At 41.0% G+C, this 115343-nt stretch carries 112 protein-coding genes and 5 pseudogenes (2 of these 117 running past the window's edge); 29 read left to right on the forward strand and 88 right to left on the reverse strand.

The annotated features are described in order from the left end of the window. From AOG27_RS11665 to AOG27_RS11675, 3 genes and pseudogenes are all read right to left on the reverse strand, one after another. Nucleotides 1–32, reverse strand: a pseudogene (locus AOG27_RS11665) (HD-GYP domain-containing protein); its annotated part reaches 1576 nt to the left of the window's first position; the annotation flags it as partial. Nucleotides 33–959: 927 nt separating this feature from the next. Beyond that, nucleotides 960–2123, reverse strand: a complete 1164-nt coding sequence (locus AOG27_RS11670) for a GGDEF domain-containing protein (RefSeq protein WP_054553192.1) — start codon at nucleotides 2121–2123, stop codon at nucleotides 960–962. 174 nt (nucleotides 2124–2297) lie between these two features. Then, a complete protein-coding gene (locus tag AOG27_RS11675) occupies nucleotides 2298–2948 on the reverse strand; it encodes a glutathione S-transferase family protein (protein WP_054553193.1) in 651 nt (216 codons plus the stop codon). Between the two features lie 101 nt (nucleotides 2949–3049). Between AOG27_RS11675 and AOG27_RS11680 the strand changes: the two genes are divergently transcribed. After that, nucleotides 3050–3889, forward strand: a complete 840-nt coding sequence (locus AOG27_RS11680) for a LysR family transcriptional regulator (protein WP_054553194.1) — start codon at nucleotides 3050–3052, stop codon at nucleotides 3887–3889. A gap of 59 nt (nucleotides 3890–3948) precedes the next feature. Here AOG27_RS11680 and aroC read toward each other — a convergent pair whose 3' ends face one another. Together aroC and prmB are read right to left on the reverse strand one after the other, a co-directional pair. Continuing rightward, nucleotides 3949–5046 carry a chorismate synthase gene (aroC, locus tag AOG27_RS11685; RefSeq protein ID WP_054553195.1) on the reverse strand — a complete coding sequence of 366 codons (1098 nt, stop codon included), beginning with the start codon at nucleotides 5044–5046 and terminating at the stop codon, nucleotides 3949–3951. Nucleotides 5047–5111: 65 nt separating this feature from the next. Continuing rightward, the gene (prmB, locus tag AOG27_RS11690) at nucleotides 5112–6047 is read right to left on the reverse strand and encodes a 50S ribosomal protein L3 N(5)-glutamine methyltransferase (protein WP_054553196.1); all 936 of its coding nucleotides are present in this window, start codon (nucleotides 6045–6047) and stop codon (nucleotides 5112–5114) included. Nucleotides 6048–6148: 101 nt separating this feature from the next. Here prmB and smrB point away from each other — a divergent pair, with 101 nt between their 5' ends. From smrB to AOG27_RS11705, 3 genes are all read left to right on the forward strand, one after another. Next, entirely contained in the window at nucleotides 6149–6706 is a 558-nt protein-coding gene (smrB, locus tag AOG27_RS11695; protein WP_054553197.1) for an endonuclease SmrB, read from the forward strand. 24 nt (nucleotides 6707–6730) lie between these two features. Next, nucleotides 6731–7651 carry an AEC family transporter gene (locus AOG27_RS11700; RefSeq protein ID WP_054553198.1) on the forward strand — a complete coding sequence of 307 codons (921 nt, stop codon included), beginning with the start codon at nucleotides 6731–6733 and terminating at the stop codon, nucleotides 7649–7651. A 232-nt stretch (nucleotides 7652–7883) separates the two neighbouring features. Then, nucleotides 7884–9200, forward strand: a complete 1317-nt coding sequence (locus AOG27_RS11705) for a sensor domain-containing diguanylate cyclase (protein ID WP_082389260.1) — start codon at nucleotides 7884–7886, stop codon at nucleotides 9198–9200. Between the two features lie 9 nt (nucleotides 9201–9209). Here AOG27_RS11705 and AOG27_RS11710 read toward each other — a convergent pair whose 3' ends face one another. From AOG27_RS11710 to sixA, 4 genes are read right to left on the reverse strand one after another with little or no spacing between them, the layout of a single operon-like run. Further along, complete coding sequence (locus tag AOG27_RS11710; RefSeq protein WP_054553199.1) at nucleotides 9210–9944, reverse strand: SDR family oxidoreductase; 735 nt, start codon at nucleotides 9942–9944, stop codon at nucleotides 9210–9212. After that, nucleotides 9941–10417 carry an ASCH domain-containing protein gene (locus AOG27_RS11715; RefSeq protein WP_054553200.1) on the reverse strand — a complete coding sequence of 159 codons (477 nt, stop codon included), beginning with the start codon at nucleotides 10415–10417 and terminating at the stop codon, nucleotides 9941–9943. The genes AOG27_RS11710 and AOG27_RS11715 overlap by 4 nt, the downstream gene beginning before the upstream one ends. Then, the gene (locus AOG27_RS11720) at nucleotides 10401–10751 is read right to left on the reverse strand and encodes a RidA family protein (RefSeq protein ID WP_054553201.1); all 351 of its coding nucleotides are present in this window, start codon (nucleotides 10749–10751) and stop codon (nucleotides 10401–10403) included. The genes AOG27_RS11715 and AOG27_RS11720 overlap by 17 nt, the downstream gene beginning before the upstream one ends. A 49-nt stretch (nucleotides 10752–10800) precedes the next feature. After that, nucleotides 10801–11277, reverse strand: a complete 477-nt coding sequence (gene sixA, locus AOG27_RS11725; protein ID WP_054553202.1) for a phosphohistidine phosphatase SixA — start codon at nucleotides 11275–11277, stop codon at nucleotides 10801–10803. A gap of 195 nt (nucleotides 11278–11472) precedes the next feature. On the opposite strand from sixA, the gene AOG27_RS11730 reads away from it, so the two are divergent. Together AOG27_RS11730 and AOG27_RS11735 are read left to right on the forward strand one after the other, a co-directional pair. Continuing rightward, the gene (locus tag AOG27_RS11730) at nucleotides 11473–14193 is read left to right on the forward strand and encodes an insulinase family protein (protein WP_054553203.1); all 2721 of its coding nucleotides are present in this window, start codon (nucleotides 11473–11475) and stop codon (nucleotides 14191–14193) included. A 176-nt stretch (nucleotides 14194–14369) separates the two neighbouring features. Further along, entirely contained in the window at nucleotides 14370–16484 is a 2115-nt protein-coding gene (locus AOG27_RS11735; protein WP_410445947.1) for an EAL and GGDEF domain-containing protein, read from the forward strand. On the opposite strand, the gene AOG27_RS21590 is transcribed toward AOG27_RS11735, so the two are convergent. Next, nucleotides 16481–16675 (reverse strand): hypothetical protein, encoded by a 195-nt coding sequence (locus AOG27_RS21590; protein WP_054553205.1) that lies wholly within the window; start codon nucleotides 16673–16675, stop codon nucleotides 16481–16483. The two genes, AOG27_RS11735 and AOG27_RS21590, sit on opposite strands and share 4 nt — an antisense overlap. Before the next feature lie 220 nt (nucleotides 16676–16895). Here AOG27_RS21590 and AOG27_RS11745 point away from each other — a divergent pair, with 220 nt between their 5' ends. After that, nucleotides 16896–17372, forward strand: coding sequence for a DUF4234 domain-containing protein (locus AOG27_RS11745; RefSeq protein ID WP_054553206.1), 477 nt, complete (start codon nucleotides 16896–16898; stop codon nucleotides 17370–17372). 69 nt (nucleotides 17373–17441) lie between these two features. Here AOG27_RS11745 and AOG27_RS11750 read toward each other — a convergent pair whose 3' ends face one another. From AOG27_RS11750 to yeiP, 7 genes are all read right to left on the reverse strand, one after another. Then, nucleotides 17442–18761, reverse strand: a complete 1320-nt coding sequence (locus AOG27_RS11750) for a DUF58 domain-containing protein (protein WP_054553207.1) — start codon at nucleotides 18759–18761, stop codon at nucleotides 17442–17444. Then, entirely contained in the window at nucleotides 18758–19741 is a 984-nt protein-coding gene (locus AOG27_RS11755) for an AAA family ATPase (RefSeq protein ID WP_054553208.1), read from the reverse strand. The genes AOG27_RS11750 and AOG27_RS11755 overlap by 4 nt, the downstream gene beginning before the upstream one ends. After that, nucleotides 19738–20886, reverse strand: coding sequence for a DUF4350 domain-containing protein (locus AOG27_RS11760; RefSeq protein ID WP_054553209.1), 1149 nt, complete (start codon nucleotides 20884–20886; stop codon nucleotides 19738–19740). The genes AOG27_RS11755 and AOG27_RS11760 overlap by 4 nt, the downstream gene beginning before the upstream one ends. Further along, complete coding sequence (locus AOG27_RS11765; protein ID WP_054553210.1) at nucleotides 20876–22336, reverse strand: hypothetical protein; 1461 nt, start codon at nucleotides 22334–22336, stop codon at nucleotides 20876–20878. The genes AOG27_RS11760 and AOG27_RS11765 overlap by 11 nt, the downstream gene beginning before the upstream one ends. Next, nucleotides 22326–23276, reverse strand: a complete 951-nt coding sequence (locus tag AOG27_RS11770; protein WP_054553211.1) for a stage II sporulation protein M — start codon at nucleotides 23274–23276, stop codon at nucleotides 22326–22328. Before AOG27_RS11770 ends, AOG27_RS11765 begins: the two co-directional genes overlap by 11 nt. Next, nucleotides 23273–24001, reverse strand: coding sequence for an RDD family protein (locus tag AOG27_RS11775; protein WP_054553212.1), 729 nt, complete (start codon nucleotides 23999–24001; stop codon nucleotides 23273–23275). The genes AOG27_RS11770 and AOG27_RS11775 overlap by 4 nt, the downstream gene beginning before the upstream one ends. Nucleotides 24002–24146: 145 nt before the next feature. Beyond that, complete coding sequence (yeiP, locus tag AOG27_RS11780) at nucleotides 24147–24719, reverse strand: elongation factor P-like protein YeiP (protein ID WP_054553213.1); 573 nt, start codon at nucleotides 24717–24719, stop codon at nucleotides 24147–24149. A gap of 190 nt (nucleotides 24720–24909) precedes the next feature. Between yeiP and AOG27_RS11785 the strand changes: the two genes are divergently transcribed. Further along, nucleotides 24910–25296, forward strand: coding sequence for an MmcQ/YjbR family DNA-binding protein (locus AOG27_RS11785; protein WP_054553214.1), 387 nt, complete (start codon nucleotides 24910–24912; stop codon nucleotides 25294–25296). 13 nt (nucleotides 25297–25309) lie between these two features. Here AOG27_RS11785 and AOG27_RS11790 read toward each other — a convergent pair whose 3' ends face one another. From AOG27_RS11790 to fadI, 5 genes and pseudogenes are all read right to left on the reverse strand, one after another. Beyond that, a complete protein-coding gene (locus tag AOG27_RS11790) occupies nucleotides 25310–25840 on the reverse strand; it encodes a GNAT family N-acetyltransferase (RefSeq protein ID WP_054553215.1) in 531 nt (176 codons plus the stop codon). 112 nt (nucleotides 25841–25952) lie between these two features. Further along, nucleotides 25953–26255, reverse strand: a complete 303-nt coding sequence (locus AOG27_RS11795; protein WP_054553216.1) for a helix-turn-helix domain-containing protein — start codon at nucleotides 26253–26255, stop codon at nucleotides 25953–25955. A 5-nt stretch (nucleotides 26256–26260) separates the two neighbouring features. Then, a pseudogene (locus AOG27_RS11800) lies at nucleotides 26261–26612 on the reverse strand (type II toxin-antitoxin system RelE/ParE family toxin). A 146-nt stretch (nucleotides 26613–26758) separates the two neighbouring features. Beyond that, nucleotides 26759–28984, reverse strand: a complete 2226-nt coding sequence (gene fadJ / locus AOG27_RS11805; RefSeq protein ID WP_054553217.1) for a fatty acid oxidation complex subunit alpha FadJ — start codon at nucleotides 28982–28984, stop codon at nucleotides 26759–26761. Then, a complete protein-coding gene (gene fadI, locus AOG27_RS11810) occupies nucleotides 28984–30294 on the reverse strand; it encodes an acetyl-CoA C-acyltransferase FadI (protein WP_054553218.1) in 1311 nt (436 codons plus the stop codon). The genes fadJ and fadI overlap by 1 nt, the downstream gene beginning before the upstream one ends. 336 nt (nucleotides 30295–30630) lie before the next feature. On the opposite strand from fadI, the gene AOG27_RS11815 reads away from it, so the two are divergent. The 8 genes and pseudogenes from AOG27_RS11815 to AOG27_RS11850 all read left to right on the forward strand — a co-directional run bounded on the left by AOG27_RS11815 (nucleotide 30631) and on the right by AOG27_RS11850 (nucleotide 38855). Then, the gene (locus tag AOG27_RS11815) at nucleotides 30631–31587 is read left to right on the forward strand and encodes an AAA family ATPase (RefSeq protein WP_054553219.1); all 957 of its coding nucleotides are present in this window, start codon (nucleotides 30631–30633) and stop codon (nucleotides 31585–31587) included. Nucleotides 31588–31590: 3 nt separating this feature from the next. After that, the gene (locus AOG27_RS11820; protein WP_054553220.1) at nucleotides 31591–32535 is read left to right on the forward strand and encodes a DUF58 domain-containing protein; all 945 of its coding nucleotides are present in this window, start codon (nucleotides 31591–31593) and stop codon (nucleotides 32533–32535) included. A gap of 2 nt (nucleotides 32536–32537) precedes the next feature. Then, a complete protein-coding gene (locus tag AOG27_RS11825) occupies nucleotides 32538–32978 on the forward strand; it encodes a DUF4381 domain-containing protein (protein ID WP_054553221.1) in 441 nt (146 codons plus the stop codon). After that, nucleotides 32971–33960 carry a vWA domain-containing protein gene (locus AOG27_RS11830; protein WP_054553222.1) on the forward strand — a complete coding sequence of 330 codons (990 nt, stop codon included), beginning with the start codon at nucleotides 32971–32973 and terminating at the stop codon, nucleotides 33958–33960. The genes AOG27_RS11825 and AOG27_RS11830 overlap by 8 nt, the downstream gene beginning before the upstream one ends. Nucleotide 33961: 1 nt before the next feature. Next, entirely contained in the window at nucleotides 33962–35836 is a 1875-nt protein-coding gene (locus AOG27_RS11835; RefSeq protein ID WP_054553223.1) for a vWA domain-containing protein, read from the forward strand. Beyond that, a complete protein-coding gene (locus AOG27_RS11840; protein WP_054553224.1) occupies nucleotides 35830–37479 on the forward strand; it encodes a BatD family protein in 1650 nt (549 codons plus the stop codon). The genes AOG27_RS11835 and AOG27_RS11840 overlap by 7 nt, the downstream gene beginning before the upstream one ends. Before the next feature lie 78 nt (nucleotides 37480–37557). Further along, nucleotides 37558–38106 (forward strand): annotated as a pseudogene (locus tag AOG27_RS11845) (sigma-70 family RNA polymerase sigma factor); the annotation flags it as partial. Next, on the forward strand, nucleotides 38106–38855 hold the full coding sequence (locus AOG27_RS11850; RefSeq protein ID WP_054553226.1) for a DUF3379 family protein: 750 nt from the start codon (nucleotides 38106–38108) through the stop codon (nucleotides 38853–38855). The pseudogene AOG27_RS11845 and the gene AOG27_RS11850, both read left to right, overlap by 1 nt. Before the next feature lie 76 nt (nucleotides 38856–38931). Here AOG27_RS11850 and AOG27_RS11855 read toward each other — a convergent pair whose 3' ends face one another. From AOG27_RS11855 to AOG27_RS11870, 4 genes are all read right to left on the reverse strand, one after another. After that, nucleotides 38932–40122: an amino acid aminotransferase gene (locus AOG27_RS11855; protein WP_054553227.1), complete on the reverse strand. Its 1191-nt coding sequence runs from the start codon at nucleotides 40120–40122 to the stop codon at nucleotides 38932–38934. A gap of 73 nt (nucleotides 40123–40195) precedes the next feature. Further along, nucleotides 40196–40855 carry a GAF domain-containing protein gene (locus AOG27_RS11860; protein ID WP_054553228.1) on the reverse strand — a complete coding sequence of 220 codons (660 nt, stop codon included), beginning with the start codon at nucleotides 40853–40855 and terminating at the stop codon, nucleotides 40196–40198. A gap of 45 nt (nucleotides 40856–40900) precedes the next feature. Continuing rightward, complete coding sequence (locus AOG27_RS11865) at nucleotides 40901–42571, reverse strand: ATP-binding SpoIIE family protein phosphatase (protein WP_054553229.1); 1671 nt, start codon at nucleotides 42569–42571, stop codon at nucleotides 40901–40903. Next, nucleotides 42571–42876, reverse strand: a complete 306-nt coding sequence (locus AOG27_RS11870; protein WP_054553230.1) for an STAS domain-containing protein — start codon at nucleotides 42874–42876, stop codon at nucleotides 42571–42573. The genes AOG27_RS11865 and AOG27_RS11870 overlap by 1 nt, the downstream gene beginning before the upstream one ends. A 133-nt stretch (nucleotides 42877–43009) precedes the next feature. On the opposite strand from AOG27_RS11870, the gene AOG27_RS11875 reads away from it, so the two are divergent. Next, nucleotides 43010–43339 carry a translation initiation factor gene (locus AOG27_RS11875; RefSeq protein ID WP_054553231.1) on the forward strand — a complete coding sequence of 110 codons (330 nt, stop codon included), beginning with the start codon at nucleotides 43010–43012 and terminating at the stop codon, nucleotides 43337–43339. A 16-nt stretch (nucleotides 43340–43355) separates the two neighbouring features. Here AOG27_RS11875 and AOG27_RS11880 read toward each other — a convergent pair whose 3' ends face one another. Continuing rightward, a complete protein-coding gene (locus tag AOG27_RS11880; RefSeq protein ID WP_138618581.1) occupies nucleotides 43356–46367 on the reverse strand; it encodes an EAL domain-containing protein in 3012 nt (1003 codons plus the stop codon). Between the two features lie 334 nt (nucleotides 46368–46701). Here AOG27_RS11880 and AOG27_RS11885 point away from each other — a divergent pair, with 334 nt between their 5' ends. The 3 genes from AOG27_RS11885 to AOG27_RS11895 all read left to right on the forward strand — a co-directional run bounded on the left by AOG27_RS11885 (nucleotide 46702) and on the right by AOG27_RS11895 (nucleotide 48803). Continuing rightward, entirely contained in the window at nucleotides 46702–47853 is a 1152-nt protein-coding gene (locus tag AOG27_RS11885) for a chorismate mutase (RefSeq protein ID WP_054553232.1), read from the forward strand. Between the two features lie 129 nt (nucleotides 47854–47982). Beyond that, the gene (gene dsbB, locus AOG27_RS11890) at nucleotides 47983–48501 is read left to right on the forward strand and encodes a disulfide bond formation protein DsbB (protein WP_054553233.1); all 519 of its coding nucleotides are present in this window, start codon (nucleotides 47983–47985) and stop codon (nucleotides 48499–48501) included. Beyond that, nucleotides 48501–48803, forward strand: coding sequence for a DUF6170 family protein (locus tag AOG27_RS11895; protein WP_054553234.1), 303 nt, complete (start codon nucleotides 48501–48503; stop codon nucleotides 48801–48803). The genes dsbB and AOG27_RS11895 overlap by 1 nt, the downstream gene beginning before the upstream one ends. Nucleotides 48804–48830: 27 nt before the next feature. On the opposite strand, the gene AOG27_RS11900 is transcribed toward AOG27_RS11895, so the two are convergent. After that, nucleotides 48831–49124, reverse strand: coding sequence for a ComEA family DNA-binding protein (locus tag AOG27_RS11900; protein ID WP_054553235.1), 294 nt, complete (start codon nucleotides 49122–49124; stop codon nucleotides 48831–48833). Nucleotides 49125–49370: 246 nt separating this feature from the next. On the opposite strand from AOG27_RS11900, the gene AOG27_RS11905 reads away from it, so the two are divergent. After that, entirely contained in the window at nucleotides 49371–49673 is a 303-nt protein-coding gene (locus AOG27_RS11905; protein WP_054553324.1) for a YebG family protein, read from the forward strand. 90 nt (nucleotides 49674–49763) lie between these two features. Here AOG27_RS11905 and putP read toward each other — a convergent pair whose 3' ends face one another. Then, nucleotides 49764–51275: a sodium/proline symporter PutP gene (gene putP / locus AOG27_RS11910; protein ID WP_054553236.1), complete on the reverse strand. Its 1512-nt coding sequence runs from the start codon at nucleotides 51273–51275 to the stop codon at nucleotides 49764–49766. A gap of 370 nt (nucleotides 51276–51645) precedes the next feature. Between putP and AOG27_RS11915 the strand changes: the two genes are divergently transcribed. After that, nucleotides 51646–52869 (forward strand): EAL and HDOD domain-containing protein, encoded by a 1224-nt coding sequence (locus AOG27_RS11915; protein WP_054553237.1) that lies wholly within the window; start codon nucleotides 51646–51648, stop codon nucleotides 52867–52869. A 63-nt stretch (nucleotides 52870–52932) separates the two neighbouring features. Here the strand turns inward: AOG27_RS11915 and AOG27_RS11920 are convergent, their stop codons facing one another. Genes AOG27_RS11920 through ccmA form a run of 10 tightly spaced genes read right to left on the reverse strand, consistent with a single transcriptional unit; the run spans nucleotide 52933 to nucleotide 60648 of the window. Then, on the reverse strand, nucleotides 52933–53664 hold the full coding sequence (locus tag AOG27_RS11920; RefSeq protein WP_054553238.1) for a VacJ family lipoprotein: 732 nt from the start codon (nucleotides 53662–53664) through the stop codon (nucleotides 52933–52935). A gap of 9 nt (nucleotides 53665–53673) precedes the next feature. Continuing rightward, complete coding sequence (gene ccmI, locus AOG27_RS11925; protein WP_054553239.1) at nucleotides 53674–54936, reverse strand: c-type cytochrome biogenesis protein CcmI; 1263 nt, start codon at nucleotides 54934–54936, stop codon at nucleotides 53674–53676. Further along, nucleotides 54937–55398 carry a cytochrome c-type biogenesis protein gene (locus tag AOG27_RS11930; RefSeq protein ID WP_054553240.1) on the reverse strand — a complete coding sequence of 154 codons (462 nt, stop codon included), beginning with the start codon at nucleotides 55396–55398 and terminating at the stop codon, nucleotides 54937–54939. Continuing rightward, nucleotides 55398–55967 (reverse strand): DsbE family thiol:disulfide interchange protein, encoded by a 570-nt coding sequence (locus AOG27_RS11935; protein WP_054553241.1) that lies wholly within the window; start codon nucleotides 55965–55967, stop codon nucleotides 55398–55400. The genes AOG27_RS11930 and AOG27_RS11935 overlap by 1 nt, the downstream gene beginning before the upstream one ends. Then, nucleotides 55964–57919 carry a heme lyase CcmF/NrfE family subunit gene (locus AOG27_RS11940; RefSeq protein ID WP_054553242.1) on the reverse strand — a complete coding sequence of 652 codons (1956 nt, stop codon included), beginning with the start codon at nucleotides 57917–57919 and terminating at the stop codon, nucleotides 55964–55966. Before AOG27_RS11940 ends, AOG27_RS11935 begins: the two co-directional genes overlap by 4 nt. Before the next feature lies 1 nt (nucleotide 57920). Continuing rightward, complete coding sequence (gene ccmE / locus AOG27_RS11945; RefSeq protein WP_054553243.1) at nucleotides 57921–58400, reverse strand: cytochrome c maturation protein CcmE; 480 nt, start codon at nucleotides 58398–58400, stop codon at nucleotides 57921–57923. Further along, a complete protein-coding gene (gene ccmD / locus AOG27_RS11950) occupies nucleotides 58397–58600 on the reverse strand; it encodes a heme exporter protein CcmD (protein WP_054553244.1) in 204 nt (67 codons plus the stop codon). Before ccmD ends, ccmE begins: the two co-directional genes overlap by 4 nt. 2 nt (nucleotides 58601–58602) lie before the next feature. Further along, nucleotides 58603–59340, reverse strand: a complete 738-nt coding sequence (locus tag AOG27_RS11955) for a heme ABC transporter permease (protein ID WP_054553245.1) — start codon at nucleotides 59338–59340, stop codon at nucleotides 58603–58605. Nucleotide 59341: 1 nt separating this feature from the next. After that, nucleotides 59342–60028 carry a heme exporter protein CcmB gene (gene ccmB, locus AOG27_RS11960; RefSeq protein WP_054553246.1) on the reverse strand — a complete coding sequence of 229 codons (687 nt, stop codon included), beginning with the start codon at nucleotides 60026–60028 and terminating at the stop codon, nucleotides 59342–59344. After that, the gene (ccmA, locus tag AOG27_RS11965; RefSeq protein ID WP_138599030.1) at nucleotides 60028–60648 is read right to left on the reverse strand and encodes a cytochrome c biogenesis heme-transporting ATPase CcmA; all 621 of its coding nucleotides are present in this window, start codon (nucleotides 60646–60648) and stop codon (nucleotides 60028–60030) included. Before ccmA ends, ccmB begins: the two co-directional genes overlap by 1 nt. Before the next feature lie 102 nt (nucleotides 60649–60750). On the opposite strand from ccmA, the gene AOG27_RS11970 reads away from it, so the two are divergent. Continuing rightward, nucleotides 60751–63375: a flagellar hook-length control protein FliK gene (locus AOG27_RS11970; RefSeq protein ID WP_054553248.1), complete on the forward strand. Its 2625-nt coding sequence runs from the start codon at nucleotides 60751–60753 to the stop codon at nucleotides 63373–63375. 5 nt (nucleotides 63376–63380) lie between these two features. Then, on the forward strand, nucleotides 63381–63689 hold the full coding sequence (locus AOG27_RS11975; protein WP_054553249.1) for an EscU/YscU/HrcU family type III secretion system export apparatus switch protein: 309 nt from the start codon (nucleotides 63381–63383) through the stop codon (nucleotides 63687–63689). A 17-nt stretch (nucleotides 63690–63706) separates the two neighbouring features. Here AOG27_RS11975 and AOG27_RS11980 read toward each other — a convergent pair whose 3' ends face one another. The 31 genes from AOG27_RS11980 to AOG27_RS12130 all read right to left on the reverse strand — a co-directional run bounded on the left by AOG27_RS11980 (nucleotide 63707) and on the right by AOG27_RS12130 (nucleotide 94244). Beyond that, on the reverse strand, nucleotides 63707–64111 hold the full coding sequence (locus AOG27_RS11980) for a DUF2802 domain-containing protein (RefSeq protein ID WP_054553250.1): 405 nt from the start codon (nucleotides 64109–64111) through the stop codon (nucleotides 63707–63709). 15 nt (nucleotides 64112–64126) lie between these two features. After that, nucleotides 64127–64624, reverse strand: a complete 498-nt coding sequence (locus AOG27_RS11985) for a chemotaxis protein CheW (RefSeq protein WP_054553251.1) — start codon at nucleotides 64622–64624, stop codon at nucleotides 64127–64129. Nucleotides 64625–64645: 21 nt separating this feature from the next. Beyond that, entirely contained in the window at nucleotides 64646–65404 is a 759-nt protein-coding gene (locus AOG27_RS11990; protein ID WP_054553252.1) for a chemotaxis protein CheW, read from the reverse strand. Between the two features lie 2 nt (nucleotides 65405–65406). Then, nucleotides 65407–66177, reverse strand: a complete 771-nt coding sequence (locus tag AOG27_RS11995) for a ParA family protein (protein ID WP_054553253.1) — start codon at nucleotides 66175–66177, stop codon at nucleotides 65407–65409. Between the two features lie 11 nt (nucleotides 66178–66188). Beyond that, nucleotides 66189–67148, reverse strand: a complete 960-nt coding sequence (locus tag AOG27_RS12000; protein ID WP_054553254.1) for a flagellar motor protein MotB — start codon at nucleotides 67146–67148, stop codon at nucleotides 66189–66191. 6 nt (nucleotides 67149–67154) lie between these two features. Continuing rightward, nucleotides 67155–67919: a flagellar motor protein gene (locus AOG27_RS12005; protein ID WP_054553255.1), complete on the reverse strand. Its 765-nt coding sequence runs from the start codon at nucleotides 67917–67919 to the stop codon at nucleotides 67155–67157. Continuing rightward, a complete protein-coding gene (locus AOG27_RS12010; protein WP_054553256.1) occupies nucleotides 67912–69072 on the reverse strand; it encodes a protein-glutamate methylesterase/protein-glutamine glutaminase in 1161 nt (386 codons plus the stop codon). The genes AOG27_RS12005 and AOG27_RS12010 overlap by 8 nt, the downstream gene beginning before the upstream one ends. A gap of 62 nt (nucleotides 69073–69134) precedes the next feature. Next, on the reverse strand, nucleotides 69135–71426 hold the full coding sequence (locus AOG27_RS12015) for a chemotaxis protein CheA (protein ID WP_054553257.1): 2292 nt from the start codon (nucleotides 71424–71426) through the stop codon (nucleotides 69135–69137). 15 nt (nucleotides 71427–71441) lie between these two features. Then, nucleotides 71442–72209 carry a protein phosphatase CheZ gene (locus tag AOG27_RS12020; protein WP_054553258.1) on the reverse strand — a complete coding sequence of 256 codons (768 nt, stop codon included), beginning with the start codon at nucleotides 72207–72209 and terminating at the stop codon, nucleotides 71442–71444. A gap of 17 nt (nucleotides 72210–72226) precedes the next feature. Then, nucleotides 72227–72610, reverse strand: a complete 384-nt coding sequence (gene cheY, locus AOG27_RS12025; protein WP_016708035.1) for a chemotaxis response regulator CheY — start codon at nucleotides 72608–72610, stop codon at nucleotides 72227–72229. Between the two features lie 40 nt (nucleotides 72611–72650). Continuing rightward, a complete protein-coding gene (locus AOG27_RS12030) occupies nucleotides 72651–73361 on the reverse strand; it encodes an RNA polymerase sigma factor FliA (protein ID WP_054553325.1) in 711 nt (236 codons plus the stop codon). A gap of 26 nt (nucleotides 73362–73387) precedes the next feature. Further along, nucleotides 73388–74248: a MinD/ParA family ATP-binding protein gene (locus AOG27_RS12035; RefSeq protein WP_054553259.1), complete on the reverse strand. Its 861-nt coding sequence runs from the start codon at nucleotides 74246–74248 to the stop codon at nucleotides 73388–73390. Then, nucleotides 74241–75722 (reverse strand): flagellar biosynthesis protein FlhF, encoded by a 1482-nt coding sequence (gene flhF / locus AOG27_RS12040; protein WP_054553260.1) that lies wholly within the window; start codon nucleotides 75720–75722, stop codon nucleotides 74241–74243. The genes AOG27_RS12035 and flhF overlap by 8 nt, the downstream gene beginning before the upstream one ends. Nucleotides 75723–75742: 20 nt before the next feature. Continuing rightward, entirely contained in the window at nucleotides 75743–77854 is a 2112-nt protein-coding gene (gene flhA / locus AOG27_RS12045; RefSeq protein WP_054553261.1) for a flagellar biosynthesis protein FlhA, read from the reverse strand. Nucleotides 77855–77925: 71 nt separating this feature from the next. Then, nucleotides 77926–79056, reverse strand: a complete 1131-nt coding sequence (gene flhB, locus AOG27_RS12050) for a flagellar biosynthesis protein FlhB (protein WP_054553262.1) — start codon at nucleotides 79054–79056, stop codon at nucleotides 77926–77928. Nucleotides 79057–79065: 9 nt separating this feature from the next. Beyond that, complete coding sequence (gene fliR, locus AOG27_RS12055; protein WP_054553263.1) at nucleotides 79066–79845, reverse strand: flagellar biosynthetic protein FliR; 780 nt, start codon at nucleotides 79843–79845, stop codon at nucleotides 79066–79068. Further along, nucleotides 79846–80115, reverse strand: coding sequence for a flagellar biosynthesis protein FliQ (fliQ, locus tag AOG27_RS12060; protein ID WP_054553264.1), 270 nt, complete (start codon nucleotides 80113–80115; stop codon nucleotides 79846–79848). Between the two features lie 40 nt (nucleotides 80116–80155). Beyond that, complete coding sequence (gene fliP, locus AOG27_RS12065) at nucleotides 80156–80896, reverse strand: flagellar type III secretion system pore protein FliP (protein ID WP_054553265.1); 741 nt, start codon at nucleotides 80894–80896, stop codon at nucleotides 80156–80158. A gap of 4 nt (nucleotides 80897–80900) precedes the next feature. Next, nucleotides 80901–81284 (reverse strand): flagellar biosynthetic protein FliO, encoded by a 384-nt coding sequence (gene fliO / locus AOG27_RS12070; protein WP_054553266.1) that lies wholly within the window; start codon nucleotides 81282–81284, stop codon nucleotides 80901–80903. Further along, complete coding sequence (gene fliN, locus AOG27_RS12075) at nucleotides 81281–81682, reverse strand: flagellar motor switch protein FliN (protein ID WP_054553267.1); 402 nt, start codon at nucleotides 81680–81682, stop codon at nucleotides 81281–81283. Before fliN ends, fliO begins: the two co-directional genes overlap by 4 nt. 22 nt (nucleotides 81683–81704) lie before the next feature. Next, nucleotides 81705–82796 (reverse strand): flagellar motor switch protein FliM, encoded by a 1092-nt coding sequence (gene fliM, locus AOG27_RS12080; protein WP_054553268.1) that lies wholly within the window; start codon nucleotides 82794–82796, stop codon nucleotides 81705–81707. Between the two features lie 9 nt (nucleotides 82797–82805). Next, entirely contained in the window at nucleotides 82806–83327 is a 522-nt protein-coding gene (gene fliL, locus AOG27_RS12085) for a flagellar basal body-associated protein FliL (RefSeq protein WP_054553269.1), read from the reverse strand. Nucleotides 83328–83399: 72 nt separating this feature from the next. Beyond that, entirely contained in the window at nucleotides 83400–85718 is a 2319-nt protein-coding gene (locus tag AOG27_RS12090) for a flagellar hook-length control protein FliK (RefSeq protein WP_054553270.1), read from the reverse strand. A gap of 112 nt (nucleotides 85719–85830) precedes the next feature. Next, nucleotides 85831–86286, reverse strand: a complete 456-nt coding sequence (fliJ, locus tag AOG27_RS12095; RefSeq protein ID WP_054553271.1) for a flagellar export protein FliJ — start codon at nucleotides 86284–86286, stop codon at nucleotides 85831–85833. Then, the gene (gene fliI / locus AOG27_RS12100) at nucleotides 86286–87620 is read right to left on the reverse strand and encodes a flagellar protein export ATPase FliI (RefSeq protein WP_054553272.1); all 1335 of its coding nucleotides are present in this window, start codon (nucleotides 87618–87620) and stop codon (nucleotides 86286–86288) included. Before fliI ends, fliJ begins: the two co-directional genes overlap by 1 nt. A gap of 17 nt (nucleotides 87621–87637) precedes the next feature. Next, entirely contained in the window at nucleotides 87638–88456 is an 819-nt protein-coding gene (gene fliH, locus AOG27_RS12105) for a flagellar assembly protein FliH (protein WP_054553273.1), read from the reverse strand. A 3-nt stretch (nucleotides 88457–88459) separates the two neighbouring features. Continuing rightward, on the reverse strand, nucleotides 88460–89500 hold the full coding sequence (fliG, locus tag AOG27_RS12110) for a flagellar motor switch protein FliG (RefSeq protein ID WP_054553274.1): 1041 nt from the start codon (nucleotides 89498–89500) through the stop codon (nucleotides 88460–88462). Next, nucleotides 89493–91208 carry a flagellar basal-body MS-ring/collar protein FliF gene (gene fliF, locus AOG27_RS12115; RefSeq protein ID WP_054553275.1) on the reverse strand — a complete coding sequence of 572 codons (1716 nt, stop codon included), beginning with the start codon at nucleotides 91206–91208 and terminating at the stop codon, nucleotides 89493–89495. Before fliF ends, fliG begins: the two co-directional genes overlap by 8 nt. Nucleotides 91209–91228: 20 nt before the next feature. After that, the gene (gene fliE, locus AOG27_RS12120) at nucleotides 91229–91561 is read right to left on the reverse strand and encodes a flagellar hook-basal body complex protein FliE (RefSeq protein ID WP_054553276.1); all 333 of its coding nucleotides are present in this window, start codon (nucleotides 91559–91561) and stop codon (nucleotides 91229–91231) included. A 170-nt stretch (nucleotides 91562–91731) separates the two neighbouring features. Continuing rightward, nucleotides 91732–93135 (reverse strand): sigma-54-dependent transcriptional regulator, encoded by a 1404-nt coding sequence (locus AOG27_RS12125; protein ID WP_054553277.1) that lies wholly within the window; start codon nucleotides 93133–93135, stop codon nucleotides 91732–91734. Then, entirely contained in the window at nucleotides 93132–94244 is a 1113-nt protein-coding gene (locus tag AOG27_RS12130) for a sensor histidine kinase (protein WP_054553278.1), read from the reverse strand. The genes AOG27_RS12125 and AOG27_RS12130 overlap by 4 nt, the downstream gene beginning before the upstream one ends. 127 nt (nucleotides 94245–94371) lie before the next feature. On the opposite strand from AOG27_RS12130, the gene AOG27_RS12135 reads away from it, so the two are divergent. Both AOG27_RS12135 and AOG27_RS21250 read left to right on the forward strand, forming a co-directional pair. Further along, nucleotides 94372–94959, forward strand: coding sequence for a DNA-3-methyladenine glycosylase I (locus tag AOG27_RS12135; protein ID WP_054553279.1), 588 nt, complete (start codon nucleotides 94372–94374; stop codon nucleotides 94957–94959). 271 nt (nucleotides 94960–95230) lie between these two features. Beyond that, nucleotides 95231–95449, forward strand: a pseudogene (locus tag AOG27_RS21250) (DNA polymerase III subunit delta); the annotation flags it as partial. On the opposite strand, the pseudogene AOG27_RS12140 reads toward AOG27_RS21250, so the two are convergent. Beyond that, nucleotides 95418–96800: pseudogene (locus AOG27_RS12140) on the reverse strand (sigma-54 dependent transcriptional regulator); the annotation flags it as partial. The pseudogenes AOG27_RS21250 and AOG27_RS12140 overlap by 32 nt on opposite strands. Nucleotides 96801–96942: 142 nt before the next feature. Then, nucleotides 96943–97728 (reverse strand): flagellin, encoded by a 786-nt coding sequence (locus tag AOG27_RS12145; RefSeq protein ID WP_054553280.1) that lies wholly within the window; start codon nucleotides 97726–97728, stop codon nucleotides 96943–96945. A gap of 209 nt (nucleotides 97729–97937) precedes the next feature. On the opposite strand from AOG27_RS12145, the gene pseB reads away from it, so the two are divergent. From pseB to AOG27_RS12160, 3 genes are read left to right on the forward strand one after another with little or no spacing between them, the layout of a single operon-like run. Continuing rightward, nucleotides 97938–98939: a UDP-N-acetylglucosamine 4,6-dehydratase (inverting) gene (pseB, locus tag AOG27_RS12150; RefSeq protein WP_054553281.1), complete on the forward strand. Its 1002-nt coding sequence runs from the start codon at nucleotides 97938–97940 to the stop codon at nucleotides 98937–98939. A gap of 9 nt (nucleotides 98940–98948) precedes the next feature. Continuing rightward, nucleotides 98949–100112, forward strand: coding sequence for a UDP-4-amino-4,6-dideoxy-N-acetyl-beta-L-altrosamine transaminase (gene pseC / locus AOG27_RS12155; RefSeq protein ID WP_054553282.1), 1164 nt, complete (start codon nucleotides 98949–98951; stop codon nucleotides 100110–100112). Next, nucleotides 100109–100969 carry an aldo/keto reductase gene (locus AOG27_RS12160; RefSeq protein ID WP_054553283.1) on the forward strand — a complete coding sequence of 287 codons (861 nt, stop codon included), beginning with the start codon at nucleotides 100109–100111 and terminating at the stop codon, nucleotides 100967–100969. Before pseC ends, AOG27_RS12160 begins: the two co-directional genes overlap by 4 nt. Here the strand turns inward: AOG27_RS12160 and AOG27_RS12165 are convergent. The 16 genes from AOG27_RS12165 to AOG27_RS12240 form a co-directional block, all read right to left on the reverse strand. Further along, entirely contained in the window at nucleotides 100966–101706 is a 741-nt protein-coding gene (locus AOG27_RS12165) for a WbqC family protein (RefSeq protein ID WP_054553284.1), read from the reverse strand. The two genes, AOG27_RS12160 and AOG27_RS12165, sit on opposite strands and share 4 nt — an antisense overlap. Beyond that, entirely contained in the window at nucleotides 101703–102344 is a 642-nt protein-coding gene (locus AOG27_RS12170; protein WP_082389263.1) for a class I SAM-dependent methyltransferase, read from the reverse strand. Before AOG27_RS12170 ends, AOG27_RS12165 begins: the two co-directional genes overlap by 4 nt. Next, nucleotides 102325–103260 (reverse strand): DegT/DnrJ/EryC1/StrS family aminotransferase, encoded by a 936-nt coding sequence (locus AOG27_RS12175; RefSeq protein WP_054553285.1) that lies wholly within the window; start codon nucleotides 103258–103260, stop codon nucleotides 102325–102327. The genes AOG27_RS12170 and AOG27_RS12175 overlap by 20 nt, the downstream gene beginning before the upstream one ends. Next, the gene (locus tag AOG27_RS12180) at nucleotides 103251–103925 is read right to left on the reverse strand and encodes a class I SAM-dependent methyltransferase (RefSeq protein WP_054553286.1); all 675 of its coding nucleotides are present in this window, start codon (nucleotides 103923–103925) and stop codon (nucleotides 103251–103253) included. The genes AOG27_RS12175 and AOG27_RS12180 overlap by 10 nt, the downstream gene beginning before the upstream one ends. Before the next feature lies 1 nt (nucleotide 103926). Beyond that, nucleotides 103927–104901, reverse strand: coding sequence for a glycosyl transferase (locus AOG27_RS12185; RefSeq protein ID WP_152967143.1), 975 nt, complete (start codon nucleotides 104899–104901; stop codon nucleotides 103927–103929). Further along, complete coding sequence (locus AOG27_RS12190; protein ID WP_054553288.1) at nucleotides 104873–106234, reverse strand: NAD(P)-binding protein; 1362 nt, start codon at nucleotides 106232–106234, stop codon at nucleotides 104873–104875. Before AOG27_RS12190 ends, AOG27_RS12185 begins: the two co-directional genes overlap by 29 nt. Nucleotides 106235–106236: 2 nt before the next feature. Further along, nucleotides 106237–107292, reverse strand: a complete 1056-nt coding sequence (gene pseI / locus AOG27_RS12195) for a pseudaminic acid synthase (RefSeq protein ID WP_054553289.1) — start codon at nucleotides 107290–107292, stop codon at nucleotides 106237–106239. Between the two features lies 1 nt (nucleotide 107293). Continuing rightward, nucleotides 107294–108055, reverse strand: a complete 762-nt coding sequence (locus AOG27_RS12200) for a cytidylyltransferase domain-containing protein (protein ID WP_054553290.1) — start codon at nucleotides 108053–108055, stop codon at nucleotides 107294–107296. After that, nucleotides 108056–109381 carry an aminotransferase class III-fold pyridoxal phosphate-dependent enzyme gene (locus AOG27_RS12205; protein ID WP_054553291.1) on the reverse strand — a complete coding sequence of 442 codons (1326 nt, stop codon included), beginning with the start codon at nucleotides 109379–109381 and terminating at the stop codon, nucleotides 108056–108058. It abuts the gene before it with no gap. A gap of 116 nt (nucleotides 109382–109497) precedes the next feature. Then, nucleotides 109498–109983, reverse strand: coding sequence for a GNAT family N-acetyltransferase (locus AOG27_RS12210; protein WP_054553292.1), 486 nt, complete (start codon nucleotides 109981–109983; stop codon nucleotides 109498–109500). Further along, a complete protein-coding gene (locus tag AOG27_RS12215; RefSeq protein WP_054553293.1) occupies nucleotides 109983–112091 on the reverse strand; it encodes a 6-hydroxymethylpterin diphosphokinase MptE-like protein in 2109 nt (702 codons plus the stop codon). The genes AOG27_RS12210 and AOG27_RS12215 overlap by 1 nt, the downstream gene beginning before the upstream one ends. Beyond that, on the reverse strand, nucleotides 112084–112359 hold the full coding sequence (locus AOG27_RS12220; protein ID WP_054553294.1) for a hypothetical protein: 276 nt from the start codon (nucleotides 112357–112359) through the stop codon (nucleotides 112084–112086). Before AOG27_RS12220 ends, AOG27_RS12215 begins: the two co-directional genes overlap by 8 nt. Then, nucleotides 112349–112777: a flagellar export chaperone FliS gene (gene fliS / locus AOG27_RS12225; RefSeq protein WP_054553295.1), complete on the reverse strand. Its 429-nt coding sequence runs from the start codon at nucleotides 112775–112777 to the stop codon at nucleotides 112349–112351. The genes AOG27_RS12220 and fliS overlap by 11 nt, the downstream gene beginning before the upstream one ends. 35 nt (nucleotides 112778–112812) lie before the next feature. Further along, nucleotides 112813–114216: a flagellar filament capping protein FliD gene (gene fliD / locus AOG27_RS12230; protein ID WP_054553296.1), complete on the reverse strand. Its 1404-nt coding sequence runs from the start codon at nucleotides 114214–114216 to the stop codon at nucleotides 112813–112815. A gap of 27 nt (nucleotides 114217–114243) precedes the next feature. Next, nucleotides 114244–114660, reverse strand: a complete 417-nt coding sequence (locus AOG27_RS12235; protein WP_054553297.1) for a flagellar protein FlaG — start codon at nucleotides 114658–114660, stop codon at nucleotides 114244–114246. Between the two features lie 83 nt (nucleotides 114661–114743). Next, nucleotides 114744–115343, reverse strand: the 3' portion of a protein-coding gene (locus AOG27_RS12240) for a flagellin (RefSeq protein ID WP_054553298.1). Its footprint extends 366 nt past the window's final position; 600 of the gene's 966 nt are visible here — the last part of the coding sequence; the start codon falls outside the window, past its right edge — the gene reads right to left on this strand; its stop codon occupies nucleotides 114744–114746.

The raw sequence follows: 115343 nt of genomic DNA on the forward strand, positions 1-115343 counted from the left end.
ATGGTTTGCTCATTTGTTTTGATTATCTTGGATAAGTCATCAAACGAGTGATGATGACCTTGTGTTTTACTTTTAGCGATTATTTCACCATCTCCACGATAAACGTACATTTCGGAAGAAACTAGAAACTGCATTTTTTGCTGTTGTTTAATTAAAAATGCACTCAAGCTAGAACTTGCAACATCAATAGCAAGCACTCCTCCCGTTTGTTCAGATTTTATTGTGTACGTATAACCAGGTATCTTTAGTAGATTAAAAATATACTGTTGAGTTTTGGTAACTGTGCCAACTTTTGCATCGTTAAACCATAACCGCTTTCGAGGGTCGTAATCTGGAGTTTGTTTGTATTTCCTATTTAATGATAGGTTTTCATCTAAATAATATGTAGTTTGATGACGAGACTCACCCTGCCCTAACACCTTAAAAATAAGCCATCTATCTTCAGCTCTAAGATCGTTAGGTTTTGGTAATTGAGCATGACCACGTAAATTCACAACTTCGATGAAGTCACCATTAGCATACCCTAACAATAATGAATGAAAGTCTGGGTGTTTGTTTAATACTTCTATTAGAATATTTCGCAAAGAATTATTTTCATCAAAGTTCCCTGAAAACAGTCTGTTATCGTGGATCATAACACTTAATGTATTATCTACCCGCTGATTAATTCGAGTGATGTGGTCAGCTATTTGTTGGCTGGTTGATTTGAATTGTTCGGTTTTGGTTTGAAGGACTAATTTTTCACTGAAATAATAGTGCAGACTGATCGCCACAATTCCAGTTAGCAAGCTCGCTAGTGCAAATATTAATAACACACTTACGCGTATTGAAATTTTAAATCTTCTTTCATTCTGTGAAAACAATGTGCGACTCCCTGCTAGCTCTAAATAATTATCCAGATATAAATAAATCTAATACATTTTGCTAAACTTACACATAAACCAAATAATCTAGACTCGTTAAATTTTTACTACTAACTGATTTCTACCACTACCTTTTGCTTCGTAGAGTGCAGCATCAGCTCTAGCTATCACTGATTTTTGCTGCTCCTCTCGCATTACTGTTAAACCAAAGCTAGCTCTAATTAATAATGAAAGCTCTCCAACTTCAAATGGTTCAGTATTAAGCTTGGTGATCATATTTTCGATTATTTTTGCAGCATCAGACACCGAACAAAGCGGTAAAACAATAACAAACTCTTCACCACCAAAACGATAAACATCATCGGAAGTGCGTAATGACTGAGTTAAGAAAGTAGAAAAAAGCTCAAGTATACCATCGCCAACTTCATGACCATGGTTATCATTGACCTGTTTAAAATAATCTATATCAGCCAAAATAACGCACACTTGCTTCATTTTTTGCTGCTGTTGCTTAGTTATCCGTTGATAGTCTTCATAACTATTATCAAAGGCTCTTCTATTCGGTAATTGAGTCAGTGCATCTTTAAATGCTTGGCTCTGCATTTCTTGCGCTAATTGACCTAGTTGCGTATTTCGAACAAAAAGTTCGCGGCGCATTAGGTGCTGATGGGCTGACATAATCATACCCGTTAAGTTCGCTGCAACATGTGCCAAAATAACCATATACGAGGTATGGCTATTAATTTCTTTTGTAAAAAAGATCACAGATAAAGCTATTAAGCTGTAAGCCCACCCGAAAAATGCCGACAATTTGAAAGGCAGTAACGCCGAAAAGTAAAACGTAATAAGAATAATGACGTCAAAAAACAGATGTAAAACATAGGCGCGGTCAAAAGTATAAGCCATTGATTGCATGCTGATTGATAAAAAAACCATAAACAAAGAAATTGCAAGCTTAAACTGCCTTAGAGTTTGAATGTAAGCAAGAACAACAGCACTAAAGATACAAACTGAGACAATGATGCTACGACCAGTCAAAGCAATATTTGGCCAAAAAAATGATTGGATGATCATTTTATCAAAAAAGGTTATAAAAATAGTGAGAAGCGCGATGGTGTAACACAAAAATTGGGCAATTTTTTTATCCTGTTTAAATTTGCTTTGCAAAAATATTTGCTCGACCTGCAATGAATTAAACTGGCAAGCAAAGCGCTTTATTGTCAGATCTTTGTTTAATAACTTTGCAGCAAATGCGCCCATAAATACGTGCCTAATGAAATGAGTAACAGAGGAATGTTCAAATAAAGAGCTATTCCCCTATTATAGAATGATAGTTCATTAATTAAACTAGTCATTTTGTATAGAAATACCTCATATTAGCCATTAAAAAGCAGGAATTGGTTACAAAGTATTAATAAAATACTCTTTATTTTTTTACCAAGCATTCTCGCCGGCCTCATCAGACTTGACTATATCGGTTTCTTTTAACGCTTCTCGAATCCAGGTTTGCATGACTGGACACGCAAATACATGCTGACAATAAGCTTGTGCAGCACGCGAAAGCGTAACCTGATACGTTTTAAAGCGCAGTACCACAGGTGCAAACATCGCATCAACAATAGAGAACTCACCAAATAACCATGCATTAGGATACCTTTGCTGTTGAGCCGAAAATATCTCATCGATACGGGCAAAATCTTTTTTAGCTTGTTCTGATAATTCAACATGCCTGTTAGCGCGGATATTCATTGGCATTTCATTACGAAGTGCAGCAAAACCAGAGTGCATCTCAGCCGCTAAACTGCGTGCTTTTGCTCTTTGGGCTATTTCACTAGGCCAAGCAGCACCATTTAGATAAGCATCATTGATGTATTCACAAATAGCGAGTGAATCCCACACGATTAACTCAGCATCAATAAGGGCCGGCACTTTTTGCACGGGAAACTTACTTTTTAATGCTTCATAAAACTCAGGCGTATCTAGAACTAATTGTTGTTCTGTAAAAGAAACATTGAATTTACTCAGTAAATACCACGCTCGTAATGACCAAGTTGAGTAGTTTTTATTGCCAATAAATAATTGCATTGTACTTCCTTTAACGTTTAGATTGGACTCACTATAAAACAGCAATTGGGCAATTACTCGCCAATTGTTTTTATGTTAACTATAAGAAATGCTGATACATTATGGATATTGATGCCCTTAGGACTTTTTGCGCCTTTGTTGATACAGGCAGTTTCACCCGCGCTGCAGCACAAATTTGCAGAACCCAATCTGCAGTAAGTATGCAAATGAAAAAGCTGGAACAAGACCTCGCAAGTCCGCTATTTGAAAAGCAAGGCCGTCAACTGGTGCTAACCCATCAAGGCCACCAGCTAGCAAGTTATGCAAAGCAATTGATAGCGCTTCATGATGAAGCCTTTAAGCAATTAAAAGCTGGCACTGGCAATTTACGTGTGCGCATTGGTTGTCCTGACGACTATGCCCACTCTTTACTACCAGAGCTTGTTGATGCTTTACATCAACAGTTTAATGCACTGGATTTACAAATAAGCTGCGCCCCAAGCACTGAGCTTAGAGCCAAACTAGACCAAGGTATGCTCGATTTGGTAATTGCCACTCGCTCGCCAGACAGCGAAGAAGGCTACTTATTGCAATCAAGCCAAGGTGTCTGGGTGAAAAGCCCTGCTTTTGAGATTAACGATTCAACCCCACTTCCAATCGCCTTGTTTCAACGAGACTGTAAGTTTCACCAAGCCAGTATTGAGGGTCTATTAAAAACTGAGCGTCGTTTTAATATTATTGCCTGTTGTGGCTCAGCGGGAGCGTTACATGGCTTGATTAAACAGGGACTGGCAATTAGCAGTATGGCGCGAATAAGCATGCAATCGGGTGTGGAAGAGGTGAGCGATAACTCCCTACCGACACTACCTGTCATTGATATCGTCCTACTATACGGTAATCATGCCCACAACCCTCTCAGTCATGAACAGCTTAAGCAGCTTGTTGAAATAATTAAGGCATAAAAAAGCGCGATGATAATCATCGCGCTCATTAACTGCGTTTACTTTATTTAAGACTGCGCTTAAATTGAACCTTTTATTGGTCCATGTTCGTGGCTTACATGTGGGTTTTGACCACGTTGGCGCAATAAGTGATCCATTAAGGTAATCGCCATCATCGCCTCAGCAATAGGAATTGCACGAATACCTACACATGGATCATGACGTCCTTTAGTGATCATCTCTACCGCTTCGTTGCTGGTATTAATGCTGTTACCCGGTATGGTAATGCTTGAAGTTGGCTTAAGTGCGATAGAGGCAATGATGTCTTGCCCTGTCGAGATACCTGCAAGTACACCTCCCGCGTGATTTGATGTAAACCCATCAGGAGTTAACTCATCACGGTGCTCAGAGCCTTTTTGCTCAACCACATCAAAGCCATCACCAATCTCAACGCCTTTTACCGCATTAATGCTCATTAATGAGTGTGCAAGCTCTGCATCTAGGCGATCAAATACTGGTTCACCGAGACCAACAGGCACATTTTTAGCAACCACTTTAACTTTAGCGCCTACCGAATCACCTTGTTTTTTTAGGTCGCGCATGTATTCATCAAGCGCGTCTAATTTACTCGGATCAGGGAAGAAAAATGCATTATTTTCTACTTTATCCCAGTTGTAATCTTCAGCTTTAATTGGCCCAAGCTGGCTCAAACAAGCACGCACTTCAATATCGTGAAATTGTTTTAGGTATTTTTTTGCAATTGCACCCGCCGCTACACGAATCGCCGTTTCACGGGCAGAAGAGCGACCACCACCTCGGTAATCACGAATACCGTATTTATGCCAATAGGTATAATCACCATGACCTGGGCGAAATACATCGGCAATTTTGCCGTAGTCTTTTGAACGTTGATCGGTGTTTTCAATCAGTAAACCAATGCTAGTACCTGTGGTTTTACCTTCGAATACACCTGAAAGAATTTTTACTTCGTCACTTTCGCGGCGCTGCGTTGTATAACGACTTTGCCCCGGCTTGCGACGGTCTAAATCTATTTGTAAATCGGCCTCGCTAATTTCAAGACCTGCGGGTGTGCCATCAACAACGCCGCCTAATGCAACGCCGTGGCTCTCACCAAAGGTGGACACTTTAAATAGTTGCCCGATGCTATTACCTGCCATTAATTTTCCTCATTCCTAATGACTACTGAGACCGAGCCCTCAGGCTCGGCTTTTAAAACCTGCTGTTAATCTGCGAAATAGTTAACAAGCTGTTGTTTGCTGATCACAAACACGCCAAGGCCACCTTGTTCAAATTCAACCCACTCAAATGGTGCGCCAGGGTACAGCTCTTCCATATGTACCATAGAGTTACCAACTTCGACAAATAACAAACCGTTATCGGTTAGATGCTCTGCAGCTTCCGCTAGGATGGTGCGAGTAACATCAAGACCATCATGACCCGATGCTAAACCAAGCTCTGGCTCGTGATGGAATTCACGCGGTAAATCAGCCATATCTTCAGCATCAACATACGGTGGGTTAGCTACGATCAGGTCATATTTTTGACCCGGAACACCGCTAAACACGTCTGACTGAATTGGCAGTACACGGTCATTTAGCATGTAATCGCTAATATTAATATCAGCAACTTCGAGCGCTTCATATGAAATATCAACCGCATCAACCTGTGCATCTTCAAATGCTTGCGCAAGTGCAATAGCAATACATGCAGAGCCAGTGCATAAATCAAGAATGCGCGTTACTGAGCTTGGCTCTTCTAACCAAGGTGCAAAGCGATTGTTAATTAGCTCAGCAAATGGCGAACGTGGAATTAACACGCGCTCATCAACATAAAACGGCATACCTGCAAACCACGCAGTGTTGGTCAGGTACGGTACTGGCGTACAATCATTAATACGTTCTGCAATAAGTTCAGCTAAGCGGTTTTTCTCGGTGCTGGTTAAACGCGCATGCATAAGCTCTTTTGGCGCATCGATTGGCAAGCTTAATGCTGGTAATAGTAAGCTAACTGCTTCATCCCACGCATTATCTGTGCCGTGCCCAAAGAAAATACCACTGCTGGCAAATTGACTGGTTGTCCAACGTAACCAATCATGCAACGTTGAAAGTTCTGCAATTGCCTCGTCTAAAATTGCGTCTTCTATCTGGAAATGGTTCATGTATGTTCCTTAACTTTCAAAGTCTGTTCTGACGCGTATTGTACCGTCTTTTCAGTTGGTTTTTACTCGATTTTTAGCGTTTTTTTGTTTAGACTGCCGCCATGAAAAAAGATCCCCACGCCAACAACCACATTAGCACTGACGATATTGACTTATTTCGTCAGAGTATCAGTGGTGCCAAAGCATTTAAACAAGACACTATTCGATTCACCAATAAGCCTAAAGTGTCACAAGCGAAGCAATTTTCCCAGCAAAAAAAGCAACATCAGGCAGAATTTTTCTTTTCTGATGAATATGTACCAGACATCGACACTCATGGCACCGTAAGCTATGTCAAACCAGGTCACGATAGCTTTTTAGCAAAGCAACTTCGCCGTGGAGATTACCCACCTGAGTTAACCCTTGATTTACATGGCTTAAATAAAGAATTAGCCAAAGATGAGTTGGCGGGTTTAATTCATGAGTGTAAAAAACAGCATTACTATTGCGCTTGTGTTGTGCATGGCATTGGTGAGCGCATACTTAAACACAAGGTACCGCAATATTTAGTTCAACACCCTGATGTGATTGCTATGCACCAAGCGCCTCTTGAATTTGGTGGTAAAGGTGCTGTACTTATTTTAATTAATCTTCCACAAAGTGATGAGTTCAGACGCTAACGTCTTCTTGTCATAAGGCCTAAAGTGCATATTTTTTCGATTATCTTTCCACTGATTTTTATCGTGTTAAGTGGTTACATCAGCTCGCGAAGCACGTTTTTATCGAAAGAGCATATTGCAGGGTTAAGTAAGTTTACTTTTTACATTAGCGTGCCTGCTTTTCTATTTTTAAATATGGCCCAAGCCGATTTACAAAATAGTGTATCTATTGCAGGCTTTTTGAGTTTTTACATCCCGGTATTGGCCATTTACGCCCTCGGCTATGTTATTGACCGCTACCTCATTAGCAAGCAATCTGCGCCGTCACGTCATGCTGTATTTGCCCTTGGCAGTAGTTACTCAAATACGGTACTGGTAGGTTTGCCTATTATTATTGCAGCACTTGGGCAACAGATGGTCGGTATTGTATTTATGATCATCACTTTTCATAGCGCACTTTTGTTTACCCTCACCTTTTTGCTCAGCGCTAAATCGCAGCAAACATTCTCTTGGCGAGCATTTGCTAAAAACATGCTGCTCAATCCAGTCGTGTTAAGCATCAGTAGCGGCTTGGCTGTTAACCTACTTGGCTTTACACTTTTTGATGATTTTGCAAATGGCCTGAGTCTACTTGCGAAACCTGCCATTGCCTGTGCGTTATTTGTATTAGGGGCAAACCTTGCATTTTATAAAGTGGCCGACAACTTACAAGCATCACTCATTGCAACCATCATCAAGCTTTTAGTGTTACCGTGCGGGGTCTACTTTTTTGCAGGCAGCGTATTCAACCTAGAGCAATCATTACTGAACGTGTTAGTACTTTTAAGCGCCTCTCCTTTAGGGGTCAACGCTTATCTAATCGCCAATCAAATTAAGCAACACCAAGCGACACTGGCAAGTAGCGTCGTGCTTTCAACAGTATTGAGTGTAGTGAGCTTTAGTGCTTGGTTAAACGTATTACTCTAGCTAGAAGTCATTACTAAAAATATTGAAAAAGCAGTATTTAATATATTCGCTATAATGAACTTGACTTATAATTGCACAACATCGTCTTTTAACTAATCACAAATTTATAAGCACCACTTTAGAAAGGCTTTCAGTGAAAACGATTTTACGGCATCAACGAAACTTATATAGCATTTTAATTTGCATCATTTTCGTCATTGGTTACGCATCTTATCTCACTATAAGTAATATAGTGGCTGAACAAAGTCGCTTACAACAACAGTCTATTGCCCCTGTTTTTTCATTGGTTGTCGAAGAACTCTACAAGCCTGTTCATACTGCTCAAGCCTTAGCGAGCACAGGAAGCTTAAGTAACTTACTTACTGATAGTGAACTAGACCAAGCCGCCATTCTAAACCACTTAGAACAGCTTCAGGAAAATTTAAATATGCTCGTTTTTGTAGCAAGTGAGCAACAACAAATGCAATTTAATTCTGATGGCACAACGATTGATTTACAAAAAGAGAATATTGAGTGGTATCCAAAAGTAAAAGCAATGCAAGGCGATACCGTTGCTATCTTAGGAAACCGCGAGAACGTACATTTATACGTAGATATCAAAGTTTATTCTGAGCAAGGCAACTTTTTAGGCTTTATAGGTGTAGGTAAAAGTCTTCAGTCATTTTGGGAAGCTTTTCAACAATATAAAGCTACACATGGCTACGACTTACTTTTTGTCAATAACGTTGACGAGGTGGTGCTTTCTTCTCATCGAGACTTTCAAGCACAGTTTACTGATATTGTTAACTTAAATGAACTTAGTTGGTTCAAAAATGCGGCACAAGAGCTGGCCAACATGGAGAATTTGAGCAGTATCATTATCCAAATAGAACAGGATGATCATGTTGTTACGCAATTCAACTTGCCCCAGCTAGATTGGCGAGTTTTTTTAATATCGCCTATGGCTAAAAGGCAAGCAGAAATTAACTATGCATTTTTCAGTCACAGCGCTCAATTGGCTGCAATTTTGTTTTTCTTATTATTGTTTATTTATGCTGCATTTGCTTATCAACGTAAAAGTATTGAGGCAAGAATAAACATAGATCCACTCACAAAACTAGCGAATAGAGACAAAATAAACCACTGGTTTGAAGAACATACCGAAAAAGAGAATAGCCTCGCTTTAATCATGGTTGATATTGATCATTTTAAGAACATTAATGATCTGTATGGTCATAATACCGGAGATAAGGTTATTAAAGAGGTAGCAAAAATACTCAGAAGCAACTTAGGAGAGCAAGATGTTGCTAGCCGTTGGGGAGGTGAAGAATTTATTATTTTTATGCCTAACACAAGTCTATCGGTTGCGAGCCAGTTAGCTGAAAAAATTAGAAAAGACATTGAGTTAAATTTATTTACCGTAAATAGTCAATCATTAAAGGTGACGGCAAGTTTCGGAGTTACTCAAGCACAAAGAGCTGAAAAACTTGAGAGCATTGTAGCTGATGCTGATAGAGCGTTGTATGAAGCAAAGCAGCAAGGCCGCAATCGTGTGTGTAAAGCTTTTTAACTTAACGACTTAAAGCCCGCCTGATACATCGATAAAACTGCCTGTTGTGAATGAGGCTTGCTCACTTGCCAAAAAGTAAATCGCTGAGGCGACCTCTTCTGCTTCACCACCACGCCCTAGCGGCAACTTAGATTTTAACCTATCAACTCGGTTTGCTTCACCGCCATCGCGGTGCATATCGGTATAAATAAGGCCTGGTCTTACCCCATTAACCCGAATACCTTTACTCGCGACTTCTTTAGCAAGGCCTATCGTGAAGGTATCAAGCGCTCCTTTTGATGCGGCATAATCTAAATATTCATTTGGTGAACCTGTGCGTGAAGCACCCGATGAAACATTCACAATACTGCCTTTGTCCATACGCTTTATTGCTTCGCGCGCGCACAGAAAGGCGCCAGTAACATTACAGCTTAAAATAGCGTTGATACGCTTAGCATCCATCTCTAATAACGGCATTTGTGGCATCATCATCGCTGCGTTATTAACTAACACATCTAACCGAGAAACCTGAGTATCTAATTTAGCGAACATGGCGAGTACTTGCTGCTCATCGGCGATATCGGCTTGCAACAAATAGGCATTCACGCCAAGCACTTTTATCTCATCAGCGACCGGCTCTGCACTTGCGTGATCTGACTTATAGTTAATACACACATCATAACCATGTCTCGCAAACAGTTTTGCTGTCGCTGCCCCTATACCGCGGCCGCCTCCGGTAATAAGAACCACTGGATTCGTATTCATTCTGACTCCTTGAAAACTAACATAAACTGCTCACACACCAACGGCATCTCAGGGTGACATTGATAGCCTGTACCTGCGAGCTCTCGCTGATAATAATCCCAATGCACATGCTGCCAGTACTCAAGGCTTTTGTCGCCCTCACCTTCTAATGCGGCGTAATCGGCGCTTATTTGATTATATGGGGTAATAGTTACAGAGACGGTTTCAATAATGCCGAGGGGCTGTCCCTGCCAATTGGTAAAAATAGCTAAATCACCAACTTCAGGAAGGGTTTCATTATTGGCTTTAAACCAATAAAGTGAAGGGGTTGTGGCTTGTTTTACGCCATTTAAAACCAGTAATGCGCATTCATTAGCATCTTGCTCATTGTCACAAAAATGCCAACTTGGTAGTTCAGTCACTGCGCGGCCTGATTGCTCATTAAAGCGAGCAATCAACTGCGCGATACGCTGCTCGTTACTTAACTGCTGCAACGACAGAAATCTCTACAAGTAGTGCGTCACGCGCCATTTTTGCCTCAACACAAGCGCGAGCAGGCGCATGACCTTGTGGTACCCAAGCATCCCAAACTGCATTCATCTGTGCAAAGTATTCCATGCTTTTCAAGTAGATTGTGGCGCTTAGCATTTGCTCTTTGCTACTACCTGCTTCAATAAGTAGCGCTTCGACCTTATCCAGCATGGTTTGAGTTTGTTCGGTGATATCTTTTTCGGCATCGGCACAAACTTGGCCGCATAAGTAAACTGTGCCGTTATGCTTAACGATGCGGCTCATTCGGGCACCGGTTTGTAAACGTTCGATAGTCATAGTAAGAACTTAAAAAATTAAAAGTGGCGCTAATTTAGCAAATCCACTGTTAGATTTCGACGTTATTTGGCGAGTGAATACTTAGGTAGTGACTGCGCTGTTTGTGTTCATCATATTCGATAACAGCAATCGCCCCGGTATTGAAAATAGGCATATGACCTGGACTTAACTGATCAACTAAATAGCTAACAATAGGCATATGAGCAACGACCAACCAGGTATTGCAGTCTGGATGCATAGCAATCAAGGTTTCGAGGTAATCAGCGGCAACTTGCGGCACACCATCAGGGGTAATGTCGTTACAGGTTTCATTAAATTGTAACGAAATATGTTGCGTAGCATCGGCAGCTGTTTGTTGAGCACGAATGTAAGGACTTACCAACAGAGCATCTGGTTTATGATGTGTTGCTAACCATTGCCCCATTCGACTAGCTTCTTGGTGACCGGTCTCGGTCAGTTGTCTTGCTGCATCATCTGCTTGCATTGGCGTAGCTTCGCCATGGCGCATGATTAAGATTGTTTTCATAAAAAATCAACCGATTAAAGAATATAAAACAGTAGCCAGTTTGCTTGATTGTTCGCTATATTAGAATATCATCACTAGATACATTAAACATCCGCTTATGATATTCAGGTAGATTTTCGTAGCTCTGTCTTTTTTAGCTTTCCTGAAAATATCATCTGTTGTTAGGACATTAACGCACTCTTTCAGGAGCATCTTTTGAATATCAGCCGCAATGATAACAGAACATATCAACCCCTAACACTGGACAATGGTCTAAAAGTACTTTTAGTGCAAGACTTAGAGTCAACAAAATCAGCGGCTTCTATGGCGATTAACGCAGGCCATTTCGACGATCCTCTTGACAGACAAGGCCTTGCGCACTTTTTAGAGCACATGCTTTTTTTAGGCACTGACTTATACCCAGAATCGGGCGGCTTTTCTAATTTTGTATCACAATCTGGTGGCAACACCAACGCCTGGACTGGCACTGAGCACACTTGCTACTTCTTTGATATAAACAGCCAGCAGTTTGCTGAAGCACTAGCACAGTTCAGTCGTTTTTTTATCGCACCACTACTAAATCCTAAAGAGACTACAAAAGAACGCAATGCCATAGACGCAGAATTCAAACTAAAAATAAAAGATGATGGCCGACGAATTTATCAGGCTCACAAAGAAACGGTGAACCCAGCACACCCTTTTGCAAAGTTTTCGGTTGGTAACCAGCAAACCCTCGCGGATCGTGAGGGCTGCATCAGTGATGAGCTTCGTGCTTTCTTCGATAGTCATTATCAGGCTCAGTGGATGACACTGGTGGTCTGCAGCAATGAAGATATTGCGACCATGACCACCTGGGTAAAACAGTTATTTAGCGAAATAAAAGGTCAGCCAAAAAGTAAAGAGATTATAGAGCAGCCACTTTACCGTAAACAAGACTTAGGTAAGGTGTTACACATTGAGCCACATAAACATATGCAAAAGCTCATTATTAGCTTTGCGATGCCAAATATAGATGACTTTTATCGTCACAAAACCGTTAGTTTTATCGCTCACTTACTTGGCTACGAAGGCAAAGGATCGCTGTACTCTATTCTAAAAGAGCAAGGCTGGATCAATGCCCTCTCAGCAGGTGGTGGCATTAATGGCAGTAACTTCAAAGATTTTAATATCAGTATGGCGTTGACTGATGAAGGTATTGAATACTATGAAGATATCGTCGAAATGGTGTTTGAGTATATCTGCTTAATTAACCAAAACTGCGATAAATTGCCGCGTCTTTATCAAGACAAAAAGAACCTCTTGCAAATTGCCTTTGATAACCAAGAAAAAGCACGTTTAATTGATTGGGTGAGTAACTTAAGCATTAATATGCAGCATTACGATGAAGCCAATTATGTGCAAGGCGATTATTTAATGGAAGGCTTTAACCGCTGCGCTCATGAAATTGCCATGCAATGGCTAACACCTGATAACATGCGCTTGGTACTCATTCATCCAGGTGTTGAGCCTGAGCACACTACAGCTTGGTACAACACCCCTTATAAAGTAGAGGACATTTCAACAAGTTGGTTAGAAGCGCTAAGCGAAATAAACACGCCATTACCACAGATGTGCTTACCAAGTGCTAACCCATACCTCACCAAAGAGGTTGAGTTATTGCCTTTAGAAAAGCCAACTAAATCACCAGAGCTTTTAGTCAAAAGAGAGGGCTTTGATTTTTGGTTTAAACAAGATGCGACTTTCAGAGTGGCAAAAGGGCATTTTTACTTAGCGATGGACTCAACCTTTGCGATTAAAGATGTTAAGCACATGGCCCTTACCCGCTTATTTGCAGACTTGTTTATGGACAGTGTGGCTGAGCAGTTTTATCCGGCTGAGCTTGCTGGCCTTAGTTATCACTTAACCTCTCACCAAGGCGGGTTAACTCTACACACTGCCGGTCTTTCATCGAGTCAGTTGGAGCTAGTTAATGAGTTATTGGAAGCGCTATTTAATGTTGAAATCTGCGCAAAACGCTTTGCTGAGTACAAAAAGCAGCTAGTTAGACATTGGCGAAACAGCAATCAAAACAAACCTGTTAGCGAGCTATTTAGTATTTTGGGTGCGCAAATTATGCCATGGAACCCAGAGCCGAATGCCTTAGCGCAGGCTTTAAAAGATACGAGCTTCCATCAGTTTAATTGCTTTAGAAATGAGTTTTTTAAAGCCTTGCACGTTGAGTCTTTTTTACATGGTAACTGGCAACGCTCTGATGCGCTTAAGTTCCAAAAACAAGTGACTGAGCACTTAGCTGGCAGCACCACAATTATTGATTTAACGCGACCACTAAACGATATAACCGAAGTAGGTCAACAGCGCTTCATGTTAAATTGCAGCGATCATGCAATGGTACTGTACTATCAAGCACAAACGGATGACACCAGCGAAAAAGTGCAAATGATGGTACTTAACCATTTAATAAATCAAGATTACTTTAATGAGCTAAGAACAAAGCAACAACTCGGCTATTTAGTTGGCGCAGGCTATGCTCCGTTTAATACCCGGGCGGGTATCGCATTTTATGTGCAGTCACCTAAGCACAGTGCTGATGAGATACTTCAGCGTCACCAGCAATTTATTAATAATTATGTATCACAAGTAAACAGCATTTCTGAGCAGCAATGGTTAGATACCAAAGCGGGTCTTGTCACACATATTGCTGAAAAAGATAAAAATTTACGCTTACGCTCGCAACGTTTATGGTTGGCAATCGGTAATCGCGATACTGAATTTAATATGCAACGGCAGCTTTTAGAGGCACTTGATAAGTTAAGCCTTGCTCAAATGCAGCAGTATATTACCGAAACCTTTAGTGAAAACAGGCCAAGAATAGAACTTTTAAGTGAGCCAAAGGCCAAAAAACAGCCAAAAACAACCCTTTCTTCGCATTCTCTTTGACTCGAACGCGAGCTTAGATTAGATTAATTGTTGCGAATTAAAGTAATGCATTAATGACAAAAATAATAAAAATGATTTCTGCTTTTTTAACAATAAGTATGGCTGGGGTTTTTTCTGCATCCGCCAGCCCCATAGAGCTTGAACAGAGCACATTGTTGCTTATTCCAAGTGCTATCATGATGCTGTTATTGCCATACTTATTATTCATAATTTTTAAACTAAAACGCTCTCGACAGCAACTTCGTATCTCAGAACATCGTTTAAAAAGTACCGTAGAAGGTAGTGGTGACACCCTCTGGGACTGGAATATTAAAACCGGCGAGGTGCTACGAATTAATGATAAATACACTTCAGATACAAATAGTAGCAGCGGCTTTCCCCCTAATCGCGAATTAATTCACCCACACGACTTACAACACGTCGAAACAGCCCTTAAAAAACACTTCGCCGAGCATACCGCTTTTTTTGAAGCGAGTTACCGCATTAAAGACAGCTTTGGTCGTTGGCACTGGGTACTAGATCGCGGCAAGATCATCGAAAAAGACGCAAACCTCAACCCTTTGCGTATGACTGGCACTGTAAGAGATATTTCTCAGCTGAAATCAACAGAAGCACGTTTAAACCTATTCGCTAAATGCGTTGAGTCGCTAACTGACGCCATCGCTATTTACGATAAAAACTTCAAATTGGTTGACTTAAACCCAAGTTTTTTAACACTATTTGGTGGTACACGAGAGCAATACTTAAAGAAAGATTTTACCTTAAATGGCTATGACCAAAGCTATGTAGATGAAATTAAAGCCACCGTAAAAGCGACAGAACACTGGCAGCAAGAGGTAAAACTTCGCAATGCGAAAAGACAGCTGTTACCAATTGAAATTTCAATTGATGAAATCAAAAATGAGCACAACCAAATATGTAACTACGTAGTTGTTTTTTCAGATGAAACTGAGCGTAAAAAAGCAGAATCACAATTACATAACTTATCAAACCGTGACCGTACAACGGGCTTACCTAACCGAAACTTGTTTTTCACCAACCTGAAAAAGCTCGCTAAGCAAGATAATCATCACGCTTTGTTAGTGTTTGACCTAGATAACTTTAAGAAGATTAACGACTCTCTGGGTCACCAACTTGGTGATAGCTTATTGTCTAAGCTTGCGATGCGCTTGAATAAGTTAACCCGCGAAAAAGATGTGTTTTATCGTCTTGGCGGGGATGAGTTTGCGCTCGTAATGTCGGGCACCAACGATATTCATACTATCACTCGCATGGCTAAACTCTTTTTAGCCGCAATTGCTACACCTTTTAATATGGCAGGCCATGAACTGGTGATCACCTCAAGTGTCGGTATTGTGCTGTTTCCTGAAGATGGTAATACCCCCGAGTTATTACTTAAAAATGCGGATACAGCCATGTATCACGCTAAGAAAAAAGGTAATAGCTATCTGTTTTTCAACGACACAATGAACCGTGAAGCGGTTAAACGCTTACAAATCGAAAATTTAATGCGTTACGGTCTAAAAGAAGACCACTTTGAAGTGTACTACCAGCCAAAAATGAATATTCGTACAGGTAAACTAGATGGTATGGAAGCCTTGGTACGCTTCATTACCCCGAAAAAAGGTGTAATTAGTCCAGGTGTGTTTATCCCTATTGCTGAAGAAACTGGGCAAATTATCGAAATTGGTGAAGTTGTTTTAAACAAAGCATGCCGCGATGTAAAGGCGTGGATTGACCAAGGGTTATTCAACGGTCGTGTTGCAGTGAACTTATCCGCTAAACAGTTCAGCTTGCCCGATTTAACCACCCGTATTGATGTGATTTTGCAAAAAAATGAGCTGCCCTCTTACTTCCTTGAACTTGAGATCACCGAAGGTACGGTTATGGACGACCCAAACGAAGCTATTTCTGTCATGCGCTCACTCAGTGCCCGAGGTATTCACCTTGCAATGGATGACTTTGGTACAGGCTACTCATCGTTAGCTTATCTAAAACAGTTCCCGCTTAATACTTTGAAAGTTGATAAAGCCTTTATTGACGACATGCAAACAGAACGTGGCCGGAATATGGTCGACTCGATTGTAACCATTGCTCATAACCTTGATTTACATGTGGTTGCAGAAGGCGTTGAACAAGCCGAACAAGTCATGATGTTAGAGCAATTAAAATGTCAGACGGTACAAGGTTACTATTACTCAAAGCCACTATCACAGCCAGAATTTACCGCCTTCTTACAACAGCAACTCGATAAATCTGCGCCGAGCCTACTAAAAACAGCAAAAGCTTAAGGTCGCCAGCCACACGATTGATGGCCAACGTGACGCACAAATGCGCGGCGGTAGTGCATGTTAAATAAACACCAAGCAACAGGCCCAAGCACACCGCCTAACAGCATCCAGCGCTTTACCGGCATTCCTTTAGATAGAGACTCTAAATACATCACCAAAATAAATACACAACTCAAAAAGATAAATAACACACAGCACCTCATAAAAATCAGCGGCAGTGTACATAATTTCAGCAAGCTTTAAAACTTCACTCATGCTATAACCTCTATAAGGCTTATTTATACTGGCCTTTATGTTACAAAGCTTTACTTTCTAGGCTGTTGAAATGATGTACAAAAAGCAACCTCACTGTTATTATCGATGCGTGCTATCAGCACAAAGGAATATAAAAAATAATTATGAGGAATCGTTATGTCTGAAGAATCAGCTAACATCTATGAAGCACCAGAAGCTGAGCTTACTCAGCAAAACAACGGTGGTAATAAACCTATTTTAAACTTTGACCGCTTCTCTGCTTGGGGCGTGTTCTTTTTATGCCTTTTCACATTTGGTATCTATAGTGTTTATTGGTTAGTAAGCCGAACCAATAAAGCCAATGCATTAGCAAAAAACCAGGTAAGCCAAGGCTTAGTTTATGGCTATGTTGCTTTGTACATTGTGAATATTGCGTTGTCTTTTACAGGAATTTCACCTGAAATTGGTGGTATTGTGTCACTGATTTCGTTTGTTGTTGCCATTGTATTAATTTTCTCTCTTCGTACATCGATTAAAGAGTTAATTAATGAAGGTAGCAATGAACCAGTTCATTTAGGTGGTATTTTAACGTTTTTCTTTAACGTTATTTATTTCCAATACAAAATTAACGAAGCTATTGATAATCAAAAATAATCGTTTCGTTATTTAATAAAAAAGGCATTGAATTCAATGCCTTTTTTATTGCCGCTTGCTATTAGGGTTTTACAATGCCCCGGAGTGCTTCACATTTAAATAGGTGTTAAGCACATGCGGCAGTAACTGCTCAGGGTTACAGTCTATGGCTATTACACCTTGCTTTTTTAGCTTCGCCATATTGGCTTTATGTGAATTTAGTAGTGCTAATGCTGCACAGTAACTGGTTGCATCTTCGTACTTTTCAATAGGCTCATCGAGCACTTCATTTACAGCACGGTTATTAATATTAATAAGTGCCACTAAGTGGTGTTTTTGTAATAGCTTAATTGCAGGCATTAACTCATCAATGCTTTGCTCATCAAGGGTGGTAACTAATAACACTAAAGAACGTTTACTGCGTTTAGCAATTAATTGGTTCACAGCCACTAAATAGTCACTGCTGCTCTTATCTGGGTATAGATCATAAAAGTGATTCATTACCCGTGATACATTCTGTGCGCCTTTAACATCGGGTAACCAGCGCAGGTTTTGGTTAAAGCTTTGCATGCTAAACCAGTCACCTTGCTTTAAAACTGTATGCGACAGCAGTAACAATGCATTTAAAGCATGATCAAAGTGGCTACCTTCATTGGCTTCGATGGCCATTTTCTTAGAGGCATCGAGCATCACTATAACATGTTGGTTTTGCTCTTCTTGATACTCTCGAGAAATGAGTTTTCGACGCTTACTAGTCGCCTGCCAGTCTATTTGTCTAACACTATCACCTTGGCGGTATTCGCGTAACTGCTGAAACTCAATACCATCACCGCGCTTTTTAGTGAGTTTTAACCCTGAAATAGGCTTATTCACTACGCCATTTAAATGCTGCTTTGAAGCCACACGGCTAAAATCGGGATACACTTTTAGTTGAATCGCTTGCGCAGCTAGCCAGTTTGTTTGCCAAAGGCCAAATGGCGACCCAACCCTAAGTTCAATGGCACTGATCTGCGCATCGCCTCGCTTGTGAGCGCGTAATGTAAAGCTCTGCTTTGCTTGTTGCATTGCATTAATAAACACCGTTTGCTGTGGCTTTTGCAGCTCAATTGCATTGCTCAAATGAACACTGACATCTAGCATGGTCGCATGCTTCGCTTTGTTTTTAATCACTATCTGCAAGGGTTGGCGTCGATACAAAGCCATGTTGAGGTTCGTTTGTGCGCTTACTTCAAGTAAAGGCTCTGACTTTGCCGCCATATAATCGAAAAATGCGACCAATAAAGGCACTAGGAGCAAGGCCGTTAACACTAAGCTGTCAACCGATGCAATGGCACAGACAAACAACAATAACAGCAACAAGGCTGTTAATTGTACTAAGCGTTTTGCAGGTCTATGCTTGATGCGATTCATGAGCGCGGCGCTTCAACACTGGCTAAAATGGCATTGATCACTTCATCAAATGACACCCCTTCCAGCTCCAGATCAGCCGATAAAATTAATCGGTGCCTTAAAATATTCACAGACACTGACTTCACATCATCAGGAGTTACAAAGTCACGACCATTCATTAATGCCATTACTTTTGCGGCTTTAATAATATTAATTGAGGCACGTAACCCTGCACCGTGCAACACGCCCTGCCAAGTTCGTGAACTACGCACGATATCAACGGCATAATTAAGTATTTGTTCGTCGACTAAGATATCTGCACAAAGCTGTTTAATTTCCGCAATACGCTTAGCATCTAATACTGCTGGCAGCTGCTCTACTTTGGTTTCATTAGACACAATTTGTGTATTCAGTTTTAAAAGCTCAACTTCCGATTCATGAGAAGGAAAACCAAGCTCCACTTTCATCATAAAGCGGTCTAATTCAGCCTCTGGCAGTGGATACGTCCCCTCTTGATCTAACGGGTTTTGAGTGGCTAATACCATAAACGGTGAATCAATAGATAACGACTCCCCATCAATGGTGATTTGTTGCTCTTGCATCACCTCAAGAAGGGCTGATTGCGTTTTTGCGGGAGCACGGTTGATTTCATCAGCCAGTAAAATATTAGTAAATGCTGGGCCTTTTTTGATATTAAATTCACCTGATTTCATATCATACAAACTATGGCCAACAACATCTGAAGGCATTAAATCCGGTGTAAACTGCACTCGCGAAAAATCTACATTTAAGCTTTTTGCTAAGGCTCTAACCAGTAGCGTTTTGCCAAGCCCTGGAACTCCTTCAAGTAACACATGACCGCCCGCAAAGAGTACCGTAAGCACATCTTCAACAATGGCATCTTGACCGACTAACACACGCGAAATGTTATGCTTTACTTGTTTTACTGCATCAGCTGCCTCAACTAAGCTCATGCGATTAGTGTCTAATTCCGTGCTCATAAGGCATTCCTTAATTGTTTATATCGTTTTATATATTCTGTTCGTTGTTCTTTGGACTCAGGCAACTTGCTAGTAAGCAACTCAGCCACCTGTTGTTTTTCAAAATGAGTTAAATTAGCGATGATCTGCGCCTGCTTTTCAGCACTAAGCATCTTAAAGTTAGGCACTCGCGACTCTACTTTGGCGTAAAAATCTTTCTTGAGTGCAGTAAATAACACGGCTTCGTGACCATGCTCTGAATAAAAGTTTGCTACTGCACGAATATGCTGATTAAAGCTGGTTTTTACATCGAAGTCAGGAGCATAAGAGCGGCCGATGCGACTACTGATATGCCACACTGCAAGCACAATTAATAACAGCAACGTCACCACACATTGCCAGCTCCAGTGCCATAATTTGGCAAACCAATTTGGGTAAGTTAGATAAGGTACATAGGTTACTTTTTTAGCCCCTTTACTTAACCAAAGTAATAAACTGCCATGATCAAGGTGGCGAAGTCGGTAATTGGTAAAAGGTAACAGCGATGGCATCACAATGACCCGACCTTGACCAAACGCAAAGTCACACATCAGGGTGTTGCCGTTATCATTATTGGTACTCACACCGGGGCAGTTTTCAATAAAAAAGGCACGGCTTAGCTCAAGGTCAAGCTCAGTGTTTTCATCAATTGAGAGCGTACTATTTTTATGCCCCTCTTTGAGCATTGCAAAATCATATTCAAACACATCTTCTTGGCTTTCTACATTAATACCAAGCTGACTAAAAAATACGGTGCTATCAATTGCCAGCTCATCACGTTGCCTGTTTAATACATAAATCAAGCGTCCGCCTTCAGCGACCCAATCAGCCAGCTGTACATCTAACAGGTAAGAATCAGCTAGCACTGCCTCATCTAAAATTAAGATACTTTGTGGGTCTATGTTTAACTCATCACTTTGAGCTTGCTCTGCCAAGCGCTTGTTTTTATTCCAATCGATACCATTGGCTTTAAGTAGCCGCTTAGCCATCGTAAAGTTATCTTTTGCGACATCACTATGAAAGCCAATCTCTATTTCTTTTTTCTGCCAATCTAAAGAGGCAATACCCGCAATAGCAAATAGGCTAAACAATACGAGCGCCGCAATAAGCACAACCTTAAGCTTCATGGGCTTGCTCCTGAGTCTCTGCTGTCATAGCTGTAATTTGCTCAATCAGCTCGATAAAGTCGATATCAGGGGTTTTATGGCCCCAAGCGACCGTGACCCACGCAGAAAATAAGCGAGCAAAAATTGCTTGCCCTTGATTTGGCACCCTAGCATCAATTGCACGTTTACATTCGCGCTCAGTCATCGAGCGGTGTAAGCGCACTTCATGTCGTTGCTGCGCCCAACTCAGCGCATGATGAAGCAAATACGCCAGCGCCAAGCGGTGCTGCCCTTGCTCAAAACACTGCTTTGCAGCAGCAATTAAATCAGTAGGTAAATCCTTACTTTTAATTTCTGCAAATAAGGTTGGAATAACTGGCTGTTCATTCACTTTACTGCGCTCAGGCAAGCTTAAGTTGGCAAAAAAGCCACGTTTTTGCATCAGGTAATACACTAGCCAAATAACTAATAGGCCGACCAATACCCAAACTAACACGCCAAACACTTCACCAATGGCAGTAAATACATCGATAAGCCAAGACCAGTCACTATCTGATGAACTCGCTTTGGCTTCGATATTTGGCACCCACGTAGTCTCAGTTTCGATGACATTAGGCTCATTATAAAGAGCAGTAACTTGCTCTTTTACCGCTTGCTTATCGATTTGCTCTGCATAGCTTGTTGATGGTTGCAGCGTAAATGTTGTCAGCAGAAGAAGTGCTACAGCACTGACTACGCCTGCAAGACGGGTGCGAATATTTTTAAATGCCAGCTCGATATCCCAGCCCTCTAGTTCAACACGGCGGTGTAAATAAGCAAGGAAACCGCCAGTAACAAAAAGCGGCGCCACTAATGAAATACTGAAGATATAAATAAAGTTAAACGCTATCTCAACCCAGATTGGCGCTTCAAAAATTTGGTACATGGCTTCTTGTGCAGAGAATGAATGGGGCACAAGTGCAATTGTCAGTGCCGATATTCCCATCAATAAGATAAACTCAAAATGTACACAAAACAGCATCCACAATGTCTGCTTAGGCTTATTTGAAGCAAACAACACCTGCTTACGTTTGGTTTTGCGCTCACCTGATAGTCGCTCAAGTTGCTCTACGGGGGCTAAAAATGCTCTGTTTGGGCTGAGCCTAAAAACGGTTAAATGCGCAAGCATATCAGCGATTTTTAACTGCTTGAGTAACTTTAAGCTACTCATTAAGCTGACTGGCTGATTGAAAACCGCTTTTGACATGTAATCAAGTAATGGTCGCTCAAATACAGGTTTAAGCCACCAAACAACAAAGCCGCCTATGCCCCAGTTTACTAGAAAGCCAACAATTAAAAATACGGGCACGGCCATCATCAAATACAAAGAGACCAATGCGACAGCATGCTGCTTAACTAGCAACACTGTTAAATCAAAGGTTTCGTAAGCACTGCGCTTGCGAGGATTGAAGCTAAGACGATTAAGCTCCATAGCGCATTCCCCTGTACAAGCGAAAAATGACATAAGCCCAACAGCCGCTGCCAACTAAATATTTAACTTCGTTAGCAATATCACGGGGTGACCAAAATGCTTCGATAAAAGCGGCAATGACTAACATCAAAAATGCGCCAACAATCAGTGGAAGCGCTTTTTGAGCAGCCTGTTTCATCGCATATGCGCGGGTATACTGCCCAGGATTTAACAAGCCATAACCTATTTGACACCCAGCCGCTGAGGCAATGATGATAGCGGTTAACTCAAACGAGCCATGGGTTATTACAAACGAAAAAAACGGCCCTTCAAATCCAACATTGACAATGTGAGCCGCAACGGCACCAAAATAAAAACTATTGAACAACAAGAAAAAAGCAGCACCAACACAGAACAGAACACCACCTGCAAACATCTGAAATGCAATGCCAATATTATTGTAGATATAGACCCCGAACATCATCAGATCTTGTGATGCGCCGCGCTCAGCCGATTGAACGCTACCACTAGGGTTATACATTTGTTCGATATTAAGCACTGTACCTTGCCCTAAAAATGTATAAGCGGCATCAGGGTCAATTGTCACCCAAATAAAAGCAACTAAGGCCAATCCCCAAAATGCCAATAAGTTAATGCCAAGCATTAAACGATTTTCATACAGTGCACGTGGAAATGCCGTGCGGGCCACATGCCATATTTCAGAAAATTGATTGCTTCGAGATAAATAAAGGCGCTTTTGTCCTAATTGCACCAGCCTGTTTATTTGCTCAATCAACACTGGACTATATTGACGACTTTGCGCAATGGCTAAATCATTACAGACTTTGCGATACAAGTTAGGGAAGTTAACAGGTAAAGACTTTGCACTATTTTGCTCGCAAAGCGCTTCAAACTCATCCCAACTGACACTATTTGATTTTACAAATTGAGTTTGCTTCATTGCTTACCCTCCTGCTGCGGGTAATCGTTATCGTGTTGAACTTGACCTGCAAAGTGGCGTGCGTAACTAACAAGCTGCGCCTCAATCTCATGCTCTGCAGCAGAAAAGGGAGTAGCTAAAATAGCTGCCAACTCACGACGCCTTGCATCCGATAATTCATCATGACGCTCTGCAAAAGCAAGCACCGCTAATTGCTCTTCGGTGGTTAAGCTAATGGTAGGAATATGCACTTCTCCTTGTGATAATTCTGGGCGCATAGCTAACTCATCGTCGTAAATAACCATAGTGCCTGCAGCCCAATCACCAATGCGTTTAAAACGGTTGTTAAACAACATAACCACAAGGCCTAAGAAATAGCCTATAGGTAGCATATCGGCTGGACGTAGTAAGTTACGCACTACAATTTGCGAAAAGCTCGCTGGTAAGCCATTGTCTTGCACAACACGGATTTTAAGGCGTTTTTTACCCGGCGTTTGGCCATTTTCCATTTCAAACAGGATGTTATATCCCCATGAAATTAAAAAGTAAGCAATTAAGATAAGCCCCTGCCCTGCATCACCAAAGAAGGCCAATACAGTACCAACAGCAAGTAGAACCAAACTACGGATAATAAAATCGATAATGTAGGCATAGCTTCTGGCAACAACGCCAGCGGGAGTAATGGCGATATCAACGCCTTCAGGGAGTTTGATGTATTCTCTGTTTTCCAATCCGTGGTTCAACATTAATCTACTACTGATAATTATTATTGTTTTCGTAAGCCGATAATAATGCGCGTTTTTCGTTCCTTTTTCAATGAATTTTGTAATGAGCGAGTTACTAATAAAGCAAAAAACCGGCAAAAAGCCGGTTCTCTAATGGACCACAGAGTTATTTTTCTGCGCGTCCCATAAATTTTTGTTCAACGGTGTTGATACGAATACGGTCACCTGTTGAAATATGCTCAGGAACTTGAATCGTTAAACCCGTTGTTAAACGTGCAGGCTTTGAACGTGCACTTGCTGAAGCGCCTTTGATTGAAGGGTCTGTTTCTTCAACAACAAGCTCAACACTTGATGGTAAATCTAAGCCAACTGGTGAGCCATCAATCACAATCACGTGAAGGCCTTGAGTTTCTTCATTAACGAATAAAATCTCTTCGCTGATCGCTTCTTTATTAAGGTTATATGGCGTGTAGTCTTCATTATCCATGAAAACATACTCTTCACCATCAATGTAAGAGAACATTGCTTCGCGACGAATGAGATCAGCAAGCTTTAACATATCGCTGTCTTTAAATGTTTCATCAACTTTACCGCCTGTTACCACATCGTATAAACGCATGCGGTATAAACTGCCACCAGCACGACCTTGTGGTACAGAACGTTGAATATCTTTAACTACTAAAACACGGCCGTTATGCTCGATAGCGGCGCCTTTTTTAACTTCACTTGCCTTAGGCATGGGTGTATTCCTATCGTTTTTTGATGACAGAAATTTACCACGTAATAGCTTTTGTTCAATAAAAATTTACAGTTTAATCTCAGAGCCTTTATTTATATTATTTTTCAGCAAATTATAACGATAGTTGTCTCCAAACTACGAAAAAGCTGCTATGTTTATAACTACGAAAAATGACTTCAAGGATTGGATCATGAATCAACACACAGTACACGAGTATTTAATGAAAAAGCCATTGGTGATGATCACCCAACCATTTGGCCAAGATGTCGACGTTTACAAGGTGAATCATAAAATGTTTGCTACCCTTGCCGAGGGCAAAGAAGGTCAAACTGACGATGAGGGAAACCTTGTATGGTGGCTAAATCTGAAATGCGATCCAGATGAAGCCCAAGCACTGCGTGATATTTTCCCGTCGGTGATCCCGGGTTATCACATGAACAAACGTTTATGGAATACGGTTATTTTAGATGGCACCGTACCACAGGGAGAGATTGAACGAATGATTGATAATTCGTTTGATTTAGTGGTTGCGAATATGCCAGAAAAAGACAGAAAAGCAATTGAGCTTCATCTGTAAAATTGCGCACTGATCACGCTCTGTGATCAGTGCAACTTAAATGAAAATGATGATCGGTATACAAAACACCGCCAATAGCATACGCATCTAGTTGCTTATCGACTAACTGAAAACCACATTTCTCAAGTACTTTTTCTGAACCGATATTACCCTCGGTGACAACCGCTTTAAATTCACGCACAGCATGCTCTGATTTGGCGTAATCAAGCACCGCTTGCAAAGACTCTGTGGCATAGCCACGACCATGAAAGTTAGGCAGTAGCAAATAACCAACTTCTTGACTATCTGGCACTGTTGATGAAGTAAACCCCGTCACACCCACCTCTTTACCCGTACTGGTTTCAACAATAACTAAACAAAGTGGTGAATTCGAATTTGGCTGCCAAGGCTTTAAACGCTCATTAAACTTTGCTCGTAGTTGCGCCTCTGAGGGCTTATCGAAGCACTTCTCTATCACTTGAGCATCATTATGCAAAGTATAAAACAGCGGCCAGTCATCGGCATTTAACAGCCTTAATGTTAATCGCGCAGTGGTGAGAGTCATGGTGATTAATCGCTTTGTAAATAAACCTAGTTATAACAAACTGATTTCGTGAGTTAAATACCACTTATGGCCAATATAGAAGAAAAGCCCACATTTTTTAGACTTAACTTAGTTATACTTCAAAGCCAAAATGACTCCCGTCCGGGAGCTCAACATCAAGTCTTAAGGTACCCCCAGCAGCTTCAACATAGCGCTTTAATGATGATAATCTAACGTCACGACCTGGTTTCTCCATGTCAGATATCGTTGGCTGCTTGACGCCAAGCTCTTTCGCCATCTCACCTTGTGTTAGTTTCATATGTTCACGAAGCTCTGCTAAATGAATATTAAGAAGCATATCTGACGCCGCTTTCTTAGCTTTGGCTACCACTTCTGGTTTTTCATTCGCCAATAACTTTTCCAGTGTTCTAGCCATTATATTTACCTCTTTTCTAACTTATCTAGGTGAGCCGAATATTCACTATCAGCTATCGGGATCATTTGCTCATAAAACCTTTTTTCATTTGAGTTTTTATTACCCGCACAGAGAACAATCGCTTTTCGGTTTGGATCAAAAGCAAAAAAAGCACGTATCGGAATCCCTTTACTTTGAATCCTTAACTCCTTCATATTACTAAAACAAGAACCATACACTGTATCTGCATAAGGTCTTGCTAGCATAGGACCTCGCTCCTGAAGAACCATATACACACGCAAGTACATTAGTTCGGTCTGTGTCATCTAAGGCGTCAAACCAATTATCGAACCTGTCGGTTGTTTCAACTAACCACATATGAGTCCTCCTTGACCATAGATTTAAATCTATATAGATAATAACCTATAGTCAAGATTTAATCCGCTCAACTTCTAACCTAGTTCGAACCAATAAAAAAGCCCCGCTCAATGAGCAGGGCTTTTAAAATTAACTAATTTAAAGAATTAGCTTTTAGTCGTTTCTTTATCAGCTTCTTCTGACGCTTGCTCGTCTTCAACCACTTCTTTGGTTACTTCAACCGGATCGACAGGCTTAGCTTCAGCTACAGCCGGCTCTTCGCTTTCTGCTTGGTAAAAACGACCACCCTTTTCAGCCATTGCTTTTAACGTATCGCAAGGTGTGAAAATTGGGTTGTAGTTAGCAAAAGTCGCCATTTCTGAGCTCACTTGTGCTGCACCCAGTTTATCCATATAGCTAAATGGGCCGCCTAAGAATGGTGGGAAACCGATACCAAAAATAGCACCAATATCACCGTCACGCGGGCTTGCAATAATGCCATCATCTAAACAGCGCACCGCTTCGTTAAGCATTTGCGCAACACAACGTTTAGCAATTTCGCTCTTGTTTAAACGAGGTGATGGCGTAACACCAAGTAGCTCGTAAACTGACTCATCCACTTTTTTATCTTTCTTGTCGTAAAGATAAAAACCACGGCCAGTCTTACGACCTAAACGCTTAGAGTCGATTAAGCGATTGAAGGCATCCGGGGCTTTAAAACGCTCGCCCAATTCTTTTTCAAGGATTGGCGCAATTTTAGAACCGATATCAATCCCTACTTCATCAAGTAACGCTAAAGGCCCAACAGGGAAACCAAACTCAACCAATGCTTGGTCAATCTTTTCAATTGGCTCACCTGCAAGCAGTAAATTAGCCGCTTCATTGACATAAGGCGCTAAGATGCGGTTTACATAGAAACCAGCCATGTCTTTAACCACAATCGGTGTTTTACCTTGCTTACGGGCAAAGTTAACAACGCGAGCGATAGTTTCTTCAGACGTACCAGCGTGTGGAATGATCTCAACAAGTGGCATTTTCTCAACAGGTGAGAAGTAATGCAGACCAATTACATTTTCGGGACGCGCTGCATCAGCAGCAATTTGTGCAATTGGTAATGATGAGGTATTACTTGCAAAAATCGTGTTGTCTTGGCATTCGCGTTCTACATCAGCCACCATACCTTGCTTTAAAGCAAGATCTTCAAACACCGCTTCGATAACGATATCAATGTGTTTAAAGCCGCTGTAATCGGTAGTACCGGTAATGCGGTTCATGGTTTGCTGTAGATCAGCTTTAGATAAAATACGACGCTTTTGCTTTTTATCTAAAATCTTATAGCTGTAGTTCATTGCATTGCTGATGCCCTTTTCAGCCACATCTTTAATGCGCACTGGAACACCCGCTTTTACAGCACTAACATGGGCAATACCCGCGCCCATGAGGCCGCCACCTAATACTGCCGCTTTAGCGATCGCTGGTGCATCATCATTACGCCACTCTTTTTTCATTTCAGTGGTTGCAAAGAAAATACCGCGTAATGCTTTTGACTCATCACTCATTACCAGCGTGGCAAAACCTTCAGCTTCAGTTTTGTATGCTTTTAACTGATCAAGTTCAACACTTGCACGCACCGCTTTAATAATGGCTAAAGGTGCTGGGTAATGACCGCCTGTTTTCTTCAGCACGTTTTCTTGTGCTTTTTTGAAAATAATATTGCGGCCAAATGGGTTCGACTCAAGTAATTGGCTTAAACGATCTAACTTAGGTTTAGTAACTTTAGCCTTACCTTTAAGAGCAAACTCTTTAGCAACGTCAAGTAATACACTGTGTGGTACACAGTCATTTACTAAGCCTGTTTTCTTCGCTTGCTTAGCACGCACTTGCTTACCTGTAAGCATCCACTCAAGTGCTTTTTGCAAGCCAACTAATTTAGGTAAACGTTGAGTACCGCCACCACCAGGCAATAAGCCTAACTGTACTTCTGGCAAACCAAGCTTAGTGATATCGCTATCTGAACACACGCGATAATCACACGCTAAAGCAAACTCTAAACCGCCACCCAATGCAGCACCATGAATAGCACTTACTGTTGGGAAAGGCAGCTTTTTCATATCAAAAAATGCTTGCTGACACATTTCGCTTAACGCTAATGCATCTTCACGGCTATTGGCGCTATCAAGCATTTTAATATCAGCACCGGCGATAAAGTTATCGCTTTTACCACTGATAAATACCATGCCTTTTACTGCTTGCGCTTGTGCGTCTTTGAGTAAGGTTTTTAAATCTTCTGCAAAACTGCTGCGCAGGGTGTTCATTTTTTCACCCGGCACATCAATGGTTACAACGGCTACGCCGTCATCAGCCACTGATAAACTAAATACTGAATCTGTCATTACGCACTCTCCAATACAAAGGCTGCGCCTAAGCCACCCGCTGCACACGCAGTCGTAAGCGCTAAGCCGCCACCGCGACGATTAAGTTCATGTAAGCTTTGCGTGATCAGGCGCGCACCTGTTGCCGCAAATGGGTGACCGTATGCAAGTGAGCCACCTAATACATTGAACTTGTCCATGTTAATTTCGCCGATCGCTTTGCTGCGACCTAGCTTTTCTTGTGCAAATTTATCTGACGCAAACATCTTCATATTAGCCAGTGTTTGCGCTGCAAATGCTTCATGCATTTCGATTAAATCTAAATCAGCTAATGTGATACCTGCTCTATCTAAGGCAATTGGCGTTGAGTGCGCCGGACCCATTAGCATATCTTCATGTACACCAATTGCTGAGAAAGCAAAACTGCGTACATAACCTAGAATGTCGTAACCCAATGCTTTGGCTTTACTCTCACTCATCATTAATACCGCAGCCGCCCCATCAGTTAATGGCGTTGCGTTAGCTGCAGTCACTGATCCGTGCTGACGGTCAAATACTGGTTTTAATTTCGCGTAGCCTTCAACTGTTGAGTTATGACGAATGTTATTGTCTTGCTCAATAAAGCTCTTATAAGGTGCAACATGGGCAGTCATTACTTCGTCTTTCAGTTTACCATCAGCCCACGCCTGACTTGCAAGGGTGTGCGAACGATGTGCTAAGGCATCTTGATCTTCACGGCTGATGCTATGTGTTTTCGCCATTTGCTCTGCTGTTTGACCCATAGATAAACCAGTAGAGTACTCAGCGACCGCAGGCGGAACAGGAAGTAAATCTTTTAAACGTAATTTAGAGAAAATCTTTAATCGCTGACCAAGCGTACGTGCTTTGTTTAAATCAACAAGGCTACCGGCTAATTTTTTACTAACACCAATAGGTAATACAGACGATGAGTCAGCACCACCAGCGATACCTACTTGCACTGAGCCTGCCATAATTGACTCGGCTACGTTAGCAATGGCTTGGAAACTTGTTGCACACGCACGCGAAACAGAATAAGCATCAACAGAAACAGGCATACCCGTACCTAATACGATTTCACGGGCAATATTTGGCGCTTCTGGCATTTGCACTACTTGTCCAAATACAAGTTGGTCAATTTCAGATTTATCAAAGTTAAGTCGTTCAAGCATTTCGTTGACAACTAACTTACCCATATCAAGGGCTGGTACATGATGGAATGCTGTGGCTTGCTTTGCGAATGGCGTTCGCAGGCCGCTAACGATAGCGATACGATCGCCTTTTGCTGTTTTAAGTATATTTTGCTCAGACATTTATGCTCTCCCGCTGACAGGTCTGACCTGTTTGTTTTTCCTGATTCTAAAACAACCCGTGTACGAATGCCAATAGTAAGTTTTCAACCATAGGCTTTTTTCGGCCTATTTACAAAAAAACACCGTATTTATATGGTAGGCTAAAAATCCTTAAAAAATAACGAACTATTTGAGGATTTTGTGTCTAACACTTGTGTTATAACTTTTGAATCCTTATAACTTGTTAATAGCGCCCCATTACGGTACCGCGCAAATAATTTATCGGTACTGAATATAACGCATCGGCGCATAACAAAAACAATTTTTGACTCACGCTTTTAGGACAGTCTTTTTATTATGGCAGTTAACGCATTTTCACAATTAAAATCATACCTAGACACGCAAATTATCGGCCAACCACAATTAACTCAAGCACTGTTAATCGCAATTTTGGCAGATGGCCACTTATTAGTTGAAGGCCCTCCGGGTCTTGCGAAAACGCGTGCAGTCAATGCCTTAGCGAAAGGCGTTGAAGGCAGTTTCCAACGTGTACAATTTACCCCAGACTTATTACCTGCAGATGTAACTGGTACCGATATTTATCGCCAGCAAACCAGTGAGTTCGTATTTGAAAAAGGCCCATTATTTCATAACCTAATTTTGGCAGATGAAATAAACCGTGCCCCTGCTAAAGTGCAATCTGCTCTTCTTGAAGCCATGGCTGAACGCCAAGTAACGGTCGGTAAAAACACCTATCCACTGTCTGATCTATTTATGGTTATGGCAACCCAAAACCCGCTAGAGCAAGAAGGCACTTACCCTCTGCCAGAAGCTCAGCTTGACCGCTTCTTATTGCATTTGAGCATTGATTACCCGGGTGCTGAACACGAATTAGATATCCTACGCCTAACCCGTGGCGAGGCTATTTCTGACAAGCAAGCAACGACACAACAAATTAGTCAAAGTGAGTTATTTGCTGCCCGTAAAGCCATATTAGGTTTGTATTTAGCTGAGCCGCTTGAGAAATACCTAGTACAGTTAATTGTTGCCACTCGTGAAGCAGCTGAGCTTGATGAGCAACTTGGTCGCTGGATTGAATATGGCGCAAGCCCACGTGCAACCATTGCCCTTGATAAGTGTGCCCGCGCGCATGCTTGGCTTGAAGGCCGTGACTTTGTTGCCCCAGATGATATTCAAGCAGTGCTGCATAATGTATTGCGTCACCGTATTATCTTAAGTTACGAAGCACAGGCCGATGGCATCAGTAAAGACGATGTGATCAGCCGTATTTTAGAATTGGTGGCAGTGCCATAAGCTATGTCGAGCCAATTTGATACAGCGGCGTGGTTAGCAGCGAGTCATAGTCAAGGCGTTAATTTATCACTCAAAGAGTTGATGTATTACAAAGCCAAAGCTCGTTTGCTAGAACTTGCGCCCAAAGTAAAAATCAAAAACAGCTTAGCTGGGCAATACCTTGCACCTCATAAAGGGCGTGGTATGGAGTTTGCCGAGGTGCGCCATTACCAAGCCGGTGATGACATACGCTCTATCGACTGGCGTGTTACTGCACGGACTGGCGAAACCCACACTAAGCTGTTTCAAGAAGAAAAAGAACGCCCTGTTTTTGTCTTTACCGACTTTTCTAACTCGATGCTGTTTGGCTCAAAGTTACTGTTGAAGTCAGTGCAAGCAGCGCACATCAGCGCACTGGTTGCTTGGTCGGCGTGTCAACGAGGTGATCGCATTGGTGGCTTGGTGTTTAATCAGCAAGGTCATCACGAATTAAAACCGACCTCACGTGAAAAAGCCGTGTTAAAGCTTTGTCATAACTTATGTGATATTCACAGCCAAGCTCTGACTAATATCGATCAAACAGCCACCAGCTTATTTAGCGAAAACCTTAAACGCCTTAATCATTTAGCAAAACCAGGGAGCTTGGTTTATATCGTCTCTGATTTTAGTGCCCTTGATGAAGCAAGTTTCAAACAACTTGAAATGCTGAGCAGGCACTGTGAATTGATTGGCTGCCATATAAGCGATCCGTTCGAGCACCAGCTACCTGCTTTTAAACAAACGGTGACTGTATCAGCAAATGGCCAAGAGCTTGCTTTACCACTAATGGATAAGCAATTTCGCGAGCGCTTTGCTAAGTCTGCCCAAGAGTCGTTTTCTAACAGATTAAAACGCTTACAAAAATCTGGGCTTAGTTTAATTTCATTCAGTGCAGCCACGCCTCTTGAGCTGCAATTAGTGAGAAAGTAACAATGCAAAAAAATCCGCTAGATGGCTTACATGATGTCATTGCACCGACCGAGGTTGCATGGTGGCCACTTGCTCCAATTTGGTGGCTAATTATCGCCTTAGTTGGTTCGTTATTAATTATCGGCTTAGTGCTTTTATATAAAAACCAGCAATTTAAAAAAGCCAAAAAACAAGCCATTAAGATAAGTAAAACCCTTAGTGATGATGACGCGCAAGAGCTACACATTATTTTAAAACGCTTAACTCGTCATTATTACAGCAATCAGCTTGCTTCTCAGCCTTTGGCAAAGTGGTCTGAAAGTTTATCGAAACTGAGTGGCGATAAATTTAGTTACGACGAATTGATGCCGCTTTATCAACAACAAAGTAATAATGCTGAACTTGCAGCTAAATTACGCAATGCTATTAGCAACTTTAAACTCAAGGAGCCAATTAATGTTTGAGTTTAGTTGGCCATGGTGTTTTGTGCTTTTACCTCTGCCTTGGATATTAAGCCGCTTTATGCCGTTAAAGCAACAAGGGCAGTTACGTTTACGTATTCCTGGCTTTGCTAAGCTTGGCTTAAATAATCAAGCAGTACAGCAACACAGCCGAAAAGTTTCATTGCTTGAATGGGCTGTTTGGATCTCTTTAGTTGTCGCTATTGCAAACCCAACTTGGCTTGATGAACCTATCACACAGCCTAATGAAGGCCGCGATATTATGCTGGCGGTGGACTTATCTGGCTCTATGACAGAGCAAGATATGGAGTATCGAAATAATCAATATGTAGATAGGCTCACTATGGTAAAAGCTGTACTCAGTGATTTTATCGAGCAGCGTCAAGGTGACCGCCTTGGTCTTATCTTATTTGGGGATACCGCATTTTTACAAACCCCCCTTACCCGTGATGTTAAAACGGTGAGCCAAATGCTCAGCGAAGCGCAAATTGGCCTAGTAGGTAGAGCAACAGCCATCGGTGATGCGTTAGGTTTATCCGTAAAACGTTTTGCTAATAAAGATGAAAGTAACCGTATCGTAGTGCTATTAACCGATGGTCAAAACACTGCCGGTAACCTTGATCCAGAAGATGCGCTACTGTTAGCCCGCGAAGAAGGCATTAAAGTGTATACCATAGGTGTTGGCTCAGATAGTAAACGTGGCTTTAGCCTGTTTAATATGGGTGGTATGAGTGGTGGTAACTTGGATGAAACTTTACTAAAACGCATTGCCGAGCAAACTGGCGGCTTATACTTTAGAGCAAAAGATGTGGCTGGTTTACAGCAAATTTATCAAGAGCTCGATAAGCTTGAGCCAATTAGTAGCGATGAACAAACGTTCCGCCCACAAATTTCATTGTTTTATATTCCACTACTTGTGGCGCTGGGCTTAATAAGCTTAGCAATGCTCGTCAGTTTTATTCGCCAATTTAAGCAGGAGAGCTAGTATGGATTTTGAATTTATTCGCCCTGCCCTACTTTGGTTGTTAATCCCCGCGCTGATTATTTTTAGTGTGCTGTTGGTACGCAACAAAAAAAGCGCCCCCGCTGATTTAATTGCGCCCCATTTGGCGCAGTTTGTAATGAGCGACAATCATAAAAAACAAAGCCAACCGCTTTGGCTAGTTGCGGTGTTTACCCTGTTAGCCATCGTTTTTTCAGCAGGTCCAAGCTTTGAGAAAAAACAAGTTCCCGTGTTTCAAGCAAAGAATGCGCGAGTTATTGTGATGGATATGTCGTACTCCATGTTCAGTACCGACATAGCACCAAGCCGATTAGTTCAAGCTCGATTTAAAGCACTTGATATGATTGAGCTTTTCAAAGAAGGTGATACGGCATTGGTCGCTTATGCAGGCTCTGCATTTACTATTTCGCCGCTAACCAATGACGCAAGCACGTTGGCTAACCTTATCCCAAGCCTGAGCCCAGATATCATGCCGAGCAAAGGTTCGAATGTTATTGAAGGCCTAGAAAAAGCCGATGATTTACTTAAACAAGCTGGCTATTTAGATGGTGATATTATTTTAGTCACCGATGGGGTTGATAGCCTAGATCAAGAAGATATTAGCCGCTTTACCGCTCAGTCTAATTATCGCTTAAATGTCTACGGCGTTGGCACAGAGCAAGGTGCGCCGATTAAGCTACCAGAAGGTGGCTTTTTAAAAGACATTCAAGGACAGATTGTTATTCCGACGCTTAATGTTAGCCGCTTAAGTTCGCTTGCACGTAATAGCGGTGGCAAATTCGCACTGTATCAAACCAGTAATCAGGATATTCAAACATTTGCCCCCACTGCCAATGCAGAAGTACTCAAAGATGAGAAACAAAGCCAAGCATTATGGCGAGTTGATGCCGGTATTTACGGCCTGATTATTTTATTGCCGTTAGCGCTCTTTTTAATTCGTCGTAGCAGCCTAGTGCTTGGCTTTTTGTTTGTTATGCTCCTACCTCAGCAACAGGTTTACGCCGCTGAATTACCAGACGTATTTAAAAACCAAGACCAACGTGCTCTTGATGCCTATCAGCAAAATCAATTTGAACAAGCCGCCCAAGCACAAAACACGCAATTAAAAGGCGCTGCTCTTTATCAGCAAGGTAATTACCAAGCGGCCATGGATGCGTTTAGTGAAGATAAATCGGCGACGGGTTTGTACAACTACGGAAATGCCCTTGCTAAGGCAGGTGAGCTAGAACAAGCCATAGAAGCATATAAGCAAGCCCAACAGCTTAAAAATGACTTCACTGAGGCAAAAGAAAACCAAGCCCTCGTTGAACAGCTATTGCAGCAGCAAGAGCAACAACAGCAACAAGATCAACAGCAAAACAACGATCAACAAAACTCTGATGGCCAGCAAGATAACCAGCAAAAGCAACAGGGTGAAAATTCACAGCAAGGTGAAAACTCAGAGCAGAGTGAGCAGCAAGATGGCCAACAACCGTCAGAGCAAGGTGAGCAATCAGATCAAAAAGGTGAGCAAAGCGAGTCTAATAGTGACCAGCAAAACAAACCTGAAATGGAATCACAAGCAGACACGTCGTCACAATCAGGAGAACAACAGCCAGAGCAAGCTCCTGAGCAACAACAGGCCCAGCCACAGCCATCGCAAAGTGATGAACAAGCTAAACAGCAAGCAGAGCAACAAGCCATGCAGGCACAAGCTGCTGAACTGACTAATGAAGAGAAAGAAAAAGCCCAGCAACTTAACCAGCTGCTGCGCAAAGTTCCCGATGATCCTGCGATCTTATTAAGAAATAAAATGCAATTAGAAGCACAAAAACGAAACTATCAACGTCGTCCACGAGGAGCCGAAAAATCATGGTAATGCGATTATTATGTTGTTTATTGCTAATCGCGGCAGCGCCGCTTTGGGCTGCCACCCAGCTACAGGCAAGTGTTGATAAAAACCCTGTCCTTGCTGGTGAGTTTTTTGTTTTAACCATCTCAGCAGACGACTCTATTAACAGCGAACAACCAGACACTTCGGTGCTATTAAAAGACTTTGTTGTTGGGCCAACCAGTGTTAGCTCGCGCACTAATATTATTAATGGTGAAATCAGTAAGCAAACTAACTGGTCTGTAAAGCTGATGACCCGCAAAGAAGGCACTTATACCATCCCTGCCTTTACTGTTGCCGGTGTCAGTTCAAAACCGATTGAGCTAACGGTAGCTAAGCGCAGTCAAACCTCAGAACAAAATAAAGAAGCCTTCATTAAAACAAGCATCAAGCCAACTAGCTTATACGTGCAAGAAGCCGGTGTTTATACGGTTAAATTGTATTTAGACAACAACAAAGAATTGCTGGATGGCAACTTAACTACGCCAGAAATGGAAAACGCTGAGCTAACCCCAATTAACAAACAATCTGAAGACTATGAGTTAATTGATGGCAAACGCTATTTAGTGATCACCCGTGAGTACTTAGTGCAGCCACAAAAAAGTGGCGTAAATACTATTACGGCACCTGTGTTCAATGGCCGTATTCGTCAAAACTATCGCCAAATGGCTGTCTCAGCGATGGGCGAAGATGTTGATGTTGAAATCAAGCCAATCCCAGATAACTACACAGGTGCATGGCTACCAAGCGAACTGGTTAACCTTGATGAGCAATGGCAACCAAAAGACGACACCGTTGAAGTTGGCACCCCTATCACTCGCACCATTACTTTAACTGCATTGGGGGTTACTAAAGAGCAACTTCCTGATATCGATATGCCACAGGTGCAAGGCTTTAGAAGCTACCCTGATGAAAAAGAGAGTAACCATCTGGTACGTGATGGCCGTGTTATTTCTCAGCAAACAGCTTCTTATGCTTTATTACCGCAAACACCAGGCACTTACACATTGCCTGAAATAAAGCTGCCTTGGTTTAATACTAAAATCAATCGTATTAGCTACGCAACCATACCTGCTCGTACATTAACAGTTGTGCCAAGTACAAACCCACTCACACCAACAGCTCCTGCTATCGCAGAGCCGCAAACCGCAAGCTCTAATGAGCTGGGTGATACGCCAACTAATATGCAAACGGTCACAAAAGTAACGACCCCTATGTGGCTTATTATCGTGGCAGTGGTCGGCTATGGACTTTGGCTAATCACCTTAGTGCTTTACTTTAAAAAGCGTCCTCAGCAACCGACAGCTGAGCCATTACCTACCAGTGGTTCATCAGCATCGTTAAATGAGCTTAAGCAGTTTGCAAAACAAAACAATAACTCTGGGTTTTATAACGCATTAAACCACTACGCAAAACAACAGACTGGTAAAAATGCTGCGGCCATCGAATGTTTACTAGCATCACTGAAAAACACACAACTTAATGATGAAATTGCTAAATTACGCACTAAACTTTATAGTTCAGCCGATGAACAGGTTGATTTAAGTTTAATCGTCAGCTTGCTAAGCCAAGCCGCAAAGCAAACTAAATCAACAAGTAATGACACTGAATTAAAGAATCTTTATGATTAACTATTAACCTAAATAGTTGAAAATAAACGGCTAATCTTGAGTTAGCCGTTTTTTTAAGAAAAAAATAATAATCTCAGAAAGTTTTTTTCTGATAGGCAGGTCTTAGTTACTATGACAGAAAAACAAAAGCGATATGAAGCGCTGGTTCATGTCTACCACAGTGAGCTTTTTCGCTTTGCGTATTGGTTGTGTCGTGATCAGAACATTGCTGAAGACTTAGTGCAGGAAACCTTCCTGAGGGCTTGGCGTGCCTTGGATTCACTGCAAGACCAACAAGCAGTTAAACCTTGGCTGTTGACTATTTTGCGCCGCGAGAATGCACGCCGTTTTGAACGTAAACAATTTGATTACGCCGATGTTGAAAACGACACCCTTGTAGATGAACAAAGTTCAACCCTTGATGCTGAAATGGAACAAACAGTGATTCAACGACAAATAGGAAAGTTATCACAAGAATATCGAGAACCATTGCTGCTGCAAGTGGTAATGGGTTGCTCTGGCGATGAAATCGCCGAGATCCTCGATTTAAATAAAAATACTGTCATGACACGACTTTTTCGTGCCAGAAACCAGCTTAAAGAGGCTTTAAGCAGTGATGATGACCAACTTAGAGGAGCATCAAATTAATGGATGAACTCGAGTTTCGCCGCCGCATCCTCGCCGAGCCAAGCACTATTGATAAGGAACTTGAAGCGTTTGCCGAGCAGGACACAGATAAACAGGCGTTTATTGATGATGTACGTGCCTTTGACGATGAACTAAGCAAAGCACTTAACATCCCCGTGCCTGAAAATTTAGCACAGCGAATTATTGATAATACATATAGTTCTGAAGCAGAAAGCGCTGAGCAACCGCTAGACACCATTGTTGAGGCTAAGTCACGCTTTGCCTTTAATCGACTGTATTTAGCCGCTGCAGCGTCGTTTTTAGTGGCTATTAGTGTGTTCTTTGTCACTAACAAACAACATACGTTATACAGTGTGGGTGAGCATGCCTTTGCGCACCTTTACCATGAAATTGGCTCGCTAGATAAACATGAAGCAATAGATCTTGCTTCGGTAAACGAAAAGTTTGCCACCATTGGCGGTCACTTAGATGAGCTTCCAGGTAAAGTAACCTATTTAATGTTTTGTGATTTTCAGGGTAAAAAAGGCCTACACTTGGTATTTGAGTCAGATTTTGGCCCAATGACGGTATTCATTGTGCCTTCTGACGAGCAACCATTTGGCACCGGCTCTGATGATTTCAATGATGAGCGTTTCGCAGGCTACATCAACCGAGGCGATCGGGCTGATACTATCTTAATCGCGAGTATTGGTGCGCCACTTGATAGCTACAATAGCATGATCAATGACGCCATTCGCTGGCTGCATTAATACCTACTCGTAGTAACACATATTACAGGCATAAAAAAACCGCAGTCACTGCGGTTTTTTATCGCTATAAAGCAAGTTACTTACAAACGTCTGCTACTGCATTTGCAAAGTAATCAATGTTTGCATCACTGATACCAGCTACGTTTACACGGCTAGAACCAACAATGTAGATTGAGTACTCTTTTTGTAAGCGCTCGATTTGCTCTTTATTAATACCTAGGAATGAGAACATACCATTTTGACGGTCAATAAATGAGAAGTCTTGCTCAATGCCTTTCGCAGCTAAGCTTTCTTTGATTAAAGTGCGCAAACCATTAATACGATTACGCATTTCATCAAGCTCGTCATGCCACATTTGCGTCAGCTCAGTGCTACCTAAAATCGTGCTAACAATATCAGCACCGTGAGCTGGCGGCATTGAGTAGATGCTACGTACAACGCTTAATAATACAGAGTTAGAGATATCAGCAGTCGCTGCATCTTTAGCAATGATTGAACATGCACCAATACGCTCGCGGTATAGACCGAAGTTTTTCGAACAAGAAGAACAGATGATTAGCTCATCTACCGCTGCTGCTAATTTACGAAGACCCGCTGCGTCTTCTTCAAGGCTTGAACCAAAACCTTGGTAAGCAATATCAACCAGTGGCGTGAAACCAACTTCAACAGCAAGATCTGCAACTGTGCTCCATTGCTCAGCATTTAAATCCATACCGCTTGGGTTGTGACAACATGCGTGGAATAACACCACATCACCTTTAGGCACTTGCTTAAGGGTATTAATCATGTCATCAAATAAAAGGTCTTTATTTTCATAATCGTAGTAAGGGTATTCTTTTACTGTTAAGCCCGCCGCTTCAAATAAGCTGATGTGGTTTGCCCACGTTGGCGTAGTTACCCATACTGTCGCATCTTTGTTGCAACGTTTGATAAATTCTGCTGCAACACGTAATGCACCTGTACCACCTGGTGCTTGTGCCGTGCGAACACGATTAGCTAAAAGTGCTGGATGCTCACCCAGTAATAAGTTTTCCATTTTTTGGCAGTAATCTAGGTTACCTGCCAAGCCAATGTACGATTTACTGGTTTCGTTTTCTAAACGAAACGCTTCCGCTTTTTTAACCGCTTTTAATACCGGCGTATTGCCTTGCTCATCCTTATAAACACCTACACCCAAATCGATTTTCTTTGGGTTTGTATCTTGTTTAAAGGCCGCCATTAGGCCAAGAATAGGATCTGTTGGTAATGGTTTTAATTCTGAGAACATTGACTATCTCTTTTTATAGGGGTTAGCGTTGCCACTAGCTTAACATAAAAACCCAGCCTGATTACTAGTTAAATTAGACCAAGAGTTGAGGAATTTTAATACAACAAGCCACAAGTAATGCGAGGGTCTGCTGATCAAAGAAATCATTATTAAATGCTTCCGCATCTATAATACCTAAGCATTCATTTTTGTCTGATAATAATGGTAAACAAGTCTCAGCTTTCACCTTAGGATCGCAGGTATAATACTCACCACCTTGTGCAAGGTAATCGGCTACGTTATTGATCACACGCCCTTGTTTAGAAAGCGCAACTTGAACATTGTTACTGCCTTTAGCAAATGCTTCAGTTAGCGGGAATAATGGACGGCTCGGTGCACCATGATAAACCAGCTTTAATAACTGAGAACCTTCATTAGTCTCTGTCGCTTGATAAATACCAAACCAATCAACGTGAGTTTGGGCAACAACAAAATCGATAATTTGTTGAAGCTTAGCCAGTTTTTCAGTATTGGTAGCATCATCGGCAACATAATCATTTAATTTGAATGGTTCATCTTGTAAGTAGCCAAACAAGCTACACGCACCACCCTCGCCTAGCTCAGGAATTTGATACTCCCAACGAACTGCTGGTAAAACTGACTGTGCAAAGTAATGTTCAAGGTTTGATAATTGCTCAGCAACCAAGCTTTCTGGTAAATCAAGTTGAGCAGTCGATAAGTAGTTAGAAATCATTTAGCCATCCAAACATCTATAATGCCAGAATGATAACATGCGATTTTACTGTGAGCTAGTACTGCTTGCTGTTAATTGATAATAAATTTCGACCTGATTGCCAGCACTATTAAATGTGACGCCAGTCGCAATTTCGCTCAGCAAACATAAACCTCTGCCATGCTCTCGCACTAAGTTTTGTTGCTCAGAATCTTGTTTGTTAAATCCATGTCCCGAGTCACAAATTGTAAAATACAAAGCATACTCTTCAGGGCTATAGCGGATATCAATGATAATTAATGCATCGGTTAAATTAGCTAATGCTTTTTCTCGTTGTTGATAATAAATTAAAAAACCATCGTCATGATTTTTCACATCAGAGTCTAGTCCTAAAACACCGTGATCAAGCGCATTATTATAAGCCTCAGATAAGATAAGAAAAATATTGGCTCGGTGAGCGTTTAAACCTGGTACCCGACTGATCACATTAACAACCTCTAAAACAGGATCAGTGCTTTTAATCTGCTTTGAATTTAAGCTTAAAGAGAAGTTAAATGGCAATTCAGAATAAGGTTCTACCATTTGTTCAGGCTCAGGTACCGGCAAACAATTTAACAACACTAAACTTAAATCGTCTTGCTGCTCGTTACCTTGTGCAAAACGCTTAACTCTTTCGAGCACTTGATGACAGGAAATGTTATCTCTAGAGGCAAGCACATCTTTAAACCGTTTTTCTCCAAAATAAACTTCTCTTGGATTAATCGTTTCAATAATTCCGTCAGTCGCCATAACGATTCGTGATGTAGTTTCAACCTCTGTATGGATCAAAGCGCGTTCAAATTCATCATCCTCTAAAATTCCCAACGCCATATGTTGAGATTCTAATGTACGAATTATATTTCCCTGCTGATCGATGATATAGGTGTCTGGCAGGCCACCTAACCATGCAGAAACACTTTTACCTGTATTGCTAAGCTCTAGAATAGTTGCCGCACAAAACATATGCCCAGGTAATAACTTCGCCAATACTGAGTTAATCTCAGCTGCAATGTCACTTACCGACATGCCCTTACTTACCATCGTATAAAAGACTCTAGATGCCGGTAATGCACCAACAGCAGCAGCTAAGCCATGACCAGTAAAGTCTCCTAGCATACAATACAAGCTGCCAATTGGACTTTGCCCAACCAAGAACATGTCGCCATTAAACATAGCGGCAGGCGATAAATGAAAATCTAAATGGGTAGGGAATGACTGTTGGTTTTCAAGCGCGTTATTAAAAATGTGCTCGACAATTTCATGCTCACGTTCAACTTGATTTTGATGGTACTCAAGTTGTAAATTCTGCTCTCTTGCTTTTTGACTTAGATTGCGAATGCGGCTGTGTGCTTTAATTTTCGCATTTAAGATTACCTCTTGGAATGGCTTGTGTAAAAAGTCATCCCCACCGACCGCTAAGCAGCGTTCAAAACTTGCTTCGTCTTCTAAAGAGGTTATAAAAATAATAGGTAAGTAAACTTGGCTGTAGCGCTCTTTTATAATTGCAGCTGTTTCAAAGCCATCCATCACTGGCATAATGACATCAAGCAGTACGATGTCTATCTTTTGCTCGTCAAGAAGACTTAAAGCAACAAGTCCATTTTCGGCAGTGAAAACCCGGTAGCCTTGTTGCTCTAACATCACAGTTAATAAACGACGATTTAGCTCTAAATCATCGACTACTAATATATTAAGCATCAATCGATATCAAATTTTTTATCAAAACGAGATATTTGTAAGATTTTCTTTAATTGAGGCTGACAGTTACTTATTTGTATTGTATCAACTTTGCCCGTTAGGTTTTTTTTCATATTGAGCAACATACCTAATGCTGAACTGTCCATATAATCAGTTTCTCTAAGGTCAATAACGACTTTATTGATATTGCTGTTTAAGTCGGCGTATGCCTGACGAAAAGATTGCACCAAATTAAAATCAAACTTTCCTTTTATCTGTACGGTTAAAATAGCGCCATCAGCAGATGTACTGCGCGTCAAACTCATAATAAACTCCTATTTAACAAATCTTTCCGAAGACTTATCTAAATATAACTGCTTAGAACAAATAAGCCAAAAAATAAAACACTTAGGATTAAATTTGTTATCATTTATCTAAGCTTCTACAACGAGATCCACTATGAGCGAAAATAATCTAGTTTACTCAACTTCTACAGGGCGCATTGAACAACCCAAAGAAAGTAAACCTGCACAAAGTAAAATGTTTAAAGATGGTTTTTTACGAATCGAACGCCAAACAAAAGGACGCAAAGGTAAAGGTGTGATGTTAGTGGTTGGTATTGATAGCCAACAACATGACTTAAAAAAATTAGCCAAAACCATTAAAAGTAAGATGGGTCAAGGCGGTGCAGTAAAAGAGGGTATCATCGAAGTTCAAGGTGATGACAGAGATAAGCTAAAAGCGATTCTCGAAGCGCTGAAATTCAAAGTAAAAATAGCAGGGGGTTAACTTCCCCCCTACTTTATTAATCATTCTTGATTAAATCTAGTGACTGTAAATGCTCATATAACTTAGGTAATTCAGCCTCACTCACAGGCGGACTGAAGTAATACCCTTGCACAACAAAGCAGTTATTATTTTGTAAAAACTCAATTTGCTCTTTAGTTTCGACCCCTTCAGCAACAACGTTAAGCTTAAGTTTTTGTGCCATTGCGATAATCGCAGCAGTGATCTCCATATCATTACTGTCTTCAGGGATATCTTTCACAAAAGAGCGGTCAACTTTTAAAATATCGACTGGGAAGCGTTTCAAATAACTCAGTGACGAGTATCCGGTACCAAAATCATCAATTGAAATTGAAACGCCAAGTGCTTTTAGTTGATGCAGTTGTAAGATCGCCGCCTCAACATGTCCCATTAACATACTTTCAGTCAATTCTAAGTGAATGCGTTTTGGTTCAACACCTGTTTGCTTGATGATTTTATCAAGCGTCGACACCAAATTAGCATCTTTAAATTGACGTGCTGATAAGTTGATTGAAATATTATTTTTTAAGTCTTGGCTTGCTAAACGTGCAGCAAACTCACACGCTTCTTGCAATATCCACGCTCCAAGCTCAACAATCAAACCTGTAGCTTCAGCAATAGGAATGAATTTAGTTGGCGGTATCATGCCTTCATTTGGATGGAACCACCGTATGAGTGCTTCATAGCCAACAACTTGATTCTTGCGACAATCTACTTGTGGCTGATAGTAAACCTGGAACTGCCCCTCACGAATACCTGTACGTAACTCATTTTCAATAAACAAGCGTTCATTGGCAGCAGCATTAAGCTCTTGGCTATAAAAGTGGTAAGTATTACGCCCTTTCGCTTTTGCTTCATACATAGCAAGGTCAGCATGCTTCAGTAGCTGATCTTCCTCTTGGCTATCAAATGGTGCCATCGTGATACCAATACTGGCACTAATTATCACTTCATTGTTACCTAGTTTGATAGGCTCATTAAGAGTACGTTGAATGGTATTCGCCACTTCCATGGCGTGAGTTTGATGCTCAATACCACTTAACAGGACTGCGAACTCATCACCACCTAAACGTGCAATGGTATCTTCGGTGCGTAAACGCTTTTTCAAACGATTAGCAACTTCAACCAATAACTGATCGCCTGCATCGTGACCAAGCGTATCGTTGATACGCTTAAATTCATCTAAGTCAAAGTAAAATAAAGCAAATGCATAATGACCACGTTCAGCAAGTGCCATAGACTTGCGTAGCTGCATTCTAAAGAAAGTACGGTTTGCAAGCCCTGTTAATGTATCAAAATAGGCAAGCTGTTCCATTTTTCGCTGACTTTCTTTCACAAACGAAATATCTTGAGCTGAAGCCACGTAACTGGTGATTTCCCCCCCTTCTTCGCGGATTGGAGAAATACTCAATGAAACCCATACAGATTGACGCTCATTACCCTGTAATAAAGTATCTCCTCGCCAATAGTTACGGCTACGTAGGTCGATATCAATATCGTCAACTAAAATCGCCATTTCTTGAGAGATAATATTCATCAATGGTGAGCCAATAAAGTGGCGTTCCTCGAAACCCGTCATCTCAACCATTTTCGGGTTCACGTATTTGATTTCAAAGTCTTGATTAGTGATCACAACGCCTGTGCCTGAGAAGGCAACCGCTTTGGATAATCGGTTCGCTGCTTTTTCAGCTATTTCTTTTTCGCTAATGCGCTGATTTAGACCATCGATTAATTTACGAATTTCTATTGCCATGTCTCTAAAAGAGCCATTAAGCGTGCCTATTTCGTCTTTGTTCACTTTAGGAAATTCAGTTTGAAATTGCCCTTTGCCAAAACTAACAACCGCATTTACCAAAGAGTGAATACGACGCAGTACTAATTGATAAAGTGCTTGATGCAATAACAAAGCAACTAAAATAGCGTACAGGATAAACAAGCCAAAGAACTTTACTTTTAGCTCTTCAAGCGCAGAAAGTGCCGACGAGCGCTTTTTATAAATACCAATATACCAATTAAGGTTCTCGACTTTGCGGATATTGATAATATGGGTTTCACCATCTTGTACAAATGAATTTGCAGACTCTGGTAATTTTAAGCGAATGGTTTCAGACACTAATTTTTGTAGATCAGGATTAACAAAATCTTCAGTCAGCAACTTTTTACCTTCACGGCCATATTGCTCAAGCGTTGTTTTATCTAAATCAGGATGAGCTAAGAGCTGACCTTTCGCATCAAACACTAATAAATGTTGCTCACGATCGCCAATAGGCAGCTGTGCCAATAAGGTTTCAAGCGCAATATCACTACCAGTGACACCAAAAAATTCGTTATCAAGATAGATTGGCACAAGCACGCTTACTACCCACTTATGCCAAATAGTATCGTAATACACCTTTGACCATACAGCTTCTCGGCTCGGGTTTGTTGCAGCTTGTGCGTAATTAAATGTCTCGCCTTTGGTAAAGTCAAAATCGCCCGGTACATTGAGCGCCCAATTAGGTGGAGCAATACGTATAAAGTTATCTTTAGTGATTAAATAAAAATTAAAAAAGTCTTGGATAAGCGTTGGTGAGACAATTTTCCATAGCGACTCAGAATCGTTAATCAGCTGCTTATAAAAATTAGAGTACTGGTCTTGTGGAATAAATGAAGCTGATAAACCATCCTCAGAAGTGCTGCGAATACTGCCATCAACTGCAAACTTTATATCTGCGCTGCGGTTATTTTGTAGATGTGACTCATTATGCAGTAGCTGACTACTAACGACATTGTTAGCTTGCTCTGCAATATTTATTTTGGTGTTAATTAAGCGATTGAATTGACGACTCAAGCGTTCACTCGAATGCTTTAAAAGTTCGTGCTCTTCAAAAACAAGCTGTTTTTCTTCTGATTTAAGCATTAAAGCTGCAGCGCAAATACCTGCAATTAAACAAATAGCAGAGATTAACAGCGACAATTTCATACTTAATGAATTCACCCCAAACCGGGATGGCGGTCGTCGATACACCACAGGACTACCTTATTAATAATTGTTATTATTTATTATGCAAAAACAAATATACCAGATTCATTTTTAGATTTATAAATTTTTTATGAAGATTAATGAAATTTCTGAGGAATCTTTCGCTTTGTCCAAAATAGCATGTTTATGCAGTTGACTTTACATAGAAGTATTTTTACATTAGTCCAATGAAACAAAATATCTCTCGCACTTATTTTTCTTTTTTTAGCTTCTTTAGATAGAGGAGGCTTAACTGTTTGCGAGATAATTTCACCGAATAGCTAAAGCCTCCCTCTTGGGAGGCTTTTTTGTTTGTGCACTGTTTTGGAATGAGGAAACCAACATGAGCATTGATACATTAAATGCGTTACGACACGATATAAATGAAATCGACTCCGACTTACTTGTGTTACTGGCTAAAAGACGCCGTATAAGCCACAGCGTAGTCGAATATAAAATAGCCAATAACAAACCAATTCGTGATGAAGCTCGCGAACAAGCACTACTGGAAAAACTAATCAGTTATGGTAAGTCGCTAGGTCTTGACGCTTACTACATTAATAATGTGTTTCAAACTATTCTTGAAGATTCAGTTTTAAACCAGCAAGCCATGCTGCAAAAGAACCTCAACCCAGAAGCTATGAGCGAAAGCCATCGTGTTGCGTATTTGGGTGGGCAAGGCTCATATAGCCAACTAGCCTGCCATAAATATTTTAGCCGCCGCCCTGGCAAAGTGATTGAAATGGGTTGCTCTAGCTTTGAACAGATCACTGGTAAAGTTGAAAGTGGACAGGCTGATTTTGGCTTACTGCCAATTGAAAACACCAGCTCAGGAAGTATCAATGAAGTATTCGACTTATTACAACACGCACAAGTATCAATTGTAGGTGAAGTAACCCATAGCGTTGAGCACTGTTTATTAGCAATGCCAGGTACTGAGCTATCTCATATCAATAAAATTTTTGCTCATCCACAACCTTTTGCTCAATGTAGCCGTTTCATTCAAGGGCTAGGTGACATTCAACATGAAACCTGTGATTCAACCTTCCACGCATTGCAATCTGCGGTTGAAACAGCAAATAGCGCCGCTATCGGCTCAGCTCAAGCTGGCAAAAATGTTGGTTTAGAAGTAATTAAGTCAGGCCTTGCAAACCAAAGCGAAAACCACAGCCGCTTTATTGTTGTCGCCCGTAAGCCGCTACAAGTATCGAAACAAATTCCGACCAAAACCAGTTTAATCATGGCGACTAAACAACAAGCAGGTTCATTGGCTGATGCTTTAATGATTTTTAAACATCACCAAATTAACCTAGTAAAACTAGAATCTCGCCCCGTACCAGGAAATCCGTGGGAAGAAGTGTTTTATGTTGACCTCGAAGCAAACCTTGATGACTTACATGTTAAGCAAGCGCTTGAAGAGCTGAAAGAACACACTCAGTACACACGTGTATTAGGCTGTTACCAAAGTGAGTCTTTGCAGGCTGTTAGTGTGTAATAGCCTGCCTAGATATGACTAATGAAAAGGAGTCTGTCGACTCCTTTTTCGTATAATTTCATCTTATATACTTGCACCCATAGCCCTGTCTAAGCATAATCTTGAAAACAATTTGAAATTGGATCTTTCATGAATTGGTTAGCAGAATTAGCAACTAAAAGAACACCTTGGTTATTACTAGCGTTTATTTCACTCGCATTTGAAGTCACAGCATTGTTTTTTCAATACAACATGGGCCTTGAGCCATGCATCATGTGTATTTATCAGCGCACCGCTGTTTTAGGCTTACTTGCAGCGGGTGTGATTGGTGCGATTAACCCAAAAAGTATGGTTGTTCGCTTACTCGCATTTGCCACTTGGGGTATCTCAGCAATTTGGGGTTACTTTATTGCTAAAGAACACATTGCAATGCAAAACAATACCGACCCGTTTGCATTTAGCTGTGCATTTGAACCTAACTTCCCAAGTTTTATGCCTTTGCATGAATGGATCCCTAGCTTCTTTGCTGCCACTGGTGATTGTGGCAATATCGATTGGCAGTTTGCTTCAATGAGCATGCCGGCATGGATGGAAGTGATTTTTGCAGCATTTTCAGTGGTATTTGTGGCTGTTTTAGTTAGCCGATTAGTGAGCAAAAAGTCGCTATAATGATTTATTTTTTTACTAGCCAAATCCCTACTTTAAAAAACTTTAAAGTAAGGCAACGCCAGCAGATTATTGCTCTTGCTTTAGCTCATTTAAGCCCGAGCAAAAAGATCATTTTATCGGTATGTAAGCTTGCCTTTTTAGCGCCATTATTTTTAGGTTTAGCTTACTTTGAAGGGTGGATGCTTATTCCTTGGTTGTTGTTAGCAGGTTTAAGTTACCCTCTTATCACAACACCTATCGAAAACATGTTCGCGTTAGCGCATTTAGACAAGGCTATCAATGAATTTAAACAGGGCGAATAACGCCCTGTATAGGTGATAACCTGCTATTTATAGTGTAATTTTCCCCTCAAGTTTAGCGAATAGCTTATCACCAATTCCTTTTACTTCTTTTAATTGTTCTAGCGACTTAAACGAGCCTTGCTTGGTGCGATGCTCGACAATCGCTTTCGCTTTTGATTCACCAATACCCGGTAATTGAGTTAGCTGCTCAATGCTGGCTTTATTAATACTCAGCTTTTGCATTTTAACTTGTGTTGCTTTGGTTGGTGTTTCGGCTGATACCTGTGTAGCAGGTAGTAATGCAAGAGTAGCGGCAAGTAAAATACTTGATAGTAATTTCATAATTTCCTCCATGACGCCCTTGTTTGGACTGATAGTTAGCGATTACCCAACACTCACTCCATCGCTTGTGTTTAACTTTGGGTAACATTTTAAATAAAGCTAATACACAAAGTATTGTCAAATTTACTAAATAAAAATTTTCTCAAGTTACTTGCAAAGTAAGGCTCGAAGCATTACTGTATATAAAAACAGTAATCTTAGCAGCGATTTTACGCTGCAATGCCAGGCTTAAATGCAGGAGAAATCATGGCTGTTGTTGTTAAATATGTTGTAGAAAGAAACGGAGTCGAGCGCATGACGTTTACTACTAAGAAAGAAGCTGATGCGTATGACAAAATGCTCGACATTGCTGAGTCATTAGAACTTATGCTTGAAAAAGTTGATGTACCATTAAGCGAGCAACAAATTGAGTCACTGGCGCTTGAAATGGCAAAAGAAAAAGACCAATTTATGGCGGTACTTAAAGGTGCAAAAGACGCTCCAGCTAAACCTAAAAAAGCAAAGTCAGACGATAACGTTGCTGATATAAAAGAAAAAGCGGCAAGCTAAACGCAAATTTAGATCATAAAAAAAGGGCAACATCCGTTGCCCTTTTTTGTGTTTAATTATCCGTTGCCCTTTTTTGTGTTTAATCAAAAACTACAATGACGATTCAACTTCATCAAATAAGTCTGTAATTTCTTTTTTTGGCTCAGCCGTCATAAGGCTAACAACAACTATGGCTATTGTTGATAAAATAAAGCCAGGGACAATCTCATAAATGATTGCACTTAGTGCTTGGCCATCAATAGTAATTGGCGCGTATATCCAAAACAGCACTGTTGCTGCACCAACAACCATGCCACTAATAGCCCCTTGTAAGTTCATGCGTTTCCAGTAAAGGCTCAGTAGCACCAGTGGACCAAATGCTGCGCCGAAACCAGCCCATGCATTACTTACTAAGTCTAAAATAGAGCTATTACGGTCATAAGCTAGGTAAATAGCAAATAAGGCAACTAAGATAACACTAATACGACCAACTAAAACCAGCTCTTTTTGAGATGCACTACGGTTTAAGTAAATTTTGTAGAAATCCTCAGTTAGAGAGCTTGAACACACTAACAACTGTGAAGAGATAGTACTCATAATTGCCGCTAAAATTGCTGCCAATAAGAAACCGGCAATTAAAGGATGGAAGATAAGCTCAGACAACACTAAGAAAATAGTTTCTTTATCATCAATAGGCATTTGGTTTTCAAGCATATAAGCAGCACCAAATAGACCAGTTAGCACAGCTCCAATTGCTGATAGCGTCATCCACGACATACCCACACGACGCATGGTTGGCATATCTTTCACTGAACGTACAGACATAAAACGCACAATAATATGTGGCTGACCAAAATAACCAAGGCCCCATGCCATTGCTGAAATAATCGCTATAGTCGAACCACCTGCAAACCAATCCATCATATTAAGTGCATGTATTTCTGATTCTTTTGGTGAGCTTAATAATAAGTCATAGCGTGCATTGGCAAGTGTATCCATAACTGGCTGATCAAGCATGGTAAACGTCGCAATTGGCACAGCCAGCAGCGAGATAAACATGATACAACCTTGTACAAAGTCAGTCAGGCTCACGGCTAAGAAGCCACCAAACAAGGTATATAACACGACGACACCTGTTGTGATGTATAGACCCATTTCGTAGCTCATATTAAATGAGTTTTCGAACAACTTACCACCTGCAACAACACCTGATGAGGTATATAAAGTAAAGAAAACAATGATTACAATCGCAGAGATAACACGCAGAATATTCTTATTATCATCAAAGCGGTTTGCGAAGTAATCAGGAATGGTGATTGAGTCATTCGCCTTTTCTGTGTAAACACGCAAGCGAGGCGCGACTAAGAAGTAGTTAGCCCAAGCACCGAGTACTAGACCAATGGCAATCCAAACCTTACTTAAACCAAACAAGTACATTGCACCTGGTAGGCCCATTAGCAGCCAACCACTCATGTCAGATGCGCCAGCTGAAAGCGCAGCAACACTTGGTGATAAATTACGACCACCTAGCATATAGCCTGATACATCGTCGGTAGATTGCTTATAAGCATATAGCCCAATCCCCAACATGACGATGAAGTACAATGCTAACGAAATTATCATTCCTGTTTCCAAATTAGCCTCCAAAAGTTGTTTAATGTTGGCTTTTAATCCGAATAATGACTCGCAAGTTATTTAATTTAAAGACATTATTGGGGTAAAAACCTATATCATCCACGACTATATCATGCTTACCCCCCTTAACTCCAATCAAGCAGATAAATGACAAAGCTCAATTTTTCAACTTTTATCTAACATTTTTCTTATATTTAATCGCAAGTTATAGAATTTATCTGCAAATTATCCTAGTCTTTAATTCTTAATAAAATAATAACTTTTCCTCGCAAATGAACATTTAGCTAATGCTATTTCAGGCACAATGCAATATATTGCGAGAAGTAAATGAATTAACAGATGTGGACATGTTTGGACTATGTATTTTTACGCTGCACGCCAACCTATTTTAGACAGGGATAAAAAACTAATTGGCTACGAGCTTTTATTTCGAGATGGCGTAGACAATGTTTTTCCTGATATTGATGGCGATGAAGCAACGTCACGACTTATTGAAGGCAGCCAATTTAATTTTGGTTTAGAGGATTTAACGGATAACAAACCTGCTTATATCAACTTTACTCTAGAAACCTTGCAAAAGGGTTATCCACTTTTACTTGGTAAAGAGCAGGTGGTAGTAGAGATATTAGAAACAATCCAACCAGGTAAACGCCTACTGGCATTAGTTAAAGATCTAAAAGAAAAAGGCTATATACTTGCACTTGATGATTACATTCACCAACCTGTATGGCGACACTTTTATCCTTACATCGATATTATTAAGATTGACTTTCTAACTTGTGATGTAGACTCAATAAAAGCGATCATCGAGGCTATTAAGCCGTATCCACACATAAAGTTGCTTGCTGAGAAAGTTGAAACATACGAAAAGTATCAGCTTGCCCTAGAAATGGGCTTTAGCTACTTCCAAGGGTTTTTCTTTTCAAAACCTGAGATGGTACAAAGCAAAACTTTGCCGCCATCAGAGATGGCTCTTGCCGAGCTTCTATACGAAACATCGAGTATTGATCTAAACCTCAGAAAAATCACTGAGGTGTTTGAACGTGACGTTAACTTATCTTATAAGTTGCTACGCTACTCAAACTCAGCGGCCTTTAAACGTCGCGCTGAAATCAGCACAATTAAACAAGCGCTTATTGTATTAGGAAGTGAAGAAATTAAACGTTTCTTATCACTTTTATTTGCAGCGCAAGTCGCAGCAGATAAGCCAGCCGAACTAATTCGCCTTTCATTGACCCGTGCTCGGTTTGCTGAATTATTGGCAATCAGCCACGGCAAAATGCGAGATACTGGTATGGCATTTTTAACGGGTATGATGTCGTTAATGGATGCAATCCTCGACGAAGATATGCCAAGTGTAATGAACAAGTTACCGCTGACTATTGAAATTAAAGATGCGCTACTCAAAGATGAAGGCTTATTAGCAACGTATTTAAAGCTGGTAAAATTTTATGAGCAAGCAAATTGGGAAAAAGCGAAAGAAATCCAACAACAACTTGGACTTAAACCTGAAGAAGTACCTGACGCTTACCATGATGCATTGAGTTGGTCTAATGACCAAATGAGTGTGTTTGGGGACTGATGAATACCCATCCCTTAACGATATAAAAATGCCAGCAATTGCTGGCATTTTTATTTAACACTTTTAAAGATTTTCTAAGAAGTCTTCGTCAAAGTCATCAGGCTCTTTTTCTAGTGGCGGATTACCATCATGTAGCTCATATAATTGGCGCTGGAAGTAAATATCTTTCATAAAGATATAAGGGTCTAGCGACTCATTTAATAGGCTCTCTTGTGGCATTAATGAAGCACGGGCTTCAACCGCTTTAAGTGCAAACACTAATATTGTTTGAGGTGTTGTTAGTGTTATTTCAGGTAATACGAAATTATCAACAACATCACCAGTTAAGTTTCGTGCGGTACTTGGTCCCATACCAGGGATCATCAAGTAAGCACCATCACCCACTCCCCATACACCAAGAGTTTGGCCAAAATCTTCATCGACAATTTCTAAGCCCAGCGATGAAGCAACATCAAAAAAACCGAGTAGACCTACTGTAGAGTTCACTAAAAAGCGCGCTAAGCTAATACCCATATTACCAGGCTTACCCTGCAGACCAGCATTGACCATATCCGTTGGTGCGGTGATGTTATCGGTAAAATTAACAACACTGCGTCTCACCGGTGTTGGCGTTACTGTAACGTAGCCAACAGCTGCTGGGCGAAGAATATAGGCGTCAAGCACGTCCATATTAAAATCATACATAGGACGGTTAAACGACTGTAACGGATCTCGCTCATCCGCTTTTTCTTCGGGTATTTGTGCGCATCCTGCAAGCACTACAAAAAAGATAAAAAATATACTGTGCCTAAACATCGGCTATCCTTACGGTATTAACTCATTAATTAGCAACGCGTACTCTTTAACGTTCGCACGTTCTAAAATACCCGACTTGCCTTCCAACTCGCCGCTAGAAGTTACCACAGTTGCATCTTTTGATAAACGCGCAGTTAAAATAATTTTATCGACACTTGATAAATTCAGACCTTCAACCATGGCATTCGAATCACTCAATGTCACTGTTAGCGGAAAGCTGTATTCCGTCATTTTTACCACGGCTAATGGCATCTGTGGGCCACTGGCTGCTTTTGCAAAAACAAACAAGGTGCCGTTTTGTGGCTGCGAATCTGCTAGAGCTGAGTCTAAATCAACTGTGATGCGAATTTCACTGTGTGAAGCCTCTGCAATTTCTGTATTTGTAACTTGCTGCTGATTATTTAAGTGAGCATCAATTTCAGCAATACGCTCTGCAATCATGCTATAACGCGGATCATTTTGCTGCATACTTGCAAGCAGTACTTCAAACGCAGTTTTAGCTTGCAGCCAATCCTTGCGCTCATAAGCAATCAGAGCTAACAATGAGATTGCATCAATATTAGTCGGCTCTGCTTTTAACACTCTCGATAACATCGTTGCTGCACGTGACATATTCGCATCACTGCCTTCCATTAGCAGAACTTGCGAATAGCTGATCAGCACTTGCTTGTTATCCGGGTTCATTTTTAGCACTTTATCAAATGACTGCATCGCCATATCAAATTCATTTAATGACATCGCAACACGACCTAGCAGCATCCACGCCACTTCATCATCACCACTTTGATCAAGCTTAGTACGCAATGCTAAAGCAAATGCTTGCAACTCATTCGGTGTCAATGGCTCACCATCTTGCATTACGGCACGTTCACCATACGACTTAAGGTTTGCCATCGCGTCATGCCAGCCTTTTATTTGCTGCTGACTACCCGTGTAACCGTAAAAGATAGCCGTTAAAACAATTAAAAAGCCAGCGCCAGTAAGGGCAAAAATACGGTTGTTACCTTTACTATTTAGCGCTTTTTCTGGAGACAGCTCATTGAGCAAACGACGTTTTTGTTCGATAACTGATTCGTCGTGCATTTGTGCATCAATACGTTGGTTATCTAAGTCTGTTTTAAGCTCATCTAAACGTTGATGATAAATTCGGATTAACTCCGAGTTTGCATTGTGATCAAGGCGTTGAATACGTTCGCGTTTAAAAAAAGGAACGACAACAAATAGCAATGCAACCAGCGTGAGTAAAACAAAAGAAGCCCACATTAATGCCATCTAGCTTTGCTCCTGACGTTGATTTTGTTCAATTAACTTTGCAAGTAGTGCCTCGTCTTGCTCTGTCCATGTTTGTTTTACCGATGCCTTACGTTGGCGTAAAACAATAAACCCAAAGCCAAGTACCACAATCAATACTGGCAATACCCATAATACTAAGGTTGCGGGTGTTACGGGTGGATCGTAATGTACGAAGTAGCCATAACGGTCAATCATATATTCGATGACTTCATCTTTAGTTTTGCCATCTTTTACCAGCGCTAACACTTTGTCGCGCAAGTCTTTGGCTACAACTGCGTCTGAGTCGGCAATGTTTTGGTTTTGACATTTAGGGCAACGCAGCTCTTTGGTAAGCTCACTGAAGCGTACAGCTTGCTCTTTGTCATCAAATTGATATTTGTCTTGCTCTGCAAATGCACTAAACGTGATAAGCAAACTTGCTAAAAAAATCACGAGTCTCATTACTGTAACTCCTGCATTAACGGTGCGAATTTGGCTCGCCACACACGCGGATTAATATCGCCGGTATGGTGCAGCAAAATGGTGCCTTGCTTATCAACTAAGAAGGTCTCTGGCGCGCCAGACACCCCTAAATCAAGGGCTAATGTGCGCTTTAAATCTAAGATATTGAATTGATATGGGTCGCCAGCACGATTAAGCATACTGGTAACGTCTTCGCGTAGTGCGTTAATATCAAACTGGCCATCAAAGTCAGGGTCGTAGCCTTGCTCGTAGTATAAGCCAACAATCTTAACGCCCTGCTCTCTAAGCTCAGTTAAATAGCCTAACTCAGCTAAACAGGTCGGGCACCATGTGCCCCACACATTGAGTAAGTAAACTTCACCTTTTAAATCACTATCTGTCCAACGCGTTGACTCATCCATCAAGTCTGGCAAGTTGAAAACTGGCATAGCCTGCCCAATACGCCCAGTTTGCAGCTCACGCGGGTTAGCAAACAAGCCTTGATATAAAAACACACACAGTAAAACGAAAACCAGTAAAGGTGCTAGTGCGAGTAGTTTACGGTTCATGCTGATGCCTCCTGCTTAGTCGATTTTTGGCGATAGCGTTTATCACCAAGCACTAAAAAGCCTGCCAGTGAAATCAAGATACCACCGAGCCACATCCAACGAACATAAGGCTTATGGTAAATACGTAACGACCACGCACCTTGGCTTAATTGCTCACCTAGCGCTAAATACAAATCACGCGTAAAGCCTGCATCAACAGCCGCTTCAGTCATAAATTGCATACCAATGTCATAACGGCGTTTTTCAGCATGTAAAACGGTTACTTGTTTATCATTTTTCAGCACAGTGACAACACCAGCATGGCCGCTATAGTTTGCGCCGCGGATAGACTTAACACCATCAAAACGGTACTGATATTCATTTAAAGCCACAGTATCACCCGGCTTCATTGATACATCACGCTCTACTGAATAAGCAGAGGTTAACGTTACACCTGCAATCACGAACGCTAAACCAACGTGGCCTAAAACCATCGCCCAATAGCTTAGCCCTAAACGTTTAAAGCCTTCGCCTAAGGTTTTGTGAATAGTTACTTTTGCCGCTAAATCAACCAGAGTAGTAACAACAATCCATACCGCTAGCGCAGTTGCAATAAAGGTAATTGGCGCAATTACATCGTAACTTGAATATAACCACGCTGCCGTAGCCACGAGACTGACAACAGCCGATAGTGCAAATTTGTTTTGCAACATTGACCATTTATTTTGTTTCCAGCGTAACAGCGGACCCATACCCATTAAAATAGCAAACGGTACCAGTAAAATAGCAAACATCTTATTGAAGAAGGGCTCACCAATCGAAATGCTACCTAAGCCAAGTTCTTTGTGGATCATTGGCAGTAATGTACCTAGCAATACAATCAGTGTTGCCACAACTAAGAAAATATTATTTAACCAAAGCGCAACTTCACGTGAGGCAAACTTATAACGGCCTTCACTTTTCACCTGCGAAACACGCAGTGCATAAAGCGATAAACCACCACCAACTACAATGGCTAAGAAAGCTAAAATAAACATACCGCGGTTAGGATCTGAGGCAAAAGCATGCACAGATACAATGATACCCGAGCGAACAATAAAGGTACCCAGTAAGCTTAACGAGAATGCTGCAATAGCCAGTAATACGGTCCACGACTTAAATACACCACGCTTTTCGGTGGTTGATAATGAGTGCAGCAATGCGGTTGCCACAAGCCATGGCATTAATGATGCGTTTTCAACGGGATCCCAGAACCACCAGCCACCCCAGCCAAGTTCTGAGTATGCCCACCAACTACCAATGGTAATACCGAGTGTTAAAAAGCCCCATGCTGTCATAGTCCAAGGACGAGACCACTTAGCCCAAGTATTATCAAGCTTACCTGTAAGTAACGCTGCAATAGCAAATGAGAACGACACAGATAAACCCACATAGCCCATATAAAGCAATGGCGGGTGAATGATCATACCTGGGTCTTGCAATAACGGATTTAAATCGCGACCTTCAACAGGGAAATACGGTAATAAGCGCTCAAATGGGCTCGACATTAATAAGGTGTACAGCATAAAGCCAACACCTAAAAAGCCTAGTACACCCAGTACACGAGCACGTAATACCCAAGGTAATGATTGCGAACGCATAGCGACAACTGCTGTCCAACCCGCTTGCATTACTAACCAGAGTAAAATTGCCCCTTCATGACCACCCCATGTCGAGGTTATTTTGTAGTACCAAGGTAAGGTGCTACTTGAGTGATAAGCAACATACGAAACAGTAAAGTCGTCGGTTAAACTGGCATAAACAAGTGCAGCAAAAGACAGAAGTACAAATACGAATTGTCCAATTGCCAGTGATGGGGCGGCACGCATTAAACGTAAATTGCCGGTATGCGCGCCCCATAAAGGAAAAATACACAATAGAACACTTAGCACCATGGCCAGTGTTAAAGAAAAATAACCGAGTTCTGGGATCATATTAATTGCCGTTATCTAAGTTATACGTCGGTTTTTCGTGCTTGATACCTTTCACTGCTTCAGCAACTTCTGCAGGCATGTATTCTTCATCATGCTTTGCAAGTACTTCAAAGGCATCAATTTCATTGGCTTTAACTAACACGCCCTGCGCCACAATCCCTTGGCCTTCACGGAATAAGTCCGGCAAAATCCCTTGGTAATTAATTGTCACCATAGGGCCTTTATCAATCAGCTTAAAGCTTACCTTTAAGCTTGATTCGTCACGAACAACTGAGCCAGGTACAACCATGCCACCAATACGTAACTTTTGACCAATATGCGGTTTTTCTTTATTTGGTCCTTTACCATCAACAAGTTCACTTGGGGTATAGAATAAATTGATGTTTTCTTGCAGTGCATACAGCACTAAACCAATCGTTGCACCCACACCAAAAATAATGGCTACAACTGCTAATAAACGTTTTTTACGTCTTGGATTCATTGCCCTGCCTCTTGCTTCGCTTTCTTAATGCGCTCTTCACGTTGTGCTTGCTGCTTTACTGAAGAGAAAATACGTTTTGTATCGTTTAACGAACTAAATAAAATACCGAGTAAAATTAATGCACAGCTACCAAAAGACAACCATACATAAAAGCCATAGCCACCCATGGCAATAAAATCTGCAAAAGAATCAAACTGCATGATTAACCTCGCTCAACCATATCACGCACCCAAGGGCGATGCTTTTCACGTTGTAGAATTTCGTTTTTAAGGCGGATTAACGTCACCACACCAACAAAACCTGCAAACGCAACAATGTTAACCATTAATGGCCAAAACATGCTTGGATCAATAGCTTTAGTATCAAACTTTGTAATGGTTGCACCTTGATGCAAGGTATTCCACCATTCCACCGAGAAGTGAATAATCGGTAAGTTGATAACCCCAACAATGGCTAAGATACAAGCAGCACGCCCCGCTGCTTTTTTATCTTCAAAAGCATGATAAAGCGATAACACACCAAGGTATAAAAATAACAGAATTAACTCAGAGGTAAGACGTGCATCCCACACCCACCATGCGCCCCACATAGGTTTACCCCATGCTGCACCGGTAATTAATGCTATCGCTGTCACACATGCCCCGACAGGTGCAATTGCAATCACTGCAAGTTCTGCATTACGTAATTGCCATACTAGTGCGATCACTGCTGCAATCGCCATAGAAGAGTAAGCGCCCATAGATAAAATAGCTGAAGGCACATGGATAAAAATAATTCGGTAGCTGTCTTTTTGTTGGTAATCGGCTGGGGCATAAGCAAGCCCCCAGACCCATCCAACAATCATACAAACCACCGTAACGACGGCGAAATAAGGCAGTAAGGTGTTACACAATTGGTAAGCACGATCTGCTTTTGCGTAGGGATGTAACCACTTCCACATATTAACTTACACTCACTTTCAATGCTGACGATATGGCAATTGGCGCCGCTATAATCGCTACGATTAGCATGGCACCAAGGATTGCAAGCTGTCCGCTATAGGCAAGCTCCATAGAGCTGGTATCAATAGCCGAGGTTGCAAAAATTAGTACAGGGATATACAAAGGCAGAACAAGCAAACTCATTAAAATGCCGCCTTTTTGTAGTCCCACAGTAAGTCCAGCGCCAATTGCGCCAATGAAGCTAAGCAATGGCGTACCTAACAATAAGGTCAGAACGGTTGCTAAAAGCGCTGAACTTTCTAAATTCAATAACAAAGCAAATACCGGAGTCATTAACACTAAAGGCAACCCTGTGATCACCCAATGCGCAGCCACTTTTGCAAGGACAGTTAACGGTAAAGGGTATGATGAAGCAATTAATTGCTCTAGTGTTCCGTCGTGATAATCATCACGAAATAGCTTATCTAGGCCTAACATGGTCGAGAGTAAAGCAGCGACCCAAATAATGCCCGGCGCCATACGAGCAAGTAGACCGGGTTCAGGGCCAATTGCTAACGGAAAAAGAGTAATAACAATAAGAAAAAACAAGATAGGGTTAACGATTTCAGCACGCTGACGAAACGCTAATTTAAGATCTTTAGAAAAAACCGCAGAGAATAATTGCCAATACGAATGCTGTTTTACCATCAGTGGCGATACTCCAAAGTCACTGTTTGAAGGTCACTAAAATGTGTCGTTAAATCTTGGTGGGTGGTTAATAGAATCGCGCCGCCAGCATTTAGGTGCTCAACAAAGCGTTCTTGTAAAAATGCAACACCGCTTTTATCAAGGGCTGTAAATGGCTCATCAAGGATCCATAGTTTGGCACTGTTTAACCACAGTCTTACTAGAGCGACACGGCGTTGTTGCCCTGCTGACAACATACGAACAGGTACATCTTCAAGACCTACCAAGCCTATTTTTGCTAAGATCGGATACAAGTCTTGTTTGCTATCGTAGCCATTTATTTTTAGCCAAAATGCGACATTCTCAAGGGCGGTAAGCTGTGTATTTACCCCAGTTTTATGGCCGATGAATAATAACTCTTGTGCATATTCATCATAGTATTTTGTAATTGAGCGATCTTGGAACAAAACATCGCCTTCATCCGCCATAGCGAAACCCGCGATAATACGCAATAATGATGTTTTACCAGCCCCATTCGGACCAGCTAACTGCATAATTTGTCCCGATTTCAAGCTGAAATTAAGATCCGCAAACAAACAACGATCTTGCTTGATGCAGGTGACGGCCTTAATGTGTAACAAGATGACGATTCTCTATACCCAAAATTAGGCGTTAGTCTACCATAATGATAGGGTAATACGAATATTGCTTTAAAACGATTAACTTATATTTGATCTAAAATAATGAATAAACAAAGCCAGTTGACTCTCAGCACTCAGCTTAATCTAGACCCAAAAGCAATCAGCAGTGCACTACAGCAATCACCTAATGATGCCTTGAAAATGCTGGCTGAGCAGAGCCTAACTGCTCGTAATATTGTGGTTGGTAAGCACAGTGTGCAAATGGACGTGCTAATCAATAACTCATGGCAAACACTGCGCTTATCAACAGAGCAAGAAAACCTCAAAACTGAGCGCTTTTTAGCGGCCAATATTCAATTAAGTAGTGATGGTAAACAGCTGACTATCACACCAGCACCACTGACGATTACACTTGGCAAAAGCCAGCAATTACAAGCACTACTGAACTTGCTAACGCAAGGGAGTGCAAATACAAATATGCCGCACCCTGCTCAGATTGCGCCAAGTAAACCTTTACTACAACTACCGGCATTAAAAGCTGAGTTTGCTCTTAATAATAGTCTCGCTGCTCTTTTAAAAGCTGAAGCACCACTTAAAGCCATTTTGCTGCCTGCTACCAACCAACAAAATAGCTTTAATTTAAACATTATTAATCGCTTTGGGGATTCTCTCCATCAGCAAAGTGTTAGCCAACAAAAAATAGCTGAGTTGGTGGCTAAGCTAACCCCTGAAATGAATTTGAAATTAGCAGGGCAACAAGTACAGTTAAGCGTTGCAAACAAGCAAAGTAATGAATTAACTTTACCGCTACCTACAATATCGCCAAAACAAGCTAAGCAAATTCAAGCGCAGTGGCAATTTCATCCTCATGCATTAAAACTAACCCCCCAGCAAGTTAAAAATACTGTTGAACTTATAAATAAAGCGCCTGTGCAACAAATACTGTTAAAGAACTCGCTGTCAGAGACATTCAATCAAGCATTAAAAAGCCAAGCTGTTGAACCTAAGAGTACGTTGTTAGCGCCATCGAGCAGCTCAAATTCCCCCATTAGCTCTTGGCTAAAAGACAGTTTTGCTGATTTAAAAACGCGTATTAGTGATGCAGTGCGCTATTTTGAAAAGCTCCCTGCTACCACCAAAGCGGCTGTTTACCAGTCAACGCATCAGCTGATTGAAAGCAAAAATACGATTAGCCAACTGGGCTTTAATGCCAATAAAATCAATATAGTAAAGCTTGCCGCTGCTCAACAAAGCGCGCCCCAACACACTGCGCTCCAAGTAGCGCAAAAACCCAGTGGGCCAGTTACAGCTAATACGCCACCACCTGTGGCTAAACAAACAGAGCCATTAACCGAAAGTCAGCCTGCAAAGCAAGTTAGTTTACCCGTGAGCTATAACAAGGCAGCACCTTTAATACAGTTACTGCAACGGATAAAAGTCAGTTTAGAGCCGCTTGTTAGCGCACAAAATCAAGCGACTCAGTTGGCTACAAACCATAGCAAAGAACAACTCCCTGTATTGAGCTTAGACAATGCTATGCAAAAAGCACCTGCAGACAACAAGTCAATTAACAGTTCTGTTAATACTCTAAACTCTGACAAAGCAACATCTGAACAGCTTGCCCCAGTTAAAAGTAGCCTCGCTAATTCAGTACTGAAAAATATGAGTGAGCAAACTAAACAGCATAACTTCGTGACTCGAGCACCCAATGAGCAAACCGTAGGGTTACAAAAAGTTGTTCAACAGCAAACTCAATTACACGCCCCCTTCTTAGCAACAAAAGAGCCGAACTTGAGTCAGCCATTATTGCCGATAAGGCCAATCGAAGCCGCGTTGATTGCTAAGCTATTACCGCTCCCTGAAAGTAAACCGTTAGCAAGTATGCCTCTGCCAGTGCAATTAACAGAGAAACTTGTAGCCCTGAGTGAGCAAAACACATCGCCTTCGGTAGATTTAAACAGGCTCGTTAATCAAGCATTTAATCGCATGATCTCGAGTCAAAACATGCACCCTACAACGATTGAACGAGAGCTTTTAAGTATCCTCAGGCCAACAGCACTGCCTAGTCAAACTCAGCAGGCAAGCTTCAGCCAAGGGTTAGAACAACTAGCAGTGGCTTCACTTGCCGCGCCAATTATTAATCAAGCACCAACCAACCTTAGTTTTAATAATCAAACTGGTCTTGATGCCTTACTGCAAGTGTTAGTGCCCAACTTTAAAGCCGTTAACGGCAATAAATTACTCGAGCAACTACAGCAGCCTGCGATGCAAGCCATGGCGGCTGAAGCCTCGCAACTGAAAAACACTCTAGCTCAGGTGCAAACAACGCCCATCAATCAGCAACAAGATAACAGTGCTTTAGCGCAGTTTTTCTTACCGATGAAATTACCTCCTGAAACAGGGCAAACAGAAATCAGCTTAGGACAATATAAAAAGCCAAGTAAAAATAAACTCGAAGCAAAGAATGTCTGGTTTGTGCGATTGAACTTTGATTATGCTCAGCTTGGCAAGTTACAAATTACCGCGGAGGTGATGGATAAAGCAGTTGATTGCCAATTGCTCGCTTCTTCACAAGAAGTGACAGCGCTTGCTCATCCGCATTTAGAAACGCTGCGCCATAAATTAGCAGGCCATGGTTTAAATGTAGGTGAGTTAAACTTGCAACAAGGGACATCAAACCACCAAGCTTTTTATAAATCCCATGCGATTATTAACATTAAGGTGTAATTTTTATGAGTGAACAAGCGGTGCATAAATCAGCAATTGGCTTACTCTACGAAGCGGGTAGCTCACCACGAGTAACCAGTAAAGGCTTTGGTGAATTGGCTGAAGAAATCGTCAAACTTGCTGAGCAAAAAGGCATTTTGATACACCAAGATGCGGACTTAGCTCAAACCTTATCGCATCTTGAGCTAGGTGAAGAAATCCCGAAAGAGCTCTATTATGTTATTGCTGAATTAATTGCTTTTTCGTACGTATTGCGTGGTAAGTTTCCACCGGGTTGGCAAGACTTTCAAGGTAAGCTCAACATCAAAGCTTAGCTCAAATAAAAAAGCGCCTATTCGGCGCCTTTTTGTTTATGAAGTGACATGAGTAGCTCAGCTTCGGCTCTGGGTAATTCGCATTCACGAATTATTTCTTCTAAATCAGCGCCTAGCTCAACCATTTTAACCGCTCGCGAATAAATTTTCGCATTCGGATCATCATATTTTTGTGCATCTTGTAGCTGTTCAAGCTCTTTACTTTTTTCTTCAACAGCAACAACACGTTTGCCAATACTTAGCATGCCAGCTCGCATTTCAGCCACTTCGCTACGTAAAATACTCAATTGCTGTTGAGCTTCTTGTAACTGTTTTTGCTTAGCTTGAATCGCCGCCGCTTGCTTATTGTTATTGACAAAAATAAGCCCCAAACACACTAATACAAGTAAGATTGAGGCACCAAACAAAGAGTATAACAGCATATAATTTCCAAACGCTTATAGTGCGCTTAGCTCGTCCCACTCATCGTCATTTAATAATTTATTAAGATCAACCAAGATCAGTAACTCACCATCACGGTTAGATACACCTTGGATAAACTTAGCACTTTCTTCTGTGCCAATATTTGGCGCACTGTCAATTTCAGAGCTACGTAGGTAAACCACTTCAGCAACACTGTCGACTAAAATACCAATCACTTGCTTTTCAGCTTCAATGATAACGATACGAGAGTTATCAGTAACCTCAGCACCCATTAAACCAAAACGTGCACGCGTGTCGATCACAGTAACAACATTACCACGTAAGTTAATAATACCTAACACATAAGAAGGCGCACCTGGCACAGGAGCAATTTCGGTATAGCGAAGTACTTCTTGTACTTGCATTACGTTAATGCCGTACGTTTCTTCTTCAAGTTTAAAGGTTACCCACTGTAACACTTCATCGTTGCTATCAGCGTTTTTATTTGCTGACAGTAGTCTTTCTTCACTCATGCTATTACTCCGTAAAAATAGTTACTGCTCACGGCTGTCTAAGCCCTGCTCTAGCAATTGATTTAAATTTTCAACGTCAATCAAGGCGCACATTTTCTCTTTGATAACACCTGCAAGCCAAGGCCGCTTACCTGATTTTGCTCGCCATTTTACATCTTCTTTACGAAGCGTAATATTATTTACGAGCTTTTCTGCCAATAATCCCCATTGACTGTCACCTAAGGTGATTAAATACTGATAATCTAATGAGTGTTCTAATTTTTCATCATACTTTTCTGGCATAACCCAACGTGCAGTATCAACAACATTTAGTTTTTCTTCACGGTTTAGCATGACACCTTTAAACCATTTTGGTTTACCAAATAATTGGTTAACCTCTGCCAGCTGATGAATTCCCCCTAATGCTTTTAACGGTACAGCAAGGGTTAACCCTGCAACCTCAAAGAATAATGCCTGAAATTCACCATCAAAATAGTCTTCTTGACGATCAGACGAGGTTTTTGCAACCAGTTCAGCTTTAGGTTCTGCGACTATATCTTTGATATTAGCTTGGTTCTCGGTTTTCTCAAGCTCTTTAGTCGGTTCTGGGGGTGGTAAAACAGGTTCTGGAGTAGGCTGAACGTCTGTCAGCTTTTCTTCTGTCTTAGTTTCAGGCTCTTTAACCTGCTCCAGCAGCTTTGCGACTGGCTCAAGATTTTGGTCTGTAGGCTCATCTTCACACAACAAAGCGCCCAAATATTGGGTCATCACTTTTTCATTGGCAAATAAATGCTTACTCATCTTTAACCTTGTGCAACTAAGTAATCAAGCAGGGCGCGATAGGCAAAAACGCCACGCGAACGCGGGCAAAATTGAATCGGCACTTGCTGTGCTAAACTAGCATCTCTAAACTTTGTATCGACAGGAACCACGCCTGACCATACTTTATCTTTGTAATTATCCTGCAGAGTCTTGTAAGCTTCAAGTGATGCTTTAGTACGTTTATCGTACATTGTAGGAATAATTGTATATTGGTACTGTTTTGCTTGCGATGTTTGCATCAGCTCCATGGTGCGCATCATACGATCAAGCCCTTTTAAAGCCAAAAATTCTGTTTGTACTGGCACTAAAATTCGCTCACTGGCTGCAAGTGCATTGACCATCAAAACCCCTAAAACAGGCGGGCAATCAATAATTGCATAGTCATAATGGTCGCTAATTTTGGCAAGCGCTTTTTTTAGTATTAAGCCCATGCCATTTTTATTGCCCATGCTTCTATCAAGCGTCGCGATTGCCATCGTCGCAGGTAAGATATCTAGGTTTTCAAGTGTTGATGGACATAGAGCCTGCAAAATTTCTTCACTGGCCATGCTGTTACCACGCGCGAAAATATCATACACGCTGACTTCTAAGTCTTCTGAATCTATACCAAAATAATAAGTCAATGATGCATGCGGATCGGTGTCAATAAGTAACACGCGTTTTCCTTGTAAAGCGAGAATACCAGCAAGGCTAACGGCTGTTGTTGTTTTCCCTACCCCACCTTTTTGATTCGCTACGGTCCAAACTTTCACATCACACCTTATTATTGTTCATTGCGCGTGGTAATCCTAATTCCACCATGTGGTAATTGAATCACTTTAATGCTGTTATCATCGCTTGGCAACTCAATTTCTGTCGTCTGTTGCGGTTGGTTTTGTGACTCTTGTTCAGTATTTTCTGGCTCTTTTGGCGGTAAACCATATTTAGACAATGCAACAACCACTTTGCGGTTTTCTGCGCGTCCTTGCTCAGTGTCATTACTTGCGAAAGGTGAATATTGCCCGTAACCTTCAATAGCCATACGCGCAGGGTTAATACCTAAACTCTCAAGCTCAACTAGGACAGATGTCGCCCTCGCTACAGATAGCTCCCAGTTAGAGCGAAACATCTCATTACGAATACCTTCGTTATCGGTATAACCACGCACACGAATGTAATTATCAACTGGTGCAATAATATCTTTCACTAAACTAACAACTTGTTTTGCACGCTGCTGTGCAACAGCACTGCCCGATGAAAACAACATACCAGAGCTTAATTCAATGATGAGCCAATCTTGATGAAGCTCTAAACTTGCTTCGCCATCACGAATTTCATCAATGAGCGCAGACTGTAATTTAGTAAGTAAGCTGTCGAGAGGCTTGCCGAGATGTTTTTTCTCAATATTGCTGGTTTCGCTTTGCCCATCGAGTAATTCAGGGCCTTGCTCATCTTTACGAATGCTCTCACCGTATAGAATGTCGTTCTCAGGGCTGACTCTGTCAGTTAGTATGCCTGTGCCGTTAACCCCAGTGCCAACCTGTTGTTGCTGACGAGCAGACTTTTCAAACACCTGCTCTAGTGAATCTGAGAGAATTTGAAAATCTTCATTTTTACTAATTGCGATCGCATACATGACCACAAAAAAAGCAAACATGATGGTCATGTAATCGGCATAAGAGACAAGCCAGCGTTCAGTATGTTGGTTTTTTGACGTGTTATGACGCAGACGACGGCGCATCATAATAAATTACTCGTCAACTAAGCTTGGGCGCTCTACACGGTACGCCTCAAGTTTTAGTTCGATATTTAGTGGGCTTTCACCTTGCGAAATAGCAATAATGCCTTCAGCAAGTAGTTCATGATACAGCATTTTTTGCTCAACTTGCTGCTTAAGTTTATTCGCCATTGGCAAGAATAATAAGTTAGCTAAACCAACACCGTAAATAGTAGCGATAAACGCAGTAGCCACACCGGCACCCAGTTTTTCAGGATCCGTTATAAATTGCATAGCCTGAATCAAACCGAGTACTGCACCTAAAATACCGATTGTAGGGCTATAACCGCCCATAGCTTCATAAACTCGACTTACCTCGAGTAAGCGTTCGCGTTCAAGCATTAAATCAATTTCAAGCGTATCTCTAAGCTTTTGCTCATCAATCCCATCAACAAGTAGACTCAAGCCCTTTGCCGCATACGGGTCTGAGTGCGACAGCGCTTCCGACTCAAGGGCTAAGTAACCTTCTTGACGTGCTTTATGTGACCAACGCTTTACTTGCTCGATGGCTGCATCAATATCGTGATACGGCGGAAAAAACACCCAATGACTGATCTTAAGTGTTTTAGTAAAAACACTTGCTGGGGTCTGAAGCATGACAGCCCCAAGCGTACCACCAAGCACGATGATAAGCGCAGGACCATTAAACAGTGCAGAAACAACCCCGCCCTCTAATGCATAACCAAAGGCGATGGCACTTACTGCGACAATTAAGCCAAGGAAAGACAGTTTATCCACAACCAGTCTCACGCGTTAAACGATTCGCAACATCTGCAAGCGCTAAGCTTTCACTCGCCAAGCCGGCATTAGCAACAGCTTGTGGCATACCATACACCACACTGGTTTTTTCATCTTGCGCCCAAATAGTCGCACCGACTTGCTTAAGCATACGCGCACCATCACGGCCATCTGCGCCCATGCCCGTTAATACTACAGCTAGCACATCACCGCCGAAGGTTTTTGCAGCACTTGCAAAAGTCACATCAACACTCGGCTTGTAAGTAATACGCGGACTATCGTCTTCAAATACTCGCAGAGTGCGAGAACCACCACGCCCCTCTATTAGCATTTGTTGGCCACCTGGCGCTAAGTAAGCGGTGCCAGGCACTAAACGGTCACCATTTTGCGCTTCTTTAACATTGATTTTGCATAAGCCATTTAGCCTTGCAGCAAAAGCTGGCGTAAACGCAGCTGGCATATGCTGAATAAGCAAAATAGGATGTGGGAAATTAGCTGGCAGCTGAGTCAAAATTGTTTGAAGCGCCACAGGTCCACCGGTTGATGTACCGATAGCAACCAATTGATATTTCTTGCCCGAAGCGCGAATATTACTCGTATTCGATGACGATGCAGCCGGCGAACTTGCAGCAGCAGGACGGCTAAAACTGCGATCAGGCTGGACAATACCGTTACTGCTTGTAGCGCCACTACTTCTTAGTGTAGGAGTCGGAGTTGATCTCGAAATAGGTGCTGGGCGCGAGAAACGAGAAATGCGACGGCGACCAATTTCTTTTACTTTATTTTGTAAAAGCGCGATTGCATCTTCATTATTGCGTGCAATGTCTTCGAACTTTTTCGGTAAAAAATCAAGGGCCCCAGCATCCAATGCATCTAGGGTTGCTGTTGCGCCATCACGGGTGAGTGATGAGAACATTAAAATAGGAGTCGGTGTTGCTGCCATTATTTCTTTCACGGCACTAATGCCATCAAGAACCGGCATTTCAACATCCATAGTAATTACATCAGGTTTTAATTCACGGGCTTTATCGACCGCTTCACGACCGTTTACGGCAAAACCAATTACTTGAATATTGCTGTCTTGCTCTAAAATTTCGCTGACTCTGCGGCGAAAAAAGCTTGAATCATCAACAACTAATACTTTGACTGCCATTGGCACTCTCTTGTTTTATATCACTTAAAGTGCAGTTAAACGCTGCACTTTATTATTTATTATTAGCCAACGTAGTGTTTAAGCATGCTAGGTACGTCGAGGATCAATGCAATCCCACCATCAGAAGTAATTGTCGCACCAGCCATGCCTGGCGTACCTTGCAATAAGGCATCTAAAGGTTTGATAACAACTTCTTCCTGGCCAATTAACGAGTCAACCACAAAGCCCACTTGTTTAGTACCGATTTGAACAATAACTACGTGACCTTCAGCTTTACGTTCTTGGCGGTTGGCACCTTTTACTAACCAATGTTGTAAATAGAAAAGCGGGATCGCTTTTTCACGCACAATTATTGTCAGTTGACCATCAACGACATTAGTTTTAGTTAAATCAAGATGGAAAATTTCACTCACACCAGCAAGTGGTAAAGCAAATGTTTGCTCGCCAACAATAACCATAAGAGTCGGTAAAATAGCCAGTGTTAATGGCACCTTGATTTCTAATACAGTACCTACACCCAGCTCTGACTGAATATTGACAGAGCCATTTAACTGGGTGATTTTTGTTTTTACTACATCCATGCCGACGCCGCGGCCTGAAATATCAGATATCTCTTCTTTGGTTGAGAAACCAGGCGCAAAAATTAAGTTGTAAGCTTCGGTATCCGACAAGCGGCTTGCTTGGTCGTGATCGATCACACCTTTGCTGATAGCAATTTTTTTCAACTTCTCAGCATCCATACCTGCACCATCATCACGAATGGTCAATAAGATATGATCGCCTTCTTGCGAAGCAGAAAGAGTGACTGTACCGGTACGTGGTTTACCCGCGGCTTCACGCACATCTGGCATTTCAATACCATGGTCAACAGAGTTACGAACTAAATGCACGAGCGGATCGGCAAGCGCTTCTACTAAGTTTTTGTCTAAATCGGTTTCTTCACCAACCAGCTGCAGGTTAATGTCTTTTTTCAAGCTGCGAGCTAAGTCACGCACAACGCGTGGGAAGCGGCCAAATACTTTCTTAATTGGCTGCATGCGGGTTTTCATCACCGCACCTTGCAGGTCTGCAGTTACCACATCTAAATTAGAGATGGCTTTACCCATTGATTCGCTGTTACTGTTATTTGCAAGGCTAACCAAACGGTTGCGTACTAATACCAGCTCACCCACCATGTTCATGATTTCGTCCAAGCGCTTGGTATCAACACGAACCGTTGTTTCAGCTTGTGGTGGTGGCGCTTTTTTCGGTGCAGCAGAAGCTGCTGGTGCTTTTGCAGGAGCTGGAGCCGGTTTAGGTGCAGCTGCGGCAGGCTTAGGAGTAGGTGCCGGTTTTGATGCTGCTGGCTGTGCCGGTTTTGCAGGTTCAGCTTTAGGTGGTTCAGGCGCTTTTTCTGGCGCAGCCGTTTCTAAAGACTGTGGAGCTGTACCTTTACCATGTAATTCATCAAGCAACGCCTCAAACTCGTCATCGCTAATTTCATCGTCTGAGTCACTGCTTGTAGTATCTACTGCTGGCGCTTGAGGAGTTGGTTGTGCAGATTTTACTGTTTCAGGTTTGGCTATATTTTCTTGTTTTACTTCACCAAAATTACCAACACCATGTAATTCGTCTAATAAACTGTCGAATTCATCATCGGTGATGTCATCACTATCACTGCTAATAGCTTCAGGAGCAGCCGCTGCTGGCCCTTGACCTTTACCATGTAATTCATCGAGGAGGCTTTCAAACTCATCTTCAGTAATTTCATCAATATTCTGTGGTTCTGCCTTACTATCAGCAAGACCGCCGCCATCAAACAACATATCAAACGCAAATGGATCATCTTCATCAATATTGTCTGCTGCCGTGTTAGCTGTTACTTCAGGTGCATCAACAACAGCCTCTTCAACAGCAGGTTCTTCAGGTGCAACTGCTACATCGTCTGCTACTGATACATCTTCACCTGCAAGCTCTTCCGCTGTAGGGGGTTGGCTTAATTTATGAAGAACGTCTAGAAGCGCAGGATCTGCAGGCTCTGGTTGCTCACGATTTTGAATCGTTGCGAACATTTCGTTGATGGTATCCAGAGCTTGTAAAATAACATCCATAAGCTCAGGAGTGACACTGCGAACACCTTGGCGTAATAAATCGAAAACATTCTCTGCACCGTGACACGCATCAACAAGTTCAGTCATGCTTAAAAAGCCTGCACCGCCTTTGACAGTGTGGAAGCCTCTAAAAATGGCGTTTAAGAGATCTTTGTCTTCGGGATTGTTCTCAAGCTCAACTAATTGCTCTGACAAAAGCTCTAAGATTTCTCCTGCCTCAACAAGGAAATCCTGTAAAATATCTTCATCGACTTCAAAGCTCATGCAGCTACTCTCCTCTTAGAAGCCCAGACTTGATAATAGATCATCGACTTCATCTTGTCCTGAGACAACATCATCACGAGAGTCTTTATCAATAATCGGCCCTTCAGGACCTGCTAGTGTATCACTTGTTGCAGGTGCTTTTTCTATGGCCTGTTTTTCTTGTTGTTGATGACCATCTTCTTGACTGCCAAACACAGTTAAGAGATTAATTAAACTGTCTTCTACTTCTCGCACTAACTCAATGACGCGACGGATTACTTGCCCCGTCAAATCTTGATAGTCCTGTGCCATCAGCACATTGGTCATCAAGCCCTGTAGCTCATCGGTTTTAGTATGCGAGTTATTCATAAAATTATCTAAGCTATGACATAGCTTTTTAAACTCACCGAGCTCTATTTCTCGGCTCATTAAACGATCCCACGTTGGTTTAATCGTCGCTATTTCATCTGCAAGTTGTTGCGCTAAAGGTAAACTAGCTTCAACTGCATCCATGGTTTTGTTAGCGGCGCTTTCTGTCATTTCCATAACATAATTTAAGCGCTGCTTAGCGTCTGGGATCGCATCGGTAGTTAAATCTGAAAGACGAGTATCTAGATCAAAGTTTTTTAGCGCTTCATGTAATTGTCGCGTCAGTTTACCGATTTCAGCAAACAGCTCTGATTGTTCTTTTGATGCTGTTTCAAGTATCAGCTGATCAGCTTTTTCTTGTTCACCATTTTCAAGAAACTCAACAAGTTGACGAGCTTGCTCTAAACTTATTTGAGGCGCAGCTAGTGCTGACATAAGCCTCTCCCCTTAGATTAACCTAAACGTTCAAACACTTTTTCCAATTTGGTTTTAAGTGTCGCAGCAGTGAATGGTTTAACGATATAGCCATTAACACCCGCTTGAGCAGCAGCAACAATTTGTTCTTTTTTCGCTTCAGCTGTCACCATTAATACAGGAATATGCTTAAGGCTATCATCAGCACGAATTGCTCTTAACAAATCAATGCCTTGCATACCTGGCATGTTCCAATCTGTTACAACAAAATCAAATTCTTGATTTTGTAGCATTGGCAATGCTGTTGACCCATCGTCAGCTTCCTGCACATTGGTAAAACCTAAATCCCTTAATAGATTTTTAATGATACGTCTCATTGTAGAAAAATCATCAACAACAAGAATTTTCATGTTTTTATCCAAAACATCCTCCGGTGAGGTTTGAACCTATATTTACTTACTACTAATTAATCCAGTCATTGATTTTTGCTTTGAGCTTAATCATCGCCTGACCATGTATCTGACTCACACGCGATTCACTAACATCGAGTATGTGTCCTATTTCTTTTAAGTTCATTTCGTCGTTGTAGTACAAAGACAAAACAAGTGCATCTCTTTCTGGTAACGATTGGATAGCCGTTAATAGAGACTGGTTAAACCGCTCATTTTTAACGTTATTAAACGGTTTGTCTAGTCCTAAATCCTGACCTACAGGTGTAATGACGTCTTCATCAACGCCTAAGTCCTCTATACCTAATACTTTACTAGAATTTACATCATGTAGAATATGATGGTACTCATCGAGCGTTATATCAAGTTTTTCAGCGACTTCTGTATCTTTAGGTTCACGATTTAGCGTGCTTTCTAATTCGGCTATGGTTTCAGCCACTAGACGGGCATTTCGGTGAACTGAGCGTGGTGCCCAGTCACCTCTACGAATTTCGTCTAACATCGCACCACGAATACGAATTCCAGCGAAAGTTTCGAAACTAGCCCCTTTGCTAGCATCAAAGTTTTTTGATGCTTCAATTAGACCTATCATGCCTGATTGAATTAAATCATCGAGTTGGACACTGGCAGGTAAACGAGCAATTAGATGGCACGCCACTTTTTTAACTAAAGAGGCATGTTTTTCAACAATCGCATTTAAGTTTTGTGCTGATTGATATCCCATCGCTTTATTCACCGATGTTGTCATAGTTAGCCGTTTACTAGTTTTTCAATGAAAAATTCTAAATGGCCAGAAGGTTGATTAGGGATCGGCCACTTAACTGCTTTTGTTGCTAATGTTTTAAACGCCACCGCAGCTGGTGAGTTTGGAAATAATTCAACAATCACCTTTTGACGTCGCGTAGATTTACGCATGTTCTCGTCATAAGGAATGGTAGCTACCAACTCCATTGAAACGTCTAAAAAGCGATCCGTTACTTTTGAAAGTTTAGCAAATAATTCTTGCCCTTCACGCAAACTGCGCACCATATTAGCAACAATTTTAAATTTATATACGCCATGCTCACGGCTAAGCACTTTAATAAGCGCATAAGCATCGGTGATTGAGGTAGGTTCATCACATACAACCACAACAACGTCTTGGGCTGCACGAGAAAAGCTTAATACCATGTCAGAAATACCTGCGGCGGTATCGACAATTAAAATATCAAACTCGGTGTTTAACTCGCTAAAAGCGCGAATAAGACCTGCATGCTCAGATGGCGTTAATTCAACCATACTTTGCGAACCAGACGTCGCTGGTACAATTTTGATGCCTGCAGGGCCTTCAACGAGAATTTCGTCAAGCTCACACTCGCCTGACAAAACATGAGATAAGTTACGTTCAACACGAAGGCCAAGCATCACGTCACAGTTTGCCAAACCTAAATCGGCATCTAGTACTAATACACGATTTCCTTGCTGCCCTAATGCGATTGCGGTGTTGAGTGAAACATTGGTTTTACCCACTCCACCTTTACCGCCAGTCACAGCGATAACTTTAACGCCACTATTATTATTTTGATTCATTTTGCGCAGGCCGCTTGCTTGATCTAATACTGTGTTAATCATACATCCCTACTGTGTTCGACGCTACTGCTTGACGTCGTGAATGTTGTGCTTTTGCTCGTTTTAAATACAATTGTTCAGCTTTTTTCACTAGTTTTTCAGCATTCGCTACGCGAATATCTTCAGGAACACGCTGACCGTTAGTAAGATACCCTATTGGCAGGCGATTTTGAATCGCTATACTAATAATCTCACCTAAACTTAAAGATTCATCCAATTTAGTGAAGATACAGCCACTTAGATGAACCTTTTTAAAGTGTCTTACGGTTTCTTGCAACACATTTATCTGTGCTGTCGCACTTAATACTAAATAACTACGAATATCAACACGCTGATTACGCATTAAGGTGTTTAATTGCTCAGTTAAACGTAAATCACGTTGGCTCATACCCGCTGTATCTATTAATACTAGACGCTTATTACGTAAATGGTATAGCACTTCAGCTAATTCATTCGCATCTTTTACCTGCTTAACACCACAGCCAATAATACGACCATAAGTAGCCAATTGTTCGTAGGCACCAATTCTATATGTATCAGTGGTGATCAACGCCACTTTATCAGCACCATATTTTTGTGCACCCAGTGCAGCTAATTTCGCAACAGTCGTTGTTTTACCAACACCCGTTGGGCCCACTAATGCGAATACACCACCTTGACGTAGGATTTCGTTATTCGTTGTATGCATTTGGTTTTCAACCATTTGCAGTAATGCTTGCCACGCTTGTTGACGTGATACATCGTCAGGAATGAAACAGGCCATTTGCTCAGCAACATCACGTTCAATGCCCATACCCGCTAAGCGGTCAATCATACATGCACGAGTCGGATCGCGGCGAGCCATATCCTGTTGCATTAAGCCAGATACTTGGTGTTCAAGTAATTGACGAATCGCATTCATTTCTTCCCGCATAGTCGTCATTTCTGATTGATTCGCAGGTGCTGAGTTTTTATGCTCAGCGGGTGAATCTAAATCATCAAAACCTGAATCTAAATCGTCATCAAAACCAAGGCTATGAGCTTGAGTTTGTACACGAGGTGCTGCCTGCGGTTGATAACGAGGAGCTTGCTTGTATTGTGGCTGTTGCTGCTCAAAGCTTGGCTCTTTTGCTTGATAGTGTTCACTCGTATCAATACCAGATTGACTAAACATTGACGCAAGCTCTGGCGAACGAGGGCGTGGGGCTTGACGCTCAAGTAACGCTTGAAGGCTATCAGCAACTTTTGCTTGCGGCTCAGGTTTAGCACGCATTGGCTCAGGTTTAACAAAGTTATGCTGTGGAGCAGGTGCTGATTGTGCCACTGCTGGTTTAGCTTCGGCTTTCGGGGCTGCTTTGTCGTAATCAACAGCTGCAACGATTTCAACGCCGTTAGCAAGCTTTTTGTTCGACATAATAACCGCATCAACACCTAGTTCATCTTTCACTTCTTTCAGTGCTGTGCGCATATCTTTAGCAAAAAAACGTTTAATTTTCATGGTTCAACCCCTTTACTATCCTATTGTTGGCCTACTGAGCTGACAATCTTAATCTGTCTTTCGTCTGGTACCTCTTGGTAAGACATCACCCTTAAACCTGGGATGGTGTACTTAACGAAGCGAGATAACACAGTTCTTAACATTCCTGACGTTAACAGTATCGAAGGTTCACCGGCCATTTCTTGGTTTTGATGCGCTTCATTCAATGATTGTTGAAGTCGCTCTGCAAGGCTTGGCTCTATTCCGGCACCTTCGTCACCTGCATTCTGAAGTGACTGATGCAACATCTGTTCCAACTCAGGCGCCAAGGTTATGACAGGGATCTCAGAAGACATACCAACAGCATCTTGAACGATCAATCTGCGCAGTGAAATTCGCACTGCAGCCGTTAGTACATCAGGGTCTTGGCTACGTGGGCCATACTCAACAAGGGTTTGAACAATCGAGCGCATATCGCGAATTGCCACCCCTTCATTGAGTAAGTTTTGTAGCACTTTTACGATAGTAGTGAGTGGTAATACGTCAGGAACCAGTCCTTCAACTAAACGTGGATGACTCTTCGCTAACATATCTAATAAGTTTTGCACTTCTTCATGACCAAGCAGTAAAGCTGCGCTATTAGTAAGTAACTGACTAATATGAGTTGCAACCACAGTTGCTGAATCAACGACTGTATAGCCAAGTGATTGTGCTTCATCTTTTTGATCTGGTTTGATCCAAACCGCATCTAATCCGAATGCAGGGTCTTTTGTGGCAACCCCTTTGATTGGACCAAATACTTGGCCTGGATTAATCGCTAACTCATCACCATGCTTAAGCTCACCTTCACCGCTTGAAACCCCCATCATAGTGATTCTATAAGCATTTGGGTCAAGTTCTAAGTTATCGCGAATATGCACAGGAGGTACCAAGAAACCAAGTTCCTGAGACAATTTCTTACGCACACCTTTGATACGATTTAATAGTTCACCACCTTGAGATTGATCTACCAGTGGAATTAAGCGATATCCCACTTCTAAACCAATAACGTCAACCTGTTGAACATCATCCCAACCCAGTTCTTTTTGCTCTTGTTTATTAGCAACACCTGTTCCTGGCGCACCACCATTTGCTTCTTGCTCTGCTTTTTCAGCTTCTGCTTTGGCTTTTTGTTGTTGCGTGAAGTAAGCAAGGTAACCCAGTAATCCACCTAGGCTTAAAAATGCAATATGCGGCATACCTGGCACAAGACCCATGATGATCAAAATACCAGATGCGATATACAAAGACTTTTCGTTACCTAGCTGTGTCTTAACTTGATCGCCCATATTGTGCGATTCATTTTGACGGGTAACAACGATTGCAGTACCGATAGACAGTAACAGTGAAGGCAGTTGTGCAACTAGACCATCACCAATGGTTAGTAAGGTGTACACTTCCATCGCACGGCTGAACGATAAATCATGTTGGATCATACCAACAAATAAACCACCAACGATGTTAATCACTAGAATAACGATACCCGCTATTGCATCGCCTTTTACGAACTTACTCGCACCATCCATTGAACCATAGAAATCGGCTTCGCGGGTAACCTCTTCACGGCGTTCACGGGCTTGCTCTGCACTGATAAAACCAGCGTTTAAATCAGCATCAATCGCCATTTGTTTACCCGGCATTGCATCAAGAGTAAAGCGAGCTGATACTTCAGAAATACGACCTGCACCTTTGGTGATAACCACAAAGTTAATAATGATTAAAATCAGGAAGACCACTAAACCAACTGCATAGTTACCGCCGATAACCACCGAACCAAAGGCCTCGATAACTTTACCGGCTGCATCACCGCCGTTATGACCTTCGAGTAATACTACACGGGTACTGGCGACATTCAGCGCTAAGCGCATGATGGTTGCAATCAGTAGAACCGCAGGGAACATACCAAATTCAAGGGGTTTCATGGTGTAAACTGTAACCAGTAACACCACCAGTGCTAACGCGATATTAAACGAAAATAGAATATCTAAAAGAAATGGCGGCAGGGGTAAAATCACCATACCCAGCGCAGCAAGTACCATTAACGGCGTGCCGATACCCTTCGCATATTCTTTTTTATCTCTGTTAAGTTGTTGTAATACCGCTTTAAATTCCATAATTCAACAATTTCAAAAAATTGACACTACACGGAATTTGCAATAACTATTCCAAGTTATAAATTTACTGTTTAGTATTTGTAGGCATCGGGTATTGGGAGCTTTTTATTGAGTGGTACAGGACGTTTACCGCGCCCTTTTTGGAAGCGTTTTAACTGGAAGACATAAGCTAACACTTGTGCAACGGCAGTGAATAGCTGATCAGGTATTTGATGACCAACATCGGTGGTGTGATACAGCGCACGAGTAAGCATGGGTGATTCAACAATTGGCACGTCATTCCCCTTGCCCACTTTACGAATTTGCATAGCAAGCTCGTCCACGCCTTTGGCAAGAACAATAGGCGCACCCGCTTTAGCTGTATCGTATTTTAGTGCTACAGAATAATGGGTCGGGTTAGTTACGATCACATCTGCATCAGGCACGTCTTGCATCATACGCCTTTGCGACATTTCACGCTGAGTACGGCGAATACGCGCTTTTATTTGCGGATCACCCTCAGAGTTTTTAAATTCGTCTTTTACCTCTTGTAAGGTCATTTTTAACTGTTTATGGTGTTTGTGACTTTGATAAGGAGAATCTATTGCAGCAATAATGATTAACGTACAAGTTAACCCCAAGAACATCCAAGATAGTATTTCGAGTGCATGGATAAAATTTCCGGGCGCGCTTTCAATGCTTAGGTGCAGTATTTCATCAAAGAAAGTATTAATTAAGAACACAGCAAAGCCTGCAACCACTACAAATTTTAAAATAGACTTAACTAGCTCTACTCCTGCTTGAGGGCCAAGCATACGCTTAATACCTTTAGCTGGCGACATCTTACTTGCTTTTGGGGCTGCCGCTTGCCAACTAAAGTTATAACCTCCCAGTAAAGTATTGCCAACAAAAGCGGCTATGACGATGATCAACACAAACATTGCCATAGGGAATAACAATGCATCCGCAACAATTCCCCACACTGAAAACATCTTAGTGGTGTCGTAGGTTTCATTACGGTTAAGGCTTAATAAACGTCCCATTATATTATAAAGACCTTTACCAATTTCAGGGCCATACAACAATAATGAAACTGCAGAAAAAATAAGCACAAACATGGTACCTAGCTCTTTTGAGCGGGCAACCTGACCTTTCTTCTTGGCATCATCAATTTTTTTCTGCGTGGGTTCTTCGGTTTTTTCTTGACCAGAATCTTCAGCCATGGCGCGCTCCTAAGGTGTACAACCAACAAGGCTGCACATTAACTCAACCATTTTTAACCACTGAAACTCAAATTGAGTCATAAAGTTGCCTAATGTTGCCCAAATAATCACAAGACCAGCTACTAAGGTAAACGGAAAGCCAATTGAGAAAATATTTAACTGCGGTGCCGCTCGGGTCATTACACCAAACGACATGTTAATAACAAGCATGGCTGTCAGTGGAGCTAAAGCAAGCACCAAGGCTGTGGTGAACATCCAACCACCCCAAGTAACGATATCCCAGTAATGATCAACCGCCCACCAATTGCCATCAATTGGTAGCACTTCAAAGCTATGAATGACCATTTGAATCATCATTAAGTGGCCATTGAACACAAAGAAAAGCAAGGTCGCCAAGATTAGATAAAATTGTCCCACAGCGGGTACACTCAGACCATTCGATGGATCAACTACGGACGCAAAACCAAGACCTGTTTGCATCGCGAGTATTTGCCCAGCAAGAACAAAAGTATTTAGCAATAAAACAGATGCAAACCCAATCGCCACACCAATAAGCATTTGCTGAATGACCACAAGAATCATCTCAAACGAAAAAAGATTGTTGAAAGTCGCAGGGGGCAGCATAGGCACAGCAACAAAGGTTACAACTACAGCTAAACCAAGCTTAATTCGGCTTGGTACATTCTTCGCACCAAGGCCTGCCATAATCATTATCATTGAGCTAATACGCACTAATGGCAGCAAAAAGTCGCTGAGCCATTGAATAATGACCGCAAATGGAAATTCCATTTAGCCTGCAATCTCCGGTATAGACATCACTAAACGGGTAAAATAGTCCATAAGCTCTTGCGTGAACCAGTGACCACCTATAATAAGTGCGCTTATGGTAATTAGCAAACGAGGTAAAAAGCTTAAGGTTTGCTCATTGATTGATGTTGCCGCTTGGAAAACTGCTACGACTAGACCGACTAATAAGCCAGGTACTACGATTGCAGACACTAACTTTATAACTAAAAATAGCGCGTCACTGAGTATATCGACAAAAATTTCGGGTTCCATTCTGTCTCTCCTACCTAATTATGTGCCTTGAATTGCATTGTTACACCCCGAGCCCAAAGCTCTTCGCCAGCGTGCCCATCACAAGGCTCCAGCCATCCACCAACACAAACAGCATGATCTTAAACGGCAAAGATACAATCATCGGCGAAAGCATCATCATACCCATGGCCATTAATACGGAGGCCACCACTAAATCAACTATCAAAAATGGGATAAAGAACATAAAACCAATGATAAAGGCCGTTTGCAATTCGCTGGTAACAAACGCTGGGATCAATACAATCAGCGGCGTGTCTTCTGGCGAATCTAATTGCTCATAACCAGCTATTTTCGCAAAGGTCTCTAAATCTTTTATACGAACTTGCGAGAGCATAAACGCTTTCATTGGCTCTTTGGCAAGTTCTAATGCTTGCACTGAAGTAACTTGCTCATTCAAGTACGGCTCAATAGCGCGCTCATTCACTTGCTGATAAATTGGCGCCATAATAAAAATACTTAAAAACAGCGACATGCCTAACAAAATTTGATTCGATGGTGTTTGTTGTAAGCCTATTGCTTGGCGTAATATCGCCAGAACCACAATAATCCGTGTAAATGAAGTCATCATAATGACCGCTGCTGGAATAAAACTCAGTGCCGTCATGATCGCTAATACTTGTAGCGTCACTGAGTAATCTTGAGAGCCATCAGGGTTGGTGGTAATGGTCAGTGCTTCTATGCCTTCAGCGTTAACCGACGGCAAAAACAACACACTTGCTAAAATAAGTATCCACTTGATCATAGCGTTAATTCTTTTTATTTGAAGGTGATTGTGGGTTCAGTAACTTTCCAAATTTCTTGGCAAGTTCTGGCAGTTCTTTTTCTTGTAATGGTGTTTCTAGTTTATGCAGATAGTTAATACTGTGCGGGGTCACACCAATTAAGTGCTGAGCGTTATCGATTTCAATGACCATCAAGCGCTCACGAGAGCCCAAAGGCAAACTGCGCACTACTTTAAATTCATCACTATTAGCAAGATTTGGATTTAGTTTTTTAACCAAAAAAGCCAAAGCAATGATAACCACCAGCACTAAAAGCAAAGACATCACCATAGACAGTAAATCTGCCGTCGGTGATGCCGTAGGAAATGCAGTGCTCGACGCACTTGTTAAAGCAACTAAAGCATTCATCGTAACTTTTTAATACGCTCAACTTGGCTAATAACGTCAGTTAAACGAATACCGAACTTATCGTTTACAACGACCACCTCACCATGGGCAATCAGCGTGCCGTTAACCAATACATCAAGCGGCTCACCAGCGACTCGGTCTAGTTCTACCACCGAACCTTGGTTAAGCTGTAATAAGTTACGAATGTTGATTTTTGAACGGCCCACTTCCATAGAAATAGTAACCGGAATGTCCAAGATGGTATCAAGTTTTCGCTTTTCGTCGCCCGATAGCTCATGTCTTTCATCTTTTAATTCATCAAGCTCTGCCACAGCAGCATCGCCTGAGCCACCCTCAGCCTCTTCAGCTTCGGCTAGTGCCGCGGCCCATTCGTCCATTGTATCTTGATCATCACTCATTATGTTTAACCTTATAAATCGACTACCAGTCTAAATCTACACCTTCAGATAGATGTAGATCTTCTTCTAGTTCTGCTAATTCTGCATCTGAATCCAGTTTTTTGCCACCTTTTGTGAACACATGTAGTTCTGACTTAACTGATTCAGGGCGTTTAATTTTTTCGCTAATTTGTAGTGCCACATTGTCACGTGAGCGGCCCATTTTCGCTCTAAATGTCGGCAGTTCTTCTACAAATACGGTGATATGCTCTGGCATTTCAACTGGGATAATATCGCCAGCTTTAAGCTCCATAATCTGTTGTAGCGTTAAATCAACCTCAAGTAATTGAGTCGATAGATCGACTTCTACATCCATGATCTCATCACGTAATGCTTTACTCCAACGTAAGTCGGTGTCTTCGGTGTCTGATTGCACACCGGCATCGAGCAATTCGCGAATAGGCTCAAGCATTGAATACGGTAATGCGATATGGAAATCACCACCACCACCATCTAGCTCAATATGGAAGGAGCTAATAACAACCACTTCAGTTGGACTTACGATGTTCGCCATTGCTGGGTTAACTTCTGAGTCAAGGTACTCAAAAGATACATCCATTACCGGCGCCCATGCTTCTTTATAATCTTCGAAGATAATTTTAAGTAGCATTTGAACAATACGTCGTTCTGTTGGCGTAAATTCACGGCCTTCAATTTTTGCATGATAGCGGCCATCACCACCAAAAAAGTTATCCACTAAAATGAATACTAATCGGGCTTCCATGGTAATTAAGCCAGTGCCCTTCAACGGACGAAAACGTACCATGTTCAAACTGGTTGGCACGAATAAGGTATGGATATATTCGCCAAATTTAATCATTTGCACGCCGTTGATTGACACCTCAGCGGTGCGGCGCATCATGTTAAATAGGCTAATTCGCATATGACGGGCAAAACGTTCATTCACGATCTCCAAGGTCGGCATACGACCACGGACAATACGATCTTGTGATGAGAAGTCATACTGTAAGGTATTACTGTCTAAGTCATCACCTTCGTGAATATCTTCCTCTTCGACTTCATCAACGCCGTGTAAAAGCGCATCAATTTCGTCTTGAGATAATAAATCGCTCACGCTGACCCCTTATTGCATCACAAAGCCGGTGAATAATACCCGCTCTATCACTTTGCTACCTTCAACATCACTTAATGCTGATTGTACTTTTTCAAGTGCAGCAACACGCACTGACTCTTTACCTTCACTGGTACCTAATTCATCTGCGGTCGTTGTTGAAAGAACGCCAAGTAAGGTACTTTCGATAAGTGGAATATGCTTTTTGGCAGTTTCTTCGTTCACTTCACCGCGAACAAGTAGCTGAACTTTTATTTGTACAATACGGTCGCGACTCGCACCGGGTACATTAAATACAAATGGGCGTGGCATTGCGACATAGAGAGCCGAACCAATCTGTGCGGAGCTAGATGGTGCAGCAGCCTCAGTCACTGTGGTTTCATCTGCTAGGCTCTCTTCAGGGGCATCATCACCCATAAATAAAAAGTAACCTGCGGCGGCGCCAACAATCAACACTACAGCTGCAATAATGATAATCAGCTTCTTTTTGCCTTTACCCGTATCTTCTATTTCTAAATTTGCTTCTTCGGCCATTGTCACTTCCCTCAAAGTTACAGCAAGCTGTTTATCACGCTGTAACTATTTTATTTCTTATAATAGCAGGACTTATGCATAGTAATCTATTGATGATGAAGATTGTTGTCGAGAAGTTTCTGCGCTTTGCGCTGTTACTTCTGGTTGTTGCTCCTCAGCTTGTTGATTTCCTGCAAGCTGCCCTTGCCCAGACTGCTCTTGTTGTTGCTCAGGGTTACCTTGCTGAATACTACTTTCACCAAGTTCAATACCTTGCTGCGCAAGCATTTCTCGCAAACGTGGCATTGATTGCTCTAAAGCTTCTTTAGCCTGCTGATTTTGAACAACAAAATTAATTTGCGCTTGTTCAGCATCGCTACGTATACGAATTTGCATACTGCCCATTTCTGGTGGGTCTAAGCGAATTTCCGCTTCTTTGTTATTTATATTTAGTAACGCACTAACTCGCTCTTGAAGCATCTTTGCGGCGTCACTCTTTATAATATTGATCGCTTGCATTACACCAGGGTCAATGCTCACCGATTTAGAGTGAGCCTGAGTTTGTGTCGTTGCTTGAGTCTGCATTGTTTGTGCGTCTAGTGCTTGCTCATATTGCTGATGAGCCACCTCATAGGCACCCGGTTGTGTTGCTGCATTGGCTTGAGTCGTTAACTGAGTAAATAACTGAGCTACACGCGAAGGCACAGCTTCTTGTGTACGTTCGGTATTAATTTTTGTATCAAGCTCTAAAGTTACTTCTTCACTAGTTGCAGCCTTTGTAACATCGGCTGTAACCTGCGCAGTATTGTTTTGTTTTGTATTATTATTTTCAGCATTGACTGTGGCGGCGGTTATCGGCATCGCTGTGTTGACTATTGCAGGAGCATTAATAGCCTCTTTGAGCACAGTTTGTGCCGCAGAAAGTTTTTCGTACTGAGCAGTACCCGGCGTTAACGTTTGCAGTTGAGTATTCACTTTATTTAACAGTGCTTGCTGCTCATCTTTCGTCAGTGCAGTGATTTGCTTTTCGATGCTAGTCGGCAGTTTAGTATCAAGCGCTTTATTATCAGCTAATTTAGCATCTTGTTTTGTCAGGCTTTCATCAGCAATGTCTTGCTCTACAGCAAATTGTGATACAGGGCTCTGTGCAGTTTGTGTTGTAGGCTTACTACTCATCACATCAGTCAATAGCGACTTGATTGTTGCCAGCTCATCAGCGCCAAGCTTATTGTCAACTTTTAGTTGATTGATTTGTTGCTCAAGTTGCTTTTGTTGATCAGTGCTGAGCGACAAACCTTTAGCGAACTCACTTACAGCCTGCCCGTCGCCACTTTGTAGTTTGGCAAGCAGATTAACGATTGACTTATCAGTTACTGGTTTATCTGATGCTTTTGCCGCGCTTGCTTCAACGCTCTTCGGAGCTACCTGCTCAGTAGCTAGGTTTACTGCTGGCTTATCAACGTTGCCATGCGCTTGCTTTGTCGTCACTTCAGCCGCTTTTGCATCAGTTTGAACGCTATTATTTGCATCGCTGAGCATCTTGTTTAAAACAGCTTTGCTTTTATCATTCGCGCTGAGTTCATTTCCATCAGCTGTTTTTACAGCGTCTAAATCAACAGTGGTTTCTTTACTGTCAGTTGCTTGTATTGCACTGGCAAAGTTAGCTACCTGAGGTTTTGTATCCGGTGTATTAACAGCTGAAACACCCTGCTTTTCTTTGTCTGTTAATGGGCCATCAACAATCGGAGTCACGCTATCTTTTGGCGGTAAATCACCAATCGCTTTTAGTTGACTATCTACCGCTGTCGCAACTTTAGACTTATGTAATAAACTTGCGATTGAGTTGTCATCTTCTGCTGCGACTTTTGAATCATCGGTTTGCGCAACGTCTGTCATAGGTGAAGGTATTACAGGTGTAATGGTATCGATTGGGGTTGGTTTTTTATCAACAACTACCGGGCTAAAGTCATTATTTTCAATCAATTTATTAACACGTGTACTCATAGCTTGAGCCGCATTAATTTGCGAAAGCAGTGAGTTATCTTCACCTTCTACAAGTGCAAGCTCATCGCTTTGCTCTTTAGTTACAGCTTCATTACGAACATCTGGATTTATTTTAGGCTGCTGATCTGTAGTTGTGGGAGTAGTTGCAGCTTTAGCATCAGTCGCTGTATTCTCATCGCCTGGTTTTGCATCTGATTTAGGTTCTTCAGAAGTACTGATAGCTTTAGGTTCATCAATTGAGTCAGCATCTGCATCACTTTTTGCTTGCGCGTTTGCCGCTTCACTTGCTTCTGTCAGTGAAGTTAAAAAACTTAAGCCCGATGCTTTGTTGTTAGACTCTGAGTCTTTGCCTGAAAAACCAGTACCTTGCTCAGTTTTAACCTGCAAATTGATATCACTGATCGCCATAATTCACCTAAACCTAGTCATCTAAAGTAATGAGGCAATTTGCCGCCGCAAGTGCCAAAATTAATGCTACTGGTTAGGTAAATGCAATTAACATGCCTAAAAAGGAAGTATTTTAAAGAAGTGCATTTTTAAGTTGACGCTGATAAAACTGATTTGCAGCAAATTCATCCAGCATTTTTTGTTCTGCTTTTGCCACTTGCATCGCTTGTTTTTCAGCTTGCTTTTCGATTAACTTCGCTACTGCTTTTGCTTTCACTTGTTGCTTTAACCACAGTGCTTTTCGCTGTGTCACAACTTGTTTTGCGGTATTCACTGTACTTGCTTGCTGGCGTATCGCTTCTTCAATTTTTGCAATAAAAGCATGATATTGGCTGAAGCCAGCGCTAGACAAACCAGAGCGTCCTTTCAAATGTAACTGCTGAGAATACTCTAAACGAAAGTTATTAAGCCCTTGCAGTTTTTGTTGATTACTTTGTAAGTGCTGCTGTGCTTTTAAATAATCCATGCGTAAAGACTCTTCTTTATCGCTCTCAAGCTTTAACAATAAATCAAGTTTACTCTTAGCCATTAACCTTGCCCTAATAACTGCGCTAGACCTTGCAGACCTTCATCATAACTGATCACATCTTTCATACCTTGTTGAAGGAATTGATTGACTCGCGGCATCATATTAATTGCTTGGTCGAGCATAGGATCGGTGCCTTTTTGGTACGCCCCTAAGGTGATCATATCTTTGTTTTGTTGATACATTGAATACACTTGCTTGAGCACACGCGCTTGTTGCATATGCGCTTCAGATACAACCTGCGGCATTACACGAGAAATCGACTTTTCAATATCAATAGCCGGATAGTGACCACTGTCGGCTAAATCTCGAGATAAAACAATGTGGCCATCTAAAATAGCGCGGGCAGAGTCAGCAATTGGGTCTTGCATATCATCGCCCTCACTAAGTACAGTAAAAAACGCAGTAATGGCACCTTGCCCTTCACCACCATTACCGGCACGCTCCACCAGCGCAGGTAATTTAGCAAATACTGAAGGCGGATAACCTTTCGTAGCCGGAGGCTCACCAACCGCTAAGGCAATTTCACGTTGTGCCATGGCATAACGGGTAACCGAGTCAAGTAATAACAACACGTTAAGTCCTTGATCGCGAAAGTATTCCGCAATGGTCACTGCACTTTCACAGCCTTTTAAACGCATTAATGGTGACGCATCCGCAGGGGCTGCAACTACCACTGAGCGCTTACGCCCTTCGACTCCTAAAATTTCTTCAATGAATTCTTTTACCTCACGACCACGTTCACCCACAAGGCCAACCACGATTACATCTGCTTCAGAACCACGAGTCATCATACCTAGTAGCACTGATTTACCAACACCAGAGCCTGCAAACAGACCCATACGCTGGCCTTGACCCACGGTAATAACGGAGTTGATGGCTCGTACACCTACATCCATAGGTTGACTGATTGGTCGTCTTGCCAGCGGGTTAATTGCGTTTTGCGCAAACTTTAAGTGATGCTCAGCATTAATTGCACCTAAGCCATCAAGTGGCCGACCAAGGCCATCCACTACGCGGCCAAGTAAACTCATGCCTACAGGCAATCCTGTTTCGTTTACTTTTGGGATAACTCGCGCACCTGGTAGTACGCCAGAGATGTGATCATTTGGCATTAAGTACAGTGTTTGGTCATTAAAGCCAACAACTTCAGCATCAACAAAGCCGTTAATGGTTTCAATTTTACATTGACTACCAACAGGTGCTCTAAGCCCTTTTGCTTCTAGCGTTAAACCAACAACACGCGTCAGAATACCGGCAACAGCCGGTTTTGGAGCCTTGATATGTTTTTCATAGCGCTGTAAGCGTTCGCTAAGAGTCATTGATTGAGCACTCATAATGAGCCTAAAAAGTGTTAGATACCACTGCTATGCAAAAAGTTTTCCAACGTTTCTTTGACGCGAGTTTTTATCGTCATATCGAGGGATGATTGCGGGGTTTTAATTTCGCAGCCACCGCGCTCTAAAGTCGGCTCTGCCACTAACTGCCAATGGTTATCTGCGATAGTTTGTTCGCCATAACTTTCGGTAATTAAAGCAATATCATCAGGATGTAAGTGAATACGTACTTTCACTTGCTCTTCACCTAACGCATCAATGGCTTGCTTCAAAGCATGTAAAATGACTTCTGGTGAGGTTTTGATTTCTTGGTAAACTAAGACTTCAGTTAACATAACAGCTAATTGCACTAACTGCTTTTCGGCACTTTCATCGACTTTAGATAATGGTTGAGAAAGGCTATCAAGTAAGCTTCTTAAGTTGGTCAGCTGCTCTTCTAAAATAGGCTTAATTTCTTCTTGGCCTTGCTCCTTACCAAGCTCAACACCTTCTTTAAAACCAGCTTCTTTCCCCTCATGCGCGCCTTTTTCAAAACCATCTATATAGCCTTGTTCATGACCTTGCTTTAGCCCTTCTTCATAGGCATCTTGACGGATTTTTTCAAGTTCAGCCATGGTCAATGACGGAATTTCAGGCTCTTCTGGCTGCTCTTCGGCCTGCTGCTTTTGCTGCTCTTTACGATATAAGTCAGCTAAAGGCGTGCCATACGCCGTTGAGCGTCCAGCGAGCTTTGTTGTATCTTGCGTCACTTCAGGAATTGGCCAGTTTTCCAATAATTCATCGGCAGCTTCACTGGCATGCACTGGGCGTCCTGTATGAAATGAAGACTTACTCATGGCTTACAGGAACTCCTCACCACCACCGCCACCAAGCATAATTTCGCCTGAGTCAGCTAAACGTCGTGCCGTAGAAAGAATTTCTTTCTGTGCCGCTTCTACTTCGCTAATACGAACAGGGCCCATTGCCTCAAGATCATCTGCGAGTAATTCAGCGGCACGTTTTGACATATTGCCCAAAATCTTCTCTTTTAATGCTTCGTCAGTACCTTTAATTGCTTTCATTAATACATCTTGCTGTACTTCACGAAGAATTGCTTGAATACCACGGTCTTCAACATCCATTAAGTTCTCAAAGACAAACATAAGGTCTTGGATTTGCTGTGACATCTCTTCATCGTGTTCACGGATTGAATCCATTAACTGACCTTCAACATTGGTATCTAGGTAGTTCATGATATCAGCGGCCGCTTTCAAGCCACCCATTTTCGCAGCTTGCGCACCAGCTTGACCTGCGAACTGTTTCTCCATGATTTCATTCAACTCTTGCAATGCTGCTGGTTGAACTTCTTCAAGGTTTGCAATACGCATGGTTAAATCTAAACGCACTTTTTCTGGGAATTGCGACAAGATTTCCGCTGATTGCTCTGGCTCTAAATAAGATAAAACAATGGTTTGAATTTGCGGGTGCTCGTTGCGAATGATATTCGCCACTTGCTTTGAGTCCATCCACTTCAATGAATCAAGACCTTTCGCCCCTGAGCCCATAACAATTTGGTCAATAAGGCTGGCAGCCTTGTCTTCACCAAGCGCTGCTGTAAGGGCTTTTTTAATAAAGTCTTCAGACTGGAAGCCAATGGTACTGAAGCTTTGAATTTGCTCAATAAACAAATTATGGACTGCGCTAATTTTCGCTTGCGATAAATCATCTAGTGCGGCCATTGCCATACCCACTTTTTGCACTTGCTTTGGCTCTAAGTGCTTAAGGATTTGCGCAGCATCTTCTTCTGATAAGCTCAGCAATAAGATTGCCGCCTTATCAACACCGTCTAATTTATCAACATCAAACGCCGGTGGTAATTGTTTTTGTTCTTGATCAGTCATCTTCTGTTAACCACGCTTTCACTACTTGAGAAGACAGTTCTGGTTCATTTGCAACCAATGCACGAACTGCTTTGAGTAAATCTTCATCGCCATGTAAGTCTGGCAGCTGTAGTGTACCATCACTTGAGAATCCTACAGCAGCAGAGTCAAAGTCTTTATTTAGCATATCTAGCGTGCTATCACCAATATCTACACCTGCACTTAATGCATCTTCATCATATTCTTCTAGTGTATCGTCTGGGTAAATTAGACGTTTCAGCATAGGTCTTACAACAAAGACAATAAGTACGATGATAACCAGTGCACCTAATGCTAAGCGTAGCATCTTCATGAACCAATCTTGCTCCCAAAGTGGAACTTCAATCGCTTCACCTGTATCTTGTCTTACAAATGGCACTGTAACGACTTCAAGTGCATCACCGCGTTGCATATCAAACCCAACACCACCTTGTAGTAAGCGACGAATATTTGACAATGCTTCGACAGAGCGAGGAACCATAGTTGTCTCACCGTTTTCACCTACTTGTGGTACATAATCAACGGCAACTGACACACTGATGCGGCGGATAACACCGGTTTGCTGGCGCTTATGCGAAATTGTGGTATCAAGTTCGTAGTTACGTGTTGCTTCTTTATGCGAACGACTTGGGTTCGTTGCTGAACCTGCACTACCTTGGCCAGCGACCTCAGGAATATTAGAGTTAACTGGCGGCTGATTCGTTAGCGCACCTGGAATGCCCACAGCAAGACCACCAATGTTGTTTTCTTCGAACGTGGTTTCACTGCGCACAGCGGGTAAGTCTGGGTTATAACGTTTTTGTGTTTCTTCGACTGCACTAAAATCCATATTTAAGTCGACTTGCGCTGTGTAGTTACCTAAACCTACAACTGGAATAAGGATGCTATCGATTTTATTTAAGTATTCTTCTTCACGCTTACGCTCAATTTCATACTCTTTACGAGAGCGAGCAGCAAGTGAGTTTTGTGAGCCTGAATTCAGTAAACGACCATTTTGATCGGTAACAGTAACACGCTCTGGCGATAAACCTTGGACTGCTGAGGCAACAATATCAACTACTGAGTCAACTTCTTCACCATCAAGCGTACGGCCGCGTTTTAAGGTTAGTACTACCGTTGCTGAAGGTTGTTTTTCACGACGAGCAAATACGTTTTCTTTTGGAATAGCTAAAAGTACTTTGGCGCGAGTAACATTTTTTAGCTCTTCGATGGTACGTGCAAGCTGTTGCTCACGACCATGTTTTAAACGTTCACGTTCAAGGCGTTGGCTTACACCAAACCCCATGTCTTGCATAATGATGTCAGTACCTGAGCTTGGCGCTTGCTCTAGGCCTTCACGAGCCATCAATAATTTAATGTTTTGGTATTCACCTTCTTCAACAGAGATGACGTTACCATCAAGTTCGTAATCAATCTTTTGAGCGTCTAAAAAGTCCAGCGTTTGAATTAGCTCTTCCGTTGGCATTTTGCCAAGCGGACGCATATCTGGCTGACGAGCCCAAATAATAATAAAAATTGCGATAGCCAAACAGATTGCTAAAGCAATCACTAAAGTAGCCTGGCGTAAAACGTCTACACCATTTAAGGCACTTAGGTAGCCTGACTTTTGCTCTTGTTGATCGTCAGTATCGGTTGCATCGATACCGCCGCCTGCTAAGGCTAGATCAGTTGATTGATTAGATTGCGCCACAATAATTCTCCACTACCTAGTTACACAGGCATGTTCATAATTTCTTTATAAGCTTCAACAAGTTTATTGCGAACCTGTACCGTCGCTTCAAAGGCAACTGATGACTTTTGCGAAGCAATCATTACGTCCGCAAGTGAAACACTGCGATCGCCCATTTCAAGCGCGGTTACCTTTTGTTTTGCTTCTTGTTGTAAGCCATTCACTGTATCAAGTGCATTGGTAAGTAAATCACCAAACTGTGCCGATGAAGTTGGCTGAGTTTGTGTTGGTAAATTATTAATTGAGTTACTACGACCAACTTCTGAAGCCATAGATTGCATTTCTTGAAATAATGCGCTGTTTTGAACTTTCATAATACTCTCTGACAATGCAGTTTACTTATGCACTGATAAAGCACAAACCGTGCCACAAAATAAAATGAATATTTTCAACAACTTAAAACAATAAATTTACTTGTCAGAGTTTTGACAGCAAACAAGCTCACAAAAATGCGAGCTTGTTTGACTAACTTTTTGAAAGGAGTTTATGCAGGTAAGGCGATACCCAAGTCTCGCATTTGCGCCAGTTTATAACGTAACGTGCGCGGACTGATACCTAAGGTTTCTGCAACCTCTTTACGCTTACCATTACAGCGCGCTAAGGTTTCTAAAATAATACGATGCTCTTTGTCTTTCAGCTCGTCTTTATAATTACCCTGCTCACTCACTTGCGGTACGGTATCTAGATTAACTTCAACAGGCTGTTCTTGATAAACTGGTGCGTTGTGTGGTGGCGTAGCGACTGGCTTGATATCCGCCGTAAGCAACTCTTCAATAAAGACATCATCTTGATGAATACTATTACCATCGCATAATATCAACGCCCGTTGAATAACGTTATCGAGCTCTCGTACGTTACCTGGCCAAGCATGCGATAGCAGCTTTTGTTTCGCACCCTCACTTAGTTGAGCGATAGGTTCTTTACTTTTCAGGCAATGACGCTCAATTAGATGCTCAGCCAACACAACAATGTCACCAGGACGCTCGGCTAATGGTTTCCACATTAGCGGGAATACATTTAAGCGATAATATAAATCTTCCCTAAATAGATTTTCGCTCACCGCTTCTTTCAAATCTCGGTTACTTGTAGCAAGTACGCGAACATCAAGCTCTATGGTTTTACGACCGCCTAAGCGCTCTACTTCGCGCTCTTGAAGTACACGCAGTAATTTTGCTTGTAAGCCTAAATCCATCTCAGTTATTTCATCAAGTAAGATGGTGCCACCTTGAGCTTGTTCAAACTTACCCGGACATGCTTGAATAGCGCCGGTAAACGCCCCTTTTTCGTAACCGAATAAGGTTGCTTCAAGCATGTTTTCAGGAATAGCCGCGCAGTTAATAGCCACAAAGGGGGCATCGCTACGATTTGATTTATCATGGATAAAACGAGCCAAGACTTCTTTACCTGAGCCACTTGGGCCGAGTACCATGACACTGGCATCTGAGCGGGCAACTTTGCTCGCGAGCTCTAATAGCTTAATACTCGATGGATCGGCAACGATTGGGCCATCGGTTTCTTTTTCCTTTTCAGGTAGATAACGACTCACCATGTTAAGGAGCACTTCTGGAGCAAACGGTTTTGCCATGTAATCAATCGCACCTAAACGCATTGCTTCTACAGCATCATCAATGGTGGCATAGGCTGTCATCATTAATACCGGCAGCTCAGGATAATTAAGTTTAATGCTACGTAATAGGTCAAGGCCACTCATGGCGCCCATTTGCACATCACTAACAACCAATGAATAGCTATTTTGCTTAAGCAAGATCATCGCTTGTTCAGCGCTATCTGCAGCAACGCAATCAATACCCGACATTTCAAGGGTATCAATCAGTGCTTCTCGTAAGCCTGCGTCGTCTTCAACGACTAAAATAGAGTTAGTATTCATTTTGCCTCCGCTGAGATTGGTTCTGCACTAATTGGCAAGATCAAACTAAAACATGCTCCCCCATGAGCATTATTAGTCACTTCAACCCGTCCTTGGTGCGCATTGGCTACTGAACTTACAACTGCAAGTCCAAGCCCCGTGCCTTGGCTTTTGGTAGTGTAAAAAGGTTCGAATAATTTGTTGGCATGACGTAAATCAACACCTGGGCCATTATCACTGACACTGATACGAACACAGTTTTCGCTAGTTTCGTCACGTTCGGCACTCAGGGTTACCACAGCCTCAGAGCCAATAATTTGAATACTATTGTGGATCAGGTTTTGAATAGCACTCGCCAGAGCAGTTTTATTACCCATAATTTCAATATCTGGCTCAGGCAAGTTCACGCTAAGTTCACTGTTATTTTGTGCAACCATAGCATCAGCACCGGCTTTTACTTCATTAAGTAACTGTTGCATTGAAACGCTTTCGACCACTTGTTGCTCACCACTTTTGGCAAATAACAGCATATCGTTCACTTGGGTTTCTAAATCTTTTAAACGCGACATTAGCTTCGTATGAAAGTTGCCACGCGAGCTTTCTGGCAATCGCTTTGAGCCTAAATTTGCAGCATAAAGCATGGCCGCAGATAACGGTGTTCTGACTTGATGAGCAAGCGAAGCGACCATTTTGCCAAGCGCACTTAAGCGCTGCATATGTGCTACTCGCTTTTGTAAGCGCCTGGTTTCAGTTAAATCTGTCATTAAAATTAACTGCCCTGGCTCTGGAGCAAGCGCAGTAATATCAAGCTTTATTAAACGGCCATCCTTAAGTGATACTTCATGTCCATCGTCTTGCTGTGGTCGAAATGAGCGTTGAATTACGCTAAACCACTTTTCACCTTCAAGGGGTTCACCTAGCATATCAATGGCAATTTGATTGGCTTTTGCGATCATGCCTCGGCCATCTAAAACCACCACACCTGCAGGCATGGTATCAACCAAATGACCTAACCAACTGGCTTGTTGGCGCAGCTCACTCAATTCACCCACATACTCTTCTTGTTGTAAGCATGGGTTATATTGTTTGGCTGTGATAAATTGTGGTTTTAGGACATTTGCTAAGGCCATAATCGATACTCAAAAAATCGTGTCTACTTAGCTAAATGCACAATCCGTACCAAATTTATTTTTGTTTTATTTCAATAAATTAAAGACAAAACAACACTGACAAAAAAATGACAATCTCGAGGGAATAATGCAAAAAGAACACCATTGCCGTTGCCCATGGCTCGATACCAGCAAAGAAGATTATGTGGCCTATCATGACCAAGAATGGGGGGTGCCACTATATGATGATCACCGCTTATTTGAATTTATAACCTTAGAGTCAGCACAAGCGGGACTGAGTTGGTATACCATACTTAAAAAGCGTGATGGCTATCGCAGTGCCTTCAAAAACTTTGTTGTCGAAGAGGTTGCTAAAATGACCGAAGACGACGTCGAACGATTAATGCAGTTTGAAGGTATTATTCGTAATCGCGCTAAAATCGCTGCCACTATCAATAACGCGCAGCGTTTTATTGAAATTCAAAAGGAGTTTGGCAGTTTCTCAGACTACCAATGGCAGTTTGTGGGTGGTAAGCCACTGGTAAACGACCTCGATAAATTAGCGGACTACCCGGCTATTACTGAAGCCTCAACAGCATTTGCCAAAGATTTAAAAAAGCGTGGCTTTAAATTTTTAGGCCCAACCACTGTGTATGCGCATATGCAAGCCTGTGGCATGGTTAACGACCACAGTAATGATTGTTTTAGAAAACAAGAGATTATTGATAGTTATTAGGTGATATGGGCTAAGCTTGGCTTCTATCTTCTCGGTGCTGCAAGCAGCCTCCGGAGGTAAAAAGCTAATTAAGTAACTTATTCACAAAGAGGCTAAGAGACGCTGCGCTTATGAGGTAAAAATAAAGATGTTAAATTTTAGGCTCTAGGCTACTCGGTGTAGCGCGCAGCACCTCGATTACCTTGGTGGTAAAAGTATTAAGAGCCTGATTCACAAATAGGTTAAAGGAATATTGCGCTTTAAATATTAAAAGAAAGGGCTTGGTTTCTCATTTGTTCCTTGTTACCCATTAACAGGTAATCACCTGAGCCGCTGGTTAGATGAGCAATGCTACCGTTTAAACTTAAACCTTCATAACAACGCGAAACAAAGCTTAATTGATGCCACTGAAGGAAATTTACTTGCCTGTCATCAAGAGTTAGAAAAGCTATCTTTGCTTTATGGTAGTGAGCTAATTGACCAACAAGCTGTGATGCAAGGGCTACTAAATCATCGTAGCGCTCTAATGCTTGGCTGATTAAGCTGATTTCTAGCTCAGCTAGGTATTCTTTGAGCTCAATTCCTTCATCAGGGAGTAAACTTGAGTCAACCGTTGTTGCTGGTACTTCAGGTTCTTCATCATCGTAATCACTAAAGCCGGTACTGAAAATATCGTTGAAAGCATCTCGCTCCATCAACTCTTCTGGGTACTCAGGCTCATAAGCCTCAACTTCAATATAACGATATTTAGCTGGAAGGTCTGGCACATCAACCACTTTATCTGGAAACATGATTACCATGCGCTCAACTAAGTTAGCAAGCTCACGAATATTCCCCGGCCACGCATGCTCTTTTAAGCTTTGAATCGCACGCTCAGTGAATTTGGCCGTTGTGCCACTTTGCTCGTTCACACGACGCATTAGCTCTTTTAGAAGCAGAGGAATGTCGTCGGCACGCTCACTTAGCGAAGGGTTTTCAATTGGAAACACGTTTAAACGATAAAAAAGGTCTTCACGGAAGTCGCCCTGTTCAATCATTTCTTCAAGATTACGGTGAGTCGCAGCAATAATTCGTACATCAGCTTGAATAGGCTTAGTACCCCCTACTCGCTCATAGCTACGCTCTTGCAACACACGCAGTAGTTTAACCTGCATTTGCAAAGGCATATCACCAATTTCATCTAGAAACAACGTGCCGCCTTGCGCTAATTCAAAACGCCCCTTTCGCGCAGAAATAGCGCCCGTAAACGCGCCCTTTTCATGGCCGAACAGCTCACTTTCAAGTAGTTCACCAGGGATAGCACCACAGTTTACCGGCACAAATGGCCCGGTATTGCGTTTAGAGAGTAAATGAACGTTACGTGCAACAACTTCTTTACCTGTGCCTGACTCACCTAAGATCAGTACATTTGCATCGGTTTTTGCTACTTGCTCAATTAAAAAGCGCACATCTTTAACAGCTTCGGTTTCACCTACTAAACCATCAAATGATTTGTTAGATTTAGCTTGTTTATGGTCACCCGGTAGCATGCGCTGATATTGCTGACAATCATGCAATAGCTGAGTAGTTACATCATGGTTAAATGGCTCACAAATTAAACCAACTACATTTGCAATGCTTAGTAACGGTTTGAGTGTTTCACCAATTAATAAAAACGGAATGGCAGGAAACTGTTTGATCACAGCCTCGTGATTTAGCTGCTGTAAAGCACCAAGAATGACCATACATTCTTGCTGTTGATGTTTTTCACAAAAAGACTGTAATGTAGTCTCATCAACTAATTGTGCAGTTTCACCAATGAAGGTAAGTGCTGCATGTAAACCTATCGCACGATTATTATTATTGTCTAAAATTAAGATCATTATTGGCGAACCACAGTTACCACGAGGTTAGTTAATTTCTAAATTGTAAGCGAGTTTAGGAGGGATGCAAGCGCTAAGCGGCAATTTATTGACATCAACGCCAAAAAATAGTCACTTAGCACTAAAATTTAATACTAAAGAATTAAAGTAAACCTAATATAGATTCGGCTGAACGATTTGCCTGACCACGTAAGGCAATCGATGCTTGCGATAAAATATCATTAGCTACTTGATCAGACACAGCTTTTGCATAGTCAGTATCTTCTATTCGGCTTTGGCTCGCAGCAAGATTCTCTCGCTGATTGCCTAAACCTTTTATCGTACTCGCCAAGGTGTTTTGAAAAGCGCCTAGCTCAGCTCTTTGGGTGTTAATTTCCTCAGCTGCTTGGTCGCTAATATCAATCGCAGCTTGAGCTCCTGCTTGGGTTGAAATATCGATTCCTGCAATAACTGAAGCAATACTGCCATCAGATGGCGTCACTGATTGTGTGGTGTTGGCATCAGGACCAACTTGAAACGACACTTGCTCACCATCAAATAAAGGTTTACCACCGAATGTCGCATTTTCAAACGTTTCTGATATTTGCGTTTGTAATTGCGACACTTCTTCTTGAAGTACAGCCCTATCACTGTCTGTGAGCGCACCATTACCCGCTTGAATAGACAGCTCTCGAATGCGAGAAACGGCATCATTTACACCAGATAGATTTGACTCTGTTACTTGCGAGTAAGAAATGCCATCGTACGCATTATTAATTGCTTGACTGTAGCCATCTTGCTGTGATGTTAATCTATCAATAATTTGCAGTGCAGCGGCATCATCTGCCGCTGAGTTTACTTTTTTACCTGACGCTAGTTGCTCAGCAAGCTTATTACTTGTTTGCTGAGTTTGGTTTAAAAACCCGGTGTTGGGTGATTGAATTTTCATAGCGGCCTCCGACAAACCGATTGCTCAAATTATAGCTTAATTTGCCAAATTTTGTACTTTGTACCATGGTTTAGATAAATTAACTTGGCATCTGACTTGCTAGTGTATTAGTTAATAGTTAAATTACTGAGAACTGTGTCAAAATTCTCACTTTGCGTACTTCACTTTTATAAATAACTACGCCAATGATAAATAACTTAGGTAACGCTATGTTCGACAATAAAACGATTTTAATTACCGGTGGTACTGGTTCATTCGGCAAAAAATACGTCAAAACGCTACTAGAACGCTATAAACCTAAGAAGATCATTATCTTCTCACGGGACGAACTAAAGCAGTTTGAAATGCAGCAAGAGTTTGACCAACCGTGTATGCGATACTTCATTGGTGATGTACGCGATAAAGAAAGACTTCGTCGTGCCATGCGTGGCGTAAACTATGTGATTCACGCTGCAGCATTAAAACAAGTACCCGCCGCTGAATACAACCCAATGGAGTGTATCAAAACCAATATAAATGGGGCTGAAAACGTTATTGATGCTGCCCTTGATAACAACGTAGAAAAAGTAATTGCACTGTCAACTGATAAAGCAGCAAACCCAATCAATTTATATGGTGCGACTAAACTTGCATCAGACAAATTATTTGTTGCTGCCAACAATATTGCAGGCGGCCATAAAACGACCTTTTCTGTAGTAAGGTACGGTAACGTCGTGTGTTCACGTGGCTCTGTAGTGCCTATTTTCCAAAAGTTTATCGAGCAAGGCCGTGACCATATACCAATTACTCATGAAGAAATGACTCGCTTTTGGATTAGCCTGCAACAAGGTGTTGATTTTGTATTAACTAACTTTGAGCGTATGTTAGGTGGTGAAATTTTCGTTCCAAAGATCCCTTCAATTCGTATTACTGATCTTGCCAAAGCCATGGCACCTGACTTACCAATTAAAATAATCGGTATTCGCCCAGGTGAAAAGTTACACGAAGTTATGTGTCCTGCAGATTTGTGTTTTGAAACTTATGAATATAGCGATCATTTTGTTATCGCACCTGGCATAAAATTTAGTAGCCGCAGTAACGATTTTACAGTTAATGCGATTGGCGAAAAAGGCAAAAAAGTTGCTCAAGGTTTCGAGTATAACTCACTTGATAACCCTGATTATATGAGCATTGAAGAAATTAAAAACTTCAATGTCCAAGCGTTACTGTAATACTGCATTATGACGAATAAGGTAATTCCTTACGGCAAACAAAGTATTTCAGAGGATGACATCAACGCCGTAATTGATGTATTAAAGTCTGACTGGCTAACGCAAGGACCTGCTGTTCCGGCATTTGAAAATGCTATTGCAGAATATTGTGGTGCTCACTATGCCTGTGCTACTAACAGTGCGACTTCAGCGTTACATATTGCTTGCCTAGCTTTAGGCGTAGGTAAAGGCGACATTGTATGGACGTCGCCAATCTCCTTTGTCGCCTCGAGTAACTGCGCCCTTTATTGTGGCGCAGACATCGATTTTGTTGATATCGACCTTGAAACAGGCAATATGTCTGTTGCAGCGCTTCAAGAAAAACTAACGTTAGCCAAACAAAACCAGCAACTCCCTAAAGTCGTGATACCTGTTCATCTAGCTGGTCAGTCATGCGATATGGCAGCAATCAATGCACTTGCCAAAAAGTATGGTTTTAAGGTTATTGAAGATGCCTCGCATGCTATTGGCGCCAAGTACAAAGATAAGCCTGTTGGCAGCTGTGCTTATTCAGATATTACTGTGTTTAGCTTTCATCCAGTCAAGATAATTACATCTGCTGAAGGGGGGATGGCGGTTACCAACTGCGCTGAGCTCAACAAAAAAATGAGCCGCTTGCGAAGTCATGGTATTACTAATATTCCTGAAGAAATGAACGAGCCAAGTCACGGCCCTTGGTATTATCAACAGTTAGAGCTTGGTTTTAATTATAGAATGACTGATATGCAAGCCGCTTTAGGACTAAGTCAGTTAAAGCAGCTAGACAACTTTGTATCAGTGCGAAACGACATTGCAACAACATATAACCATGCATTTGCAAACTCAACGGTAGCTCATTTAACACAATCGAATGAGTGTTACTCTAGCTACCATTTATATATTGTTCGTTTAACACAGTGTGATGAAGAAAAACACAAGTCAGTCATTACAGGCATGCGCGAGCAAGGAATTATTGCTCACTTGCATTATATACCTATCCATTTACAACCTTATTATCAAGCTTTAGGCTTTTCTGACGGTGATTTCCCTAATGCAGAAACCTACTACAAACAGGCTGTTACTATTCCTCTGCATCCTGCTATAACAGCAGGCGAGCAGCAATTCGTTATCAATACATTGATTGGTTTAGTATGAAGCTTGCTCTAGGTACAGTGCAATTTGGCTTGAATTACGGTGTCAGTAATCGCGCAGGGAAAACCCGAACCGAGGAAGTTAAGCGAATTTTAAGGCTCGCAAAAAGTGCTTCATTAAATACAATTGATACTGCTGCTGCCTACGGTGATGCTGAAGCTGTTTTAGGCAATTGCACTATTAATGATTTCAATATCGTGAGTAAAGTAAAGCCTTTACCTATTTCATGTAATGAAGAAGAGTGGGTTCACTCTTGCCTTAAACGCACACTTGCCGACTTAAATTTAAACGCTATTTATGGGCTTCTATTACATAACGCTGATGATTTAAAGAAATACCCAAGCCTTTTGGAGATTTTATACAACATTAAAACTAACAATAAAGTAGCCAAAATAGGCTTATCTGTTTACTCTCCAAATCAAGTTAGTCAGCCTATTTTAGAGAAAATTGATTTAGTTCAGTTACCGGTAAATATATTTGATCAACGTTTTTTAACAGCAGATTTATTGCAAAATTTTAAAAATAATAAGGTTGAAGTACACACTCGCTCAGCTTTTTTGCAAGGCTTACTATTAATGTCTGAAGGTGAGTGGCCTGAGTATTTTAATCCTATAAAACATTCTCTTGAGCAGTTTCATTTAATTGCTAAACACTTAAATGTAACTCCTTTGGCATTGGCTATTAATTACGTTGTTGGTATTGAACTAATTGATAAAGTTGTTGTGGGTGTGAACAATGAAGCTCAGCTTGAAGAAATTTTACAGGCGTTAGAAAGCAAGTTAGAACCCAATGTTTTTTATAACGAGCTTTCTATCGAAGACGAAAAATTTATCAACCCTGCCAAGTGGCAACTCGGTTAGTAGAAATCAGCGTAGTGATGCGCCTTCTTTGTTGAGCATTTTATCAGCTCATTAGCCTTGCTGGGGCCGATATTAAACAAACAATCAATCACGCTTAAATGCGACTCAAAATTACCATTTCTTTGAAGATACTCCGGGTGCTCAAAATTTTGATAGTAAACATCTATGTTGTTTTTTACCAATTGCCCACCAGGGGTAAATTCTTCAATATAATCTTTCGCCCCTATCGGCGACAGATAAACGTCACAATCCAATATGTTACACAAGGAAACTAATCGACTATCTTTTACACCTTCAACGTTAGATAGTTTTGAAGATATGAAAGTTGGCGTGTTAATACCAATGTAATCCATCAGAGCCTTAATAAGAGCTATATTAAACTCAGCTACAGTATTTAATTTATCTTTTTCAAATACCGATGAAAGAACTGGGAATAGCTCTTCAAAATAGTCCGTTTTATTATAGTTTTCATAAATACTTTTTAGATGCTTTTTTTTCCACACGGTTTCTTTTACAAATGGCGTGTTTTCAATAGTGGCAGCTGATCTCCCATTAGGAGTTGATACATGGCAACTGAGCATTAAAGGCTGGTTTTTAGCCTTAATCCTATTTCTGATATGCCAGTCACTTTTCTCTAATTTTACATCATCAAGAAATACAAACTTGTCTGCGCTTTGTATCAATGCAAAGTAACCTAGCCATGGTAAATAAGTCGGCTGCATTACACTTAAAATCATACACTGAAGCTCTCTTTGTATAGGCTCAAAGTAAACTCGTAAGGATACCCACCAATTTTTGTGACATAGTCATGTTTTAAATTCACATAAGGGGTCATTTCTTGCTTGCACATGTCAAAAATAACCAGGGGATCTATATAAAATAAAGTAGGATCTTCATACTCTACATAAGTTGATAACGCATTAAAAATAACGGACTTTTCACATGCTGCAAAACTTTTAGTAAGAGCGCTTTTCATAAACGAAAAATTATCAGTTGTTTTGTTATTAAAAACACCACTGATTAAAACGTGATCATAGCCAAGAGGCATAGCATCACTGTGAATATCAAACAGTTTAAATTTAGACTTTCTATCGTCCGAAAATTTTTTTTCGGCAGAATGAATAAACTCTGGGACAAAGTCTAAACCCAGATAATCCCCTGTAAACCCATTATCACGAAAAAATGCCAACATATCTCCAAGTCCGCAACCTAGATCAACAACCCGACTTTTGTTTGATATTTGCTCAAGAAAGATTTTAAACCTAACATTTTGAGCTTCTTTAGAAACATGCTGAACAGATTGATGACTATTACCAAACTTGGCATATAAACCTTGATAATAACTTTTTAGGCTTTCACTCTGACCTGTAGTCATTTATAAATCTCACCATGTTAGTTAATTGAGTTTTAGGCGTAGCAGGCTGAACAAACAAATTTACAATTTTATTTCCGATTTCTTCCGCATTCGGGTAATGACCTTGAGTTTGCAGAAGACCTAAAGAACGGTAGTGGCTAGTGAATAATATGTTTTGTTGCTTTGCTGCATTTAAAAACCGCTCTCTATTTTCAATAAATAAAGGATATCGCCAATACGTTAATTCAGGATTGTATGTAAGCCTTTTAAATTTTTCATTAGAAACAGTTTGCTCTATAAAAGCAATGTTCGACTTTCTGATGGCTGTTAATTTATCTAGCTTTTTTAAACCTTCTAATACATGAGTTATTTGGATAAGATCAGAAAATTGAGCCATTTTATTATCATCTAAGAAGCCTCTAGCCTTGTCAGCAAAAGCCTGACAATTTGTCATTAATGCTCCACCATAGTTTTGGCTAATAGGCTTATCATAGCCAAAACTAATTACTGAGAAATCACCAAAGCTCCCTATTGGACGACCTTTAAATTTTCCGCCATACGCAAGGCAAGCATCTTCAATTAAAATGACGCCTTTTCGCTTAGCATAATCAGCAATTTCATCAATTGCGCAAAAGTGGCCATACCCATGAACAGCAAGAATGGCCGAAATATCATCATCCATTACTGATTCAATTTGTTCAACTTCCATAGAAAGAGAGCTTAGTGAAACATCAGCTAGTACAACTGAATAACCAGCCATTTGCATAGAGAATAAAACGATAGGACAACAACTTGCAGGCATAACTACCTTACTACCTTGCTCTAAACCTGCGCACTTAAGAGCTGTGATAATTGCAAAACTGCCTGAGCGGGTTAAGATGGCATGATTTCGAACAAAGTAACCCGCTAACTCTTTTTCTAACTCGACTAAACCCAAATTCTAATATCCTTTCGGTATGTAGCAAGCACGAAAGTTTCTGGCTGAGTCAATACTTCTACCTTTGTTGTATATGCTGCTAAATCATCGATTAATTTTTTAAAGTTATAAAAGCGCCACTGCGAATAACGATGAATCAGAGGTATCGTTTTTTCATATTCTAAGTCACTATTCCCTTTAATTTCTGACTCAAAGTTCGCATCAAGAATATCACCTAATAGAATTAAGCCGCCAGGCTTTGTGACTCGAATCATTTCTAATACCACTTCTAGAGCATAGTCATATGAAGGGAAGTAGTGAAAAATACTGTAGCAAAGCACTCTATCAAAATAATTATTCTTGAATTTTAAGCTATTTGCTTCTGACTGAGTGAATGCTCCATCTGGCAACAACATTTTTGCTTTGTCTACCATAGACTCAGAGTAATCAACCCCCACTAATTCGTTAAAATTATTAGCTATCTTAGAGAGCAACAAACCATTACCACAGCCTACATCCAAAACATTACCTTTAGAGGCTGAGTTTAACTCAAGCTTACTTAGTACATCTGCACTCAGTGCAAGCCAAGCACTATCATCGAATGGGCGTCCAACCTGCTCTTTAAAGTCAGCACTTGCATTTGCTATTGAATCCCATTCAGCTTGTTTCGATTCAAATTCGTTCATTTCAAACCTTCATAATTTCAAGTGCTAAGTTTCGTGTTGAATAAGTATTATAAGTTTCAATAAATGAATTTACTTGCTTTGTTTTTTGCTTGATGAAACGGGCTATCCCTTGAGTTAACTTATCAACACTTGCATTTTCAGCCAGACCTAAATCGTAAGTTAAATTACTTTTGACTAATTCTAAAGTATCTTGATGTTGTTCGCGTGTTTGTGAAATAGAACAATTAGGTATTAAACAAAATCCAGCTTCATATTTAGCTAACCCTCCACCACTAATGATTAAATCACTATCAGCAAAGTAACTCGAAATATCTTCAGTAAACCCAACTATTTCTACCTTATTATTTTCAACATTGAGTTGCGGCTTTTGTTTATCTATAAGAGTAAAGTCGATACCAGTAAAAACTTGGTCCAAAGCCGCAATAACTTTTACACCAACACCAAAAGCGTCGTAACCCCCTATAAAAATAAGCACTTTTTCAATTTCATTTTTACATGGTAATGCTATTTTTTCTTCCCTTAAAGCAACTAGTTCTGGTGAAAATGAAAAATAATTCACACCTAAGCAGCTAGGATTAGTAGTTTGATAAAATGAATCAGCATTCAAACGAAAATTAATAAGAAGGTTAATAAAATCAAAGTTGTATTGATTAAAGTCATCAATAACACATAACTTAAAGCCCGCACGCTTTAAATTGAGCAGATGTTGTTGAGAAAAATCGTAGCTATCACAAATAATAGTTGTGTTTTCAGCATCACTCAATTCCTTTAGTACTTTAAAAGAGTAATAACTAATTTTTTGCTCAGCAAACAAGTCATAGTTACCATAAAAAAAGACTTTAGGATTATTCGATAGAACACTTATTTGTCTGGCAATGTTCAAACATCTTGATAAATGCCCTAAACCAGCACTTTTCGATGCGTTGCAATAAAAAATAAACTTTACGTTACTTTGCATAGTTAATGATGTCTTCATATGCAAATCTGAGTACGTCATGTAAAAGCCAACAACGTCCACTAAAGCGGCCAGAAACGAGTATATTGCTATATGCTGAGGTTAGTGTCTGATAATTAACGGCGGTCGATTCTGCAAATTCATTTGTAGGTACGGGAAAAGTATTTTCAATTTGTTGAACAAAGCCACTTTGTAATGAAGCACCATCAGCAATCAACCCCATGCTCCGCAAGTCGTTAATCCCTTCACTTAAAGTAAACTCTGCTTCACTTTTATCTCTAAGCACCTCAGCAGATACAGAGTAGCTTTTCTCAGTTCGTAAATTATCATAAAGCGTAATTCTGAAAATTTCAGAGCTCGGGTCCCAGTTCCATAAATAGTGAGATTTATCATTTGTAAGAGGCTTATCAAATGTTGCATGCAAAATATACGCTGTTCTAAATGTAGGACGATAACTATGAATTGGTAGTTCTCCCGCATGTAATGCAAAAACAGGAGGTGCACTCCAGAAAACAAGCTCTGTTTTAATTACATCACTGTTACTTAGTTCTACAGAATCGATTTTACCATTTGATTCAGATATTTTTTTTACCTGAGTGTTAGTGATAATTTCAACGCCTAAAGCCTGTGCTTTATTCACGAGCTCTGATATCCATAACTGAACGCCATCAGTATTAGGATAAAAATAAGATGGCATTGATGAGTTTTGCGCTTTCAAATATGTGTCGTAGTCGCTGCTATTATGAAAACCTAACTTTTTATCTATTTCTGGGTGTTGTTTAAGTATTTTCGTTAAATTTTCATCAAATGCTTTTATCCGGTTAGCACCAAAGTAATTGATACTAGTGTTTGTTGATAAACGTTTCTTATCGACATCCTTACCGTACAGCTTACTAATAACTGGCTTTGCCAAGTTTTCATAAAACGTTGGTCCTAGAGTTTCTTCCAAATATGTTTCTATATCTATTGCAGAACTTGGCAGAACAGAAGATAAAAACTCACCAATACCTATATGATAAACATCTTTATTTAACTTTCTGGCATCAATAGTTTGTGTTTCTAAGTCCCAAGAACCAGCGAAATAGTTTCCTGTTTCAAGGCGTTGAAATTGATGCCACTGTATTTCATTATTCTCAAAGTTAAAGAGAATATCATCCACTTCCTGTATTCCAGTTGTAACTGGAATATGAGTTCCTTGGTCATAAATATTACCTTTGTCATCCTTGACTGAACTTAGCAACCCTCCGACTGCAGTACCTTGCTCAACCAACAAAACTCGATCATATCTTTTTTTTAGTAATATACTCGCGGTGAGGCCACAGACGCCACCACCAACAACAACACATGTTTTCATAACTAATCACCGATACCATCTAATACATCTAAGCTTACACGGTCACCAATTTCGACTTTTCTACTAATTTGTTTACCAATAACTTGATCGAAATATTTAGTATGAAGCCCAAACCCTGGCCTTACAGACTTTATGTCATCAGCAGTAATAACATCACCTTCATCAAGTGGTTTAGCAAAGTACAAAGAACGTCGAGCTAAAATATTCTTTTGTGCTGACTTAGTTATTGAATAATCAACATTACCAAGCGCCTTCTCAGCATCTCTTACAGCACATACCAATTGACTAAATTCATTTTTATCTAACGAGAAAAAGGCATCTACTGAATCATCACTTTTATCTAAAATGAAGTGCTTTTCGATGATTTTAGCCCCAAGAGTTACACTCACAACAGGAGAGATTATTCCTTGCGTATGATCAGAAAGCCCTGCAAGGCAATTAAAGCGATCCTTTATATCTGCAATTGTCGCTAAATTACACTCTTCTAAAGGCGTAGGGTAAGCTGTAGTACACTTTAAAATCGCAAGGTCTTTACAACCACTGTCCCTCAACACTTCAACAGCAAGCTGAATATCTTCAAGATCCGCTATCCCGGTTGACAAAATTACTGGTTTTCCAGTTTTAGCAACATATTTTAAAAGGGGAATATCGGTAATTTCGGGAGAGGCTATTTTGTAAACAGGTGAACCTAGCTCTTCTAAAAGATCAACGGCAGAAAAGTCAAAGGGAGAAGAAAAAATATCAATATCACAACGTTTTGCTTCAGCAAATAATTCTTTATGCCACTCCCAAGGCGTATACGCTTTTTGATATAAAGAATGCAATGAAACATGTGATTGCCACGGATTATCACTAGGTAAGCAGAAATCTGGTTTATCACTGTCAAGTGTGATTGTGTCTGCGGTATAGGTCTGTAACTTAATCGCATCAGCCCCCGATTTTTTGGCTTCTCTTATTATTTCCTTTGCTTTTTCTAAACTCCCACCATGGTTGGCCGACATTTCTGCAATAATGTAACAAGGACTAGTAGAGTCAATTTTTTTTCCATTAATTTTCATATTATTCTCTACCTTGTTGTTCATGTTTAAGAGAAATTAAAAGCCCCTCATTACGAATTACTTGAGCATTTATGGCTTTTATTTCAGGATGATCGTCTAAAAATTCTTTTATCTGTTTATAAGTCACATTGAGAGTATCATCATGCGCATCAGCTAGCGCATTTATAACTTGCCAATCTTCTTGTGTATCTAGAGTAAACCGATAATGACTATCATCAGTGTCATTACTCATTTCAATAACTTGATATTGCTGTTCTTTGTTTTCATAAAAATGCAAGGTGACATGCTCTAATTCAGAGGGTCTTAGTGTTTGTAACGCAAGCCCTTTTAGTGCGCTAGTTTCTACAACTTCACAGTCAACCCCTTCTGCAAACATTTCACTTAAAAAGCCATACTGAGCATGTTCATCAATTACCTTAAAACACAAGCGATCACAAATTTCAGCCTCTACGAAGGGTGTATCACCTGTAATTCGCATCACGAACTCACAAGGATACTGCTCTGTCGCGAGCTGAAACCTTTGTAAAACGTTCTCTTCAGGTCCTCTAAAGTATTTAATCTTATGCTCTTTAGCAACAAGGCATAATTCATCGTTTTCTTGATTAGTCGATGTAAGTAAAACAATATCATCTATACAAGAAGCCTTTTTTAGCCGCTCAACAACATGAACGATCACAGGCCTACCATTTATCTCTTTAAGAACCTTGTTTGGTAGTCTTGAAGACCCCATACGAGCTTGTATGAATGCTATTACTTTAGCCATCTAATTTAACCTTTGAAAACCACTATGGCACACAGGTCCATCTATTAAGCTGGCAATATCTTGGTTACTATCAAGCGCATTTTGCAATAGCTTAAAAACGTCAGTAATAGCAGAAATATACTTTTCACAAACCTCTTCACTATGGGCAATAGAAAGATAAATTACATTACTGGCTAAAAAGCCTCTTTTAAGCATTTCCTGAGTAAACAAAGTTTTAAGTGCCAAGGCTTGATCAGTTGGAAAAATAAAAATTGGTACGCTATCAATGCCAATAATTTTTAAATCAAAGCCAGCTTTGCTAGAAGCATCTAATATTTGCCTTTTGAGTTTGTTACCAATTTCATTTAGTTTTTGAGGTACATCGTCACGCTTAAAAATTTCCAACGTTTTAAGCGCCGCGACAAAACCAACTCTTTCTGTCCAGTAAGAGCTACTAATAAAAGATTGCTGTGCAGCATCCATGACTTCTGAACGACCTATAATTGCCCCAATTGGGTGCCCATTACCAAGCGCTTTACCTAGTACACAAATATCTGGTTCTACCTCTGTTAAGAGGTGTGATGCACCTGTATTTAATCTAAATCCTGAAGAAATTTCGTCGAAAACAACCACTATATTATTTTCATGTGCAATTGCTTTAACTTCTTTTAAAAATTCAACATTTGGTTCACCGTGCCTGAATACTTCCATCATTACGACACCTAATCTGTCACGGTGCTTTTCAACTATAGCTTTAAAACCTTCAATATCACCTTCCTTAAATGGAATAGCGGTATTGTGCAACTGCTTTGGCACACCTGCTGGTTTAAGTCCTGGTAAAAGTTGCTCATCTAAATTTTCACTATCACTAATATTTGTTGCTAAATACCAATCATGCCAACCGTGGTAACCGCAAAATGCGACAGTTTCTTTCTTACTAAAAGCGCGGGCAATTCGAATTGCTAACGTACAAGACTCTCCGCCAGTACGAGTGAAGCGAACAGCCCCTGACCAAGGATGCAAGTCAATCAATTGTCTTGCAAGCTCAACCTCTTCATAACAATTTAAACTACTCATTGAACCATCTTGAATAGCAGAAATAACAGCGTCATTAACCTCATCATTAGCATAACCAAGAGAACTCGTACCTATACCCATAATGGAAAAATCGTAGTAATGATTGTTGTCTAAATCCCAAACTTCACAACCTTTTGATTTTTTATAGTAAGCAGGCCATTGCTCCGGGAGAAACATTTCAGCGCGCTTTGATAATAGCTGATTACCTCCAGGGATAATTTTTTTTGCTTGTTGCCAAAGCTTTGCACCAGAGTTATTTTTTAAGGTCATGAAATACCCCTAGAAGAATATGATTAGATAATATCGATTTGTTTAGGAATATTATAGAGATAATAAATTCCCATATATAGGTTATCGGCAAGGTATCTTCAAAATAAAGTGGTAATTTATGAAAGCGACCAACGCATGTAAATACCTTGATCTTTCTTATCAAAAGTACGAAAACCTAATTTCTCATAACTCTTGATCGCAGGAATATTGTTAGCATCAACACCTAAAATTATTTCACTAATAGAAAGCTGTTCCATCAAGCAGCGTGCAGTTGCAGTTATGACTTCAGCTGCAACTCCTTTACCTCGCCAAGACGGCTCACCGATTAGTATCCCCATTGTGGCTTGTCCACTTTTTTGGTCTATTGGCTCGTATTTAATATTACCGATATGATTGCCCTCAAAAAATATCCCCCAAAGAATACAATCAGAAGCCGTATTTTTTGAGTTTATATACTCTCTTAATGAGCTTATTGAGGAAGATGAGTAAGCAATATATTGCTTACTCATCTTGTCTTCAAACCAACTTAAGTAGCGTTCAGATGCATCTGATTCATTTAACAATCTCAAAGTGAAGCGGTTAGTAGAGATTGATGTATTCATTAAACTGAAGGCTTAGAGTAGTCGAAGCTATAGTCACTCAATACATTCCATCTTGTTCTGTATTGATTAGGAGCTTCAAGAATGAAGTCTTTCCACAGTTCCTTGGCTTCTTGATAATAAGGGATAATTTCTTTGTCATCACCGAAGTTGTAAAGTAATGAAATTAATACCGAAGTTACATACAAAGATTCACCTTCTAAAAGAAGGTAAAGGTGAGTAAAGCGTGGGTGGTTTTTAAATGAGAATAAGTAACGCAGACTCTTTAATAATTGCTGTAATGCATCTGATCGATTATTAATTTCAGAGTCCAAGATTTCAGCCATAACATTACATAATTGTTCAAACTCATTGAAGTCTAGGAACTCTTCTAGATTAATATTCTGCTCTAGTGATTTGAACGGTTCTGCTTTGATAAAATTTATAACCTCATGCTTACTGACGTTCGTAGACTCAATAAAGATGTCTTCTGATAATAATGGCATACTTCCTTTTATGGCAGTACCATCACTACAGTTATAGCAATTTAAACCTGTTCCTAACTTTGACTCTAAAAAGCGCTCCATTTGAACCTTACCGGTGTGCATAAAATGATCAGTAATGACTTCTCCACCGAAGTTACCTGGAACGACCAACTCTCCACCCATTTTTAATGGAGCATGAATCGTTTTACCTTCTCCAGAATAATAATAACTCCCTTTTGAGTGGTGATGGTTAGGATCTTTATAGCCATTATCTGCACCAAAAAGATAAATGTTCTTAAATTCCATGCTGCCAAAAAAGCTTAACGCAGTGTTACCAACAAGCGGGTTACTAAATCCTATCGTTGTTGTTATGCGGTTATTTTTTAAATATTCAGTAATATGAAATAACGATGTACCAGCTTCGTTTCCTTTTAAAGCTACGCCACACCAACCAAAAAGGTCCAAAACACCTGGGTACATTACATTTAAAACAAGTAAGTTTATTTCTTGTCGAGTTTGTTCAGGTACAAATGCGACTAAAAAGTCCTCTGTTGCTTTTGTTCGTTCAAGAGCAACGTGAAAATCAGGGACAATACCGTGATTTAGTAAAGAAGTGGTCGCTGAATTACATGCAACAACAATGACATCTTTTTGATATTTTTTTATCACCTCAATGTCTTTATCAAGAGAAGGCCCGTTCGCAACTATAAAGATAGGAAATTGATTAAAATCAGGTGATATTTTATTTTCTGGCTTTAATAAGTTAACAGGCTTGTGACTGTTTTCAACGGTATGAGCAATACTTAACAAGGCATCATCAAAAAAGCCCCACCCCATAAAAAACTGATGAAAGTTTCCTTTAAATTCAGCTATGAGTCTATTAACAGCTTCTGAGGGATAATGTTGAAAGAAAAGTGCAGAGGCAACACTAAACGCACCTATCTGGTTTGCTCTATCGTGTAACGCTTCGTACATTTCACTTTCTGAAACTCCAATGGCAAAGTAAAGAAAGCTACCAGAATCATCTACTTTTTTTAGAAATGACAGCCAATCAAATGTGAATAAACTGGCGAAAAAGTAATCTTCATTTGGCTCAAAAATACTGATGTAATCGGCAACAAAGTCGTCAAAAAAATGATTAAGGTAGTAGCCTAAACCAACACCAAATATGATCGCACTCGGTATGCGCTCATCAATCTTCTTGTTATCTTCTAAGTTACGACTAGCCTCGTTGTAAACTCGACCAATAGACTTCATTAAATCAATATGAACAAAATTAGTTTCGTTTTTCAAAAACTCAACACGACTATGATCAACTTTACCTACAATTGGATTTAGGAACATTTGCTCAATCTGTGATTTAGATTGCGCTAGAGGATCTTCTCCATATAACGGAACGCCAGTGTCATAATCAACAAAGTTAGCAGTACCGTTCTCATTAAGGAATAATTTAAATTTATCCGATGGCTGGTGAGATAAAAACTTTTCAGCTATCTCAGGAAAGTACTTTTGAAAAGCTTTGATATTAGTTTCAAAACGCTCATTGGCTTGCTCAGCAAAAAGTGATTCTTGTCTATCTTTATTAGAAATATTTTCTAACTGTGCTTCGATTTCTTCAATTTGCTGCTGTTGAGATAGTTCAGACATTTTGGTATTTCTTCAAGTTTTTTTGATTTTTTTGATACTGAGCTAATTGCTCAAAAGTTGATTGCTTTAACTCTGAAACCTGATTTAATAGCGCTTGATGTTTATCTACGATGCTTTGCAGCTGTGTAGAATCTTCAAATTGACCATGTTCAATAGACTTTTTAAATTGTATTTTAATTTCTTCATCTATTTTTAATAGCTTTTCAAAGTCGCCCATATCAATTGCAGTAGAAAACTCAGAAAACAGCTTATCGAAATTAGCCAACATTGGCATCAACACCGTTTTCGTTCAGGGTTTGTTCTCTAATATCGTGAGGAATAGCATCCCAAGCTGATTTGATCTCCTTCAGTAGGTTTGACACTTCAGTGACTATTTCAGGATCATTCTTGATACTAGCATCTAAAAGTCTATCAATCATATATGAATACAATGCGTAAAGATTTTCAGTTACTTCACCACCGACTTCAAAATCTAGACAACCTCTCAACGCTTCAAGTATGGCAGAGGCCTTTGATAAATGTTCACTTTTAGCTTCAAAGTGTTTTTTTTCTATGGCTACTTTTGCATGAACCATTTTTTCTATTGCACCTGCCATAAGCATTTGAATAATCTCATAGCGGTCCGCACCTGCTACGCGAGTTTTTAGTGCTTCTTTTTGATAATTTTTTACTTTTGCGTTGTACATAAATCACCTAATAATAATCTTAACTGCTTTACAAACTATGAATTAGACTTAGTGAACCCAGGTAAACTTGATAGCTGTGCACTTAAATAAGTTTGTGTTGACTGCATTTGTGCCAACAAAACATCTAAACCTGAATACTGCTGTCTTAATCGTGTTTCAAGCTCTTCCATCCTATACTGATGATTTATAACATCATCTTCTAATTCATCTAGTTGACCGTTGAGGCTTTCTTCACGTTGTTTGATTATGCCGTCTGAATCTACATAGTTATCAAGCAGTGCTTCAAATTGTTTCGCAATACCATTTTCACCTGCAAAAGCTTTGCCAATATTATCAAAATTGTCATCCATCGCCTCATTCAAACTTCTTACCAGTGATGATTTTTCTAGATAACCTTCTTTATTAACGCCTAAACCAATATCAAAAATGCTTGTAAAAGGCCCTGCGTCAGTAAGGTTAGTCGATAGTGTATTGACGAGCTGTGAGCTTAATGAGCGTATTGTTGCATCACTATTTAATGGCTTTCCAACTCGTGATTGAAACCCAAGTTGGCCTACAACATTATTATAGTTAGCAATAAGTTCATCAACTAGCTTAGTAATACTCTCTCTATCATACTCAACAAACAGTTTTGCAGTTTCACCGTCAACACTCTGACGTTTAGCTGTAATAGTCATATCTTGTACGGCATCTTTAAACGTATTTGTATCGTTTGTGATTTCGATTCCATCAACTTTTATAACAGCATCTTTGGCTTCGTTACCAGTAGCAATCGCTATACCTCCAGCCCCTCCGCCATTAGCCACCGTAGAGACATTATCAAGTTCAGCATTATCATTAGAAATAACAAGATCATTCCCTGTACCAGTTACATTAGAGGTGAAAACTAATTTAGACTCTGATCCTGTATTGATAATGTTCGCAGTCACACCAAAGTTACTGTTTGATTCATTTATTGCGTCACGCAAATCAGCTAATGTCGCACCAGCATCAAGAGTGATATCAAAGCTTTTGTCACCTGCAGCAAACGACAATGTACCGCCAGAAGCAGTGACAACATCATCTGTTGAAGAAAATAAACCATCATTAGAGGTCGCGCGACTACCCTGCGCAAGTTCAATTACCTCGATGTTAAAATCACCTGGTGTAATATCAGAAGTAGGTGTAACAGAGATGAGATCTCCATCGTCACTTGTTGGTTGCTTTATGTTTGCGATACGTTTATCAAAGTTGTCGGGATCGGCCAATTTCTCGATAGTATCTTGCAGCTTCGATAGAGCAGACTTAACCTCCCCAAGTGCTGAAAGCTCAACCTGAAGAGACTCTTCTTTCTTCACAAAAGCATTCATTTTAGGAGTATTTTCAGCCGAGATAGTTGCCGAGATGATACTCTCAAGATCGAGGCCTGATCCGATACCTGCTGATGTAATTAATGGCATATGTAATACTCCTAATAAAACTGGCGTTTAAACTGAACTATCTACCAGTAAGCCTTTGTTAGTTAATTTATCGGCAAACTCATCCAAAGCTTTAGCTACTTCTCGAAACTCCTTGGTCGGAATCTCTCTAATTATTTCGTTACTTTCTTTATCAAACACTTTGATAACTGGAGGATCGCCAAGCTCGTCAAATTCAAATACTAAATTTGTAGCGGTAACTGGAATGTACTCATTTAACTTTTCTAGATTTTCCTTTACCTCAGCAATTAAATCACGTTTATCTTGCTGGTCTTTTTTCGCAACGTCTTGAACATCTACAGGCTCACGTCCAGCAAGTTCTGTGCCTTTATTTTTTTTTGCATCGTCAAGTTCTGCTTTAAGTAAGCTTGGTGCTGAAGCAGCTATATTATCAGGTGCCTTTTTAAGCGAGTTAACTTCAATCATCGCATCAATCTCCTATAACAACTAAGTTAAGTATAGCCACTGTGCTAAAACTTTCCTTAGCACAGTGGAGATCAACTAACTTATTAACCCAGAAGCGATAAAGCTACTTGTGGACGTTGATTTGCTTGACTAAGGATTGAGCTACTTGCTTGTTGTAAGATTTGCATCTTAGTTAAGTTAGCTGTCTCAGTGGCAAAGTCTGTATCTTGGATACGCGAACGTGCAGCAGATAAGTTCTCAGCTATATTAGACTGATTTCGAATCGTTGATTGGAATCGGTTTTGAACTGCACCTAGCTCAGCGCGTTTTTTATCTACCACTGCGATTAATGAATCCATACCCGCTAATGTTACCTGCGCATTTACCTGACTAGATACACTTATAGCTGTTGCGATATAAGCTGCAGCAAATGTGTCTGTCGTTAATGCTGCACCACCGATGTCTGACGCACCTTCAGCAAGGCCAGACAAACGATCACCTGTAACTGCACTTGCGATACCGGCAATACCAGATAAAGTGAAGCCACCATTCGCCGAAAGAGAACCAGTTGTAGAACCACCAACGTTTTGCATACTAAAGCTAATAGTTTGAACAGCATCAGCACCTACTTGGAAATTCGCATCATAAGAGCCATCTAATAAATTTTGGCCACCAAAGGTAGTATCTTCAGCAACACGATTTAC

Source organism: Pseudoalteromonas lipolytica, assembly GCF_001306915.1.
GTDB lineage: Bacteria > Pseudomonadota > Gammaproteobacteria > Enterobacterales > Alteromonadaceae > Pseudoalteromonas > Pseudoalteromonas simplex.

What these genes read in the sequence shown, in the direction of transcription:
- AOG27_RS11670 (WP_054553192.1), bottom strand. Translation starts at nt 2,123, where the DNA reads ATGGGCGCATTTGCTGCAAAGTTATTAAACAAAGATCTGACAATAAAG.
- AOG27_RS11675 (WP_054553193.1), bottom strand. Translation starts at nt 2,948, where the DNA reads ATGCAATTATTTATTGGCAATAAAAACTACTCAACTTGGTCATTACGA.
- AOG27_RS11680 (WP_054553194.1), top strand. Translation starts at nt 3,050, where the DNA reads ATGGATATTGATGCCCTTAGGACTTTTTGCGCCTTTGTTGATACAGGC.
- aroC (WP_054553195.1), bottom strand. Translation starts at nt 5,046, where the DNA reads ATGGCAGGTAATAGCATCGGGCAACTATTTAAAGTGTCCACCTTTGGT.
- prmB (WP_054553196.1), bottom strand. Translation starts at nt 6,047, where the DNA reads ATGAACCATTTCCAGATAGAAGACGCAATTTTAGACGAGGCAATTGCA.
- smrB (WP_054553197.1), top strand. Translation starts at nt 6,149, where the DNA reads ATGAAAAAAGATCCCCACGCCAACAACCACATTAGCACTGACGATATT.
- AOG27_RS11710 (WP_054553199.1), bottom strand. Translation starts at nt 9,944, where the DNA reads ATGAATACGAATCCAGTGGTTCTTATTACCGGAGGCGGCCGCGGTATA.
- AOG27_RS11720 (WP_054553201.1), bottom strand. Translation starts at nt 10,751, where the DNA reads ATGACTATCGAACGTTTACAAACCGGTGCCCGAATGAGCCGCATCGTT.
- sixA (WP_054553202.1), bottom strand. Translation starts at nt 11,277, where the DNA reads ATGAAAACAATCTTAATCATGCGCCATGGCGAAGCTACGCCAATGCAA.
- AOG27_RS11735 (WP_410445947.1), top strand. Translation starts at nt 14,370, where the DNA reads ATGATGCTGTTATTGCCATACTTATTATTCATAATTTTTAAACTAAAA.
- AOG27_RS11745 (WP_054553206.1), top strand. Translation starts at nt 16,896, where the DNA reads ATGTCTGAAGAATCAGCTAACATCTATGAAGCACCAGAAGCTGAGCTT.
- AOG27_RS11750 (WP_054553207.1), bottom strand. Translation starts at nt 18,761, where the DNA reads ATGAATCGCATCAAGCATAGACCTGCAAAACGCTTAGTACAATTAACA.
- AOG27_RS11755 (WP_054553208.1), bottom strand. Translation starts at nt 19,741, where the DNA reads ATGAGCACGGAATTAGACACTAATCGCATGAGCTTAGTTGAGGCAGCT.
- AOG27_RS11760 (WP_054553209.1), bottom strand. Translation starts at nt 20,886, where the DNA reads ATGAAGCTTAAGGTTGTGCTTATTGCGGCGCTCGTATTGTTTAGCCTA.
- AOG27_RS11765 (WP_054553210.1), bottom strand. Translation starts at nt 22,336, where the DNA reads ATGGAGCTTAATCGTCTTAGCTTCAATCCTCGCAAGCGCAGTGCTTAC.
- AOG27_RS11770 (WP_054553211.1), bottom strand. Translation starts at nt 23,276, where the DNA reads ATGAAGCAAACTCAATTTGTAAAATCAAATAGTGTCAGTTGGGATGAG.
- AOG27_RS11775 (WP_054553212.1), bottom strand. Translation starts at nt 24,001, where the DNA reads ATGTTGAACCACGGATTGGAAAACAGAGAATACATCAAACTCCCTGAA.
- yeiP (WP_054553213.1), bottom strand. Translation starts at nt 24,719, where the DNA reads ATGCCTAAGGCAAGTGAAGTTAAAAAAGGCGCCGCTATCGAGCATAAC.
- AOG27_RS11785 (WP_054553214.1), top strand. Translation starts at nt 24,910, where the DNA reads ATGAATCAACACACAGTACACGAGTATTTAATGAAAAAGCCATTGGTG.
- AOG27_RS11790 (WP_054553215.1), bottom strand. Translation starts at nt 25,840, where the DNA reads ATGACTCTCACCACTGCGCGATTAACATTAAGGCTGTTAAATGCCGAT.
- AOG27_RS11795 (WP_054553216.1), bottom strand. Translation starts at nt 26,255, where the DNA reads ATGGCTAGAACACTGGAAAAGTTATTGGCGAATGAAAAACCAGAAGTG.
- fadJ (WP_054553217.1), bottom strand. Translation starts at nt 28,984, where the DNA reads ATGACAGATTCAGTATTTAGTTTATCAGTGGCTGATGACGGCGTAGCC.
- fadI (WP_054553218.1), bottom strand. Translation starts at nt 30,294, where the DNA reads ATGTCTGAGCAAAATATACTTAAAACAGCAAAAGGCGATCGTATCGCT.
- AOG27_RS11815 (WP_054553219.1), top strand. Translation starts at nt 30,631, where the DNA reads ATGGCAGTTAACGCATTTTCACAATTAAAATCATACCTAGACACGCAA.
- AOG27_RS11820 (WP_054553220.1), top strand. Translation starts at nt 31,591, where the DNA reads ATGTCGAGCCAATTTGATACAGCGGCGTGGTTAGCAGCGAGTCATAGT.
- AOG27_RS11825 (WP_054553221.1), top strand. Translation starts at nt 32,538, where the DNA reads ATGCAAAAAAATCCGCTAGATGGCTTACATGATGTCATTGCACCGACC.
- AOG27_RS11830 (WP_054553222.1), top strand. Translation starts at nt 32,971, where the DNA reads ATGTTTGAGTTTAGTTGGCCATGGTGTTTTGTGCTTTTACCTCTGCCT.
- AOG27_RS11835 (WP_054553223.1), top strand. Translation starts at nt 33,962, where the DNA reads ATGGATTTTGAATTTATTCGCCCTGCCCTACTTTGGTTGTTAATCCCC.
- AOG27_RS11840 (WP_054553224.1), top strand. Translation starts at nt 35,830, where the DNA reads ATGGTAATGCGATTATTATGTTGTTTATTGCTAATCGCGGCAGCGCCG.
- AOG27_RS11850 (WP_054553226.1), top strand. Translation starts at nt 38,106, where the DNA reads ATGGATGAACTCGAGTTTCGCCGCCGCATCCTCGCCGAGCCAAGCACT.
- AOG27_RS11855 (WP_054553227.1), bottom strand. Translation starts at nt 40,122, where the DNA reads ATGTTCTCAGAATTAAAACCATTACCAACAGATCCTATTCTTGGCCTA.
- AOG27_RS11860 (WP_054553228.1), bottom strand. Translation starts at nt 40,855, where the DNA reads ATGATTTCTAACTACTTATCGACTGCTCAACTTGATTTACCAGAAAGC.
- AOG27_RS11865 (WP_054553229.1), bottom strand. Translation starts at nt 42,571, where the DNA reads ATGCTTAATATATTAGTAGTCGATGATTTAGAGCTAAATCGTCGTTTA.
- AOG27_RS11870 (WP_054553230.1), bottom strand. Translation starts at nt 42,876, where the DNA reads ATGAGTTTGACGCGCAGTACATCTGCTGATGGCGCTATTTTAACCGTA.
- AOG27_RS11875 (WP_054553231.1), top strand. Translation starts at nt 43,010, where the DNA reads ATGAGCGAAAATAATCTAGTTTACTCAACTTCTACAGGGCGCATTGAA.
- AOG27_RS11885 (WP_054553232.1), top strand. Translation starts at nt 46,702, where the DNA reads ATGAGCATTGATACATTAAATGCGTTACGACACGATATAAATGAAATC.
- dsbB (WP_054553233.1), top strand. Translation starts at nt 47,983, where the DNA reads ATGAATTGGTTAGCAGAATTAGCAACTAAAAGAACACCTTGGTTATTA.
- AOG27_RS11895 (WP_054553234.1), top strand. Translation starts at nt 48,501, where the DNA reads ATGATTTATTTTTTTACTAGCCAAATCCCTACTTTAAAAAACTTTAAA.
- AOG27_RS11900 (WP_054553235.1), bottom strand. Translation starts at nt 49,124, where the DNA reads ATGAAATTACTATCAAGTATTTTACTTGCCGCTACTCTTGCATTACTA.
- AOG27_RS11905 (WP_054553324.1), top strand. Translation starts at nt 49,371, where the DNA reads ATGGCTGTTGTTGTTAAATATGTTGTAGAAAGAAACGGAGTCGAGCGC.
- putP (WP_054553236.1), bottom strand. Translation starts at nt 51,275, where the DNA reads ATGATAATTTCGTTAGCATTGTACTTCATCGTCATGTTGGGGATTGGG.
- AOG27_RS11915 (WP_054553237.1), top strand. Translation starts at nt 51,646, where the DNA reads ATGTATTTTTACGCTGCACGCCAACCTATTTTAGACAGGGATAAAAAA.
- AOG27_RS11920 (WP_054553238.1), bottom strand. Translation starts at nt 53,664, where the DNA reads ATGTTTAGGCACAGTATATTTTTTATCTTTTTTGTAGTGCTTGCAGGA.
- ccmI (WP_054553239.1), bottom strand. Translation starts at nt 54,936, where the DNA reads ATGGCATTAATGTGGGCTTCTTTTGTTTTACTCACGCTGGTTGCATTG.
- AOG27_RS11930 (WP_054553240.1), bottom strand. Translation starts at nt 55,398, where the DNA reads ATGAGACTCGTGATTTTTTTAGCAAGTTTGCTTATCACGTTTAGTGCA.
- AOG27_RS11935 (WP_054553241.1), bottom strand. Translation starts at nt 55,967, where the DNA reads ATGAACCGTAAACTACTCGCACTAGCACCTTTACTGGTTTTCGTTTTA.
- AOG27_RS11940 (WP_054553242.1), bottom strand. Translation starts at nt 57,919, where the DNA reads ATGATCCCAGAACTCGGTTATTTTTCTTTAACACTGGCCATGGTGCTA.
- ccmE (WP_054553243.1), bottom strand. Translation starts at nt 58,400, where the DNA reads ATGAATCCAAGACGTAAAAAACGTTTATTAGCAGTTGTAGCCATTATT.
- ccmD (WP_054553244.1), bottom strand. Translation starts at nt 58,600, where the DNA reads ATGCAGTTTGATTCTTTTGCAGATTTTATTGCCATGGGTGGCTATGGC.
- AOG27_RS11955 (WP_054553245.1), bottom strand. Translation starts at nt 59,340, where the DNA reads ATGTGGAAGTGGTTACATCCCTACGCAAAAGCAGATCGTGCTTACCAA.
- ccmB (WP_054553246.1), bottom strand. Translation starts at nt 60,028, where the DNA reads ATGGTAAAACAGCATTCGTATTGGCAATTATTCTCTGCGGTTTTTTCT.
- AOG27_RS11970 (WP_054553248.1), top strand. Translation starts at nt 60,751, where the DNA reads ATGAATAAACAAAGCCAGTTGACTCTCAGCACTCAGCTTAATCTAGAC.
- AOG27_RS11975 (WP_054553249.1), top strand. Translation starts at nt 63,381, where the DNA reads ATGAGTGAACAAGCGGTGCATAAATCAGCAATTGGCTTACTCTACGAA.
- AOG27_RS11980 (WP_054553250.1), bottom strand. Translation starts at nt 64,111, where the DNA reads ATGCTGTTATACTCTTTGTTTGGTGCCTCAATCTTACTTGTATTAGTG.
- AOG27_RS11985 (WP_054553251.1), bottom strand. Translation starts at nt 64,624, where the DNA reads ATGAGTGAAGAAAGACTACTGTCAGCAAATAAAAACGCTGATAGCAAC.
- AOG27_RS11990 (WP_054553252.1), bottom strand. Translation starts at nt 65,404, where the DNA reads ATGAGTAAGCATTTATTTGCCAATGAAAAAGTGATGACCCAATATTTG.
- AOG27_RS12000 (WP_054553254.1), bottom strand. Translation starts at nt 67,148, where the DNA reads ATGATGCGCCGTCGTCTGCGTCATAACACGTCAAAAAACCAACATACT.
- AOG27_RS12010 (WP_054553256.1), bottom strand. Translation starts at nt 69,072, where the DNA reads ATGGCAGTCAAAGTATTAGTTGTTGATGATTCAAGCTTTTTTCGCCGC.
- AOG27_RS12015 (WP_054553257.1), bottom strand. Translation starts at nt 71,426, where the DNA reads ATGAGCTTTGAAGTCGATGAAGATATTTTACAGGATTTCCTTGTTGAG.
- AOG27_RS12020 (WP_054553258.1), bottom strand. Translation starts at nt 72,209, where the DNA reads ATGTCAGCACTAGCTGCGCCTCAAATAAGTTTAGAGCAAGCTCGTCAA.
- AOG27_RS12030 (WP_054553325.1), bottom strand. Translation starts at nt 73,361, where the DNA reads ATGGGATATCAATCAGCACAAAACTTAAATGCGATTGTTGAAAAACAT.
- AOG27_RS12035 (WP_054553259.1), bottom strand. Translation starts at nt 74,248, where the DNA reads ATGATTAACACAGTATTAGATCAAGCAAGCGGCCTGCGCAAAATGAAT.
- flhF (WP_054553260.1), bottom strand. Translation starts at nt 75,722, where the DNA reads ATGAAAATTAAACGTTTTTTTGCTAAAGATATGCGCACAGCACTGAAA.
- flhA (WP_054553261.1), bottom strand. Translation starts at nt 77,854, where the DNA reads ATGGAATTTAAAGCGGTATTACAACAACTTAACAGAGATAAAAAAGAA.
- flhB (WP_054553262.1), bottom strand. Translation starts at nt 79,056, where the DNA reads ATGGCTGAAGATTCTGGTCAAGAAAAAACCGAAGAACCCACGCAGAAA.
- fliR (WP_054553263.1), bottom strand. Translation starts at nt 79,845, where the DNA reads ATGGAATTTCCATTTGCGGTCATTATTCAATGGCTCAGCGACTTTTTG.
- fliQ (WP_054553264.1), bottom strand. Translation starts at nt 80,115, where the DNA reads ATGGAACCCGAAATTTTTGTCGATATACTCAGTGACGCGCTATTTTTA.
- fliP (WP_054553265.1), bottom strand. Translation starts at nt 80,896, where the DNA reads ATGATCAAGTGGATACTTATTTTAGCAAGTGTGTTGTTTTTGCCGTCG.
- fliO (WP_054553266.1), bottom strand. Translation starts at nt 81,284, where the DNA reads ATGAATGCTTTAGTTGCTTTAACAAGTGCGTCGAGCACTGCATTTCCT.
- fliN (WP_054553267.1), bottom strand. Translation starts at nt 81,682, where the DNA reads ATGAGTGATGATCAAGATACAATGGACGAATGGGCCGCGGCACTAGCC.
- fliL (WP_054553269.1), bottom strand. Translation starts at nt 83,327, where the DNA reads ATGGCCGAAGAAGCAAATTTAGAAATAGAAGATACGGGTAAAGGCAAA.
- AOG27_RS12090 (WP_054553270.1), bottom strand. Translation starts at nt 85,718, where the DNA reads ATGGCGATCAGTGATATCAATTTGCAGGTTAAAACTGAGCAAGGTACT.
- fliJ (WP_054553271.1), bottom strand. Translation starts at nt 86,286, where the DNA reads ATGGCTAAGAGTAAACTTGATTTATTGTTAAAGCTTGAGAGCGATAAA.
- fliI (WP_054553272.1), bottom strand. Translation starts at nt 87,620, where the DNA reads ATGAGTGCTCAATCAATGACTCTTAGCGAACGCTTACAGCGCTATGAA.
- fliH (WP_054553273.1), bottom strand. Translation starts at nt 88,456, where the DNA reads ATGAGTAAGTCTTCATTTCATACAGGACGCCCAGTGCATGCCAGTGAA.
- fliG (WP_054553274.1), bottom strand. Translation starts at nt 89,500, where the DNA reads ATGACTGATCAAGAACAAAAACAATTACCACCGGCGTTTGATGTTGAT.
- fliE (WP_054553276.1), bottom strand. Translation starts at nt 91,561, where the DNA reads ATGAAAGTTCAAAACAGCGCATTATTTCAAGAAATGCAATCTATGGCT.
- AOG27_RS12125 (WP_054553277.1), bottom strand. Translation starts at nt 93,135, where the DNA reads ATGAATACTAACTCTATTTTAGTCGTTGAAGACGACGCAGGCTTACGA.
- AOG27_RS12130 (WP_054553278.1), bottom strand. Translation starts at nt 94,244, where the DNA reads ATGGCCTTAGCAAATGTCCTAAAACCACAATTTATCACAGCCAAACAA.
- AOG27_RS12135 (WP_054553279.1), top strand. Translation starts at nt 94,372, where the DNA reads ATGCAAAAAGAACACCATTGCCGTTGCCCATGGCTCGATACCAGCAAA.
- AOG27_RS12145 (WP_054553280.1), bottom strand. Translation starts at nt 97,728, where the DNA reads ATGAAAATTCAATCACCCAACACCGGGTTTTTAAACCAAACTCAGCAA.
- pseB (WP_054553281.1), top strand. Translation starts at nt 97,938, where the DNA reads ATGTTCGACAATAAAACGATTTTAATTACCGGTGGTACTGGTTCATTC.
- pseC (WP_054553282.1), top strand. Translation starts at nt 98,949, where the DNA reads ATGACGAATAAGGTAATTCCTTACGGCAAACAAAGTATTTCAGAGGAT.
- AOG27_RS12160 (WP_054553283.1), top strand. Translation starts at nt 100,109, where the DNA reads ATGAAGCTTGCTCTAGGTACAGTGCAATTTGGCTTGAATTACGGTGTC.
- AOG27_RS12165 (WP_054553284.1), bottom strand. Translation starts at nt 101,706, where the DNA reads ATGATTTTAAGTGTAATGCAGCCGACTTATTTACCATGGCTAGGTTAC.
- AOG27_RS12170 (WP_082389263.1), bottom strand. Translation starts at nt 102,344, where the DNA reads ATGACTACAGGTCAGAGTGAAAGCCTAAAAAGTTATTATCAAGGTTTA.
- AOG27_RS12180 (WP_054553286.1), bottom strand. Translation starts at nt 103,925, where the DNA reads ATGAACGAATTTGAATCGAAACAAGCTGAATGGGATTCAATAGCAAAT.
- AOG27_RS12185 (WP_152967143.1), bottom strand. Translation starts at nt 104,901, where the DNA reads ATGAAGACATCATTAACTATGCAAAGTAACGTAAAGTTTATTTTTTAT.
- AOG27_RS12190 (WP_054553288.1), bottom strand. Translation starts at nt 106,234, where the DNA reads ATGAAAACATGTGTTGTTGTTGGTGGTGGCGTCTGTGGCCTCACCGCG.
- pseI (WP_054553289.1), bottom strand. Translation starts at nt 107,292, where the DNA reads ATGAAAATTAATGGAAAAAAAATTGACTCTACTAGTCCTTGTTACATT.
- AOG27_RS12200 (WP_054553290.1), bottom strand. Translation starts at nt 108,055, where the DNA reads ATGGCTAAAGTAATAGCATTCATACAAGCTCGTATGGGGTCTTCAAGA.
- AOG27_RS12205 (WP_054553291.1), bottom strand. Translation starts at nt 109,381, where the DNA reads ATGACCTTAAAAAATAACTCTGGTGCAAAGCTTTGGCAACAAGCAAAA.
- AOG27_RS12210 (WP_054553292.1), bottom strand. Translation starts at nt 109,983, where the DNA reads ATGAATACATCAATCTCTACTAACCGCTTCACTTTGAGATTGTTAAAT.
- AOG27_RS12215 (WP_054553293.1), bottom strand. Translation starts at nt 112,091, where the DNA reads ATGTCTGAACTATCTCAACAGCAGCAAATTGAAGAAATCGAAGCACAG.
- AOG27_RS12220 (WP_054553294.1), bottom strand. Translation starts at nt 112,359, where the DNA reads ATGTTGGCTAATTTCGATAAGCTGTTTTCTGAGTTTTCTACTGCAATT.
- fliS (WP_054553295.1), bottom strand. Translation starts at nt 112,777, where the DNA reads ATGTACAACGCAAAAGTAAAAAATTATCAAAAAGAAGCACTAAAAACT.
- fliD (WP_054553296.1), bottom strand. Translation starts at nt 114,216, where the DNA reads ATGCCATTAATTACATCAGCAGGTATCGGATCAGGCCTCGATCTTGAG.
- AOG27_RS12235 (WP_054553297.1), bottom strand. Translation starts at nt 114,660, where the DNA reads ATGATTGAAGTTAACTCGCTTAAAAAGGCACCTGATAATATAGCTGCT.